Below are 111,809 nucleotides of genomic sequence, written 5' to 3'. Positions count from 1 at the left end.
GGGCAGCAGGGCCGGTCTCTGTGGGAGCGAGCTTGCTCGCGAACACCGGCGAAGCCGGTGCCATGCACCGCATGATCTTCTTCGCGGGCAAGCCCGCTCCCACAGGTTCAGACAGCCAATCGCGATGTCGAGCCGATCACCTGCTCCAGCACGCTCGAATCGATCCACTCGCGCACATCGATGCGCCGTGGGATGAACCCCCAGCGATGAAGGAATTCGCTGAAGTCCTGCAACGCCGCGATGGAGCGGCCATCCAGTGCCGTGCGCAGGCGTCGGTGGGCATCCTCGCCATAGGCCGCCGCCACCCAGTACTCGCTGGTGTTCAGCTCGCGGGCGAGAAAGCGCCGGGTGTCCTCGGGGTTGGCCCAGGCCCATTGCTCGGTGCGCAGCACGGTGTCGACCAGGGTGCGGCTGGCCTCGAAATGCTCGTGCAGCAGATGAGCGTCCACCGTCAGCGTGCGCGGCGTGCCGTTGTTGCTGCGGATCAGCGGGTCGGGGTGGCTGCCGGTGTCGACCACCACCCGCAGGCCGAACTCGTGGGCCAGCTGCACCGCGTGGGCGCCCTTGAGGAAGATCGCGTCGATGTCGCCGCGCAGCAGGCCGATCAGCTCGTTGTTGCGCCGGCTTACGCGGCGGGTGTCCAGCGCCACCTCCGAACCATGCAGGTGCTGCTTGGGTTCATCGCTGTAGGTGCCGCCGTAGGGGTAGTCGACCAGCTCGACGTCGGCCACGCTCAGGCCTTCGAGCTTGAGCGCGTTCTCCAGGCCGCGCAGTGCCTGGGCGCGGGTGAAGTCGATCTGCACATTGGCCCACTTGGGCAGGCCGAAGCGGCGGTTCTTCAGGTCGCGGATACCGCGCACGCCGCTCTCTTCGGTGGTGAGGATCAGCTGTACCTCGTCGATCCAGCTCAGCCCCAGCACCCGGGTCTCGACGCCGCTGGCGTAGGCCCAGATCGCCGGAATGCTGCCGCCGTGGCGCACCGAGTTCTGCAGGTGGTGGTCGTAGTGGGCCTCGCGTACCTCGCGCTCGCTGGACTCGCGCAGCGACTGGATGCGCGTGCCGAACGGCGCGAAGGCCTGGGCCAGGCGCCCGGACTGCACGGCGATGCCAAGGCCGGTGGGTACCGGGCTGTGGGTGTACCAGAGGGTTTCCAGGGGCTTGCTCATAGGGTGGCGGGTTTCCTGTCCATGGCAGAGGGGGCGACGAGCAGCGCGTCCAGCGGCTGCCGGTCGATCCAGTCGCGCACCGCGAAGCTGGCCGGGATGAAGCGCCAGCGCGCGAGGAAGTGCACGAAGTCCTGCAGCGCGTCGATGGCCTGCTCGTCCAGGGCGGTGCGCAGGCGCAGGTGAGCGTCGTTGCCATAGGCCACGCCGACCCAGTATTCGCTGCTGTTGGTTTCGCGGGCCAGGTAGCGGCGGGTCTCGTCCGGGTGCTGCTGCGCCCAGTGCTCGGCGCGCAGCACGCTGGCCAGCAGCGTGCGGGCCACGTCGGGGTGCCGTTCGAGCAGATGGCTGTCGACGGCCAGCGTGCGCGGCGTGCCGTTGTTGCTGCGGATCAGCGGGTCGGGGTGGCTGCCGGTGTCGATCACGGTGCGCAGGCCGAAGGCGTGGGCCAGCTGCACGGCGCTGGCGCCCTTGAGGAAGATCGCGTCCACCTCGCCACGCAGCAGGCCGGCCAGCTCCAGATTGCGGCCCTCGTCCTGGCCGGTGGACACCGGCGTGCCGGCGACATTGCGCACCGGGCGGTCGCTGAAGGTGCCGTGGTAGCGGTAGTTGACCAGTTGCAGGTCACCCACCTGCAGGCCGTGCAGCTTCAGGGCGTTTTCCAGGCCGCGCAGGGCCTGGGCGCGGGTGAAGTCGATCTGCGCCGCGCTCCAGTCGGGCAGGCCGAAGCGCCGGCCCTTGAGGTCCTGCACGCTGTGGATGGCGCTGTCCGGCCGGGTCAGGATCAGCTGCGCCTCGTCGGCCCAGGACAGGCCGATCACGCGGGTCTCGCGGCCCTGGGCGCGGGCCCAGATCGCCGGGATGCTGCCGCCATGGCGCACCGAATTGCGCAGCGTGTGGTCGAAGTGCGATTCGCGCACGGCCTGCTCATCGGCTTCGCGCAGCGACTGCACGCGGGTGCCCAGGGCGTCCAGGTCCTGCTGCAGCCAGCCTTGCTGCACGGCGATGCCCAGGCCGGTGGGCACCGGACAGCGGGTGTACCAGAGGGTGTCGAGGGGTTGGCTCATGGTCGTTCTCCTCAGGCGCTGGCCTTGAGCGGCTTGGCGGCGGCCTGCTGCACCAGTGGCAGGACTTCCTGGCCGATGCGCAGGGCTTCTTCCAGGTGCGGGTTGGCCGCCAGGATGAAGGTCGAGAAGCCGGCGTCGCGGTATTCGGCCAGGCGCTCGGCGATGTTCTGGTGGCTGCCCACCAGGCCCACGGTCGGGCCGGGCTTGGCCTTGGCGAAGCCGGCCCACAGGTTGCGCGCCAGCTTCAGTTCGTCGAAGTCCTGCAGGTGCTGGTGATAGGCCGCCTGGCGCGCACCGCCGACCGAGTCCGAGCCTGTGACGAAGCCCTTGGCGATGGCGCTGCTCTTGCCTTCGAGGCGTTCGAACTGTTGGCGCAGCTCGCGCCAGGCCTGCTCTTCGGTTTCGCGGGCGAACAGGTCGACGCGCAGGCCGAAGCGCACCGTGCGCCCCTGCTTGTCGGCCAGCTCGCGCACCCGCTCGAGATGCGGCTTGAGCTTGTCGATCGGCTCGGCCCAGTTCAGGTAGACGTCGGCGTGGCGGGCGGCGACCTCCAGCGCAGCGTCGGAGAAGCCAGAGAAGTACACCCCGGGCTTGCGCTCGTGGGCCAGGCCCGGCGGCAGGCTGCCGTGCTCCAGGCGGTAGATGTCGCCGTCGTAGGAGAAGCTGTCGTTGGCCCACAGGCCCTGGATCACGTCGAGGAATTCGCCGGTGCGCTTGTAGCGCAGGTCGTGTTCGAGGAAGTCGCCGTTGGCGCGCTGGCTGGCCGGGTTGCCGCCGGTGATGATGTTCCAGTCCAGCCGCCCGCCGCTGAGGTTCTGCAGGATCGCCGCTTGCTGCGCGGCGTAGGCGGGCAGGGTCCAGGTGGCCTGGAAGGCGATCAGGAAGCGGATGCGCCGGGTCTCGCGGGCCAGCGCCGCGGCGGCGATCCACGGCTCGGGGCCGGTGGGCAGCAGGGCACCTTCGAAACCGGCCAGCTCGGCGGCCTTGGCCACCTGGGCGATGTAGTCGATGTAGGTGAAGCCGTCGGCCTCGCCGCCGGGCAGCCGGCCGGGGGCGATGTGGCCCGGGCGGTGCTGCGGGTTGCCCCGGGTGTGGCGGTCGGTGGACAGCTGCGGCCCGTCGGTGCCCAGGGGCAGGCGCCAGAAAAATTCGGTGGTCATGGGAGCTCCTGAAGGGGAGGTTGTCGATGGGCAGGGTGGTGCAACGGCTGTGCCATGGCCCTGCAAGGCCACAACGGCGTGGGGTGGCGAGGCTGGGGTGCTGCTGTGGCAGCAGTCGGGCAGCAGCCATTGCCCGGTGAGCAGCAGGGACGCAATCCCTCTGTAGGAGCGGCCTTGTGTCGCGAAAGGGCTGCGCAGCAGCCCCGGCGATATGTGCGTTACCCTGAAATCCTGGGGCTGCTGCGCAGCCCTTTCGCGACACAAGGCCGCTCCTACACGGGTTGCGTGGCTCCGCCAACCTGCTCCCCGGCACTGCGCAGATACGCTGCGTACAACCCGGCATACACTCCTCCGGCCTCCACCAGCGCGGTATGCCGGCCCAGCTCGACCACCTGCCCATGGCGCACCACGGCGATCCGCTCGGCGTCGCGGATGGTCGCCAGGCGGTGGGCGATGATGATCGCCGTGCGCCCCTGGCACAGCCGGCGCAGTGCCTGCTGGATGCGCCGCTCGGTGTGCACGTCGACCGCCGAGGTCGCTTCGTCGAGCACCAGCACCGCAGGGTCGGCGAGGTAGGCGCGCACCAGGCACACCAGCTGGCGCTGGCCGTGGCTCAGGTGGCTGCCCAGCGGGCCGACTTCGGTGTGATAGCCCAGCGGCAGGCGCTCCAGCACCTCGTCGGCACCCAGTTCGCGGGCGGCGGCGATCAGTTGGCCATCGTCGGCGCCGGGTCGGGCCAGGCGCAGGTTGTCGAGAAGGGTGCCGCTGAACAGCACGTTGTCCTGCAGCACCACGCCGACGTTGCGCCGCAGGTCGTGCTGGGCCAGTTCGCGCAGGTCGATGCCATCGAGCTTCACCGCGCCGTGGCGCACGTCGTAGAAGCGCGTGAGCAACTGCACCAGGGTGCTCTTGCCATGCCCCGAGGGGCCGACGATGGCCAGCACTTCGCCCGCCGGGATATGCAGGTCGAGCCCGTCGATCACCGGGCGGGCGTTGGCGTTGTAGGCGAAGCCGACCTGCTCGAAGTCCACCTGGCCACGGGCCCGGCCCAGTGCCCGAGGTTGCGCGGGGTCGAGCACCTGGGCGCCGGTGTCGAGCAGCAGGAAGATGCGCTGCGCCGAGGCGCTGCCGGTGGCGTAGCGCTCGAACAGGTCCGACAGCTCCTGCAGCGGGCCGAGGAACAGGAACACGTAGAACAGGCTTTCGGCCACCTGGCCGACGCTCACCCGGCCTTCGGCGAGGCCGAAGGCGCCCACCAGCAACAGCACGGCCATGCCCGCCGTGCCCAGCAGCGCGGTGAACGGCGCGAACCAGCCGGTGCGCAGGCTGCCGTGGATCAGCGCCTGGTTGAAGGCCTCCAGCAGCTGCCGGTAGCGCCGCTGGTTGCTGGCCTCGCGTCCGCACTGCTGGATCAGGCGTACACCGCTGACGCTCTCGACCAGGTGCGCGGTGAAGCGGCTGCGCTGCTCGGCGACCTTGGCCCAGTTGCGCTGCGACACCCGCTTGAAGCGCCAGGTGGCCAGTGCCAGCAGCGGCACGGTGGCCGCCAGGCTGTAGAAGAAGCTCGGCTCGATGCGCCACAGCATCACCCCGGCCAGGCCGCAGCGCAGCAGGGCGCCCAGCAGCTCCGGCGGGCCTTGCACCAGCAATGGCTCCAGCGCGTCGACGTCGCGGTCGGCGCGGGCGATGATGCGCCCGGCGCGGGTCTGGTCGAAGTAGCTCACCGACAGCGCCTGGACATGGGCGAACACCTGCACGCGCAGGGCGTTGAGCACGCCGATGGCGGCGCCGCCGGCAATGAACTGCGAGACGCCCGCCAGCAGGAAGCGACCCAGCCAGCTGGCCGCCAGGCCCAGGCCGAGCCACAGCACCAGGCGTTCGTCCAGCAGCCAGTGGCCGGCGTCCTGGATCAGCCCGCGATCGAGCAGCTCGCGGACGAACCATGGCCGCAGGAACACGGTGACCACCAGCAGCAGCTCCAGGCCGATCACGCTCAGGATCGCCCCGCGGATCGGTCGCAGCAGCGGCAGCAGGCGGCCCAGCATGCCGCGGTCGAGGGCTTGGCGGGCCAGGCGCTGTTCGATGTCGATATCGCTTTCAGCCATGTTCGATCCCCAGCAGGTCGCGATAGTGGGCGTTGTTCGCGGTCAGCTCGGCGTGGCTGCCGCTGGCGCTGATGCGCCCGCCGTCGAGCAGCAGCACGCGATCGGCCAGCAGCAGGGTGGACAGGCGGCTGGTGATCAGCAGCAGCGTCGGCGCACGGCCCGCATGGCTGCGTTGACGGCGCAGGTTGTCGAGCACACGGCGCTCGCTCTGGGCGTCCAGGGCGCTGGTGGCGTCGTCCAGGCACAGGATGTCGGGCGCGCCGAGCAGGGCGCGGGCCAGGCACAGGCGCTGGCGCTGGCCGCCGGACAGGGTCACGCCACGGTCGCCCAGCGGTGTGTCCAGGCCGTGGGGCAGGCGCTCCAGCACATCCTCGGCGGCGGCCTGGCGCAGGGCCTCGCGCAGCTCGCTGTCGCTGGCCTCGGGCGCGGCCAGGCGCAGGTTGGCGGCGAGTGAGTCGGAAAACAGGAAGCTTTCCTGGGGCAGCACCTGCACCCGGCGGCGCAAGGCCGCCAGCTCGAGATCGCGCACATCGTGCCAGCCATGGGCGTCGTTGCCGACCCGCACGCTGCCGCCATCCACCTCGGCCAGGCGCGGCAGCAGGCTGGCCAGCAGGCTCTTGCCGCTGCCGGTGGCGCCGACCAGCGCCACCACCTCGCCGGGGCGCAGCTGCAGCGAGCAGCCGTGCAGCAGGTCGCGGTCGGCCTGCGGCGCGGCCACGCGCACCTGCTCCAGCTTCAGGCCCAGCGGCCCCGCTGGCAGCGCGCCCTGGCCGCTGCGGATGGCGGGGCGCTCGTCGAGCAGTTGCCAGATGCGTTCGGCGCTGGCGCGGGCGTCGGCGAAGGTCTGCATGACCCGACCGATGCCTTCGATGCGGAACACCAGGGTGGTGCCCACCAGCAGCGAGGTCACCAGCTCGCCGATGCCCAGGCGCCCGGCGGCCACCTGGTGGGCGCCGTAGACCAGGATCCACACATGGCCGAGGGCGACCACCGCCTGCGGCAGGGGAATGCGCGAGCTGGCGTAGGCCAGCGCCGCGCGGGCATGGCCGCTGAACAGCGTCACCTGCTCGGCGAAACGGGCGATGCGCCGCTCCTCGAGGCCGAACGCCTTGATCACCCGCACGCCGCCGATGCCTTCGGCCAGGTCCTGGCTGACCTGGTCGTAGGCCGTGGCCACGGCCCGGTCGAGGCCGACCAGGCGTTCGGTCTGGCGCACGAACAGCCACAGCCCGGCACCGGTCAGCAGCAACGGCACCAGGCCCAGCAGCGGGTCGTACCAGGCCAGCAGGCCGACCGCCGCCAGCAGCACCAGCGGGGTCTCGACGATCTGCCGCCAGAAGGTGATCAGCGCATCGCGCACCTTGTCGGCGTCGCGGGTGGTGCGAGTCACCAATTCGCCCATGCCATGGCGCCAGTGGTAGCCCAGGTGCAGGGCCTGGACCTGTTCGAGAATGCGTTCGCGCAGGCGCGTCAGCAGGGCCTGGCTGAGCACCAGCGACAGCACCGCGGCGGCGTACTGCAGCAGGCCACGGGCCAGGGCGATGGCCAGCAGGGTCCACAGCCAGTGCCAGCCCAGGCTGGCGTCGAGGCTGCCGTCGACCAGGCGGGTGACGGCGCGGCCGGCGCCGACATCGTCGACCGCGTGGCCGATCAGCCATTGCTGCCAGGCCAGGCCGAGGTTGCCGGCGATGTACAGGGTGGTGACCAGGGTGAAGCGCCAGGGCATCTCGCGGTAGATGGCCAAGGCACGCAGGAGGGGGTGTCTGGAGGTCATGCAGGGCTCGGGTCTGGTGGTGGGGCGGGCCTCATCGCGGGGCAAGCCCGCTCCCACGCCGATTGTGTCGTTGCAGGTCTGGCGTGGGAGCGGGCTTGCCCCGCGATGGCGTCAGCGACGTGTAGCGCCTTGCGCTTCCTTGGCATTGAGCACCGCCGTGTACTCCCCCGGATCCACCCCGTTGAGGTAGTAGTTGCCGACGTTGTGCAGGCGCCAGCGGATCGGGTCGTGGGTGGTGTGCACGCGGGCATCGCGCCAGAAACGGTCCAGGTTCCACTTGCTCAGCGAGGCACTGGCCCCCAGCAGCGAGAACAGGTCGCTGGCGATCTTCAGCGCCGCGCCGTCGGCATGGGCCCGGGCGGTGGCCACCGAGAGGATCAGCTCATCCTCCAGCGCCTTGTCCGCCGGGTCGCGCTCATGGGCGTCGAACACCCGCGCCGCCTCGCGCAGCACCGACTCGGCGCCGCGCAGGGCCACGGCGTATTCGCCGACCTGGCGGATGATGTGCGGTTCGTCGCTGGCCCGTTCGACGCCGCTCTCGACCCAGGCCCGGGCGTGCTCGCGCAGGTAGTCCAGCGCCGCCTGCAGGGCGCCGGCGGCGATGCCGCTGTCGATGGCGGCGTGAAGGATCTGCGGGAAGGTCAGGCCGGTGCGCTTCATCGGCCCACTACGGAAGGTGACGAAGCGCTCGTCGAGGACGATCTCGTCGAACTTCACCGTGCCGCTCACCGAGTGCTGCTGGCCGAACGCGTCCCAGTCATCGACCAGGGTCAGGCCGGGGGTGTCGCGGTGCAACAGCACGCCGGCGCCACCGTCCTCGCTGGCGGCGGTCAGCGAGATCCAGTCGGCCAGGTAGGCGCCGGTCGAATAGAACTTGCTGCCGTTGAGCACCAGCTTGCCGTCGGCGCGGCGTTCGACGCGGGTCTTGAGGGCGAACTTGTTCTTGCCGCCGACCTCGGCCAGGGCATTGCCCAGGCGCTTGCCGGCCAGCACATCGGCCAGCACGCGGTCGCGGACCTCGTCGGGGTAGCCGCCGAGCACGCCGCGCAGCATCACGTTGTGGATCTGCAGCAGCTGGCCGACGCCGCCGTCGGCGCTGGAGATCAGGCGCACGGTCTCGACGATGGTCGCGACCGAGGCGCCGAGGCCGCCGAACTGCGTCGGCACACCGATGGCGGTCAGGCCGCTGCTCGACAGCAGCTCGGCCTGGCGGCGGGGCAGTTGCCGGTTGTTGCCTGGGTCGGCGGCGAGGGCGGCGATTTCGCCGGCGACCTGGCGGGCGATGTCGATGGCTTCAGCTTCATGGGTGATGCGCCGGGCTGGCGGGTGTTCGATGGTGGTCATGGGTTACCTCGATGGCAGTGTATGGCCCATCGCGGGCCTGCCCCGCGATAGCTGCAAACGCCAGAGCAACTTCTTTGCCACAGCCCTGAAGTCCCCGCAGTACCGGGCGTTCAGCGCACCCTTGCTGCTCCAGCAACACCCCTGGTCGCGGTTTCTGCTGATCAGGCAACACCCGCGCCGCAATCCTGCATCCTGGCCAGCAATCGCCACCCTGGTCATCAGCGCAAAGCCCCGTATTCCGGGCATCCCAGCCCTTGGCACGGGCGCTGCAATGGTCCTTGCACGACGTCCAAGGAGCCACCCATGACCCTCCCTCAAGCCACTGCCAAACCTGAAACCCTGGAGCGCCTCTGGTTCACCCGCTGCCCGGTGCCCACCGCCTCGGGCATCGCCTACAAGCTCGGCTGGCTGCAAGACGAATTCGCCGCCGACGGCCTGCCCATCGATACCCTGCAGGAGGCCCGCCAGCTCGGCCATCACCACTACGATCACCAGCTTCCCGGCCTGTTCCGCGAGGGCGGCAACCTGCCGGCCCTGGCCGCCCGCGCCGCCGGTGCGCCAACGCGGCTGATCGGCCTGACCTGGATCGAGGAATGGCAGACCATCCTGGTCCGCCCAGACAGCAACATCCGCCGCCCCGAAGACCTGCGCGGCAAGCGCCTGGCCCTGCCAGCCTGGGGTGACAACCGCCCCGGCAGCATCGCCCGGGCCATGAGCCTGCACGGCTACAAAGGCGCGCTGGCCTCGGCCGGTCTGGGCTTCGATGACGTGCAACTGGTGGAGGTGGCGCTGCACGACACGCACGACGCGGGCACCCCGCAACTGGGCCTGCAACGGCTGTGGTCGGGCCTGGATCCGCTGGTGCGCGGCGAGGTGGACGCGGTGTACGTCAAGGGCGCCGCCGCCGCCGATGCCGCCCGCCGCCTGGGCCTGGTGGTGGGCATCGACCTCGATGCCCTGCCTGACCCGCGCCACCGCATCAACAACGGCACGCCGCGGCCGATCACCGTGCACCAGCGCCTGCTCGACGAGCACTTCGACCTGGTGACCCGCTTCCTCGCCCAGACCCTGCGCGCCGCCGCCTGGGCCGCCGGCAACCGCGACGCGCTCAACGCCATCCTCGAGGACGAGACCCGCGCCGGCAGCCAGGGCGTGGCCGAGGCCTATCGCGGCGACTTCCACACCACCCTGGCACCGGACCTGTCGCCCCAGCGCCTGGCCTTCCTCGACACCCAGAAAACCTTCCTCAACCTGCATGGCTTCCTGGAACGCGACTTCGACCTCGCCGACTGGGTCGACCACCGCCCCCTGCAAGCCGCCCACGACCTGCTGGCCCAGCGCCGCGCCTGATACCGGAGACCGAGCATGACCGTACTGATCAACGAACGCCCCCTCACCGCCGAGCTGCAAGCCTTCACCGACCAGGTGCTGGCCGAGGCCGAAGCGGCCTTCAGCGTGTTTCGCGAAACCCGCACCATCACCGCCAACGGCACCGTCGGCTTCATCGAACGGGTGCCTGGCGAGGAACTGCTGGTGTCGGTGAACTACGGCGGCCCTTGGAACCACCGCAAGCCGCTGGAGGCGACGGTCAGCGACTTCGCCGGCAATGTCATCCTTGGCAAGGGCAAGGGAGGACTGGGCCGCTACACCAAGCTGTTCCAGAGCCACGCCGACATCACCACCGTGTCCCACGTGCACAGCCCCTACCTCGGCGCCTGGGCCCAGACCCACCGCAGCCTGCCGTTCCACTACGTGCCGGTGCAGCGCTACCAGCTGGCCCGCGAGTTGCCGGTGTACATCGACCGCCGCCAGGCCGAGGTGGATTTCATCCTCGAGCAGATCGCCGCCAACCCGTTCAACCTGGCCATTCTCGAAGCCAACGGCGGCGCCACCGTGTGGGGCAAGCAGGGCCTGCGCGCCACCGCCGAATTCATCCTGCTGCTGGAGGAGGGCGCGCAGATCCAGCTGCTCGCCGACGCCCTCGGCGGCTCGCGTCCCTATGGCCCGGGCGTGCTCACCCAGCAGTGGAAGATGAGCGGCCTGTACGAGCGCGCCAGCGAGCTGGGCCTGGTGCCCGGCATCGACCGCCGCAACTGATCCCCCACCTTTCGCGCAAGGAGCACGCCCATGGCGGTCAAGATCCTCTGGTACCTCACCACCCCCGACGGCCCCTATCCCTGGGAGCCCGAGGGCCGCTGGCGTACCGACTTCCAGCATCTCAAGCAACTGGCCGTGGCGGCCGACCGGCTGGGCTACTACGGCTCGCTGCTCGGCTCCAGCCCCAACGAGAGCCTGGCGGTGTCGGCGGCGCTGATCGATGCCACCGAGCGCCTGAAGTTCCTCGTCGCCCAGCATCCCGGCGAGCTGTCGCCGGCGGTGCTGGCCAAGTGGGCGCTGACCTTCGACCAGTTTTCCAACGGCCGGTTGCTGTTCAACGTGGTCAATGGCAACGACGCGGGCCTGGCCACCCTCGGCGTGCATTACCCGCACGATGAGCGCTACGATTTCAGCCTCGAGTACTGGCGGGCGTTCCAGGGCTTCTACGCCGGCGACACCGACGGCTACGCCGGGCGCTACGTCAAGCTCGCGCCACGGGCGCCGGCGGCGGCCAGTCACCCCTTGGGCGGCTGGCATCCACCGAAGCAGAAGCCCGGCATCCCGTTATGGGGCGCCGGGACCTCGACCGCAGGCGTGGCCCACTCGGTGCAACTGCTCGATGTCTACCTGAGCTTTGCCGACACCCCGCAGAAGCTTGGCGACAAGTTCCGCCGGGTGGCCGCCGAGGCGGCGAAGATCGGCCGCGAGCTGACCTACGGCACGCGCCTGCAGGTCATCGTCCGTGAAACCGAGGAAGAAGCCTGGACCCACGCCGAGAAACTGCTGCAGCGCACCTCGCTGGCCACCGCCCGTGCGTCCATCGAGCGCCAGTTGCCAGCGGGCGAAACCCTGGAGACCTTCGTCAGCGACGACCCGCGCACCCAGCGCAACCTCGACAGCATTCGCGCCGGCCGCCTGCCCGCCGCGCGCGACCTGGAGATCCACCCTAACGTCTGGCTCGGCCCGAGCCTGTTCGGCTTCAACATCCTCGGCCCTGCCGCCGGCACCTACCTGGTCGGCAGCGCCGCGCAGGTCGCCGAGCGCATCCGCGAGTACGAGGCGCAGGGCACCTCGGCGTTCATCCTCTCGGGTTTCCCGCTGATCGACGAGGCGCAGCGGGTCGCCGACCTGCTGTTCCCGCTGCTCGACCTGGACCACGGTTTCGAGGTGCCGCGCCTGGGCGTGGTGGCGAAAGCGACCGTGGTCGAACCGGCATGAGGGCGGCGCGATGAGCGAGCTGTTCACCCGCAGGGGCTTTCTTGGCACCAGCCTGGCCGTCGGCGGCGGCCTGCTGCTCGGCGGCTGCGACGGTGCGACGCCGGCCGCAGGGCCGATTGCGCCGTCGAGCACACCGGTCCGTGGCGGGCGTCTGCGCGTCGGCATCATCGACGGCGACCAGTCGGGCAACCTGGATGCCCACAAGCCAGTGGGCGGCGGCATCATCCGTGGCTGGGCGCTGTACGCCAAGCCCTGGGAATGGAACGCCGACGTCAGCACGCGCCTGGCCCTGGCCGAGTTCGCCGAGCCCAACGCCGACGCCAGTGCCTGGACCATTCGCCTCAAGCCTGGGCTGGAATTCCACCACGGCAAGACCGTGGGCGCCGACGACCTGCTGTTCTCGATCCTGCGCCTGACCGACCCGCAACTGGCCTCGCCGTTCGCCGGCCTGGTCGGCGCCATCGACCGCCAGGCCCTGCGCAAACTGGACGCGCGCACCGTGCAGATCCGTTTCAAGCAAGGGCAGGGCTTCTTCCCGCTGGACGAAACGCTGATCAGCTTCGGCGGCGTGGTGCCTACCGACTACCACCCGGTGAGCAACCCGGTGGGCGCTGGCCCTTACCGGCTGAAAAGCTTCATCCCCGGCCAGCGCTCGCTCTACAGCCGCTTCGAAAACTACTACAAGCCCAACCAGCCCTACGCCGACGAGCTGGAGATCATCGAGTTCAAGGACCAGGTGTCGCGCGCCGCGGCCTTGCGCGCCGGGCAGATCGACGTGGCCAGCGGCGTGCAGGCCGAGCACAGCGCCTTGCTCAACGCCGACCCGCGCCTGCGCCTGTACGCCTCGCCGACCACCTCGTTCACCGGCTTCAACCTCAACCTGGCCAAGGCGCCGCTGCAGGATGTGCGGGTGCGCCAGGCCCTGCGCCTGCTGGTCGATCGCCAGGAGCTGGTGGCCCGGGGGCTCAGTGGTTTTGGCCGGGTGGCCAACGACCTGTACTCGCCCCACGATCCCACCTACAACCACGCCATCGCCCAGCGTCCCCACGATCTGGACCAGGCCCGCGCCTTGCTGCGCCAGGCCGGCCAGGCCGACCTGCGCCTGGAGCTGACCACGCCTGCAGGTTCAGGCGTCAACGCCGCGCTGGTGTTCGCCCAGCAGGCACAGAAGGCCGGCGTGCAGGTCAAGGTCAGCCAGGTCGACGGCTCGCTGTTCAACGGCCCGCAGCGTGAACAGTGGCAGCTGTCGCCGGGCTCGACGCCGGCCCGTGGCTTTCTTGCCTCCGGCCTGCACAACGACGCGCCCCAGGCCATCTACAACCGCAGCAACTTCCATGATCCGCGTTTCGCCGCGCTGTTCCGCGAGGCCCTGGCCCAGCCCGATCTGGCCCGGCGCCGGGCGCTGGTGCACGAGGCCCAGGTCATTCAGCACGAACGCGGCGGCCTGCTGATCTGGGGTTTCAGCGATGTGCTCGACGCCGCATCCGCCCGGGTCGGCGGCCTCACTCCCGAACAGACCACCTTCGCCTCCTGGCGCTTCGACGAGCTCTGGTTGAACCATGCCTGACCACCTGCACCGCCCACCCCGCACGCCGGCCTGGCTGGCCTGGTTCCTTGGCCGCCTGGGCCAGGGCCTGCTCACCGCCTGGGTCATCAGCCTGGTGGTGTTCATCGCCACCCAGGCGCTGCCCTCGGACCCGGCGCGGGTGATCCTCGGCCCCGACGCGCCGCTGGACAGCATCCTCACCTTGCAGCGGCAACTGGGCCTCGACCGGCCGCTGCTCGAACAGTACGCCCGCTGGCTCGGCGCCGCGCTGCGCGGCGACCTGGGTGTGTCGCTGGACTCCCAGGTGGCGGTGGCCACGCTGTTGTTCGGCCGCCTGGGCCACACCCTGGCGCTGCTGGCCGGGGTGCTGGCGCTGGTGGTGCCGCTGGCCGTGCTGCTGGGGGTGAGCCTGGCGCTGCGCCGCGACAGTCGCCTGGATCGCTGGGCGCTGTCGCTGCTGATCCTGCTCAAGGCGACCCCGGGCTTCCTGCTGGCCATCGGCCTGGTACTGCTGTTCTCCATGCCCGGCATGGGCTGGCTGCCGGCGGTGTCGATCCTCGATCCGCAGCGACCGTTGTGGACGCAACTGCACTACCTGGTGCTGCCGGTGATCGCCCTGGCGCTGTCCAGCCTGCCGTACCTCGCGCGATTGGTGCGCGCCTCGATGATCGAGGCGCTGGAGTCGGACTACGTGATCGCCGCGCGCCTGCGCGGCATTGCCGAGCGGCGCATCGTCTGGCGCCACACTCTGCCCAATGCCCTGGTGCCGGCGATCCAGGGCGTGGCCCTGACCTTGCGCGTGCTGGTCGGCGGCGCGCTGCTGGCCGAGGTGATCTTCAGCTACCCCGGCATCGGTACCGCCCTCAACGCGGCGATCCAGATGCGCGACCTGCCGATGATCCAGGGCATCGTCCTGGTGATCACCCTGGCGGTGGTGCTGATCAACCTGCTGGCCGACCTGCTGACCGTGCTGCTCACGCCCAAACTGCGCACCGCCCGCCGCGTGCGCCTGATCCGTCGCAACCGTCGCGGCCTGCTGCCCTGGTGGCGGCGCCCGCGCGGCATGCCCGCCCAGGAGGCGCCCCATGACTGATGTCCGACTGCTTGCCGACCCCCAGGTACGCCGTGGCGCCCTGATCACCGCGCTGGTGGCGCTGCTGGCCCTGTGCGGGCCGTGGCTGGCGCCGTTCGAGCCCACCGCGATGGTCGGCCCGGTGTACGGCCCACCCGGGGCGGGGGCGCCGCTGGGCCACGATTTTCTCGGTCACGACCTGTTGTCGCGATTGCTCAGTGGAGGCCTTTCGGTGTTGTGGATGTCGCTGGCGGCCTCGTTCATCGCCCTGCTGCTGGGCGGCAGCCTGGGCCTGCTGGCCGGCTTTTCGCGGCGGCGCCTGGATCAGGCGATCAGCTGGGCGGCGGACGTGTCGCTGGCGTTCCCCGACCTGATCCTGGTGCTGCTGATCGTCTCCATGCTTGGCCGCGCCCCGTGGCTGATCGTGCTCACCGTGGCCATCGCCTTCACCCCGGGGGTGATTCGCCTGGCCCGTGGCAGCGCGGTCACGGTGGCTGGCCAGGCGTTCGTCGAGGCGGCGCAGATGATGGGTTACCCGCGCTGGCGCATCCTGTTCGGCGAGATCCTGCCGAACATCCTCACGCCGCTTTTGGTGCACTTCGGCAACATGCTGACCTGGGCCGTGGGCATGCTCTCGGGGTTGGGTTTTCTCGGCTATGGCGTGGCGCCGCCAGCGGCCGACTGGGGCCTGATGATCAACGAGAACCAGGCCGGCCTGCTGCTGCAGCCCTGGGCCGTGCTGGCGCCGGCGCTGCTGATCGCGGTGTTCGCCTATGGCACCAACATCCTCGCCGAAGGCATCGGCCGGGCCAGCGCACGGATCGGGGAGAAACAGCCATGAACGCCGCCGTCGAGATCGAAAGCGTGCTGCGGGTCGATGACCTGCGGGTGGAACTGGCGGGACAGGTGGATGTGCTCACTGGCGTGTCTTTCAACCTGGCGGCCGGGGAGATCGTCGGCCTGGTGGGCGAGTCCGGCTCGGGCAAGACTACCCTGGCCACCGCGTTGCTGCGACATGCCCGGCGCGGCGCCAGGATCGTCGGCGGGCGTGTCGAAGTGGCGGGGCAGTCGTTGCTCGAACTCGACGGCGAGGCCCTGCGCCAGGCCCGCGGTGGCCTGGTCGGCTATGTCGCCCAGGACCCGGCGACCGCGCTCAACCCGGCCTTGCGCATCGGCCGGTTGTTGCGCGAGACCTTGCTGGCCCACCAGCCACGGACCTCGGCCGAGGACCTGCGCCGACGCATCGCCGAGACCCTGCTCGATGTCGGCCTGCCCGATGACGATGCCTTCCTCGGGCGTTTCCCGCACCAGCTGTCCGGTGGCCAGCAGCAGCGGGTGATGCTGGCCCTGGCGTTCGTGCTACGGCCCAGGCTGATCGTGCTGGACGAGCCGACCACCGCCCTGGACGTGAGCACCCAGGCCCATGTGCTGGCGACCCTCAAGCGCCTGTGTCGCAGCCAGGGCGTGGCGGCGTTGTACGTGACCCACGACCTGGCGGTGGTCCGCGACCTGGTCGACCGGGTGCTGGTGATGTACGCCGGGCGCCTGGTGGAAGTGGCCGGGCGCGAGGCGCTGTTCACCCGCCCAGCGCATCCCTATACCCGCGCCTTGCTCGCCGCCATTCCCGATGTCGCCCGGCGCCAGCCGTTGCAGGCGATCGCCGGCCATGCGCCGGCCCCTGGGCAGCGTCCCGATGGTTGCGCCTTCGCGCCGCGTTGCCCGCGACGGCGAGCGGAGTGCGTGGTGATCGAGCCGGGCTTGCTGCGGCTCGAAGGCGGCCAGCAGGTGGCCTGTCTGTTGCCGCACCGGGCGCCGTTGGAGGTGCCGGGCGAACTGGCCGAGGTGGCCGCAACCGAGCCTTCTGGGCCGGCCTTGCTGGACGTGCAGGGGCTCGATGTGGCCTACGACCGCCAGGTGCTGTTCGACGTGTCGCTGCGCGTCGGCGCGGGTGAGTGCCTGGCGCTGGTGGGCGAGTCCGGCTCGGGCAAGACCAGCCTGGCCCGGGCCATTGCCGGCCTGGGCGAGAACGTTCACGGGCAGCTGCGCTATGCCGGCCAGGTGCTGGCCGTGGCGGCCCGGCAGCGCGATGGCGAGGTGCGTCGGCAGATCCAGTACGTGTTCCAGAATCCCTACCAGGCGCTGAACCCACGGCAGACCGTGTTGCAGACCCTGGCCACGCCGCTTGCGCATTTCTTCGGCGTGCGCGGGGCCGAGGCGCGGCAGCGGGTCGAGGCGGCGCTGGCGCGGGTGGCGTTGCCGGGCAGCGTTGCCGAGCTGTATCCGCACAGCCTGTCCGGCGGTGAGCGCCAGCGCGTGGCGATCGCCCGGGCGCTGGTGTGCGAGCCCCGCTTGCTGGTGTGCGACGAGATCACCTCGGCGCTGGATGTGTCGGTGCAGGCTTCGATCCTCGATCTGCTGCGCCAGCTGCGTATCGAAGGCCTGGCGGTGCTGTTCGTTACCCATGACCTGGGCGTGGTGCGGGCGATTGCCGATCGGGTGCTGGTGCTGCGCCAGGGGCGGGTGGTGGAGCAGGGGACGGTGGATGGGGTGCTGGATCGGCCACGGGAGGCCTATACCCAAGCGCTGCTGGCGCACTCGCCGAGTGTGCATCGGGGCAGGTGATTGTCCAGGTTGCGGGGCTGAGGTCGTCGGGGTGTTCGGCGATAGCTTTGCAGCGCCTATGAGATCGAGCGCCGCCCGCGCGGCGCATCGCGACGCAAGGCCGCTCCTACATTTGTTTCGGGCCAATTATTCCTGTGAAAGTACCGCTGTCCGCCTTGGCGCATCTCTCAAGACTGGTGGGGCGGCAGTGGTGCCCACGCTGAAACCGCGTCGTGCCAACAAGGCGGACCAGGTAATGGCACAGGAGAGACTGGCCCGAAACAAATGTAGGAGCGGCCTTGCGTCGCGATGCGCCGCGCGGGCGGCGCTCGATCTCATAGGCGCTGCAAGGCTATCGCCAGGCACCTGGCCGCCCACACACGATCCCCCTCAGAACTGATAATCCACCTGCGCCAGCAGCGTACGCCCCGGCATCGGCTGCAGGAACGTATTGGTCGATCCCGCCAGCCCACTGACGAAGTTCAGCTCGTCGGTGAGGTTCAGCACCCGCACCGTCGCCCCCCATTGCGGCTGGCGGTAGTACACCGCCAGGTCAAGGTTGTACTCGTCGGGCACCTTCACGGTCTTGCTCAGGTTCAGGTACCAGCTGCTGGTCCACCACCCCGACAGCTCCACGCCAAAGCCTGAGTCGAAGCGGTAGTCCACGTAGCCGCCAGCGTTGTACTCGGGAATCTGCACCGCGTCGAAGCGGCCCGCAGGGCGCTGGTTGAGGCTGTTGTTGTCGCCGAACACCGTGCCGTTGTCGGGGATGAACCCGGCCGAGGCGAACCCCGCCTGGCTGGTGAACTCGTTGTAGGCGCTGATCCGGCTGAGGTTCAGGCCCCCGCGCAGGTGCTGGTCCTGGTAGCGCAGGGTGGCTTCGACGCCTTTGACGATCAGCCGGGCGATGTTGTTGTTGCTGTCCGGCGCCTGGTCGCGGGCCTGGCGGTAGCCGGCCAGGGTCAGGAACAGCTGGTCGGGCAGCGCCTCGACCTTCAGCCCCACCTCATGCAGCACGCTCAGGCTCTGGAACGCCAGCGGGTTGAGCTGGTTGGCTCCGGCGCCGCTGCCCCAGCCCAGGCCGTTGGTGAAGAAGCCGGTGTTCACCGCCAGGGAGCGGTCGAAGGTGTAGTACAGGGTGCTGTTGTCGCTGGGCTTGACGTAGGGGCTGACCTGCACCGCGAACAGCCGGTAGTTGTCCGCGTCCTTGCGCGGGTTGCCGCCGGCCAGGGGGAAGGGGTTGTCGATGCGCGCGTCGATCCAACTGCGGCTGGCGCCGATGTTCAACCCGGCGTGTTCGCCGAAGCGCAGGTTGTGCTGGCTGAACAGGGTCTTGGTGGTCCAGGTGCTCTCGGCGGTGTAGGGCGCGACGGACTCGGCGTACAGGCCATGCCCGGCTGGGTACATGGCCGGCAGGTTGAGCCAGCCGTAGACGCTTGAGAACTGCGCCGCGCCGGGTTGGCCGATCCAGGCGCCATTGCCGCCCGCCGGGTTGCGGCCGGCCAGGCCGAGCAAGTCGCCGGGGTTCTTCAGTGACGGGTCCAATGTCAGATCGTAGGCGTTGATGGTCGAGCCGAAGCTGTTGTTGGCGGCGATCGAGCGGTTGTGCTCGCGGCGGTAGATCAGGCCAGTGTTGCTGTCGTCGATCACTGTCAGGTCGCCCAGCTGCCATTGGCCTCGTGCGCGGAACTCGAAGCGGTTGTCGAAGATGTCGTCCTTGCCCTGTACCTGGAACGCACCGACCGCGTCGGTGCTGTCGGTGGAGCGCTGGTAGAAGGTGCTGTTGGCCAGGGTGATGGCCGAGGTCAGCTCGCCTTCGACGCGCAGTTGGGTGGTGAAGCGCCGCGAGCGGTTCTCGTCCTCAGCGCGCTGGCCGGTCTGCGACGACAACGAGGTCAGGCCGTTGCCCGCCAGCGACGGGTCGTAGACCCAGCCGCGCAGGCTGCCCGGGTTGGCCTGGGTGTTGGGGTTGACGCCCTGCAAGCTGCCGTCGACCACCGCGTACTGCCCTTGTGCATTGCGCTGGCGCCGCACCCAGCCGAGCACCTGGGCATCGCTGGCGCCGGAGGCCAGCACCGGCGACCACAACGTGTTGCCGTTCTGGATGATCGGCGTGGCGCGCCCGGCGTGGTACTTGCCGTGGTCCACCAGTTCCTGGCTGGCGCGGTTCCAGCCGTGGGTGATGTTGTAGTCGAAGTAGTCGTCGTAGGCGGCGTTCCAATCTACCCGCAGGTTGTCGTTGCGCCAGGCGAGGGCACCGTAGAAGGCGTCGAAGTTGTTCTCGACATTGTCGTAGAAATCCTCCTGGCGCTGGCGGGTGATGCTTACCCGGTAGGCCAGGCTGTCGCTGAGCGGTCCGGTGTTGTCGATGCTGAACTTGCTCGCGTCGCGGGATTCGCCGTCGGGGATCCAGCTGCCGATCTCGCCCGACAGTCGGGTGCGGAACCGATTGAAGTCGGGCTTCTTGCTCAGGTAGTTGATGTAGCCGCCGCTGCCGCTGACCGAGCCGTAGGTCACCGACGAGGGCCCGGCGACGATGTCGGCGCCCTCGACGGCGTTGAAGTTGGCCGGGTGGCGCACGCCGTAGGCACGCTGGCCGTCCTGGAACACCTCCGAGGCCTGGCCGCGGATCTGCGGGGCGATGCCGGCGTTCTGGCCACCGCCCCGGGTGATGCCGGGGGCGTACTTGACCAGATCGTCGGCGCTGCGGATCGGGTCGCGGGCCAACTGCTCGGCGTTGATCTGGGTGACCGAGCGCGGGGTGTCGAGCACCTTGGCTTCCAGGCCGCCGTAGATCGACGAGGGCGGCCGGGTCGGCAGGGCGTCGTCATCGGCCTGGCCGGCCTGGACGGTGACGGTCTGCAGCACGGTGTCCTCGGCGTGCAGCGGGGTGCTGGCCAAAGCGAGCAGGGTCAGGGGGAAAGCGGGGTGCAGGGCAATGCGCGGCATCGGGGCTGGGCCTCGTTCTGATCGTGTGAATAGAAAAGGAGAGGGCGCAGCCGCGCCTGCGGTTGATGTTCGAGTGAAGGTGACAAGGGGGTAGCCCGCTCCCACGCCATCCGATCTCACGCCATAGTTAGCGCGGGTAACCAAGTGTCTGGGGGATCTCCTTCAGGCCTTGAGCCAGAGACTCTCGAAACGCCAGGTACTGAACAGCGAGCGCTCGGGTTGCGCGCCGCCGACGCGAGTGCTGACACCATCGAGCAGGTCGGCATAGCCCCAGATCAGCATCCCGCCGCGCTCGTACTGCACCCGCTGCGCCTGGTGCACCAGCGCCTTGCGTCGCTCGAGGTCCGGCTGGGCCATGGCCGCGAGAAACGCCGCGCTGAACTCGGCATCCTGGAAGTGGGTCTTGTTGGCCACCGCGAACGGCGCGTCGGTGTGGATCGCGCTGGCCAGGAACGGCGCGCCGATGCTGCCGCCGGTGCTCAAGGTCCAGTCGTCGCGCTGCGGGCCCTGGAAGGTCGCCAGGTCCACCTGCCGGACCTTGAGCGTCACCCCGACCCGCCGTGCCTGTTCGGCCAGCACCAGCGCCGAAGCCAGGCCCGGCCCGGGCGTGGTCACCAGTTCCACCTCCAGGTTTGCCTGCCCGGCCTCCTTCAGCAGTTGCGCGGCCCGTTGCGGGTCGTGGGGGCGTGGCCCCAGGCTGTGGTCGAAGGTTGGGTCGAACGGTGCGTACAGGTCGTTGGCCACCCGGCCCTGGCCGTTGAGGGCGCGACGCACCAGTTCCTCGCGGTCGGCCAGCAGGCGGAACGCCTCGCGCACCCGTGGGTCGTCGAACGGTGGGCGGGAGGTGTTCATGTCGAACGACAGCCAGTTGCCGCTGACCGAGGTCAGCAGGCGCAGGCGCGGGTCGGCCTGCAGCACCTGCAGGTGCTCGGTGGACAGCACGTTGGCCAGGTCGATCTGCCCGGCGCGCAGGGCGGCCAGGCGCCCGGTCTGGTCCTTGAAGTCGATGATCTCCAGCTCGTCGGCGTAGGGCTTGCCGGGCTTGAAATAGTTGTCGAAGCGGGTGAACAGCGAGCGCTGGCCGGGGGTGAAACTCTTGAGCTTGTAGGGCCCGGCACCCACCGGATTGCTCACCGGGTGATAGTCCACCGGCACGATGCCGCCGAAATTCACCCAGGTTTCCGGCAACGGCAGGTAGCTGCGTCCCTCGCGGAACCCCAGGCGCACGGTGCGCGCGTCGAGCTTGACCAGGTTGTCGCGGTCGACCCAGTGCAGCAGCGCCGCGTAGGGCGAGGCCAGTTGCGGGTCGGTGAGGCGGCGGATGGAGAAGATCAGGTCATCGGCGTCGATCGTCTTGCCGTGGTGAAATTCCAGCCCGGGCTTGAGGCGCAGGGTCCAGCTGCTGGCATCGGCGTTGGGCTCGGCGAACTCGGCCAGGGCCAGGCGCGGCTGCATCTGCTCGTCCCATTCCCACAGCTTGCTGTACAGCGCGAAGCCGCGCACGATGCCGCCGCCGATGGGCTTGTGGGCATCGAGGTTGCCGGCCTGGTTGCCGTCGATGATGCCCAGGCGCAGGCGCCCGCCATGGCGCGGTTGCTCAGATGCCGCACCAGCCGGGGCGGCATCTGGGCCGCAACCGGCCAGCAGGCCGCCGGCGAGAATGCCGGCGCTGCCGAGCAGGCGCCGGCGGCTGATCGGGTAACCGTCCGTGGCCATGGCGTCAGGCTCCGTTGGCGGCGTGCAGCTGCACGGGCGGGGTGGCTGGGCGGGCGAGCGGGGCGCGTTGGTCGCGAAAATGCGGCAGGATGTGTTCGCCGAGGCGGTAGGCCTCTTCCAGGTGCGGGTAGCCGGCGAGGAAGAACAGGTCGATGCCGATGGCATGGTATTCGCGGATCCGCGCCACCACGTTTTCGTGGCTGCCGACCAGGGCGCAGCCCGGCGGGATGCCGATGTAGCCGAAACCGGTCCACACGTTGGGGTGGATGAAGAAGTCGTCGAAGGCCCGCGCTTCGCCCTGGTCGGCGTATTCGTGCTCGTAGCTCAGCTTGCGCGCGGTGCGCAGCCCGGCATGGGCGGCGCGAGCCTTGGCCGTGCCCTTGGCCACGCCTTCGTCGAAGAAGCGCTTGGCCTCTGCCAGCGCGGCCTCCTCGGTGTCGCGGGTGATGACATCGATCGACAGGCCGAAACGGATATCGCTGCGCCCATGCTTCAAGGCGCGTGCGCGGATGTCGGCGATCAGCGCGGCGATTTCGTCGGGGTGCTCGGCACGCATCAGGTAGAAGTCGGCGTGCCGGGCGGCGAACTCCCGCGCCGCCTCGGACGAACCCGCGGTGCAGATCAGCGGCAGCTCGGCCTTCTTCAGCGGCCCGCGCAGGCCACCGCCTTCGGCGTTGTAGTAGCGGCCCTGGTAATGGAAGTCAGGGTTGTGCCAGTAACCGCGCACCACGTCCATGAACTCGGTGGCGCGGGCGTAGCGCTCATCATGCCCTTCGAAGTCGCCGACCTGGCGCTGGATCGCGTCCGAGCCGCCGTTGATGATGTTCCACACCAGCCGGTTGCCGGTGGCTCGCTGGTAGGTGGCGGCCTGCTGCACCGCTACCCAGGGCGTGTAGTGGTAGGGCTGGAAGGCGGTGACGAACTTCAGCGTGCGGGTCTCGCGGGCCAGCAGCGAGCATACCGTCCACGGCTCCTCGCCGGTCGGCGCGTTGACCATCAGCGCACCGCCGAAGCCGTTGATCTCGGCGGCGCGGGCCACCTGGCCGAGGTAGTCGATGTAGCTGAAGTGATCGCCCACGGCGAAGCCCGAGACGGCCCCGGTGCTGGGGCCGCCGGCATGCCAGTCGCCGCGGTTGCGCGGGTCGCCCGGGAGGAACTGGGTCTCGCCGTGCAGCGGCAGGCGGGTGAAGAATTCGAGGCTCATGGTCGCGCTCCTGGCTTACTGGACACTGGGGTTGCAGATCGGGGTGACAGGCTGGCCGCTGATGACCTGGCGGGCGAACGGGATCGAGTCCCGGAGCGAGGCGTTGACTGTCTCGCTGTGGCCCAGGCCCTTGTACAGGTGGCCCTGGACCACGGAGCCGGCCTTGCAGGCATCCTGCATCAGGGCCACCTGGGTGCTGGCGGCGGGGGTCTTGTCCTCGGCGCCGGTGCCGATGAAGATCGGTTGCGCCAGCTTGAGGGTGGGGTACGACACCTGGGCCAGCCAGGCCTTGAGCTGGTCGCCCTGGTAGTCCTTCTTGGCATTGGCCGGGGTCAGCCCGCTGCCGACCACATCGCTGACCAGGGCGGACAGGCAACTGCTGCGCGCCTGCTCGAACAGCGGCAGGGCCTTGTCGGTGTAGAAGTCACGCGGGTCGATGCTCGGGTCGTACTGCTGCGCCGCCAGCAGGGTGTAGAAACCGTAGGCCAGTGCCGGATCGACCTTGTTCACATCCTGCTCGCCGACGTTCTTCGCGCCGATGGTGTAGATCACCCCGGTGCCGATGCTGCCCTTCACCCCCAGGTCCGGCGCGTAGGTGGCCGCATAGGCGCCCGCGGCGAAGGCCCCGGCGCCGCCTTGTGACTGACCGACGATCAGCACCTTGTTGGCCAGGCCCGGCACGCCGGCGACCACGGCCTTTGCCGCGTCGAGGATGCCGTAGGCGGCCATGCGGTTGTTCAGCAGCGGGTGGCCGCCGGGCACGCCCAGGCCCTGGTAGTCGGTGGCGACGATGGCATAACCCTCGGCGAGCCAGCGGTCGAGGTACTGCACGTCACGGTACGAGCGACCGGCCCAGGACGGCGCGCAGATATCGGCGACGCCCACGGTGCCATGGCCCCAGCTGGCCACCGGCCAGCCGCTGGCGGGCGCCTTGCCCTTGGGGATGAACAGCGCGCCGGAGACCACGATTGGCGTCTTGCCGTCGATGCCGTCCAGCGAGGTGTAGAGGATGCGTTGCGCGCTGGCGGCGTTGGGCAGGCTCAGGGCGCTGTCCAGCGGCTCGCTGCGCAGCAGCTTGCCGGGGGTGGTCGGGATGGCCTTGCTCCAGGTGTAGAAGGCCGAGACCCGGCCGTCGCCCTGTTGCGGGTCGGGCTTGGGGGTGAAGGTGTCGGCGGCCACGGCGGCGATGGACAAGGCCAGGGCCGACAGGCCCAGGGCGAATGAGACGGGCAGTTTCATGGGCGGATCTCTTGATCAGTGTTGGCTGAGCTGGGCGTCGAGGGACGGCCAGTAATGGGTGAGCTGCAGGTCGCTCAGGGCCTGGCGGGTGAAGCCGGTGGCCAGGTCCGGGCCGATGTCGTAGGGCGTGCGGATCAGGCGGTTGTCCAGGGCGTAGCGGGCCAGTGCCTGGTAATGGGCCTTGAGCTGGGCATCGCTCTTCGGCGCCCAGCGCGCCTGCCAGGCCACCGGGTCGTCCTGGTCGTCGCGGCGCAGCACGCTCTCGGCCACGCCCGCGCGGGACGACAGCTTGTAGTAGGCGTCGCGGTTCTGCTCCTGGGAGATCCACCAGGCGGCCTTGACCCAGGCGGTGGCCACCAGTTGGGTGAGGTCGGCGTGTTGCTCGACGAAACGGTCGGTGGCCCACAGGTCCGAGACCAGCCGCCAGTCGTCGGCGCCTTGCTTGGTCGACCAGAGGATGCGCGCCACGCCCTTGTCTTCCAGGGCATAGGCCTCGTTGAGCAGCACCGCCGCATCCACCTTGCCCGCCGATACCGCCGCCGCGCCGACCTGCGGGTTGAGGTTGGCGATCTTGAAGTCGCTCAGTTGCAGCCCCTGGCTTACCAGGAAGTTGCTGAAGGCGAACTCCCATGGCCGGCCACGGTGCAGGGCCAGGCGCTTGCCCTTGAGGTCCTGGATGCTGCGGGCGCTGGAGTTGGCCGGCACCACCAGGTACACGTTGTTGCCGCTGCCACCGGGCACCACCAGCTTGCCCGGCACGTTGCCGGCGCCGGCGATCACCGAGGGCAGGTCGCCGCGCACGGCGAAGTCCAGGCTGTCGTTGCTGAAGCCTTCGTTGATCTGCGGCCCGGCGCCGGCGTGGGGCAGGGCGACCCAGTCCAGGCTGATGCCGCGCTGGGCCAGTTGCTGGGCGAGCCAGCCATCCTCGATCACCCGCCCGGGGATGCCGCCGAACACCGGCACGCCCCCCTGGGTGAAGGCGACGATGGCAATGCGCACGGATTTGGGCGGCTCGCTGGCCCAGGTGGTGAGGCTCAACAGCAGGCCGAGCAGAGCGAGGCCATGGCGGCAGAGGATTTTCATGATGTTGCGCTCCCGACAGTGTGCGGGCCGCGTGCTTGAGCGGCCCAGGCGTTTGTCAGGGCGGAGCGAAATGCATGCCAGGGTGCTGCTGGCAGGGCTGCAGGCCTTGTGCGGCAAGGGTTACGCGCTACAGCGAAGGTATTGTCGCGCGGTTCGAGGTGCTGATCGGCAGGCAGGCCGTTGCTGGCGGGTTGCTGCTCCAGCAGCAATGCAACGGTTGGTTTCTTTTATATTCACTTATCGAATATATAAATATTTATTAATAATTTTTCGGTCTAAATTGTTTCATGCACTATGAGGGCGCGCACACACTGCCAGGAATGCCCCCATGTCGCTGATTACCCATCCCAATGCCCGCGAGCTGACCAAATCCGTGCGCGCCACCGTGCTCGTGTTCAAGGACCCGCGCTCCCAGGAGCTGCTCAGCCGCATCGAGCGCCTGGCTCCCAGCGAAGCCAACACCCTCATCATCGGCGAGACCGGCACCGGCAAGGAGCTGGTGGCCCGCCATATCCACAACCTCAGCCGCCGCCATCGCGAGCCTTTCGTCGCGGTGAACTGCGGCGCCTTCGCCGAGACCCTGGTGGAGAGTGAGCTGTTCGGCCACGAGAAGGGCGCCTTCACTGGTGCCACCTCGAACAAGGCCGGCTGGTTCGAGGCCGCCAATGGCGGGACGCTGTTTCTCGACGAGATCGGCGACCTGCCGCTGAACATGCAGGTGAAGCTGCTGCGGGTGCTGCAGGAGCGTGAAGTGGTCAGGCTCGGCTCGCGTACCCCGGTGCCGATCAACGTGCGCCTGGTGGCGGCGACCAACGTCAACCTGGCCGACGCCGTGGTGGCCGGGCACTTTCGCGAAGACCTGTTCTACCGCCTGCACGTGGCGACCATCCGCCTGCCGCCGCTGCGCGAACGGCCGGGAGATATCCTGCCGTTGGCCGAGTTCTTCATCGAGGAGCATTGCCGGCGCCTGGGCTACGAGCGCGCCAGCCTGAGCATGGAGGCCGAGCGCAAGCTGCTGGCGCACAGCTGGCCGGGCAACATCCGCGAGCTGGAGAACGCCATTCACCATGCGCTGCTGGTGTGCCGCCAGCAGCAGGTGGCGCCGGGCGACCTGCACCTGGTGGACATGCGCCCGCAGGCGCTGGGGCAGCCGGAAGTGGCCGGGTTGCCGGCGCCGGGCGCGGTGGCGCCGGTGAGCCTGGAAAGCGCCTTGCTGGCGTTGTTCGAGCAGAACATCCCCGACCTGTACGAGCATATCGAAGAGACCGTGTTCCGGGCGGCCTACCGGTATTGCCATGGCAATCAGTTGCAGACCGGACGGTTGCTGAACATCAGCCGCAATATCGTGCGGGCGCGGTTGGAGAAGATCGGGGAACTCGGAGGGCGCTGAGTGGGGTGGCAAATGACAACAGCCATACACGATTCCTGTAGGAGCGGCCTTGTGTCGCGAAAGGGGTGCGAAGCGCCCCCAGGATTTATGCCTCAAGCTGATATCGTCGGGACTGCTTCGCAGCCCTTTCGCGACACAAGGCCGCTCCTACAAGATTCGTGGATGGCTTGGGGTATCGTTACACGTCTGCCGGCTGCTCGACTTCATCCACATAGGATTCGAAGAACCAGTCGGGAATCTCCTCGTTACGGTATTCCAGCTGCACGCCATCGGTGATTTCCGCCAGCCACACCGCGCTCTGGCCGGAGTTGTCGAACACGTAGGCTCGATGGCTGGCGGCGATGGCCTCGGGCAGCAGGTCCAGGGAGCGCTCGTAGCGTTTGCGCACCAGATCGTCCCTGACCGGATGCCCGCCAGCGCGCACACGAATGGCGACCCGCTCGATATTGATCCGCGGGTTTTCGGTCGAGACGAAGTAGAGGTAGGTGCGATAGCCCTGGGCCTGGGCTTGGCGCATGAATTCGATCTTGCTCGGGTGCGACATGACGCTTTCGAAGGTGAAGCTCTGCTTCGCCTCCAGCAGGCGCTGGCGAATGAAATCGGCGATCACCGAGGCGAAGTACGAGTCCACCGGCACTGCCCGATAGTCGATCCGGTTGTCGAGCAGTCGCAGGTGCCGGGCCTGTGCAACCAGCTGCCGGGATGCGATCAGATGATGCTCGAGATGGAACGTCAGTAGTTCGGCCAGGGTGGCCTGAATGCCGAACGGGGTGAGGTCGATGAAGCCGGTGTCTTTCGCTTCGTGCTCGAGCTCGTCGGCATTGACGAAAAGACGTGTCAGCGCCGCAGGCAGGCTGGCCTTGATGGTGCTCTTGCCCGAGCCGTTGGGCCCCGCGAAGACACGCAGCCTAGGCACGCCCGCCGGCCGTTTCGTCATCGACCCTGCGCACGCTGATCACCTCGCCGACCCGGACCTTGCGCCGGGGGCCGGCCTTGCCCAGCACGGTTCGGGCACCATCGGCCCCGACGCGCACCAGTTCGCCTTCATCGACACACAGGACGCCGCCCTGATTGGCCTGCAGGGCACGCAGATAGGCCGAATGCGTGGCCTCGCTGGCGTGCAGGGGGATCTGTTGCTCAAGGGCATCGAGGTCTCGTTCGGAGACTTTCTTCGCTTTTGCTGCCATCGCTGGACACCTCCGCGCAAGGCGAAACCGCTTGCGCACGTGGGAGGCATCATAGCGCCGACACTGTAAAAAGGCATCAAGGAGGGTCATCGGGCTGTCCTGGAGTGGAGTTGCCATGCAGTCTGGCACGATGCTGCCCTCACTGTTTCCCAGGTCCGCGTAGTCTGTCTCCTAAACCTGAAACGGGGCCGTCGAGCGGCCCCGCAGATCCGGCGTCGCCCCTCAGAAGCCGAAGTCGCTCAGCCCTGGGTGATCGTCCGGGCGGCGCCCCAGCGGCCAGCGGAACTTGCGCTCGGCTTCGCTGATGGGCTGTTCGTTGATGCTGGCGTGGCGGTTGCGCATCAGGCCGTCCTCGGCGAACTCCCAATTCTCGTTGCCGTAGGCGCGGTACCACTGGCCGCTGTCGTCGCGGTACTCGTAGGCGTAGCGCACGGCGATGCGGTTGTCGGTGAAGGCCCAGAGTTCCTTGATCAGGCGGTACTCCAACTCGCGGTTCCACTTGCGAGCAAGGAAGGCCTGGGCCTGTTCTCGGCTGCTGCAGAACTCGACGCGGTTGCGCCAGCGGGTGTCGAGGGTGTAGGCCAGGGCCACCTTGGCGGCGTCGCGACTGTTCCAGCCGTCTTCGGCCAGGCGCACCTTTTCGATGGCGGTTTCACGGGTGAAGGGGGGCAGGGGGGGACGGGGCATCGTGGTCGTTCCTTGCGGGGAGTGGGTTTGCAGAAGCGAGATTAGACCCGTCGCCGGACTGGGAGAATCGGTGCGCCGGGCACTTCATAATTGTCCTCGGAGGAACAATCCGGGCGGGAGTGCCAGGCCGGGCTGTCTATAGTTACCCCCAGACCCTTGCTGGAGCCCAGCCATGACCCTGATCAGCCGCGAACCCTGGTGGCTCGTCCCGCCCAAGCCCGGGCAGACCGAGCAGGACCTGCACTGGGGCTACCTGGAAATCTACGCTGATGGCCGTACGGTGTTCGTCGACCAGCGCCCCAGTGACCGGGAGCTGGCCGAGCGCAAGAGTTGCCGCAATTTCCCCGACGCCGACAAACGCTGAGTCAACCTTCGAGCTGGGCCAGGCGTGCCTCCAGAGCCGTCACCCGCGCCTCCAATGCTTCGATGCGCTCGTCCGCCGCGCTGGTGGAGCGGCTGCCGCCGTCCTGCTGGCGGGCGGCGAGAATCGCCTCGATCTCGGCCGGGTCGCCCAGGGCGTGGGTGTAGCGGTCTTCGCGTTGGCCGGCCTGGCGTGGCAGGTGTATGGCCAGTTGGCGTGAAATCAGACGCTCGAGCTGGTGCTGGACCTGATCGACGTCCTCGAAGGCGTACAGGCGGTTGCTGCGGGTCAGCAGCTCGCTGAGGGTCTGTGGGCCGCGCAGGAACATCAGCCCCATCAGCACCAACTGTGCCGGCACCAGCTCCAGCGCCTTGTCCACCCGTTGCTCCCAGCGGTCGGCGCGGCTGCCCATCTGCAGGCGTGCCATCTCCTGGTTCTCAAGGCTGCGCAGGGCCTGGCCGACTTGGCCGGGGGAGAGGTTCATGACGGGTTCGCGGCTGGTCTTCTGGTTGCAGGCCAGGACCAGGGCATTGAGGGTCAGGGGGTAGGTTTCCGGGCTGGTGGCCTGCTTCTCGATCAGCGAACCGAGCACGCGGATCTCGATGCTGCTGAAACGGCCTTCGCCGATGGTTTCGTGTTCTGACATGGCCCTGTCTCATTGCGAGGAAAAGGCCACTAGCCTAGGTAAAGCGCCGGGCTTAAGCAATCGCTGGTCAGAACGGGGCCGCAGGGCGGCCCCGGCAATCTCAGGCGCCGCGCCGCTCCATGGCCTGGCACGCCGCCGCGGTGAACAGCACGTCGGTGGAGGAGTTCAGCGCGGTTTCCGCCGAATCCTGCAGCACGCCGATGATGAAGCCGACCGCGACCACCTGCATGGCGATCTCGCTGGGGATGCCGAACAGGCTGCAGGCCAGCGGGATCAGCAGCAGCGAGCCGCCGGCCACGCCCGAGGCGCCACAGGCGCACACGGCCGCCACCACGCTGAGCAGCACCGCGGTCGGCAGGTCCACCGGGATGCCCAGGGTGTGCACGGCGGCCAGGGTCAGCACGGTGATGGTGATCGCCGCGCCGGCCATGTTGATGGTCGCGCCCAGCGGAATCGACACCGAGTAGGTGTCCTCGTGCAGGCCGAGCTTTTCCGACAGCGCCAGGTTGACCGGGATGTTGGCTGCCGAGCTGCGGGTGAAGAACGCGGTGATACCGCTTTCACGCAGGCACAGCAGGGTCAGCGGATAGGGGTTGCGGCGGATTTTCCAGAACACGATCAACGGGTTCATCACCAGCGCCACGAACAGCATGCAGCCGATCAGCACCGCGAGCAGGTGCAGGTAGCCGAGCAGCGCGTCCAGGCCCGATTGCGCGAGGGTGGCGCTGACCAGGCCGAAGATGCCCAGCGGGGCGAAGCGGATCACCACGCGCACGATCAGGGTCACGCCGTTGGACAGGTCCGCGACCACGGTACGGGTGGTTTCGCCGGCGTGGCGCAGGGCGACGCCCAGGCCGACGGCCCAGGTCAGCACGCCGATGAAGTTGGCGTTGAGCAGTGCGTTGATGGGGTTGTCCACGGCGCTGAGCAGCAGATTCTGCAGCACTTCACTGATGCCACCGGGGGCGCTGAGCGTGGCTTCGCCGCTGGTCAGCGCCAGATTCGAAGGGAACAGCATGCTCGCCGCCACGGCGACTGCCGCGGCAGCGAAGGTGCCGAGCAGGTACAGCCAGAGGATCGGGCGGATATGGGTTTCCTGGCCGTGACGGTGGTTGGCGATCGAGGCCATCACCAGGATGAACACCAGCACGGGTGCCACGGCCTTCAGGGCACTGACGAAGACCTTGCCGAGGAACCCCAGGTCGCGGGCCACGGCGGGGGCGAGCAGGGCCAGGGCGATGCCGGCCACCAGGCCGATGCAGATCTGCGTCACCAGGCCGGTGCGGTTGATGAGGCGGAGAATGGGGGTCATGTGCAGCGCAATCCAGTTACGTGAAAGGGCGCGACTTTACCACAGACCCATGGGGCATATCGCGGCGGCGGGCCTACCAGTGGAACAACTCCCGCCGCGCGCCTTCGGTGATCGCCAGGATCCCCGGGTGCTTGACCTTGCGCTCCACCGAAATGGCGTAGAACGACTCGTTCACCGCCTCGGTCTGGCCGATCAGCCGCACGCCGCACTGCTTGCAGACCTCCTCGGCGATCACGCTGGGGGCGACGAAGATGCCGCTGCCTGACTGGCCGAAGGCCTGCATCAATGCGCTGTCATCGAATTCGCCGACGATCCGCGGTTGCACCTGCTGCTCGGCCAGCCAGCGTAGCAGGCGGCTGCGCACCACGGTTTCCGGGCCGGGAACCAGCAATGGCGCGTCGTCCAGGCAGGCGGGGAAGGGCTTGTTCAGCCGTGCGGCGAGCATGGGCGTGGCGAAGAAGCTCAGGCCACATTCGCCCAGCTTCTGGCTGTAGCCCTTGATATCCAGGTGGCTGGGCATCGGACTGTCGGAGATCACCAGGTCCAGGCGCTGGATCGCCAGGTCCGCCAGCAGGCGCTCGAGCTTGTCTTCGCGGCAGTTGATGCGCAGCACCTCGTCCAGCTCCATGGTCGGGGCCAGCAGGCGATAGACGATGGACTTGGGCACCACGTCGGCCACCCCGACGCGAAACAGGATCTGCTCCTGCGGACCGGCCCTGAGCATGGCTTCCAGCTCCCCGCCGATCTGGAACATCTGCTCGGCGTAGACCAGCGCCTGGCGGCCGGTCTCGGTCAGTTCCAGCTGGCGCCCGACACGTTGGAACAGTTCAAGATTCCAGGTCTGCTCGAACAGGCTGATCTGGCCGCTGATGGTCTGTGGGGTAAGGTTCAACTGCTCACTGGCGCGGGCGATGCTGCCGGTCTTGGCCACAGCCCAGAAGTAATGGAGCTGACGGTAGTTGAGCATGTTGCTTCCATATTCGTAAAAACCGAAGTATACACGCTGAAAATACGAATTTTCCGGATGTTTCAGGCGCTCTAGAATGCGACCCCATCAGGCGCATCGAGCGCCGCCGGAATTCGACAAGCGAGGACCCCATGCTACAACTCAAATCCATTGGCACACCGTTGGTGCTGGCACTGGCGCTGTTCGCCATGTCTGGTTGCGACCAGGCCGAGAAATCCGCCCAGCAGATGCTCGACCAGGCTGCGGAAACGGCCAAGCAGGCCATCGACAAGACCAACGATGCGGCTCAGCAGGCCCTGAGCGACGCCATCGGCAGCGATGCCGAGAAGGCCAAGGCCGAAGAAGACAAGAAAGACACCCAGGACATCTGAGAGCAGGACTGACCAATGGAATATTTGCTGGAACTCGCCGCAAGCCCCACCGCCTGGGTTGCCCTCGCCACCCTGGTGGCCATGGAGGTCGTGCTGGGCATCGACAACCTGATCTTCATCTCCATCCTCACCAACAAGCTGCCCGAGCAATACCGCTCCAAGGCCCGCCGTATCGGTATCAGCATGGCCCTGGTCATGCGCCTGGCGCTGCTCAGCACCGTGGCCTGGATCGTCCAGCTGACCGAGCCGGTGATCGAGGTGTTCGGCCACACGTTCTCGTGGAAGGACATGATTCTCATCGCCGGTGGCCTGTTCCTGCTGTGGAAGGCGACCAAGGAGATCCATGAAAGCGTCGACCCCCATGGCGCCAAGGAAGAGTCCAAGGTCGGCAGCACCGTGACCATCGGTTTCACCGCGGCAATCTTCCAGATCCTGCTGCTGGATATCGTCTTCTCGATCGACAGCATCATCACCGCCGTGGGCATGACCGAGCACCTGCCGATCATGATCATCGCCGTGATCAGCGCCGTGATCGTGATGCTGGTGGCCGCCGACCCGCTGGCCAAGTTCATCAACGACAACCCGACCGTGGTGATGCTGGCCCTGGGCTTCCTGATCATGATCGGCATGACCCTGATCGCCGAAGGCTTCGGCGCCCATGTACCGAAGGGTTATGTGTATGCCGCGATGGCGTTCTCGACCGCGATCGAGATCCTCAACATCATGGCGCGCCGGGCGCGCTTGAAGCGTGAGGCGGCCGAGGGGCACTGAGCTGCACGCTGCAAGTGAAAAGCAAGAGGAAGCCTAGGCTTCCTCTTTTCGCTTATGGCTTGGCGCGTGTCGCTGTCGTCAATGCGCCCCGGCATGCCGACGGACACGGCGCATCGGCTTGGCCAGGGCCTGGGGTGGCAGATGGTGAGGGTGTGAATGCCGGCGCACGATGCGCAGCACGCCCCAGAGCATGGCCGCCGCGACGCTGAGCCACATGCCGACCAGCAGGAGTATTGCCATTGTCAGGCTCATGTGTGCCTCCTTCTCTCTGGCGAGCCGGGCTCGCCATCCAGACACAGCTTCAGTCTAGCCTGTCGGCTGTGACGTTCCATTGACCGAAGGTCTAGTCCTTGGGCCGTTTCGTTCCAAGCCCGCGCCGGGCTATACCCGCAGGCGCCGGCGTCCTATGATCGGGGCTCTTGGCCGGGCGCTGCCTGCCTGGCCGCGGAACAAGCGAGTGCCCAAGTTGCAAAAGTTCCCCATGTTTCGGGCCTTCGGCCCACGCCGCCTGCTGGCCGCCTGCCTGCTGGCCGCGACCCTGTCCGGCTGCGCCAGCGCCCCACCTGCCACGCTCAAGGGGCTACCGCAGCGCGTCGAGCTCAGCAGCGTGCCGTTCTATCGCGGCAACGCCAACCACAGTGGCTCGATGGCCTTGGCCGCGGTGCTGTCGCAGCGAGGCGCGCCGATCACCCCAGGCCTGCTCGACAAGGCGCTGGGCCTGCCCAAGGCTGTCGAGTCGCTGGACACCGGCATTCCCCGGGTAGCCCGCGAGTACGGTCGGGTGGTCTACCCGCTGGACAAGCACCTGGACGCGCTGCTCGCGCAGGTGGCCGCCGGGTATCCGGTGCTGTTGCGTTATCAGGAAGGTTCGGCGTGGTGGAGCGAGCCGCGCTATGCCGTGCTGATCGGCTACGACCGCTACAAGCAGCGGGTGCTGCTGCGTTCGGGCATGCATCGGCGCCAGTTGATGGCGTTCGATGATTTCGAGTCGGCCTGGGCCAAGGAGGGCAACTGGGCGGTGCTGCTGCAGTCGCCACGGCAACTGCCGGCCCAGGTCGATCGCCAGCGCTGGTTGCAGGCGGCGGATGAACTGGCCCGTGCGGGGCAGGAGATTGCGGCGAAGCAGGCGGTCACCAGCCTCGGGCACTGAGGCCGAAATGATCGCGGGGCAAGCCCGCTCCCACGATTCGTCGTGGGAGCGGGCTTGCCCCGCGATGGATTCACATCAGAAGCCCAGACGATCGCGCAGGCTGTAGTACCAGGCACCGATGGCACTGAACGGCACGCGCAGCATCTGCCCACCCGGGAACGGGTAGTGCGGCAGGCCGGCGAACGCATCGAAGCGCTCGGCCTGGCCGCGCAGCGCCTCGGCCAGCACCTTGCCCGCCAGGTGGGTGTAGGTGACGCCGTGGCCCGAGCAGCCCTGCGAGTAGTAGATGTTGTCGCCGATCCGGCCGACCTGCGGCAGGCGCGACAGGGTCAGCAGGAAGTTGCCGGTCCAGGCGTAGTCGATCTTGACGTTCTTCAGCTGCGGGAAGGCCTTGAGCATCTTCGGACGGATGATCGCCTCGATGTTCGCCGGGTCACGCGCGCCATAGACCACGCCGCCGCCGAAGATCAGGCGCTTGTCGCTGGTCAGGCGGTAGTAGTCGAGCAGGTAGTTGCAGTCCTCGACGCAGTAGTCCTGCGGCAGCAGGGTACGGGCCAGTTCGTCGCCCAACGGCTCGGTGGTGATCACCTGGGTGCCGCATGGCATGGACTTGGCGGCCAGTTCCGGCACCAGGTTGCCCAGGTAGGCGTTGCCGGCGACGATGATGAACTTGGCGCGGACCTTGCCTTGCGGGGTGTGCACGACAGGGTTGGCGCCACGCTCGATGCGCACGGCCGGGGTCTGTTCATAGATGATGCCGCCCAGCGACTCGACTGCGGCGGCTTCGCCCAAGGCCAGGTTCAGTGGGTGGATGTGGCCGCCGCTCATGTCGAGCATGCCGCCCAGATAGTTGTCGCAGGCCACCACTTCGCGGATCCGCTTCTGGTCCATCAGCTCCAGCTGGGTGTGGCCGAAGCGCTCCCACAGACGTTTTTGCGATTCCAGGTGACCCATCTGCTTGCTGGTCAGCGCGGCGAACACGCCACCGTCCTTCAGGTCGCACTGGATGTTGTACTTGGCCACGCGCTCACGGATGATGCGTCCGCCCTCGAAGGCCATCTGGCCCAGCAGTTGCGCCTGCTTGGGGCCGACGGTGCGCTCGATGACGTCGATGTCGCGGCTGTAGCTGTTGACGATCTGGCCGCCGTTGCGACCCGAGGCACCGAAGCCGACCTTGGCGGCCTCGACGACGCTCACCTTGAAGCCGTTCTCCAGCAGGAACAGGGCGCTGGACAGGCCGGTGTAGCCGGCACCGATGATGCATACATCGGTTTCCACCTCACCCTGCAGCGCCGGACGTGGCGGCACCGGGTTGGCCGAGGCGGCGTAGTAGGACTGGGGGTAGGGGGTGTTAGCCATGCTCGAGGAACCTCGTGTTTTATATTTTTAACGAATGTACCGATGCTATCAATAATAATAAACACCCGCTAGTCGTCCGGTGAAAATCCCTGACAGACGCCCAGTTCCCGGTCGCGCTGCAAATATTTTTAATATTCAGTAGGTTAGCGTGAAAAAAACAGTTGACACTGCTCTTGGAGCGCGTAGAATGCGCCCCACACGACAGGCACATAGCTCAGTTGGTTAGAGCACCACCTTGACATGGTGGGGGTCGTTGGTTCGAGTCCAATTGTGCCTACCAAACATCGAGAAGGGCGATCCGCAAGGATCGCCCTTTTTGCATTCCGGCCCTGTGCAAAGCTTCAGGTCATGCGCAATTCCCGTGGGATCGATGTTCCACGGACCATCTGAACAGAGCTCGCATTAAGCTGTTGCGCAAAGTTTTTGATTTTTTTGAAAAAAACGCTTTACAGGTATGCGATTGATCTCTAATATGCGCACCACACGACAGGCACATAGCTCAGTTGGTTAGAGCACCACCTTGACATGGTGGGGGTCGTTGGTTCGAGTCCAATTGTGCCTACCAAACATCGAAAAGGGCGATCCGCAAGGATCGCCCTTTTTGCTATGGGTTTCTCGGACGAAAACGAAGAAGGGGCGCGATGCGCCCCCGAATGAGTCTCTATACCGCGCCGTCCAAGGCTCTCGCCGTGGCCTTGCCGCGTCCGCCGAGCCACACCAGCAGCAATCCTCCCGCCGCCAGCAGCCCACCGGCCATCGGCACCGCGGCGTAGCCCAGGTTCATGCTGATCACGGCCCCGCCCAGCGCGGCGCCCACCGCATTGCCCAAATTGAACGCGCCGACGTTGATCGACGAGGCCAGCCCCGGCGCTTCGACGGCGGCGATCATCACCCGCATCTGCAGTGGCGGCACCACGGCGAAGGTGAACACGCCCCAGACCAGCAGGGCAATCGCCGCGCCGATGTGGCTGCCCAGCACCAGCGGCATCAGCAGCATGATCGCTGCCAGGGTCGCGAGGAAAATCCGTGCCGCGCCATCCAGCGACCAGTCCGCCAACTTGCCGCCCAGGCTGTTGCCGAGGGTGAAGCCGACCCCGATCAACACCAGGCCAAGGGTGACGAACGCGTCGGAAGCGCCCGTCAGTTCGGCAAGTACCGGGGCGACATAGGTGTACAGGGTGAACATGGCGCCTGCGCCGAGTACGGTCGTGGCCATGGCCAGCAACACGTTGGGGCGGGCGATCACCGCGAGCTCCTTGCGCACGTGAGGCACGCTGCCGCGTTCACCCTTGGGCAGGGCATACCACAATGCGGCGATGGCCAGCACACCGAGCACGGCAGTACCGGCGAAGGCCATGCGCCAGCCGATCTGCTGGCCCAGCCAGGTGGCGGCCGGCACGCCGCCGATGTTGGCAATGGTCAGGCCCATGAACATGGTGGCGATGGCGCTGGCCTGCTTGTCCTTCGGCACGACACTGGCGGCAACCACCGCGCCGAGACCGAAGAAGGCGCCATGGTTGAGGCTGGTGATCAGGCGCGAGGCCAGCAGGGTGTAGTAGTCCGGCGCGAGGGCCGAGAGCAGGTTGCCGACGGTGAAGATGCCCATCAGCATCATCAGTGCGGCGCGCTTGCCGAAGCGGCTGAACAGCAGGGTCATGATCGGTGCGCCGACCATCACGCCGATCGCATAGGCGGTGATCAGCATGCCAGCGCTGGGGATGCTGGCGTCGACGCCTTCGGCGATGACGGGCAGCAAGCCCATGGGGGTGAATTCCGTGGTGCCGATGCCGAAGGCGCCGATGGCCAGGGCGAACAGGACCCGTTTGGGGGAAAGCGTGCTCATCGGGAGCTCCGTGTTGTGATCGGTGGCTGGGTTTCAGGTGCCGTGCGGATCCGCACGGCACCGGCGGTAGCAATCAGTCCCAGTTCGGCGCCAGGCCATCAGGGCTGACTTCGCGGCCGTTGCGCTCCAGCGTGGCGATGCGTGCCATGTCGTCGGCGTCCAGGTGCAGGTCACGGGCCAACAGGTTGCTGGCCAGGTTTTCGCGCTTGGTGGACGACGGGATCACCGCATGGCCCAGTTGCAGGGCCCAGGCGAGGGCAACCTGGGCGACGGTGGCCTGGTGCTTGGCGGCGATCTCGGCCAGCAGCGGGTCCTTCAGGACCTTGCCGTAGGCCAGGGTCATGTAGGAGGTGGTGGTGATGCCTTGCTCCTTCAGGAAAGCGGTCAGCTTGCTGTTTTGCAGGTACGGGCTGAGTTCGATCTGGTTGGTGGCGATCTCGCCCTGGCCTACCGCTGCAATCGCCTGGCGGGTCAGCTCGATATTGAAGTTGGAGATGCCGATCTGGCGAGTCAGCCCCAGTTTCTTGGCTTCGGCAAGGGCTAGCATGAACTCGTTCAATTCGACGCCGTTGCCAGGCGCTGGCCAGTGGATCAGCAGCAGGTCGACGTAGTCGGTGCGCAGCTTGGCCAGGCTGTCGCGCAGGCTCGGGATCAGTTTGTCGGCGGCGTAGTTGTCGACCCAGATCTTGGTGGTGATGAACAGTTCGCCGCGTGGCACGCCGCTTTCGGCGATGGCTTGCCCGACTTCGGCTTCGTTCTTGTAGATCTGCGCGGTGTCGATGGCGCGATAGCCCAGCTCCAGGGCCGACTTGACCGAATCGATGACGACCTGGCCGGTGAGACGGAAGGTGCCAAGGCCAAAGGATGGAATGCTCATGAATCTGCTCCTGGTGGATGGTTTGAGATCGGACCTTCGACAGGATGGCGCGGGTTCGATCGAGTGGGTGCAGTTTGAGGGGTTGGCGTGTTTTGATTAAGAGGCCGATGGGCCAAGGTCCTTTGACTTTAAGTCAATAGTTCATGCATGGCTTGTGAGCGAAATCGAAGCAATCGACCAATGAGCAAGGACGGCTAGGCGCGGTCCGGTGAGAATCGACGAACCTGCGGCTGATCGTATTTCCAGGAGCAAGCGAACTTGCCAGTCAATGCCCTCTACCAGCAGCGCTTCGCTGCCGTGCTCGCCTATATCGAAAACAACCTCGAAGGGGACCTGTCGGTGGAGGCCCTGAGCGCCGTGGCGCACTTCTCGGCGTTTCATTTTCATCGGCAGTTCAGTGCCTATGTGGGCGTGCCGGTTGCCCGTTATGTGCAACTGATGCGTCTGCGCCGTGCCGCGCACCGGCTGGTCGGTCGACCTGGCTACTCGGTGCTGGACGCCACGCTGGAAGCTGGTTTCGAAAGCCCCGAGGCGTTCAGCAGGGCGTTCAAGCGGGCCTTTGGGCAAGCGCCCGGTGGATTCAGGCGCCAGCCCGACTGGCAAGTATGGAATACGGTGTTTGCCATCCCTCATTTTTCCAGGAGCATCACCATGCAGGTACGAATCGTCGATTTCGCCTCCGTCCGTCTCGCCGCGCTCGAGCATCGTGGGCCGCCCAGTCAGGTCAGCGAGACCGTGCGGCGTTTCATCGACTGGCGCATGAGCAGCGGGCAATCGCCCGTGGCCAGCAGCCGCAGCTTCGGCATCCCTTACAACAACCCCGACACCACCGCGCCGGAAGATTTCCGTTTCGCCATTTGCGGGGAGATTCACGAGGCCGTGGCGCCGAACACCTCGGGCGTGCGGGAACTGAGCCTGCCGGGCGGTCGCTGCGCGGTGGTGCGGCATGTGGGCTCGCCGGACCATATTGGCGAGACGATCTACCCGCTCTATCGCGACTGGCTGCCTGCCAGTGGTGAGGAGTTGCGCGATCATCCGCTGTTCTTCCATTACCTGAGCATTCACCCGCAGACTCCGCTGGAGCAGTGGCAGACGGATATCTACGTGCCGTTGCGCTGAGCTGTTCATGAATGTGCGAGGGGCGTGCAGCCGCCTGCTCCCGCAGGGGTACTGGCCGCCAAATGAAACGACCCGCCAGTTGGCGGGTCGTTTCATTGTCGCGCATGACGATCAGCGGCGGCGGAACAGCGGCAGCGGTTCGTCGGTGGCGCCCTGGTAGGTCACCGAGAAGTCCTTCAGGCTTTGCAGCGCGTCTTCCGGGTCCTTGTCGGCGCGGATGGCGAATGCATCGAAGCCGCATCGCGCCATGTAGAACAGCTGGTCGCGCAACACGTCACCAATGGCGCGAAGTTCGCCTTTGAACTTGTAGCGGTCACGCAGCAGGCGCGCGTTGGAGTAGTTGCGCCCGTCGGTGAAGGCCGGGAAGTTCAGGGCGATGACCTGGAAGTGCGCGACGTCCTCGCCGATTTCCTCGGCTTCCTCGTCGCTGTCCAGCCAGATGCCCAGGCCGCCGTCGCGGGCCTTGAGCAGGCTCGGATGATCGCGCCACAGCTGCAGCGGCACGATGTAGTCGTCGCAGTTGGTCAGCTCGTCGATCGACACGTCCTTGGGCAGCAGGTGCCAGGTTTCGTCGACGATCTGGTTGTTCTTAATGATTCGCTGCATAGACGCGTTCCTTGAAAGGGTCGATGCCGATCCGCTGGTAGGTGTCGATGAAGCGCTCGTCTTCGGTGCGCTGCTCGACGTACACGCTGATCAGTTTCTCGATCACGTCGGCCATGTCGTCCTGGGCGAAGGAGGGCCCAAGGATCTTGCCCAGGCTGGCATCGCGCGCGGCATTGCCGCCCAGCGAGACCTGGTAGAACTCCTCGCCCTTCTTGTCCACGCCAAGAATGCCGATGTGGCCGACGTGGTGGTGGCCGCAGGCGTTCATGCAGCCGGAAATGTTCAGGTCGAGCTCGCCGATGTCGAACAGGTAGTCCAGGTCGTCGAAGCGACGCTGGATGGATTCGGCGATCGGGATCGACTTGGCGTTGGCCAGCGAGCAGAAGTCACCGCCCGGGCAGCAGATGATGTCGGTCAGCAGACCGATGTTCGGGGTGGCGAAGCCTTGCTCGCGCAGTTCCAGCCAGAGCGCGTGCAGCTGGCGCTGCTCGACGTCGGCGAGAATGATGTTCTGCTCGTGGGACGTGCGCAGGTAGCCGAAGCTGAAGCGCTCGGCCAGGTCGGCGACGGCGTCCAGCTGCTTGTCGGTCAGGTCGCCCGGGGCGACGCCGGTGGGCTTGAGCGACAGGGTGACGGCGACATAGCCTGGCTGCTTGTGCGCGCGGGTATTGCGCGAACGCCAGCGGGCGAAGCCGGGGTGCTCGGCATCCAGGGCGGCGTAGTCGACGTTGTCCAGGGCCAGGTACTCGGGGTCGACGAAGTGGCGGGCGACGCGCTGCACCTCGGCCTCGGTCAGGGTGGTGCTGCCGCCGCGCAGGTGAGCCATCTCGGCCTCGACCTTTTCGGCGAACACTTCCGGCGTGAGGGCCTTGACCAGGATCTTGATCCGCGCCTTGTACTTGTTGTCACGGCGACCGTAACGGTTGTACACCCGCAGGATGGCGTCCAGGTAGCTGAGCAGGTCCTGCCAGGGCAGGAACTCGTTGATGAACGAGCCGACCACCGGGGTGCGGCCCAGGCCGCCGCCGACCAGCACGCGGAAGCCCAGCTCGCCAGCTTCGTTGCGCACCGGCTCCAGGCCGATGTCATGCACTTCGATGGCGGCGCGGTCGTCCTTCGAGCCGTTGACCGCGATCTTGAACTTGCGCGGCAGGTAGGCGAATTCCGGGTGGAAGGTGGTCCACTGGCGCACGATCTCGCACCATGGGCGCGGGTCCACCAGTTCGTCTGCGGCGACGCCGGCGAACTGGTCGGTGGTGACGTTGCGCAGGCAGTTGCCGCTGGTCTGGATGGCGTGCATCTGCACGGTGGCCAGCTCCGCGAGGATCTCCGGGATGTCCTCCAGTGCCGGCCAGTTGTACTGCACGTTCTGGCGGGTACTGATGTGCGCGTAGCCCTTGTCGTAGTCACGGGCGATCTTCGCCAGCATGCGGACCTGGCGCGCGTTCAACTGGCCATAGGGCACGGCGACACGCAGCATCGGCGCGAAACGTTGGATATACAGGCCGTTCTGCAGGCGCAGAGGGCGGAATTCTTCTTCGCTCAGCTCACCGGCCAGGTAGCGGCGGGTCTGATCACGGAACTGCTTGACGCGGTCCTCGATGATCCGCTGATCGTACTCGTCGTATACGTACATATAAGTCCTGTCTCAGGCTGCATGCAGCTAATCGCGCGCACGGCCGCGCACTCCGGGTCGGAGCGGGGGAACGATAGCAGAGTGGGTTTATGCGCTAAAGTGATGTTTTTGCATATGAAAAGAACCATTTGGACTAAGTGAGACTGACTGGCATTTGTCCGCTTCAGGGGGTTGCATGGCTATAATCCGGCGTTTGTACCGCAGGGATGTAACGGCATGCTCAAGGCCTTGTGCCAGAGCCTGTGCTTGAGTCTGCCGCTGGCGGCGAGCGCACAGGCCGCTTCGGTGGTGTTTCTCAATCCGGGCTATTCCAACGAAACCTTCTGGGTTGACTATTCGCGTTTCATGCAGGCCGCCGCGACGGACCTGGGCATGGACCTGAGCGTGCAGTACAGCGAGCGCCGCGCCGATCTCGCCCTGTCCCAGGCCCGGGCGGTGCTGCAGGGCGCGCGGCGCCCGGACTATCTGGTGCTGGTCAATGAACAGTACGTGGCGCCGGAGATCATCCGTCTTTCCCATGGCAGCGGGGTCAAGCTGTTCCTGGTCAACAACGGCCTGACCGACAGCCAGGCCAGCAGCATCCAGGCGCAGCCGCAGAAGTACGCCCAGGTGCTTGGCACGCTCACCGGCAACGACGAGGAGGCCGGCTACCAGATGCTCGGCGCGATGATCGCGCAATTGCCGGCGACGACCGAGCGCGTGGAGCTGCTGGCCTTTGCCGGGGTCAGCACCACGCCGGCCTCGCGCTTGCGCGAGCAGGGCATGCGCCGGGCGCTGGCGGAGCATCCGCGAGTGCATCTGCGGCAGGTGGTGTATGGCGGCTGGAGCCGTCAGCGGGCTTTCGAGCAGGCGCAGATGCTGCTGCAGCGTTATCCGGACACCAAGCTGGTGTGGTCGGCTAACGATGAGATGGCGTTCGGCGCCATGCGGGCGTTCGAGGCCGCTGGCAAGGTGCCAGGGCGCGATGCGCTGTTCAGCGCGGTCAACAGCTCGCCCGAGGCCTTGCGCGCACGCATCGATGGCCGCTTGAGCGTGCTGATGGGCGGCCACTTCCGCCTGGGTGGCTGGGCCATGGTGATGCTGCATGACGATGCCCAGGGGCTGGCGTTGGATCGTGGCGGCCTGCGCCAGCATCGCGTGCCGGCGTTGCAGTTGATCGACCCGGTCAAGGCGCGCCGTTGGTTGCGATTGCTGGAGCAGGATGACTACGGCATCGATTTTCGGCGCTACAGCGCCGAGGGGCGCAAGGCTGACTTTCGCTACCCGTTTCTCACGTCACCCGTCGACTTATTGAAAGACCCTGCTTGAGCGAAGGGCATTGCTGGACTTAACTGCTGCTTGAAGTGCATTCCCATAAACACTACAAGAGGCAATGCAATGGGAAACTCTACCAAGGTCCGCAAAGCTGACAGCAGCGTCGATGCCTGGGCGATCCTGTGCCTGATCGTGCTGGTGGTGGTCACTGCCGTGTATTGGGTCAGCCATCAGTAGCGGATACTGCTTCAGACCGTGAAACACACCTGAACCGCCCGCGGAAGGGATATCCGCGGGCGGCTTGCCTTTATCTGCGCGTGCTAGCGCGCCGTCAGGTGCATCGCCAGTTGCACCAGCCCGATCAGCACCAGGATGAACACCAGGGTGAACAGCGTGCCCATCACGATGAAGTGGCTGGCCTTGCCGTAGGTGAAGTCGCGCGCGCGGTTCTTGCCGCTCTGCACGCCGAAGGCGGCGGCGAGGATGCTTTGCAGCATCTGCCAGAAGGTGGGCGGTTTGCCCGAGTTGCGGTCGTCCATGAGTGGCTCCTTGGTCAGAGGCAATCAGGGACAGTGTAGGTAATCTCGAGAGGAATGCCGCCGTGGTGGGAGCGGCGGTGCGCCGATGCGACTTGCCCCGCGATGGCGGTGGACCGGCCATCCGGGGCAAGCCCGCTCCCACGGGATCAGCTGTCGTAGCCCAGGTTCGGCGCCAGCCAGCGTTCGCTCACGCTGATGTCCTGGCCCTTGCGCGCGCTGTAGCGCTCGATCTGGTCCTTGTCCACCTTGCCCACGGCGAAGTACTGCGCCTGTGGGTGGGCAAAGTACCAGCCGCTGACCGCCGCCGCGGGGAACATGGCGAAGTGTTCGGTGAGGAATACGCCGCTCGGGCCGGTCTCGCCAATTGCAGTGCCGTCGAGCAGGCGGAACAGCGTTTCCTTCTCCGTGTGGTCCGGGCAGGCCGGATAGCCAGGCGCGGGGCGGATGCCGCTGTACTGCTCCTTGATCAGCGCCTCGTTGTCCAGGTGCTCGTCCTTGGCGTAACCCCAGTGCTCTTTGCGCACCTGCTCGTGCAGCCACTCGGCGCAGGCCTCGGCCAGGCGGTCGGCCAGGGCCTTGACCATGATAGAGCTGTAATCGTCGCCCTTGTCCTGATAGGCCTTGGCCACTTCCTCGGCGCCGATGCCGGCGGTGGTGATGAAGCCGCCGACATAGTCGGTCACGCCACTGTCCTTCGGCGCGACGAAGTCGGCCAGGGAGAAGTTTGGCTTGCCGTCGGGCTTGATGGTCTGCTGGCGCAGGTGGTGCAGCGTGGCCAGCGTCTGGCCGTTCTCGCCATACACCTCGATGTCGTCGTCAGCCACCTGGTTGGCCGGCCAGAAACCGAACACCGCGCGGGCACTGATCAGTTTTTCGTCGATCAGCTTGTCGAGCATCTCACGGGCATCCTTGTACAGCGCCGTGGCCGCTTCGCCGACCACTTCGTCGGTGAGGATGCGCGGGAACTTGCCGGCCAGGTCCCAGGAAATGAAGAACGGGGTCCAGTCGATGTACTCGGCCAGGGTGCGCAGGTCGATGTCCTCCAGCACCTTGACGCCGGTGAAGGAGGGCACCGCGGCCTGGTAGCCGGCCCAGTCGTACTGCGGTTTGGCGGCGATGGCCTGGGCATGGCTCAGGCGCTCGGTGCGGGCACTGCGGTTGGCGGTGCGTTCGCGCACCTCGACGTATTCCTCGCGAGTCTTCTCGACGAAGCCGGCCTTGAGCTCCTTGGACAGCAGTTGGGTGGCCACGCCCACCGCGCGCGAGGCGTCGGTGACATAGACCACGGCGTCGTTGGAGTACTTGGGCTCGATCTTGACCGCGGTGTGCGCCTTGGAGGTGGTGGCGCCACCGATCATCAGTGGCAGGCGGAAGTCCTGGCGCTGCATCTCGCGGGCGACGTGGACCATCTCGTCCAGCGACGGGGTGATCAGCCCGGACAGGCCGATGATGTCGCACTTCTGCTCGCGGGCGGTCTGCAGGATCTTCTCGGCCGGCACCATCACGCCGAGGTCGACGATGTCGTAGCCGTTGCAACCGAGCACCACGCCGACGATGTTCTTGCCGATGTCGTGCACGTCGCCCTTGACCGTGGCCATGAGGATCTTGCCCTTGGCCTCGGGCTTGTCGCCTTTCTCGGCCTCGATGAACGGGATCAGGTGGGCCACCGCCTGCTTCATCACCCGAGCCGACTTGACCACCTGGGGCAGGAACATCTTGCCGGCGCCGAACAGGTCGCCGACCACGTTCATGCCGCTCATCAGCGGGCCTTCGATGACCTCGATGGGGCGCGCGCACTGCTGGCGGCACTGCTCGGTGTCCTCGACGATGAACGCGGTGATGCCCTTGACCAGTGCGTGCTCCAGGCGCTTTTCCACCGGCAGCGAACGCCACTCTTCGTTCTCTACTTCCTTGGTCGCGCCGCCGCCCTTGTAGTCGTCGGCGATCGCCAGCAGGGCGTCGGTGCCTTCCGGGGTGCGGTTGAGCACCACGTCCTCGACCTTTTCGCGCAGCGCGGCGGGGATCTCGTCATAGATCTCCAGCTGGCCGGCGTTGACGATGCCCATGGTCAGGCCGTTCTGGATCGCGTGGTAGAGGAATACCGAGTGGATCGCCTCGCGCACCGGGTTGTTGCCGCGGAACGAGAACGACACGTTGGACACCCCGCCGGAACTCAGGGCGTGTGGCAGGTGGTCGCGGATATAGGCGCAGGCCTCGATGAAGTCGACGGCGTAGTTGTTGTGTTCCTCGATGCCGGTGGCCACGGCGAAGATGTTCGGGTCGAAGATGATGTCTTCTGCTGGGAAGCCCACTTCGTTGACCAGGATGTCGTAGCTACGCTGGCAGATTTCTTTCTTGCGCGCGGCGGTATCGGCCTGGCCGACCTCGTCGAAGGCCATCACCACCACGGCGGCGCCGTAGCGCTTGCACAGGCGGGCGTGGTGCTTGAACTGCTCGACACCTTCCTTCATGGAGATGGAGTTGACGATGCCCTTGCCCTGGATGCACTTCAGGCCCGCCTCGATCACCTCCCACTTGGAGGAGTCGATCATGATCGGCACGCGGGAGATGTCCGGCTCGCCGGCGATCAGGTTGAGGAAGCGGACCATGGCGGCCTGGGAGTCGAGCATCCCTTCGTCCATGTTGATATCGATCACCTGGGCGCCGGCCTCGACCTGCTGCAGGGCGACTTCCAGGGCCTCGGTGTAGTTCTCCTCGCGGATCAGCCGGGCGAACTTGGCGGAGCCGGTGATGTTGGTGCGCTCGCCGACGTTGACGAACAGCGACTGGCGATCGATGGTGAACGGCTCCAGGCCCGACAGGCGGCAGGCCTTGGGGATCTCCGGGATTTCCCGTGGCTTGTACTTGGCCACGGCCTCGGCGATGGCCTGGATGTGCGGCGGGGTGGTGCCGCAGCAGCCGCCGATGATGTTGAGGAAGCCGCTGGCGGCGAACTCCTCGACCACCGCGGCCATTTCCGCCGGGGTCTCGTCGTACTCGCCGAAGGCGTTGGGCAGGCCGGCGTTGGGGTGGGCGGACACATGGGTGTCGGCCTTGGTCGCCAGCTCTTCCAGGTATGGACGCAGGTCCTTGGCGCCGAGGGCGCAGTTCAGGCCCACGGAGATCGGCTTGGCGTGGCGCACCGAGTTCCAGAAGGCTTCGGTGGTCTGGCCCGACAGGGTGCGGCCGGAGGCGTCGGTGATGGTGCCGGAGATCATGATCGGCAGCTCGACGTCGTCCTCCTCGAACACCTGCTGCACGGCGAAGATCGCTGCCTTGGCGTTGAGGGTATCGAAGATGGTCTCGATCAGGATCAGGTCGGCGCCGCCCTCGATCAGGCCGCGGGTGGCCTCGGTGTAGTTTTCCACCAGTTCGTCGAAGGTGACGTTGCGATAGCCTGGGTCGTTGACGTCGGGGGAGATCGAGCAGGTGCGGCTGGTCGGGCCGAGCACGCCGGCGACGAAGCGCGGCTTGTCCGGGGTCTCGAGGGTCTTGGCGTCGGCCACCTGGCGGGCGATGCGCGCGCCTTCGACGTTCAGCTCGTACACCAGCGACTCCATGCCGTAGTCGGCCTGGGAAATCTGCGTGGCGTTGAAGGTGTTGGTTTCGAGGATATCGGCGCCGGCGTCGAGGTAGGCCTTCTCGATCGCGGCGATGACATCGGGACGGCTGAGCAGCAGCAGATCGTTGTTGCCTTTGACATCGCTTGGCCAATCGGCGAAGCGCGTGCCACGATAGTCGTGTTCCTCGAGGCGGTAACTCTGGATCATAGTACCCATGCCGCCGTCGAGGATCAGGATGCGCTCTTTGAGTGCTTTCTGGAGTGCTTGGTAACGAGCGCTGCGGTCGGACATAGGAACTACCTGGTCGGGCAAATATCAGAAGGTGCCGAATAATAACAAAGCTGCATGGATTTTAGGCGTATCGACCATTTGCATGAATTTCCCTCATGTAGGTGGGCGCCCTCCCAACACCTCAGGACCCGCCAGGCACATCGTGATGGCTTCAAGTAACCAGGACATTCGGCACATGCTGCATCGCATACTTGCCAGCGCCTTCGCCTTGCTCATCAGTGGCGCGGCGTTCGGGCAGGCCCCCCAATCGAGCCCGACGATTTCATACACGCGGGACATCCAACCGATCTTCACCGAGAAGTGCGTGGCTTGCCACGCCTGCAACGACGCCGCCTGCCAGCTCAACCTGGGCAGCGCCGAGGGCGCCGAGCGTGGTGCTTCCAAGGTACCGGTCTACCAGGGCGAACGCAGCCAGGCAGTGCCCACCACACGGCTGTTCTACGATGCCCGTGATGAAGCCGGCTGGCGCAAGCAGGGCTTCTACTCGGTGCTGGACAAGCAGGGCAGCCAGGCGGCGCTGATGGCGCGCATGCTCGAGCTGGGCCACAAGACCCCGCTCACGCCCAATGCCAAGCTGCCCGAAGAAATTGTCCTGGGGCTCAACCGCAACAACATGTGCCCGCTACCTCACGAGTTCGACGCCTATGCCGGCGCGCATCCGAAAGAGGGCATGCCACTGGCGGTCACCGGCCTGACCGACCAGGAGTACCAGACCCTGCAACGCTGGCTGGCCGCTGGCGCGCCGGTCGAGAAAACGCCGATCCAGCCCAGCGCGGCAGAGGCAAGGCAGATCGCCGAGTGGGAAGAGCTGCTCAACCGCCCAGGCTCGACCGAGGCGCTGGTCGGCCGCTGGTTGTACGAGCACCTGTTCCTGGCGCACATCCACTTCGTCGGCGGCGAGCCGGGCCACTTCTTCCAGTGGGTGCGCTCGCGCACGCCCAGCGGCCAGCCGGTGGACCTGATCGCCACCCGCCGTCCCAACGATCCGCCGGGCACCGATTTCTACTACCGGCTGACCCCGGTGCAGGGCGTGATCGTCCACAAGACCCACATCACCTACCCGATGGGGCCGCAGAAACTCAAGCGGGTCAAGCAGCTGTTCTACAGTGGCGACTGGCATGCCTCGTCGCTGCCCGGCTACGGCCCGCGTCACCGCGCCAACCCGTTCGAGACCTTCGAGGCAATTCCGGCGGTGGCCCGCTACCAGTTCATGCTGGACAACGCCGAGTACTTCGTCCGCACCTTCATTCGCGGTCCGGTATGCCGAGGGCAGATCGCCACCGACGTGATCCGCGACAACTTCTGGGCGCTGTTCCAGGAGCCGGCCCACGACCTGTACATCACCGATGCCCAGTACCGGGGCGAGGCCACGCCGCTGCTGGCCATGCCCGGGCAGATCGACGATGTCGGCAGCGTGCTGAGCCTGTGGCACGCCTACCGCGACAAGCGCAACGAGTACGAGGCATTGCGCCGCGAGGCGTATGCCGAGCAGCCGGCGCCGAGCTGGTCGACCCTGTGGGCCGGCAACGACAACGCGCTGCTGAGCATCTTCCGCCACTTCGACAGTGCCTCGGTGACCAAGGGCCTGATCGGTGATGTGCCGCTGACGATGTGGCTGTTCGACTACCCACTGTTCGAGCGCACCTACTACCAGCTGGCGGTGAACTTCGACGTGTTCGGCAACGTCTCGCACCAGTTGCAGACGCGCCTGTACTTCGACCTGATCCGCAACGGCGCCGAGGTCAACTTCCTGCGCCTGATGCCGGCCAGCAAGCGTGGCGAGATCCTCGGCGATTGGTACCAGAACAGCGGCAAAGTGAAGATGTGGATGGACTACGAGGACATCGACACCAGCACCCCGAGCGCGCTGAAGCTGGACAAGCACGACCCCAAGCGTGACTTCGGCCTGAAGCTTCTGCAGCGTACCGGCAGCCTGAACGCCGCGCCCGATCCGATCAACCGCTGTCAGGGCGCCTATTGCTCCCGCCCGCAGATGTCGCCGGAGTTTCGCGATGTCGAACAGTCGCTCAGTCGTCTGGTGTCGCGCCCGGCCGCGGGCCTCAAGGTGATCGGCCAGTTGCCCGAGGCGACCCTGCTGCGCGTCGAGGGGCAGGGTGGCCAGCGCCAGGTCTACAGCCTGTTGCGCAACCGTGCCCACAGCAACGTGGCGTTCCTGCTCGGCGAGGCCTACCGCTACCAGCCGGGGCTGGACACCCTGACCCTGGTTCCGGGTGTGCTGAGCAGCTATCCCAATTTCATCTTCAACATCCCGGCGGCGGATGTGCCGGAGTTCGTCGAGGACATGGAGGCGGCGCGCGACGACACGGCGAAGTTCGAGCGTATCGTCATGCGCTGGGGCGTGCGCCGTAGCCATCCGCAGTTCTGGCGCTACTTCCACGACCTGAACAGCTACATCAAGGAGACCGAGCCGGTGGAGGCGGGGGTGCTGGACATGAACCGCTACGAGAACCTCTGATCGGTTGGCCGGGACTTTCCCGGCCTGCTGCGGTCGGAACTGCTGAGTGGTTCCGGTCGAGACGGCTTTGTGGCCATCGCGGGGCAAGCCCGCTCCCACGCTTCTGGAGTCCAGACGCCAGCGTGGGAGCGGGCTTGCCCCGCGATGGAACGAAGCGATGACCGAAGCCTCAACGCACCGGTCAACGCAGGGTTTTTCATGCTGTACTCGCTTCAGGCTCTCCGGGCATTCGCCGCCTGGGTGGTGGTCTGCCACCACTTCATGCAGATCTTCTTCGACTTCAACGCCACCGGCCCCCTCGGCCAACTGCTCGCCGACCGCGGCGCGGTGGGGGTGGACATCTTCTTCGTCATCAGCGGCCTGGTGATCTACCTCTCGACCCGCGACAAGGACATCGCGCCCGCACAGTTTTTGCTCAACCGCGCCCTGCGCATCGTGCCCGCCTACTGGTTCTACACCCTGCTGATGGCCGTGCTGACGCTGATCGCCAGTCGCTGGATGCCGCACCAGGTGTTCGAGTGGCAGCACCTGTTGCTGTCGCTGCTGTTCATTCCCGCAGAGAACCCAGGTGGCTATGGCTTGTATCCAACGCTCAATGTCGGCTGGACGCTGAACTTCGAGATGTTCTTCTACCTGCTGTTCGGCCTGGCCTTCCTGGTGCGCCAACGTCATCACCTGCTGCTGGTGACCGCGGCGCTGCTGCTGGTCAGCGAAGTGCTGGGGCGCCTGGGCGTGCTCAGTCGCTTCTACAACAACGACATCGTCTACGAGTTCCTGCTGGGCATCGGCCTGGGCGTGCTCTATCGCCGCGGACTGATCCGCGAAGGGTCATGGTTGCCGCTGTTGCTGCTGGGCGTGGCCGGTTTCGCCCTCTACCACCTGGATGCCTCCCAGCGCCTGTTGCACTGGGGACTGCCCAGTGCGTTGGTGGTACTGGCGTTCATTGCCCTGGAACCGTGCTTCAAGGGCAACCGAGTGCTCAAGGCGCTGGGTGACTGCTCCTATTCGGTGTACCTGATTCACGTCCTGGTGTTGTATGCCGGACTGTTCGTGCGTGAGTGGCTGAGCCTGAACCCGTACCTGGTGTTCGCCTTGTGCGTGCCGTCAATCGGACTAATGTCGTGGCTCAGCTACCAATGGCTGGAACGTGGCCTGTACTGGCGGCTCAAGGCTTGGTTCGCGGCGCCGACGCCAGCGCCGGCGCTTTCCCGAGTCAAATGCTAGGACTTTGTTCGGGGGCCGGGTTGGCGTACACTGCCGGCAAGTCTGTGAGGAACTTCCATGAGCGCTATAACCATTACCGACGCCGCCCATGATTACCTGGCCGATCTGCTCTCCAAGCAGAACACGCCTGGCATCGGCATCCGTATTTTCATCACCCAGCCGGGCACCCAGTACGCCGAGACCTGCATCGCCTACTGCAAACCGGGCGAAGAGAAGCCCGACGACGAGCCGGTGGGCCTGAAGAGTTTCACCGCCTACCTCGACGCGGTCAGCGTGCCGTTTCTCGAGGACGCGCTGGTGGACTACGCCACCGACCGCATGGGCGGCCAGCTGACCATCAAGGCGCCGAACGCCAAGGTGCCGATGGTCAATGAAGACAGCCCGATCAACGAGCGCATCAACTATTACCTGCAGACCGAGATCAATCCCGGCCTGGCCAGCCACGGCGGCGCCGTGAGCCTGGTGGACGTGGTCGACGACGGCATCGCCGTGTTGCAGTTCGGGGGTGGTTGCCAGGGTTGCGGCCAGGCCGATGTGACCCTCAAGGAAGGCATCGAGCGCACCCTGCTCGAGCGCATTCCCGAGCTCAAGGGCGTGCGCGACGTGACCGACCACAGCAACAAGGAAAACGCCTACTACTAAGGCGGTTTCCCCATCGCGGGGCAAGCCTGCTTCACGCTTGAACCAGAGCGTGGGAGCGGGCTTGCCCCGCGATGCGTTGAGCCTCTCGCTGATTTTCTGAACAAGGACGCTCGGTATGAAAGCCCTGCACGCGTTTGTAGTTCCGTTGTCCCTGGCCTGCGCGCAGGCCTGGGCCAGTTACCAGCCGCCGGCCGGCAGTGACGAGCAGTATCGTGCGGCAGTGGCGACACTGGATGCCCTCGAGCCGCGGTTGCTCGCGTTGGCCGAGCGTTCGCTGGCGGGTACGCCAGCGTCGGCCCTCGAAGCGGATGTCGCGGCGTTTCGCAGGGAGCGCGATCCGGCGCTGGCGCGGTTGCAACAGGCGGCGGCCCGGGGCCATGCCGTGGCCCAGTATCGCTTGGCGCTCTACTACTTCGCCTATGAGCCGTCGGCGGACACGGCCATGACCTGCAAGCTGCTGACCGATAGCCTGGAGCAAGGCTTCGCGCCTGCGGCGCTACGGGTGAACACTGACTGCATTGGCTACGTGGATGGCCCGTCCTACCTGCCTGCCCTGCGCAAGGCGCTGGCCGAATTGCCACAGTTTGCCCGCTATTACCCGCAGCCGGCTGTCGGTTTCGAATGCTTCAAGCCGAATCTCAAGGACAACCGCTTGCAATGGGGCGATGCCACCGCTTACCAGGCCGAGCTCTATCGATTGCTGGGCTACAAGGCAGGCCGTGGTGACTCGCCGCAGCGGCGTGAGTACTGGGAGCATGCCGTGGAACTCAACGGTTGCCCACGTGTGGCCGGGCGGCTGAACGCTGCCCAGGTCATCGAGCACTGATCCCTAGCAACAAAGTGTTACGGATTCAAGCCCTGCGACAACAGGTCGCGCCCCGTAAACAAAGGGCTGCAGCCCGATCGGGCCTTTGTCGGGTGGATGGTGCGGGGGGGGCGTGACAGAATGCCCCGGTTTTCTGGCCGGCCCATCCCAGGGGTCGGCACCTTCCCTGTAAAGGATGGTTCCATGACTGATCTGTTGACCCGGCGCGCGGTAGTCGCCGGGATGGGCGTACTGGGGCTTGGCCTGCTGGCGGGTTGCAACCCGGCCCGGGGCCTGGAGTTCAAGTACGGCAAGAACATGAGCAACGAAATCCTCGGGCGCAAGTTCAAGCTCAAGGACACTCGCGGCAACGACTGCACGTTGTCGAGCTTCTACGGTTCGATGCCGATGATCTTCTTCGGTTTCACCCAGTGCCCGGCGGTCTGCCCGACCGCGCTGGCGCGCGTGGTGCAGATCAAGAAGATGCTCCGGGGGCGCGACCAGGAGATCTTCCAGCCGGTGTTCATCACCCTGGACCCGGAGCGTGATACCCCTGAAGTGCTCGATGCCTACGTCAAGGCCTTCGACTCGTCGATCATCGCCCTGACCGGCACCCCCGAGGAAATCGCCGAGGTGGCCAGGGAGTTCAAGGTGTTCTACGAAAAGGTCCCGGCCGGCGACACCTACACCATCTCTCACTCGTCCACCAGCTACGTCTATGACACACGTGGCACCCTGCGCCTGAGCCTGGGCCATTCCCTGAACGCCAAGGAATGCGCCGAAGACCTGGCCACCCTGATGGAGATCTGCTGAATGTCGATGCAACCGATCAAACGCGGCCTGGCCGCCCTGGCGCTGCTGGGCCTGAGCCTGCCTGCCTTCGCCCAGACCACCGTGAGCGATGCCTGGGTGCGCGCCAGCGTGGCGCACCAGCAGTCCACCGGCGCCTTCATGACCCTGACCGCCAGCGGCGACAGCAAGCTGGTGAGCGTCGCTTCGCCCGTGGCCAAGGACGTCCAGGTTCATGAGATGGTCATGAACGGTGATGTGATGAAGATGGGGCCGGTCGATGCCATCGCGCTTCCGGCAGGCAAGCCTGTCGTCCTGGATCCCAATGGTTACCACGTGATGCTGATGGGCCTGAACCAGCAGGTGAAGGAAGGGGAGAAGGTGCCGCTGACCCTGACCATCGTGGATGCCAAGGGCGCGAAGGAAACCGTGCAGGTACAGGCAGAGGTGCGCGCGCTCAACGCCGAGGCCGGCGCAGGGCACGACCACATGCACATGAACCACTGATAGCGGATCGCGGCGCAAGGCCGCTCCTACAGGAGGTCGTAGCCCCCTGCAGGAGCGGCCTTGCGCCGTGAAAGCGCTGTAAAGCAGCCCCTGTCAGCTACGAAAGCGTGGCAGCGGCCGTTCGATGTTCAGCGACGTCAGGGTCTTGCGCACCTGGGCGTCCTCCGCCTCCAGCGCCTTGAGGCTGGCGCGGATCTTGCCGGCGGCGGGCACGTCGCCCTGCCGGTCGATCCAGTCGGCGATCTCCTTGCAGGCGCTGCTCAGGCAGGCCTGGCGCTGGCTCATCAGCGACAGGAGCGTGGTGATTTCTCGTTCGGACATGACCCGATCCTCCATTCAGCCCCTTGAGTGTAGCAGCGGCGCGCCGGCCTGCATGCGGGTCACGCCAGGCTCAGGCAGGCCTGGCGGTAGGCCCCCGGCGTGACGCCATAGGCTTGCTTGAACTGCCGGGTGAGATGGCTTTGATCGGCGAAGCCCAGGGCGAAGGCGACCTCCAGCGCAGGCAGGCCACTTCTCAGGAACTCCCTGGCCCGGGCCAGGCGGCGCTGCTTGAGCCAGGCATGCGGCGGCAGGCCGGTGGCCTGGCGGAACACCCGGGCGAAATGGAAAGGGGACAGGTTCACCGCCGCCGCCAGCGTCTCCAGCGAGGGCGGGTCGGCCAGTTGGCTTTCCAGCAATTCGCGGGCCCGGGCCACGGCCAGCGGTTCGTTGCCGGGGGCGGAAGGCTCGGCGCAGTGGCCGTGGCGCTGCACCAGCGCCAGGACCGCGTGGCGCCAGGCGGTCTGTTGCTCCAGTGCGCTGGCATTGGCCTCGGAGAGCTGGTGCAGCTGGCTGAAGGCGGCGGCCAGGGCCGGGTCCTGGATCACGCTGTCCTTGAACCGGGGCATGCCATGGCGACCCAGCTCCAGCTCGTCGAGCACGCCGGTGACCCGTTCATGCTCGGGGTAGAAACCACGGTAGCGCCAACCGGCCTCATGGGCGGTGGCGCCGGTGTGCAGCTCGTCGGGATTGATCAGCACCATGCTGCCCACCGGCGCCAGGTGCTCGCTGCCACGGTGCCAGAAGCGTTGGGCGCCGGATTCGATCACGGTGAACACATAGCCTTCATGCACGTGCGGGGCGAAGCGCTGCTGGATGTAGCGGGCGTGCAGCATCTCGACGTCGCCGAGGGCGGGCGCCTGCCACAGGTGGGCCTGTTCGCGCAGGGGCGTGGTCATGCCAGCCAGCTGCGCAGGAGGAAGAAGATCAGCATGCTTGCCAGCATGCTCAGCAACACGCTGCGGGTCAACAGCACCAGGGCGATGGCGACCAGTGCCCCCAGCAGGTAGGGGTTCAGCGGGTTCAGGTCGAGCTGGTGGCCGGGCAGGAAGATGATCGGCCCGCAGATGGCCGTGAGCATGCCGGGCACGGCGAAGCCGAGGAACTGCCGCGCATTGGAGCTCAGGCGCAGCGGCAGGCGTGGTTCGAGGAAGGCGTAGCGGTTGAGGAACACCACCACGCCCATGGCGACGATCAGCAGCCAGATCATGAGCGACCCCCGGAGAATTTCTGGCAGACGAATCCGGCGGCCATGCCCAGCAACCCGGCCACCACCAGCGCGGTTTCCCAGTGCCAGTAGCTGAACAGCACCGAACAGAACAGCGACACCGCCACGCACACCACGGTCGGCAGGTTGCGCACCAGTGGCGCGATCAGGGCGACGAAGGTGGCGACGATGGAGAAGTCCAGGCCCAGCTGGTCCAGATGGGGGATGTTCTGGCCGAGGACGATGCCCGCCAGGGTGAACAGGTTCCACGCGACATAGAAGGTCAGACCGACCCCCAGGGCGTACCAGCGGTTGAACTGCTGCTGGTCGTGGTGACTGGTCAGGGCGAAGAATTCGTCGGTGAGCAGGAAGCCCAGGCCCAGTCGCCAGCGGGTTGGCAGGCCGGACAGCACAGGGCGCATGGACAGTCCGTAGAGCAGGTGCTGCGAGGTCAGCAGCAAGGTGGTGAGCAGGATCGAGAACAGGTTGGCGCCGCCCTTGAGCATGCCGATGGCTACCAGCTGCGCGGCGCCGGCGAAGACGATGGCCGACAGGCCCTGGCCTTGCCAGGCGCTGAGATTGGCCTCGATGGCCATGGAGCCGGCGAGCAACCCCCAGGGGGCGACGGCCAGCGACAGCGGCAGGATGGCGATGGCGCCGTGGAGGAAGGCTTGGCGGGCGATAGGCGGGCTGGACATGGGCATGGCAACGAATCGACGGGGCAGGCCAGCATGCCAGACAGGTCAGAGGGTGGCTTGAACGATCTTGCTTTGTTGTCGCCTCTCCCCAGGCCTTGCGCAATTCCTGTAGGAGCGGCCTTGTGTCGCGAAAGGGCTGCAAAGCAGCCCCAGGATTCCAGCTTCGCAGCGGAGATTGCCGGGGCCGCTCTGCGGCCCTTTCGCGACACAAGGCCGCTCCTACAGGGGAGCGCCTGATCGCAGGCCGCGATTGTCGATTCAGCGCAGCTCGATCTGCGCGCACAGCCCGCCTTCGGCGCGGTTGCTCAAGGTCAGGCTGCCCCCCATGGCCTGGGTCAGCTGTTGGGCGATCGCCAGCCCCAACCCAGTGCCGCCGGTACTGCGGTTGCGCGAGCCCTCGACCCGGTAGAACGGCTTGAGCACATCGTCCAGCTCCGCTTCAGGTATCCCTGGCCCGTTGTCGAGCACGCGAATCAACGTCCTGCCGTCCTCGCACCCGACTTCCAGCTGCGCGGCGCCGGAGAACTTCAGGGCGTTGTCCACCAGGTTGACCAGCACGCGGCGCAGGGCGTGCGGGCGGGTCTCCAGGGTTGCCTGGGCGCTGCCGCGCCGGTCGACCTGCGCGCCACTGTCCTGATAGTCGAACACCAGGCTGTCGAGGAAGGCATCGAGATTGACCCGGCACGGCGCCTCGGTGCTGCTGTCCATGCTGCGGGCATAGGCCACGCCTTCGCGCACCAGGTGTTCCATGGCATCGAGGTCGTGCCACAGCTTGTCGCGCTCCATGCCGTCGTCCATCTGCTCGACCCGCAGCTTCATGCGGGTGATCGGGGTTTGCAGGTCATGGGAGATCGCCGCGAGCAGTTGCATGCGCTCCTTGAGGTAGGCGGCGATACGCGCCTGCAAGGCATTGAAGGCCACGGCGGCGTAGCGCACCTCGCGCGGGCCGCTTTCGTCCAGCAGCGGGCCGGGGCTGTTCGGGTCGAGGGTGTCCACGGCCCGGACCAGGCGAGTCAGCGGGCCGATCGCCAGGCGAACGGCCAGCCAGGTACAGGCCAGCAGCACCGCCAGCTGGATCAGCAGCACCACCGGCAGCCAGGTGGCCACCGGCACGGCGGCGGGGGTGACGTCGATGGTCAGCGGCGCGCCGTCGGCCAGGCGCAGGTGGGCCTGGAAATGGGCGTTGGGGCCGGGGATCTCCTGGAAGGTCAGCGCGTAGCGGTCGCCGATGGCCTTGACGATGGATTCGGCGGCCATCGGCGGGTCGGCGCTGGGCATGGCCTCGCCGGGCAGGCCGCCGTCGAGGCGGTAGCGGTAGGTGCGCCGCTCCAGGCGTGACAGCCAGGCAGGGCGCTCGGTGGCGGGCAGGCGATCGAGAATGGCCACCGAGGTCGCGACATCCAGCTCCAGATTGCTGAGCATCATCGAGCGGCTGCTCACATAGCGTTCGTAGGCCTGCAGGCTGAACGACAGGCCGTAGGCCAGCACCAGCCCTGTGAAGAAGATCAGGGCCAGGCGCGAGGCCAGGGTGCCGGGCCACTTCATGCCGGCGACTCCAGCAACTGCACGGGCAGCGAGAATACATAGCCTTCGCTGCGCACGGTCTTGATGCAGGTGGGTTCACGGGCATCGTCACCCAGACGCTGGCGCAGGCGACTGACCAGCAGGTCGATCGAGCGGTCGAAGATGTCCGCCTCGCGACCCTGGGTGAGGTTGAGCAACTGCTCGCGGCTGAGCACGCGTTGCGGGTGGTCGAGAAACACCCGCAGCAGGCGGTACTCGGCACCGGACAACGCCACCAGGGTGCCTTCGCTGTCGAGCAGGTGGCGAGCAGTGGTGTCCAGGCGCCAGGGGCCGAAGGCGATCAGCCGGCTGCTTTCGCTGATGGTCAGGTTCGGTGGCAGCATGCGTGTGCGGCGCAGCACGGCGTTGATCCGCGCGAGCAGTTCGCGGGCGGAGAAGGGCTTGGTCAGGTAGTCGTCGGCGCCCATCTCCAGGCCGATGATGCGATCGGTCTCGTCGTTGCGCGCGGTGAGCATCAATACCGGCGTGTTGCGGTGCTTGCCGGCGCGCAGTTCGCGGCACAGCAGCAAACCGTCGTCGCCGGGCATCATGATGTCCAGCACGATCAGGTCGACGGCGTTGTTTTCGAGGAAGGCGCGCATCTGCCGGCCATCGGCGACGATGCTGGTGCGCAGGCCGTTCTTCTTCAGGTAGTTGCCGACCAGCTCGCGGATCTCGCGGTCGTCATCGACGACCAGGATGTGATCGACGTGTTCCATCGGGGTGTCCTTGTTCGGGGTGGTGGGCGCAGTGTACCGAGCGAATCCGGGCTTGCCTGCCGTGCTTTGTATTGCAGTGTATCTGCTGGCGGTGCAGATACAGGCGCAGGCACATCCCCCCGGCGACGGACACAAGCCCGATACCTGGCAGGCGTGAAATGGCTCTCGACCGGGGAGTGACGTTCCCCATGCCAAGACCTCGCATCAGGAGACACGCCATGAACTTCAAGACTTTCGCCAGCGCCACCTTGTTCGCCGTACTCGGCCTTGGCGCCATCACTGCCCAGGCCAGCAACAGTTCGCTGAACGATGCCAGCGTGATGCAGTACCGCTACGGTGATCACCTGGACATACAGAAGGTGGTGGCGGTGAAGAATGACCCGCAGCATGCCTGCGGCGTGGTCAACACGCGCATGGACTACCTCGATTCCCAGGGCAAGCCACAGAGTGTCGAGTACCGCTCCTACGCCACCAGTGCCTGCCATGACAATTGAGGTGCGCGTCCGGCGCCGTCTGCTCAAGGCCGGCGGCGTCGCCCTGGCCCTGATCGGGCTTGGCTTGGCCGGTCACCTGCTGGCCCGGGACAGCTACGGTCCCATGCCGTCCCTGGCGGGGGCCGAGCAGTGGCTCAACTCGCCGCCGCTGGACACCCCGGCGCTCAGGGGCAAGGTGGTGCTGGTGGATTTCTGGACCTACGACTGCGGCAACTGCCGGCGCAGCCTGCCCCATGTCAACGACTGGGCGCGACGTTACGCCGGGCAGGGGCTGGTGGTGGTCGGGGTGCATACGCCGGAGTACGACTACGAGCACGACCTGGGCAATGTCCGGGCCCAGGTGCGGCAGCTGGGCATCGCCTACCCGGTGGCGGTGGACAACGACTACCGGATCTGGAACGCCTGGGGCAATCAGTTCTGGCCAGCGCATTACTTTGTCGATCGCAAGGGCCAGGTGCGCCATGTGCATTTTGGCGAGGGCGATTATGCAGGACAGGAACGGGTGATTCAGGCGTTGTTGAATGAGCAAGGGTGATCTGTTGTTCGTGTCGGCCCTATCGCGGGGCAAGCCCGCTCCCACGCAGGTTGGCAGACGGCGTGGGAGCGGGCTTGTCCCGCGAGGCGGATTCACTCCCCCAGCCGTTGCTCGCGCGACGGCGGATAGCCGAAATAGGCCGCGTAGCACTTGCTGAAGTGCGACACCGAAACGAATCCGCAGGCCACCGCGACCTCCATCACCGACAGGTCCGAATACTGCAGCAGGCGTCGACTCTTGGTGATGCGCAGCTCCATGTAGTAACGCCGGGGCGAGGTGCCCAGCTGGGCCTGGAACAAACGGTCGATCTGCCGCCGCGAGCGCCCTGAATAGGCCGCCAGCTGGTCGAGGCTCAAGGTCTCCTCGAGGTTGTTCTCCATCAGCTCGACGATGGTGCGCAGGTGCAGGCTCATGGACTTTTTCGCCCCCGGCCCGACCTGGCGGTAGCGCGCGCCGGAGAACGACAGGATCTCCTCGACCCCCTCGGCCAGGGCGTCGCCATGCTGGCGGCGCACCAGGCCGAGCATCAGTTCCATGGCGCCGTTGGGGCTGGCAGCGCTCAGGCGGTCGCGGTCGAGGGTGAAACTGGCCGGGGTGATGCGGGTCTGCGGGCTGATCTCGGCCAGGCTGGCGCGCTGCTCGGGATGCACGCTGCAGCCATAGTCGTCGAGCACCCCGGCGCGACCGAGAAACCAGGCGCCGTTCCACAGACCGCCAAGCGTCATGCCGTGACTGGCGCAATCGCCCAGCAGGCGGTCCAGATCGGGGTACTTCAGCGGCGTGCGCAGGCCGCCGCAGATCACCAGCAGGTCGACGTCCGGCAAGCTCCGTGGATCGAACGCCGTGGCGACCAGCTCCAGGCCCAGGTCACTGAGCACGCGGTCGCCCGCCAGCGACAACGGGGTGAAGGCGAAGCTCCGCGCGCGCAGCAGGTTGGCCGTGACCAGCACGTCCATGGCCACGGTGAAGCTGGCCATGGAAAAGTGTTCGAGCAGGATGAAGTCGACCCGGTAGGCGCGCTGGAGGCTGGCGTCGGTGGACTTGAGCCGCAGCATGTTGCTGGTGCTGGTCTTCTTGCTGAACTGACGTGGCGTGGGCACTGCGGACTCCGCTTCCTGGCTGGCGGGGATGAGTGTGCGTCGCAGAGGGGGGAAAGACAACCGCGGGATCGCCCCATCCTTTGGGCTATGCTGGCGACCTCGCCAAGCCATCAGGATCCCGATCACCATGAAATACGCTGCCGCATTGCTGCTCAGCCTGCTCCCGTTACTGGCCCAGGCCGTGCAGCCGGGTGAGGCGCTCGCCTCCTGGACCCTGCTCGACCAGCATGACCAGCCCTACAGCCTTGGCCCCGATACGCGCATCCTGCTGGTGGCCCGGGACATGGACGCTGCCAAGCTGATGAAAGCGGCCATGGCCAAGTGCCCCGAGGGTTACCTGGAAGCTCGCCACGCGGCCTTCGTCGCCGATATCCAGCGCATGCCGGTACTGATCAGCAAGCTGTTCGCCATTCCGGCCATGCGCGACTATGGCTACCGGGTGTTGTTGGATCGCGAAGGCCGGGTTGCCAGTCGCTATGACGGCGCCGAAGGCAAGGTGCTGTGGCTGGCGCTGGACAAGGGCGTGCTGGTGGAGCGCAGGGAGTATGTCGATGCCCAGGCGCTGGAAGAGGCGTTGGCGCAAGTGGTGATCGACTGACCCGGGCTTGACCTCGACTTAACCTGAGGTCCGATACTCGCTCGCTCCTGCCAATCAATGATGGAGCGACACCATGCCTGTGCCCGCCGCGTTCGAACTCTGCAATCCCGAAGGCCTCTACGACCCCAGCGCCAATGCCTATTCCCATGTTGCCGAGGTGCGCGCCGGCAGCCGCCTGGTGTATGTCGCCGGGCAGGGTGGGGAAGACCTGCAGGGCAGGCTGTCGATGCGTTTCGACGAGCAGGCGCGCCAGGCCCTGGTGAACCTGGAGATTGCCCTGGCCTCCCGGGGCGCCACCCTGGCGCAGGTGTGCAAGCTCACCCTGCTGGTGGTCGACCACTCCGAGGCGCGCTTGCGCGAGTGGGTGGCCGAGGCGCAACGGGCCTGGGACGGCAGGATGACGCCGACCTGCACGCTGATCCCGGTGCCGCGTCTGGCGCTGGACGGGATGCTGGTGGAGATCGATGCGGTGGCGGCGCTGCCACAGGATGCGGTGGCATGAAACGGTGTAGACTCGCGCCTCCGACTTTTCCGAGCACCCTGCATGTCCGTCACTATCGAGCTGCTCCAGGCCGGCCCTGAGCACGTCGATCTGGTCCGCAACCTTTACCAGTTCTACGCCTACGAGTCTTCCGACTGGGAGCAGGAGGATGTCGAAGTGGACGGGCGTTTCTACATTCATGAAGCGCATTTCGAGCGCTACTGGCAGTCGCCGGGCTGGTACGCCAGCCTGGTGCTGGTCGATGGCTTCATTGCCGGCTTCGTCCTGGTCGAGCGTAGCGAGCTGCCCGGCATCGACGCGCTGGAGCTGGCCGACCTGTTCATTCTCAGGAAGTACCGTCGCCTCGGCATCGGCTCTGCCGTGGCCCGGCAAGTGCTGAGCGAGGGGCAGGGCGACTGGTTGCTGCGTTGCTACCCCGCGGATGCGCCGGCCCTGGCGTTCTGCCTGGCACTGCTGGCCAGCCTGCCGCGCCAGGTACGGGAGATCGACCTGGACGATGAACCACAGCTGCGCAATTTCCTGGTAATGCAGCGGCGGCATTGATGGGGTCGGATTTTTTTGTGATGGACTTCACAAAAATCTTTCATCGGGCGGCATAATGCCAGTACTTTGCAATTTCGGACTGTTCCGATAATCGGTCCGGAAGTTTCCTTTTCTTGCCTTTGCAGGTTCAGGTGGATTCCATGCCGCTCGCCCCCAGTTCCGACATGATGTACCGGTTGTTGATCCAGAGCGTGGCGGACTACGCCATCTATCTGCTCACCCCCGAAGGGATCGTCGCCAACTGGAATCCCGGCGCGCAGCGGGCCAAGGGCTACCTGGCGGAGGAGATCGTCGGCCAGCACTTTTCGGTGTTCTACACCGACGAGGACCGTGACGCCGGCCTGCCGGCCCAGAGCCTGGCCACGGCGCGCCTGGAGGGCCGCTTCCAGGCCGAAGGCGTGCGCCAGCGCAAGGACGGCTCGCACTTCTGGACCAGCGTGGTGATCGAGCCGATCAAGGATGAGGCCAGCGGCCAGCTGATCGGCTTCGCCAAGATCACCCGTGATATTTCCCAGCGCCGCCAGAGCGAGCTGGAGCTGCTGCAGGCCAAGGAACTTGCCGAGCAGTACAGCCAGGAAATGACCACCCTGTCGCAGTTCCTCGACTCGGTGATCGCCAACATTCCCGCCAGCGTCATCGTCCAGGACCTGCAGAGCCAGCAGATCCTGCTGGCCAACCAGCAGGCCGAGCGGCTGTTCGGCGACCAGGGCGCGAGCATGATCGGCAAGCTCCCCGAGCAATGCCTGGCGCCGGCGGCGGCCGAATACCTGGAGCAGCAACTGGCCCGCGGCGCACGCAGCGGCAAGGGCTACGCCGCCGAGACCCGGGTCGACACCGCCAGCGGCCCACGCACCCTGCGCAGCCGCGCCATGCTCTGCGAAAACCGCGAAGGGCAGGGCGACTATGTGCTGTTCGTCGCCGAGGACGCCACCGAGGAGCTGGCCGCTCATGCGCAGATCCACCACATGGCGCACCATGACGCGCTGACCGGTTTGCCCAACCGCACGTTGTTCCACGAGCGCCTGAAGCAGGCACTGCTGCGCGGCGAGGACAACGGCAAGCTGACCGCTGCGCTGTGCCTGGACCTGGACAACTTCAAGAACATCAACGACACCCTCGGCCACGCGTTCGGCGACAAGCTGCTGCGCGCCTTGGGCAAGCGCCTGCGTCGCGAGTTGCGCGAGCACGATACCCTGGCGCGCCTGGGCGGTGACGAGTTCGCCGTGGTCCTTGCCGGGCTGGAAACGCCCGAGGCAGCGCGCATCACCGCCCAACGCCTGATCGAGGCGATCTGTCCGCCGTTTCATATCGAGGGGCACCAGTTCAGCGTGGGGGTGAGCATCGGCGTGGCCGTGGCGCCGGACGACCACGAGCAGGCCGAGCAGTTGCTGGGCTATGCCGACATGGCCCTGTACGAGGCCAAGCGCAACGGCCGCAATCGCTTCGAGTGCTTCCATGTCGAGCTGGATGTGGCGGCCCGCCAGCGCCGCCTGGTGGAAACCGACCTGCGTACCGCCCTGCACCTGGGGCAGCTGCAGCTGCACTACCAGCCGGTGGTGGACCAGCAGAGCAACAGCGTCACCGGCTACGAGGCCTTGCTGCGCTGGGAGCACCCGACGCGCGGCATGATCATGCCCATGGACTTCATCCCGATTGCCGAGGAAACCGGTCTGATCCACGAGATCGGTGCCCGCGCGCTCAACCTGGCGTGCCAGGAGGCGGCCACCTGGGGCACAGGGCAGACCGTGTCGGTGAACCTCTCGCCGGTGCAGTTCAAGAACGCCAACCTGGTGCACACCGTGGCCCTGGCCCTGGCCGATTCGGGCCTGCCGGCCACGCGCCTGGAGCTGGAAATCACCGAATCGGTGCTGCTGGGCAACAGTGAGGAAAACGTGCGCGTGCTGCGGGCGCTGAAAGACCTGGGGGTGTCGATCTCGCTCGACGATTTCGGCACCGGTTACTCCTCGCTGGGTTACCTGCGTTCGTTTCCGTTCGACCGGATCAAGATCGACAAGTCGTTCGTTCACGACATGTGCGAGAGCCGCGAGGCGATGTCGATCATTCGCGCGATCACCGAACTGTCCAACAGTCTGATGATCAAGACCACCGCCGAGGGGGTGGAGTCGGCGGAGCAGATGGAGCGGCTGATGGCCGAGGGCTGCTCGCACTTCCAGGGCTACTTCTACGGCAGGCCGGCCCCGGCAAGCGAGCGTTTGACGCAGCTGATGCCGTGTTCCTGAGCGGGCCGCGAACCTGCGGGGGCCGTCGAATCCGGCGCTAGACTTTGTACGAAAAGTGCCTGCGCGACGATCATGCTGCGTTGAAAACAGGCTCGGAATGCTCATTTACAACCAGTAAACTCCGCTTCCTCGCCTGTTTTTGCCTTGCCTGATCGCCGCTCGGCGACTTTTCGTACAAACCCTAGGTCAAAGGCCGTCGCAGCCGCCGGGGCGCCCTGAACGCCAGGAAAGTGGTCGATCAGCGAACAAAATGTACCGATTGGACCATAAGCCTTTGTCGCGCCCATGGGTTCCCTTCTAGAATCGGCCCATGCCTGGGCGCCATGCCGGGGCCATTGCCCGAGTGCCTCATGAGTTCCAGTACGCCGCTTTCCGGAGTCAACCAGCCGCTGCGCGGCATCGCCCTGGTGGTGATGGCCACCTTCCTGTTCGCCAGCCATGACGCGCTGTCGAAATTCCTTGGCGGTATCTATCCGATCATCATGGTGGTCTGGGTCCGTTACCTGGTGCATACCCTGCTGATGGCCGGGATCTTCCTGCCCAAGGCCGGCCTGGCCGTGCTGCGCACCCAGCGCCCGCTGCTGCAGACCTTGCGCGCGCTGAGCCTGCTCAGCACCAGCCTGCTGTTCACCGCCGGCCTGCAGTACCTGCCGCTGGCCGAGGCCACTTCGGTCAACTTCCTCGCCCCGGTGCTGGTCACGGCGCTGTCGGTGCCGCTGCTCAAGGAGCGGGTCAGCCTCGGCCAGTGGCTGGCGGTGGTGATGGGGTTCGTCGGCGTGCTGGTGGTGGTGCATCCGGGCGGTTCGATGTTCACCCCGGCGATCCTGTTCCCGTTCGGTTCGGCGCTGGGCTTCTGCTTCTACCAGTTGCTGACGCGCAAGCTGGCAGCCCATGACAGCCCGACCACCAGCAACTTCTACGCGGGGTTGTGCAACACCCTGATCATGACGGCGTTGGTGCCGTTCTTCTGGCAGGCGCCGCAGTGGCCACATGTGCTGCCGATGCTGGCCCTGGGTGGCTGCGGGATGACCGCGCACTTGCTGCTGACCCAGGCTTTCCGTCATGCCGCACCGGCGCTGCTGGCGCCGTTCAGCTACTGTCAGATCGTGTTCGCCGGGTTGCTGGGGTTGGTGATCTTCGGCCAGGTGCCGGATGTCACCAGCCTGGTGGGGATCGCCATCATCTGCCTGAGCGGCCTGGTTGCCGCCTGGATGCAGCGGCGCAAGTGAGCGGCGGACGCGGTGCCCGCTTCGATGGCGCTATTGAAAACAGAAGGGGCGCCAATCGGCGCCCCTTCATCATGCAGCTCAGGCTTCAGCGTCCCACGGACGATCGCCTTTTTCATCCTTGACGCGGGTCGGCAGGCCCATCACGTCCAGCGCCTTGAGGAACGGCTCGGCCGGCAGCTCCTCGACGTTGACCATGCGGCCGGCGTCCCACTCGCCGCGGGCGACCAGCAGCGCGGCAGCCACCGGTGGCACGCCGGCGGTGTAGGAAATGCCCTGGCTGTCGGTCTCGGCGTAGGCTTCTTCGTGATCGGCCACGTTGTAGATGAACACTTCGCGTGGCTGGCCGTCCTTGGTGCCCTTGACCAGGTCACCGATGCAGGTCTTGCCGGTGTAGCCCGGGGCCAGCGAGGCCGGATCCGGCAGCACGGCCTTGACCACTTTCAGCGGCACCACTTCCAGGCCCTCGGCGGTCTTCACCGGTTGCTCGGAAAGCAGGCCGAGGTTCTTCAGCACGGTGAACACATTGATGTAGTGCTCGCCGAAGCTCATCCAGAAGCGCACGTTCGGCACGTTCAGGTTCTTCGAGATCGAGTGCACCTCGTCGTGACCGGTCAGGTACAGGTTCTGCGAACCCACCACCGGCAGGTCGTCGGTACGCTTGACCTCGAACATGGTGTTGCTGGTCCACTGGCTGTTCTGCCAGCTCCACACTTGCCCGGTGAACTCGCGGAAGTTGATTTCCGGGTCGAAGTTGGTGGCGAAGTACTTGCCGTGGGACCCAGCATTGACGTCGAGGATGTCGATCGATTCGATGTGGTCGAAATACTGCTGCTGCGCGAGCTTCGCGTAGCTGTTCACCACACCCGGGTCGAAGCCGACACCGAGAATGGCGGTAATGTTCTTCTGCTGGCATTCCTCGAGGTGCTTCCACTCGTAGTTGCCATACCAGGGCGGGGTTTCGCAGATCTTGCCCGGTTCTTCGTGAATCGCGGTGTCAAGATAAGCGACACCGGTATCGATGCAGGCGCGCAGCACCGACATATTGAGGAAGGCGGAACCAACGTTGATCACGATCTGCGATTCGGTCTCGCGGATCAGTGCCTTGGTCGCCTCGACATCGAGGGCGTTGAGCGAGAAGGCCTGGATGTCGGCGGGTACCTTGAGGCTACCCTTGGCCTTGACGCTGTCGATGATGGCCTGGCATTTGGAGATGTTCCGTGACGCAATCGCAATACGACCCAGTTCGTCGTTATGCTGCGCGCACTTGTGGGCCACCACCTTGGCGACACCTCCTGCACCAATGATAAGAACGTTCTTCTTCAATTGCGCTTTTCTCCTTCATGAAAGCCTGTCTTACGACAGGCTCGAAACGTAGTCTTCGAACCCGAACTCGCGGACCACCTCGACGCTGCCGTCGAGCTGCTTGACCACGATCGACGGCATCTTCAGACCGTTGAACCAGTTTTTCTTGACCATGGTGTAGCCGGCGGCGTCGACGAACGACAGGCGGTCACCGATCTGCAGCGGCTTGTCGAACTGATACTCGCCGAAGATATCGCCGGCCAGGCACGACTTGCCGCAGACCATGTAGGTGTGCGCGCCGTCGTTGGGCGCCATCTTGGCGTTCAGGCGGTAGATCAGCAGGTCGAGCATGTGCGCTTCGATCGAGCTGTCGACCACGGCCAGGTGCTTGCCGTTGTACAGGGTGTCGAGCACGGTGACTTCCAGCGAGGCACTCTGGGTGATCGCGGCTTCGCCCGGCTCCAGGTAGACCTGCACGCCATACTTCTCGGAGAAGCCCTTCAGGCGCGCGCAGAACGCGTCCAGCGCATAGTCTTCACCGGTGAAGTGGATGCCGCCGCCGAGGCTGACCCACTCGACCTTGTGCAGCAGATGGCCGAAGCGCTCTTCGATGTGCGACAGCATCTTGTCGAACAGGCCGAAGTCGCCGTTCTCGCAGTTGTTGTGGAACATGAAGCCGGAAATCTTCTCGATCACCTTCTCGACCTTTTCCGGGTCCCATTCGCCCAGGCGGCTGAACGGACGCGCCGGGTCGGCCAGCAGGTAGTCGGAGCTGCTCACCTGCGGGTTGACGCGCAGGCCGCGTACCTTGCCCTCGGACTGTTCGGCGAAGCGCTCGAGCTGGCCGATGGAGTTGAAGATGATCTTGTCGCAGTTCTCGAGCATTTCCTCGACTTCATCGTCGGCCCAGGCGACGCTGTAGGCGTGGGTTTCGCCGGCGAATTTCTGGCGACCGAGCTTGAGTTCGTACAGCGAGGAGGACGTGGTGCCATCCATGTACTGCTGCATCAGGTCGAACACCGACCAGGTGGCGAAGCACTTGAGGGCGAGCAGGGCCTTGGCCCCGGAGTGCTCGCGCACGTAGGCGATCTTCTCCATGTTGCCCAGCAGCTTGGTTTTATCGATGAGGTAGTACGGCGTCTTGATCATTTAAAGGCCCCCGGCCAGGCCGGCCAAAAAAAGGACACGCATTGTGCCTTCACTTGCCGCGCTACGAAAGGGCGCGAGGCGCATTTCGTCCGAGTCGCGCAGGCAGCTGTCGCGCGGGCGTGGGAAGATCGGGGCGCACCCACCCTGGCGCGGGGCCCCGGGCCGTTGGCCGGGGCTGTTTCCTTTGAGGCCAGTTGAGCAGAAGAATATGACGGTTCCAATCGGCGAGTCGGCCAGGTGTTCGCCGTTAGGGTTGCAGCGCCTATCAGATCGAGCGCCGCCCGCGCGGCGCATCGCGACGCAAGGCCGCTCCTACATCTGTTTCGGGCCAATTATTCCTGTGAAAGTACCGCTGCCCGCCTTGGTGCATGCCTCAAGTCAGGCGAGGCGCCAGCAGTGCCCGCCTTGATACCGCGTCGTACAACAAGGCGGACCAGGTAATGGCACAGGAGAAACTGGCCCGAAACAAATGTAGGAGCGGCCTTGCGTCGCGATGCGCCGCGCGGGCGGCGCTCGATCTGATAGGCGCTGCAACTCTAACGACGAACACCTGGCGGCCTTCACTCGACCAATAGCCCTTGCACCCAAAGACCTCGAAAGGGCTGATTCGTGGTGTGGGTGGTCGAAATGGCAGCCAGGCTCCGATGCTTCAGGTCTTCAGACCAGCAGGTCCTCGTGGAACGCGCCATAGGGCAGTTCGGGATGGGCGATCTGGATTTCCAGTATCCACAGCCCTGCGCCGGGCCGTTCGTCGAAGTCGCCAAGATCACCAGCACGGTAGATGGCGTGGGGAAAATCGCTGACTCGGTGGCCCTTGATACCCATGTTGAGTTTCCAGCCCATGGCTTGCGCGCGTTCGGCAGCGAAGCGATAGAGCTCCACGCCGTTCACGCCTTGTGACCGCCAGTGGCTCTCGACGTCGGCGAACAACGCCTTGGCGGCATCCGCGCAGGCCTTCATCTGCGGGTCGTTGCCCGTGACGAACGTCGTACCGGCGTCACCTTCGTGGCCTTCCCATACCACGCCCATGTCGATGAAGTAGATATCCTGCTCGCCCAGCACCGGATCACCCTCGGAACGCTCCTTGAAGGTCTTCAGCGTATTGCTGGCGAAGCGGATATGGGTGGGGTGCCAGATGCGCTGCATGCCCAGTTCGGCCAGCACCTGTTGACTCATCTCCCGCGCCTGGGATTCGCGCATGCCGGGATGGATGCCCTGGGCGATGCGTTCGACGGCCTCCCAGGTCATGCGCTGGGCGTGCTTCATCAGGTCCAGTTGGTAGGGGGCGCCTACGGCTTCCTTGGCGGCGTTGGCCGTGGTCATGACGTACTCCTTGTTGTCAGGCTTATCGTTGTATTTTTTGTGATATAGCGCTCAAGCTGTCCTGTCCAAGGGGTAGCCTTCCGGGCGCAGGCTGCGCAGCAGCATGTCGGCCTGGGCCTGAGTGGCGGCGCGGGTGGGCTTGATCTGCCCCGAACTGCCCGGCGCCATGCCAAAGCGGAAGGTTGCCAGCGAGGTGGACCAGAGGAACAGTAGCAGATGCTCCGGCGCGGTCGGCGTGATCAGCCCGCGGTCCATCCACTGCGCCAGGCAGGTCAGGGTCTGCCGGGCGCTGTCGCGCAGGCGCTCGGCGCGCTCGCCTGGCAGTTGCCGGGCACCGTGCAGCATCTCCTTGAGCCAGACGCGAACGGCACCGGGGTGCTGACGGGCTACTTCGGCCTTGGCCTTGAAGTAGCGCGGCAAGGCCTGCTCGGGGTGGGCATCCGGCACCAGGCTGCGCGAGGCGCGCAGCAAGGGTTCCATCACCAGGTCGAGCACGGCCGCGTAGAGCAGGCGCTTGTTGCGAAAGTAGTAGAACACGTTGGCCCTGGGCAGGCCGGCGCGGGCGGCAATGTCATCGACCCGGGCGGCGGAGAAACCGTGGAGGGCGAACTCTTCGCTGGCGGCTGCGAGGATCAGTTGCAGGTTGCGGTCACGGATACTGGGCATGGCAAAAGCGTACTTCTGAAGCGATATGTTCAAAAGTATATAGCGATTAGCTGTTTTCCAACAGCTGTGCAATCGCCCAGCCTTTTGGGTCGTGTGGGAGCAACTGTCTTACGCAATTTTTAGAATCTGGCGCGATCCCTGTGGGAGCGGGCTTGCCCGCGAACACGGGCGAAGCCCGTGCCATCCACCACGGTGTTGGCTTCGCGGGCAAACCCGCTTCCACGCTGATCGCGCAGCGTTCTGGATTTACGTTGTACTTTCAGGTTGCGGCAGCACCAGGTCGCGCCATGATGTGCCCGTTCTGAGCATGGCATTTAGCCGTACGATGAAAGTCCTCATGCAGGCCACGATAGCAACCTTGGGAAGCTTCCCCCGCTCGCGCAGTGACTCATAACGCGCCTTGAGTGCTGGGTTGTACTTCATCGCCACAATGCATGCCATGTACAGCGATCGCCTGACCGCAAATCGCCCACCAGAGATAGAACGCTTGCCCACGGACTTCCCGCTGTCGTGGTTGAAGGGCGCGACCCCGACCAGGGAGGCAATTTCTCTGGATTCAACCCGACCTAGCTCCGGCAGCAGCGCTATTAATTTGCCCGCTGTCACCATCCCAATGCCTTTCACTGTGATCAGCTGGGCAACCCGTTCGTCGTTCAGCATCGCGGTTTGCTGTTCGATCTCGCACTCAACCAGTTTGATCTGCGTCTTGAAGTGCTTCAGGTTGGCATTCAGGTAGTTAGCGACTGCAGTCGATTGCACCTGCTTCAGGCGTCGCAGGTCGTCATCTCGTTGTTGAACCAACCGATCACGTTGCTGAAGCAGCTCTCGCAGAAGCGCTCGTTCTGGGCTGACTCGCAGAGAGGGTTGATCTGGAATGACTTCGGCATAGTGCGCCAGAACTTCGGCGTCGATGGCGTCGGTCTTGGCCTTGATGCCCAAAGAGTCAGCGAATGACCTGGCCCGCCTGGGATTGACGCGTATGACCTTGTAGCCAGCGTCCTGTAGAAAACGCATGACATCTCGCTCGTAGCCACCCGTTGCCTCTAGCAGGACGCGCTTGATACTGAGCTTGCGAAGGCTCTTCAGTAGCACCTCAAAGCCTCTCGGATCATTGCTGATATGCAGTTTGATGCCCTGGGGCCGCACCGCAGCATCGAGCGAGATACTGGATACATCGATACCCAAGAAGGAAGCCATCACCAAAACCTCCTAAACTCAACACAGTGAGAGGACTTTGGCTTGGCCCACGCTTGTGATTCGAGATCAGAGCCGCATCCAACTGTTCGGGCTCTCGCCAAAGTGGAACGGTGAATGGCAGCTTGTGCTCCCACGCGTGCTCAAGGCACCTGCGGCATTCAGCTCTTGCCATTCACCGCTCTCACTCCAGATTCTAATCCCACCTCAAGACACAAGCGGGTTTACCCGCGAACACCGGCATAGCCGGTGCCAGGTCGGTATTCGCGGGTAAAGCCGTCTGATCAGCAGGTTTCGCGCCAGGCGCGAATCTGCTCCAGCGTGGCGGTCGCGCCGCCGCAGACGATCACCAGCACATTGCCATGGGCCGCCAATGCGTCAGGTCGTTCGATCAGGGCCAGCGCGGCGCCGCAGGCCGGCTCGACCAGCAGGCGGTGATCCAGCAGCAAGCGCTCGCAGGCATCGAGCGCTTCGCGATCGCTGACCAGGTGGCTGAGCACCGGGTGCTGGCGTGTGCGGGCCAGGGCCTGTTCAGCCACGCGCTTGGCCCCCAGCGACGTAGCCACCGATGTGATGCCTGGCAGCTCCACGGTGTGACCGGCCGCCATGGCCGCGTGCAGCGATGCCGCGCCCTCGGTTTCCACCGCCAGCACTGGGACATCCCGCCAGCCATTGCGCTGCAGGCCTTCGACCACGCCACTGAGCAGGCCGCCGCCGCCAACCGACAGCACCACTGCGTCGGGCTTGTAGCCTGCCTGGGCGACCTCGTCGATCATGCTCGCGTGCCCGGTCCACAACAGAGGATCGTCGAACGGATGGATGAACGCATCGCCCGGCGTGATGAGCGTCTGTGCGTGCGCGTTGGCTTCCTGCCAGGAGCCGCCATGCACGACCACGCGGGCGTTTTCCAGGCGCAGCAGCTCCTTGGCCCGCTCGGTGGTGGTCTGCGGCACCACCACGGTCACCGGCACGCCCAGCTTGCGTCCGGCATAGGCCACCGCCAGGCCCGCGTTGCCGCCGGACGATGAAATGAAGTGGCGAGCGCCGCGGCCATGGTGGATTTCGCAGGCGTGGCCGACACCACGCAGCTTGAACGAGCCGCAGGGCTGCAGGGCTTCGAGCTTGAGCCAGACCGGGCGGCCGGCGCTCAGCGACAGTGGGCGGGATTCGATCAGTGGGGTGCGAATGTGCAACGGCATGGCGGGCTCCGTGGTCATGGATGTGGGGCCGGGGAGCTTTCGCCCCGCAGCTGCTCCAGGTAGTTGTAGATGGTGTAGCGGGTCACACCCAGGGCATCGGCGGCCTTCTCGACGCCGCCCTTGACGATGAACAGGCCCCGCTCCTGCATCACCCGCACGGCGTCGACCTTGGCCTGTTTGTTCATCCGACCCTGGCCGCTGCGTTGCAGCGCAGCCTGGATGATCTCGGCCATCAGCACGGCCATGTCGGCCGGCTCGTCGCTGGCTGCCGGCATGGCGCCCAGGGGCTGGAAGTGCTGGAGAAACGCCATGGCCGCGTCGAGACCGCTGACATCGGTGTTCACGCACAGGCTGGCGAAGGGCTGGCCGGCGCTGTCGCGAAAGATCGCCGTGGCGTTGCGCAGGGAGCGGCCCTTGAGCGTGGTGGGGTAATCGGGCAGCACCACCGGCTCGCAGCCGTGCTGCGAGCCGCAGGCCTGCATCAGTGCCTTGAAGCCCTGGTCCTGTTCGGGCGCGGCAAGGATCGGGCTGCCGACCTGGCGTCCCGACAGCTGGCCATTGGCGATGGCCACCACCGAGCGCTCGGGGTGGTCGAGGTCGTGCAAGAGGATTTCGACATTGCGCGGGACGACGCTGGCCAGGGCCTGGAGAGTGGCCTTGAGCACGGTGAAGGTGAGCTGGCGCTCTTCGGCGGATGTCATCATGGCATGCACTCAAAATCAATTTTTTGTTGATTTTTGCATGCATTGTTGAAATTGGCTAGCGGGCTGTTGCAGGGGGGCGATTCAGCTTCGGGCACAGAGGCAGCGTGCAACCTGATGGAGGGCACCGGCTCTGCCGGTGATCGCAGGCAAGCCCGCCCCACAGGCAGAGATGAAGTGCCTGTGGCAGCGGGTTTGCCCGCGAAGCGGCTACCTCAACCCAGCTTCGGCGTGCGCGGCGGGATCATGCGGCGCGAGCCGGTCGACTCGAAGGCGGCGGCGAATTTCAACAGATTGTTGTCGCTGTAGGCCTTGCCAGCGAAGGTCAGGCCCACCGGCATGCCGATGTCGGCCATCACGCCCATCGGCACGGTCACGGTCGGCACGCCCAGGTGACGGATCGCCAGGTTGCCGTTGGCCACCCAGATGCCGTTGCTCCAGGCGATGTCCGCCGACTCGGGGTTCACATCGGCATCCGCCGGGCCGACGTCGGCCACGGTGGGGAACAGCACCGCGTCCAGGCCTTGAGCATCCATCCAGTCTTCGAGGTCGAGCTTGCGGGTCTGTTCCAGGCCGCGCAGGCCATCGGGCACGGTGGCGATCTGGTCCCAGGTCTTCAGGCCGCGCTTGGCCATGTTGACGTATTCGTCCATGCCTGCGGCCAGGTCGTCCTCACGGTTGGGCAGGGTTCCCGGGTCGTGGGGGAAGATCTGCGGGCCATCGACATCGGCCAGGCGGTTGAGCCTGGGGTCGCCGTTGGCGCGCAGGAAGTCGTCGAAGGCCCAGCCGGACAACTCCCACAGCTCGTCGTGCAGGAACGCCTTGCTGACGATGCCGCGGTTGAACACGGTGGGCGCGCCCGGGCGGTCGCCTTCGCAGTTGGAGACCAGCGGGAAGTCGGTCTCGACCACTTCGGCGCCGGCCGCTTCCAGGGCCTGGCGCGCCTGCTGCCACAGGTCGATGACACTGGCGCGGGTGTTGATGCGCTGGCCGGTCGGGCCGCCGATGCCGGGCTTCTCCGAGGTGCCGGCTGCGGCGTCGGCGTTGATGTACATGCGTGGCACGGCAAAACGCTTGCCTTTGAGCGACTCGGCGCCCACGGCCAGGTCCAGGTACGATTGCGGACGCACGCTCGAGGCGGTCGGGATCGGCACCCAGGGTTGCAGGCGCCACAGGTCGCCACGGCTGTCGGCGTCGTCGGCCACCACCACATCGAGAATTTCCAGCAGGTCGGCCATGGTTCGGGCATAGGGCACCACCACGTCCATGGTCGGCGTCAGCGGCCAGTTGCCGCGCACCGAGATCACCCCGCGCGACGGGGTGTAGGCGCACAGGCCGTTGTTCGAGGCCGGGCCACGGCCACTGGACCAGGTTTCCTCGGCCAGGCCGAAGGCGCTGTAGCTGGCGGCGGTGGCGGTCCCGGCGCCGTTGGACGAGCCCGAGGCGAACGGTGCGGTCAGGTAGGCGGCGTTGTACGGGCTCTCGGCGCGGCCGTACACGCCACGCTGCATGCCGCCGTTGGCCATGGGCGGCATGTTGGTCTTGCCCAGGCAGATGGCGCCGCCGGCGCGCAGGCGCTCGACGGTGAAGGCATCGCGCTGGGCGACCAGATCCTTGAATGCCGGGCTGCCGGACGCGGCGGTCAGGCCCTTGACCAGGTAGCTGTCCTTGGCGGTGTAGGGAATGCCGTCCAGCGGGCCGAGGGTCTCGCCGCGTGCCCGGCGCGCATCGGAGGCTTCGGCCTCCTTGAGCGCGTCAGGATTGCGGACGACCACGGCGTTGAGTGCGGTGGCGGTGTCCTTGCCATCGTAGGCGTCGATACGCGCCAGGTAGGCCTTGACCAGTTCGACGGCGGTCGTGCGGCCGGACTCGAGCGCGTCGCGCAGCTCGGCAATGGAAACCTCGGTTACCTCGATCATGCTGTCACCACAGTTGTGCAGGTGGAAAAATCATGGCGGCGAGTGTAGCAAGAAGGTCCCGAGGGGCGCAGGCATGCAGCGGGGAAATGCTTCGTTGCAGCGGGGCAAAACGTTGTGGGAGCGATGCGCCATCGCTCCCGCGCGCGTATCAAATTAGATCGGCCGCGGCATGCCGTTCCGGCACCTGGCTCGCCTCGTCGCCCCAGGTACGGTTGACCCGGGTGCCGCGCTGCACCGCCGGGCGCTGGGCGATGATTTCTGCCCAGCGCTGCACATGCGGGTATTCATGCACCGCGAGGAACTCTGCCGCGCCGTACAGATTGCCGCGTACCAGCTGGCCGTACCATGGCCACACGGCGATGTCGGCGATGCTGTATTCGTCGCCGCCCAGGTAGGTGCTTTGGGCCAGGCGCTGATCGAGCACGTCGAGTTGGCGCTTGGCCTCCATGGTGAAGCGGTTGATGGCGTATTCGAACTTCTCCGGCGCGTAGACGTAGAAATGACCGAACCCGCCGCCCAGGTAGGGTGCCGAGCCCATCTGCCAGAACAGCCAGTTCAGGCTCTCGGTGCGCGCGGCCGGTGCCTTGGGCAGGAAGGCGCCGAACTTCTCCGCGAGGTACAGCAGGATCGAGCCTGATTCGAAGACCCGCACCGGTGGTTCGACACTGCGATCGAGCAACGCCGGGATCTTCGAGTTCGGGTTGACGTCGACGAAACCACTGCCGAACTGGTCGCCCTCGCCAATGCGGATCAGCCAGGCGTCGTACTCGGCGCCAGCGTGCCCCAGGGCCAGCAGCTCCTCGAGCAGGATGGTCACCTTGACCCCGTTGGGCGTGGCCAGGGAATAGAGCTGCAGCGGATGCTTGCCCAGCGGCAGCGGCTTGTCGTGGGTGGGGCCAGCGACCGGGCGGTTGATGCTGGCGAATTGACCGCCCGAGGGTGCCTCGAAGGTCCAGACCTTGGGCGGGACGTAGCTGGGCTTGCTCATGCGCGAAGTCTCCTGGAAGCAGGGATGTCGTCAGGTAAAGACGTGGACCTGCATTCATGCCATGGGTTCGGCGCGCAGGACAAATGCATTCGATGCATAACGGGTATCGAAGGCGAAGGCTTTACTTGCGCAACATTGTGGGTTTCAGCCGCGAAGCCCCGGGCCGTGACTGAAACCCACGACAGGCCGTCAGGCCACCGGAATCAATGGATCGGCAGCTGCCAGCGCAGCCGCTCGATCGTCGGCGGCCGGAGGGTAGATCCACACCGAATTGATCTGCTGCTTGAGCGCCTTGGCCTCGACCTTGTCGGTAGGCGGCGAGACCGTGCGCTCCCAGCCTTCGGTATACACCGCGCCCCAGGCGCCGAGGTCCAGGCAGGTAACGTACTTGGGTTGGCTGTAGGTCATCGGCGCCACGCCGATCAGTTCGGCGGCGGCATTGTTGCCGGCATAGCGGCCCAGTGGAATGGCGTGCTGGCAGGACATCACGGCGTGGTTGCCGGTATCGTCGCATGCCGCGTACGCCACATCCCCGGCGGCATACACTGCCGCGTTGCCCTTGACCTTGAGGTGGCCGTCGACGTGCAGGCGTCCTTGGCGGTCGCGCTCGCCGCTGACCTGCTCGGTCAACGGATTGGCCTTGAAGCCGACGGTCCAGATCACCGTGCTTGCGGCGATGCGCTCGCCGTTGTCGAGCAGCACGCCACCGGCGTCCACCGCCGCCACCGTGGCGCCGCAGATCCATTCGATGCCCAGTGCCGCCGATGCTTGTTCGATGGCCGGGCGAATACCGTCACCCAGCGCGGCGCCGATCTTCGTGCCACGGTCGACCACCACGATGCGCAGCCTGGTGTGCTCGCCCAGGATCTTGCGCAGGCGCGCCGGCAGTTCAGTGGCGGTCTCGATGCCGGTGAAGCCGCCGCCAGCCACCACCACGGTATTGCGTGCCGGGCTGTCGGGGCGGCTGGCCAGGGACTTGAGGTGTTGTTCCAGGCGGCTGGCCGAGTCGATCTTGTCGACATCGAAGGCATGCTGGTCGAAACCTTCCAGCGTTGGTCGGTTGAGCAGGCTGCCGCAGGCCATGATCAGGCGATCGTAGCCGAGCTTCGCCTCCTTGCCCGCGGGGTCACGGTAGGTGACCTGGCGCGCGTCTTCGTCGATGTGCAGGGCGCTGCCTCTGACGAACTGCACACCGACCGTGTCGAACAGCGCCTGCAGCGGCGCGGCCATGGTGTGGACCTCGGGCTCGTAGAAGCGTGGGCGGATATGCAGTTCGGCCTGAGGTGCGAGGAGAGTGATGCGCACGTCGTCGCGCTGGTGCTGGTCGAGCAGGCGGGCGGCGCCCAGGGCGCTCCACAGCCCGGCGAAGCCTGCGCCAATGATCAGGATCTGTTTCATGGGGTGCTCCTGGCGGTTCCGAAGACCGGGGTTGTTGGTGTTGTCGGTTCGGGCACGGCGGTGGGAAAAGCGTACGCCTTGCTGGCTGGGATGGGCCGCGTGCCGACAGACGTGAGCCGCGGGGGATCACTTCTGCCGCCAGGATGCTAAGCGCCCGGCGTTATTGGCCCTAGGCCAAAGAACCCTGGATTTCGGCCAGTGGCACGCAGTGGGCGAAGCGCGCGCGGTAGTCGCGCGGGGTCACGGCCAGGTGGCGCTGGAATGCCAGGCGCATGCGTTCCTCGCCACCAAAGCCACAGCGCCGGGCGATCTGCTCGATGTGCAGCTCGGTGTTCTCCAGCAGCCGCCGCGCCGCTTCGAGGCGAAACAGTTCGATGGCCTTGGCCGGCGTACGGCCAGTCTTCTGCTTGTAGACGCGGGTGAAGTTGCGCAGGCTCATGCGTGCCTGCGCGGCCAGGCGCTCGACGTTCAGGCGCGGGTCGTCCAGGTGGTCGTTGAGCCACACGTGCAGCGCGTCGAACGCGGCGCTGTCCTCGCCCTGGGCCTTGAGCAGTTCGCTGAACTGCGCCTGCCCGCCCGGGCGCTTGAGGAACACCACCAACTCGCGGGCGACCTCCATGGCGACGCCACGGCCGCAGTCGCTTTCGACCAGCGCCAGTGCCAGGTCGATGCCAGCGCTGACGCCTGCCGAGGTCCAGACATTGTCCTGTTGCACGAAGATCGCTTCGCCGTCCACGTCGATGGCCGGGAAGCGTTGGTGCAGGGCGTCGCACATGGCCCAGTGGGTCGCCGCGCGGCGCCCGTCGAGCAGGCCGGCGGCGGCCAGCAGGAAGGTGCCGCTGCACACCGAGGCGGTGCGCCGGGCTTGCGCGGCGGCCAGGCGCAGCCAGCTGACCAGCTCGCCGTGCTCGGGCAGGGTGCGCACGATCTCCGGGGCGCCCGGCACCACCAGGGTGTCGAACGGCTCGCGCAGCCAGGGTGCCAGGGGCTCGGTGGCGATCGCCAACCCTTCGGCGGTGCTGACCAGGCCGCCCTCGAGGCTGGCGGTGATGATGCGGTAGCCCGGCAGGCCGCGCGTGGCCCGGGCCTTGGTCGCGGCCCAGAACACGGTCTGCGCGCCGGTCAGGTCAAGCAGGCCCATTTGCCCGTAGGCGAGAAACAGCAGGGTGCGCGGCTGGTCGAGGGCCGGCACGGGCGAGGCGGGCAGGTGCGGGATGTCGGTCATGGCGCGCGGCTTGCGAACGAAGGCATGGCCATAGTCGAGCAGCTCGCGCGGCGTTGATCAAGCGCCGCGCGAGCAGTGGTTCAGAAGCTGTAGTCGAGCGTTGCGAAGTACGAACGTGGCGTGCCCAGCAGCCACTGCTCGCCGCTGTGCGCCGAAGCCACGTACTGGCGATCGAGCAGGTTGTTCACCTGCAGGCCCAGGCGCACATCCGGCAGCACCTGCCAGCCGAGATTGGCATCGACCACGGTGTAGCCGGGCACTTGCTGGCTGTTGGCGACGTCGGCGTAGCGCTGGTCCACATAGCGCAGGCCGATACCGGCGTCGACGGTCTGGCCGAAGCCTTTGCTCAGCCATAGGTTGGCGGTGCGGCGCGGGACGTTGGCCGGACGATTGCCGGCGCGGTCCATCACGCCCTGGGAGGTGCTTTGCAGATACTCGTCGTACTGCGCGCGCACCAGCGCGGCGTTGGCGGACAGCTGCCACTGGTTGCCCAGCGCCAGCTCCAGCGTGGCCTCGAGGCCATCGGAGGTCTGCTGGCCGGCTTGCTGCTGGAGCTTGGAGACCGGGTCATAGACCAGCAGCTTTTTCTTGACGATGTGGTAGGCGGCCAGGGTCCATTCCCCACGGCCTTCCCAGAAGCGCTGCTTGACGCCGAACTCGGTCTGCTTCGCCTCGGTCAGGTCGTAGTTCATCTGCGTCGGGCTGAGGCTGACCAGGTTGCTGACGCCGTCTTCGCTGGTGGAGTACTGGCCGTAGAACGACAGGTCTTCGGTCAGCGCATACACCAGGCCAACCCGCCAGTTGCCACCTTGCAGGCTGCGATCGTTGCGGGTGCCGTTGACCAGGTTGTCGCGCTCGATGTGGTTCTGGTCGCGGCGCACGCCGGTGACCAGCGACAGGCGTTCTGTCAGCTCGGTGCGGTTTTCGGCGAACAGGGCGAAGGTGCGGGTGGTGGACAGGGTCTGCGGCTTGAGCGGCGAGTCGCTGTGGAAGCCACCCGGAGCCGGGTGCCAGGGGTCGATGTAGTCGCTTGGCTCGGCATCGATATAGGGCGAGTTGCTGTCGACGTTGAAGCGGATCCGGTTGTATTCAGCGCCGGCCACGGTCTTGCTGCGCAAGCCGAACAGGGTGTGGTCGAAGGTGAAGCTCTGGCGATCGCCGATCTGTTCCTGGTTGTGCTTGATCTCCAGGTAGCTGCCACGTTGCAGCAAACCGGTATCGGCCTGCCAGGTATAGTCCTCGGCGTTGCGCCAGTGACGACGGCTCTTGATGTAGTAGAGCTGGTTGCTGGCGCTGACGTTGTCGCTGATGACCCAGTCGGTGTTGAAGCGCGTCCATTCGTCGTGGTAGCGCTGCACGTCGTTGCGCACGTTGTAGTTCTTCTTGCTCAGGCTGCCGCGCAGGTGACCATCGATCAGCGGGGTGCCAAAGTAGTTGGTCGGCTGCGCGTCGCCACGCTCGTGGGCGAGGGTGAAGCTCAAATCGTCGCTGGCATCGAAGCGCAGCGCGGCGCTGAGCGCCAGGCTACGTGAGTCGGTGCGGTCGACATAGCCGTTGCCTTCCTGCTTGTTCAGGGTGACACGGTAGCTGAGGCGTTCGCTCAGGCTGCCGCCGCTGTCCAGGCCCAGTTGCTGGCGATCCCAGGAGCCATAGCCGAGGCGTACATGATTGCGGATTTCGCCGGCGAACGGCTTTTTCGGGATCACATTGACCACCGCGCCGGTGGCGCCCTCGCCATACAGCACCGAGGCCGGGCCGCGGATCACGTCGATGCGCTCGACCATCCACGGATCGACCGGGAAACTCTGGGTGCCGGCGCCGGTGTACAGCCGCGCGCCATCGAACAGGGTCATGACCGAGCTGTGCCCGGTGAAACCACGGGCGGAGAGGGCGGTGCCGCCATTGCCCGGGGTGCCGATGAAGGTGATGCCCGGCGAGCGGGTGACGGCGTCCTGCACGGTCAGGTTGTTGCGCTGCTGGATCTGTTCGGCGCTGATGCTACTGGTGCTGGCCGGGGTTTCCAGGGCGCTGAGGTTCAGCCGCGAACCGGCCTGGGTCGGGGTCGTCAGGTCGACGGTTGCCTGGTCGCGGGTATCGGTGATCGCCGTGGAGGGCAGGGTGAGGGCGCCGACCTCGTGCTCGTCGGCCAGTGCCGGCAAGGAGACGGCCAGGCAGGCCGCCAGGGTATGAAGCTTGGGGTATCGGGACATGTCGTTCCACTGCTGCAGGAATGAATGGATCCCGGTGGAAACAATGCATAGACGCGCGACCCACGCACGCAGGCGCGCACGCGGATACCGGCCTGCGCCCGCCCACCGCGGGTTGCCAAGTGGAGCTTCAGGCCGGTCTCCGGGCTTGCGAGGGTCATGAGGCCTTCACCTTCCCATGCTGGCGCACAGTGGTCTGTCGAAGGGCTCGCTCGCTTACCGTTGCGGGGGCAGCGCCGGACTTGTCGTGACTACGACGCACCGGCTTCCCGTTTCACCCTGCGCGCGACGGCGCAGGACACCTGAAACTGGCGCGCATCTGACCATCGAATGGTGGGGGAGTCAATCGTTCGAGTGGGCGGGCGGCGCCGTGCAGTCGCTGTCGCAGAGCTGTCGGCGAGTCAGCGTCCGCGCCGTCGGGACACCCGCGCCTCGATATTCTTGCGACCGATCAGCAGGGCGGGCTTTTCCACCACCGGCTCATCGGCCAGCCACTTGTACATCACCAAGCTGTCCACCAGGCCCAGTTCGGCATGGCGGTAGGCCTTGGGCAGGCGCCCCACGGTCTCGAAGCCGAGCTTGTGCCACAGCGCCACGGCCACTTCGTTGGTGGCCACCACCGAGTTGAACTGCAGGGCCAGGAAGCCCTCCTGGCGAGCGAGCTTCTGCGAGTGTTCGCACATCAGCCTGGCCACGCCACGGCCACGGGCGTTCTCGCAGACCATGTAGCCGCAGTTGCCCACGTGGCCGCCGGGGCCGGCGGCATTGGCCTTGAGGAAATACGAGCCGAGCAGTTCGCCGTCCTGCTCGGCCACCAACGTGCGCAGGGGCGTTTGCAGCCAGAGCGCGCGGGCCTGCTCGAAGCTCAGTTGTGGGTCGAAGGCGTAGGTCTGGCGCGCCTGGACGATGGCCTGGAAGGTCGGCCAGAAGCGCTCGAAGTCTTCCGGTGTCATGGGGCGAATGTGGATCATGGCGACTCCTGCGCGGGCTGGGGCGCCAAGTCTGGTGGGGACCGCGCCGCCGCGCAAGGGCGGCGGCGCAATTGCCCTCAACCGTCGGCCTTGCCCACCGCGTCCAGGGCCCGGGCCGAATACACCAGGGCGGCGCCGGCATTCATCGCCACCGCCACGCCCAGCGCCTCGGCGATCTCTTCACGGCTGGCTCCATGCTTGACCGCCTGCTGCGAATGCACGGCGATGCAGCCGTCGCAGCGGGTGGTGACGGCCACGGCCAGGGAGATCAGCTCGCGGGTCTTGGCGTCCAGGTGGTTGGTCTTGGCCCCGGCGCCGCTGGCGGTCATGTAGCCGGCCACGGTATCGGGAGAGAGGTGCTTGAGATCGCCGATGCCGGCCATCAACTGCTTACGGTAGGCGTCCCAGTCCATCATGCTCATCGTCTTCACCTTGTCAGGTTGGTAACAGGAGCTTTGAGGCTAGACGATGTTCGGGCGGTGGGAGGCAGCCCGCTCCCATGCCGGGAGCGAGCCTGAGGCACGATCAGATGTAGATGAACACCAGCACCAGCGCTGCGACCACGGCCCACTTCTCCAGGTAGTAGCGGGTGCGGTTGCGTTTTTTCATCGCCTTGCCGCGCTCACGGATCTTGTAGATGCGGGTGAACAGGCGGTTGATGCCACCGGTCTTGTCGCTGGCGTCGTTGGGCGCGGCGGCGGCGGCCATGACGTTGCGGCTGAACCAGCGGTTGAAGGCGGTCGCCCAGCGGTACTTGAGCGGGCGTTCGACGTCGCAGAACAGGATGATGCGGTTGTGCTCGGTGGTGTTGGCGGCGTAGTGAATGTAGGTCTCGTCGAACACCACGCCCTGGCCGTCGCGCCAGGAGTACTTCTCGCCGTCCACGTCGATGTAGCAGCCATCGTCGTTGGGCGTGTCCAGGCCCAGGTGGTAGCGATAGGAACCGGCGTACGGGTCACGGTGGCGCACCAGCTTGGCGCCCGGTGGCAGGGTGGCGAACATCGCCGCCTTGACCGTGCCGATGTTCTGGAGCAGTTCGGTGGTGCGCGGGCACAGGGTCATCGCCGAAGGGTGGCTCTCGCCGTACCATTTCAGGTAGAAGCGCTTCCAGCCGGTCTTGAAGAACGAGTTGAAGCCGACATCGTCGTAGTTGTCGGATTTCTTGATCTCGCCGGCGTGCAGCAGGCGCTGGCCTTCCTCGCGGATTTCCTGCCAGTGGTCCTGCAGGGGCTGCAGTTCGGGGAAGGCCTCCACCGGCAGGTACGGCTTGGCCGGGTGCTTGGAGAACAGGTAGAGGAAGGCGTTGACCGGGGCCAGGAAGCTGGAGTGATCGCCCAGCTGGCGGGTCAGCTTGTGGCGGACGCGCCCGCGCAGGTGAACGTAGGCGATCGAGAAGACGAAGATCAGTACGAGTGCAATTTTCATGGACGTTTACTTGTCGAAAAATGGCCATGCGCCATGGCGTAAGCTCGCCAGCATAAACAATCGTGGGCCGGGTTTGTACTTATTGTTACGTCTTGTCTGACCGACTTAGGTGCAATGGCTGATAGCGTGCGTAAACGTTTCAACAGCCTGCTGTCGCCTTTTTACCTTGTGATGAGTGTTTCAATCGCTGCCAGGGAGAACTTCACATGATCCAGGACGCGCGCCCCGACGGCGCCCCCTTCAAGCGCCTGTTCTTCGCCTTGCCGGTCGGCGAGGCCCAGTGCCGTGCCCTGGCGCAATGGCGGCGTGGGCTGGGCCTGCGCAGCGGCAAGCCGGTGCCGGCGGACAACTTCCATGTCACGTTGCTGTTTCTCGGGGATGTGGACGCGAGTCAGGTTCCGGCGATATGCGCGGTTGTCGATCGGCTCAAGCGGCCGCAGGCGCCGTTGCGCTTGCCGCTCGACCGGCTTCAGGTCTGGCCGCGTGCCAGTGCGCTGGTACTGGAGCCTGGCCAGGTGCCCATGGCCTTGCGCCAGCTGGTGTATGCCTTGCAGCAAGCGTTGCAGCCGTTGGGCCTGGATGGCCAAGCGAAGGAGTACCGACCGCACCTGACACTGTCCCGGGATTTCCGGGCGCCGGTGCCCGAGGCGGGGCAAGCACCGGACTTCTACCTGACGGCTCGCAGTTTTGTGCTCTACGAGTCGCGCAAGGGCCGTTACTGGCCCTTGGCACACTGGGCGCTGGATGGCACCGGCGTCGCCGGTGTTCGCGGGTGAACCCGCTCCCACAGGGACCGCATGGCCCCACGCAGTCCCTGTGGAAGCGGGCTTGCCCGCGAAGCAGGCGCCGCGGTGGAGGGGGCCCATACTGTCAGGCGATTGAGCCGGCAGGCGTCAATTCGCTATGCGCGGTTTCAGCGAACAGCGTCGCCCCCAATTGCCGTGCCGTCTGCAGGTGCCGCACTGGATCGGCGCCTTCGCTGTCATCGAGCAAGGTCGAGCTCGACACCCGGGCGCCGCAGTAGTCGAAGATCCCGTGCTCTATCTGCACCCGCATCGCCTCGCCATAGCCGTGCCGCTCGAAGGTGCCGGTGTCGGCGCCGGCCACGCCGACCAGGTGCGCGGTCAGGCCGTGCAGCAGCTTGGTGGTGCTGCCATCGGCGGCATAGTCGAAGGCCCAGCCGTTGCTGAACACCCGCTCGACCCAACCCTTGAGCAGCGCCGGCAACGACCACCAGTAGATGGGGTAGACCAGTACCAGGGTGTCGGCGCGCTCGATGCGTGCCTGCTCGGCCAGCACGTCGGCAGGTGGCGCCCCCAGGCGCCGATGCACGGCGTGGTCGGCCAGGCCGAAGCGCGGATCGAAACCTTCCTGGGCCAGGTCGGCGAATTCGCTGGTATGGCCGGCTGCGCGCAGGCCGTCGGCGATCTGTCGGGCGAGGGCGTGGGTAAGGGACTCGGGGTCGTGATGAGCGATGACGATCAAGGCATGCATGGCGCAGTCTCCAGAAAAGGATGCAAGGACGCGGCGAGGGTTATATACTCACGGTAAGTTACGATTGGTAAGTTACTTTTGGTAGGTAGTCGATGTCAAGCGATGAAAAGAACGCCCCGCGCAAACGCCTGTCCCGTGAGGAGCGCCGCCGCCAACTGCTTGATGTGGCATGGCAGCTGGTGCGCGACGAGGGCACCGACGCCCTGACCCTGGGCCGACTGGCCGAGCAGGCCGGGGTGACCAAGCCGGTGGTGTACGACCATTTCGAAACCCGCAACGGCTTGCTGCTGGCGCTGTATCAGGAGTACGACGCACGCCAGACCGCGATGCTCGATACGGCGCTGGCCCATTGCCCGGCCGATCTGTCGGGGCGCGCATGGGTGATCGCCGAGGCTTATGTGGACTGTGTGGCGACCCAAGGCCGGGAGATTCCCGGCGTGAGCGCGGCCCTGGCCGGGTCGCCGGAGATGGAGGCGTTGAAACGAGGCTACGACGGCCCATTCATGGACAAGTGCCGCCAGGCGTTGGCGCCGTTTGCGCCGGGGCGGGGCATTGGCGACGCCGGGCTGTGGGTATTGGTCGGCGCGGCGGATGCGTTGTCGCAAGCCGCGGCAGCGGGCGAGTTGAGTGCCGAGCAGGCCAAGCAGGAGTTGCAGGCGACCATTGTGGCGATGGTGCAGCGCCAGTAGTCGGCGACTGCATCGGCAGACTGTGGCAGCCCACCCGGCGCGGGCTCACCAGGCCAGTGGTCCGTCGAAGCCTTTCCAGCACACCCAGCGGCGCACCTCGCCATGGGGACCGGTGCCGATCTGCCAATCCGGTCGCCCGCTGTCGAGGGCGACCACAGAGATGAACCCGGCATGGCTGGCCACCGCCAGGGTCTTGCCGTCGGCACTGATGTCCATGGCGCTGATGGTCGAGCCGAGGTAGTGCCGCCAGCGCTCGCGGCCATCCTCGCCCAGGGCGCGCAGGTAGCCATGGGCGTCGCCGACGATGTACTCACCGTCGCGGGCGACACCGGCATGCAGGCGTGCACCCTCTTGCAGCAACCGTGCGCGCGGGGCCGCTCGGTGATGGTGATGTTGGCAGCCCAGATCGGCTACGGGGACGCCCAGGGTGGCGCCGTGGTGAGCGTGGCAGGCGTTGAGCAGCAGGTGGTCGCCGCGTCGGTTGAACAGGGCGAAGTGCGGGTATTTGCTGGCTGGCTCGATGTCGGCCAGGGGCCGCAAGCACGCGTCGAGCACCAGGTGGCGACCGCACTGTTCGCCCAGGGCGATCAGCCGCCCATCGGGCGACAGCGCGGCATGCTCCATGGCCAGTTCCAGGGCGATGTCGTCCGGGTCGGTGCCGCGCTGCAGAGCGTCGAGAATGGCCTGCTCACGCGGCAGCAGGCGAGTGGCGCCGCTGCCGGCCAGCACGAAGATGCCGTCGCTGCTGACCAGCAACACGCGCTGACCATCGGGGAACGGGATCAATGCGCTGGGCGTTGGCGGCAGGTCCAGCGGATCGAACGGGTAACCGGGCGGCAACCCTTCCAGGCCATGGGGCCAGGCCAGGCGCGCCACCAATGGGCCGCCCCAGCCATCGGTGACGCGCACGCCGTCGGCATTGGCCAGGGCGTAGTAACGGCGTTGCGGGCAGCGACCGAAATGCTCCACGCCGATCACCGGCGTGGCGCCGCGATCATCGATGCGCAGCACATGGCCCTTGTCGAAGGGCATGCCGATACGCGCCAGCAGGCTACCGTCGTCGAGCAGCAGCAGGTGGCCGATGGCCTGGGCATGTTCGTCCAGCAGCGCGAGCAGGGGCTGGTGCGCCGGTGGCCAGGCTTCGCGGAACAGTTGGCGCTGCTGCGCGTCGATACCGGGCTGGTTGATGGCCAGCAGGGCGGCCTGCCAGGCGTCGAGCAGGTGGCCGGTGGCCGGGGCCTGGGGCTCCTCGAGAGTGCTACAGCCGTGCGCGTGGCCTTGCGCGACATATCGGTTGACGGCCTGGGCGTAGGCGACCACTGCCTCGCGCCACTGCCGCTGGGGATGCTGCTTGTCCATGGCCGATCGAGCTCCTTGTTCCGCGATGCCGCAAGTGGTCGTGCAACAAAAGAGTGCACGAAGGCGCGCATGGTACTCCGTCCGCGCCCATGGTTGTGAGGCCCTGACCGGATGCGTACCATGCCCGGCATCCTTTCAATAAAAAACGTGCGTCAGCGACCCTGGAAGCAGGCAGGTGATGCGCGTCATATCGTCTTGCGCGTGGAGAAAAGCGTTTTCCCATGAATGGTCCCGTACCCACTTCGCTGCCGCCGACCGTCGGCAACGGCAGCTGGCTGAGCGTCATCGCCCTGGCGCTGGCGGCGTTCATCTTCAATACCACCGAGTTCGTGCCGGTGGCGCTGCTCAGCGACATCGGCCGCAGTTTCGACATGAGCACCGCGCAGGTCGGCTTGATGCTGACCATCTACGCCTGGGTGGTGGCACTGGCGTCGCTGCCGATGATGCTGATGACCCGCAACGTCGAACGGCGGCGCCTGCTGCTGTTCGTGTTCCTGGTGTTCATCGTCAGTCACTTGTTGTCGTGGCTGTCGCAGAGCTTCGCCATGCTGCTGGTCAGTCGCATCGGCATCGCCCTGGCCCATGCCGTGTTCTGGGCCATCACCGCTTCGCTTGCGGTGCGCGTGGCACCGCCAGGCCAGCAGGCCAAGGCGCTGGGTCTGCTGGCCACCGGCACGACACTGGCGATGGTCATGGGCATTCCCCTGGGCCGGGTGGTGGGCGAGGCGCTGGGCTGGCGCATCACCTTCCTGTGCATCGCCGGGGTGGCGCTGGCGACCATGCTCTGCCTGATGAAGTCGCTGCCGCTGCTGCCGAGCCAGAACTCGGGGTCGCTGCGCAGCCTGCCGATCCTGTTCAGGCGCCCGGCGCTGGTGATCACCTATGTGCTGGTGACGCTGGTGATCACCGCGCAGTTCACCGCCTACAGCTATATCGAGCCGTTCGCCCTGCACGTGGCGCAGATTGGCGGCGAGCGCACCACGCTATTGCTGCTGCTGTTCGGCGGCGCCGGGGTGTTCGGGTCGTTGCTGTTCAGTCGCTACAGCGACCGTTTCCCCCACGGCTTCCTGGTGGGCGCCATCGGCGGGGTCGCGATCTGCTTGCTGCTGTTGCTGCCGCTGTCGGGCAATTTCTACGTGTTCGCCGGCCTGAGCATGGTCTGGGGCGTGGCGATTCTCAGCTTCAGCCTGGCGCTGCAGTCCAAGACCCTCAAGCTCGCCTCGGACGCCACCGATGTGGCCATGGCGCTGTTCTCCGGCATCTACAACATCGGTATCGGTGGCGGCGCGTTGCTGGGCAGTATCGTCAGCAGCCAGATGGGGGTGGCCAATATCGGCTGGATGGGTGGCAGCGTGGCGCTCGTCGGGCTGCTGCTGGCGGTGGCCAGCACCCGGCGTTTCCGCGAGGCGTTGAGCCACCCGCCGGCCTGAGGGCGGTACAGGCTGGCGGCGGCTCCATCAGGTCGATCTAGTCGCTTGGGCGCGAGGCCACTGACCGAGTAGCGCCGCCAAGTGTTCGCCGCAACCCTTGATAGGCCTGGACCTTAGAGCAGAAGCGGCCCCAGGTTTAGAGCGATCACGCAGGACTCAGCGCTGGGCGAACGCCAGGTTGATGCCCAGCGCGGCGAACGAGGCGGCGAAACTGCGGCGCAGCCAGGCCTGGACCTTGGGCGAGTCGATCACCGCGCGACGGAACAGGTGGGCGAGCAGGCCATAGAGCACGAACACGACGAACGTCATGGCCATGAACACGGCGCTCAGGCCAAGCATCTGCAGGGTCGCGGAGCCTGCATGCGGGTCGATGAACTGCGGCAGGAAAGCGAGGAAGAACAGCGTCAGCTTAGGGTTGAGGATGTTCAACAGGCAGGCCTTGAGCACCAGCTGGCTGGCCGGGGCAGGGGCAGCGTGTTCGTCCACGGCGAAGGCGGCGCGATCGCGCCAGGTGGCGTAGGCCAGGTACAGCAGGTAGGCGACGCCGGCGAATTTCAGCCCCTGGAATGCCAGGGCGCTGGCGTGCAGCAGCGCCGACAGGCCCAGCACCGAGGCCAGCAGGTGCGGGACGATCCCCAGGGTGCAGCCCGAGGCGGTCCACAGGCAGGCGCGCCGCCCAGCCACCAGGGCGCTGGAGACGGTGAGGATGACCCCACTGCCGGGGATCAGCACGATGATCAGCGCGGTGACGAGAAACTCCAGGCTTGGCATGAATGACAGCTCCTTGCAGTCGGGGGTGGCTGCACTATACGCCCGGCGACAGCCGCTGCAACATGTCCTCCGGGCGCAACGTGGCGAAGCGTTCGCGCAGCCACAGGTGCAGCTGCGTCACTGCCGGTGTCAGTTGCTTGCGGTGCGGGCAGACCAGGGTCACCGGGGTCGGCTCGCCAGGGTGCTCGGGCAGCAGCACTTCCAGCTCGCCGGCGGCGACGTTGGCGCTGACATCCAGCCACGACTTGTAGACGATCCCTTCGCCCTCCAGGGCCCAGCGCCGGACCACGTCGGCGTCGTCGCTGAACAGCGGCCCGCGCACCTGTACGGTACGGTTGCCCAGGCGCCATTTGTCGTATACCCGGCTTTGCTGCAGGTACAACAGGCAATCGTGCTGCTGCAGGTCGTCCGGCGTGCAGGGCCGGCCATGGCGGGCCAGGTAGGCGGGCGAGGCCACCAGCACCCGGCGGTTCCAGGGTGCCAGGGGCAGGGCGATGTAGTTGGCGTCTTCGTTCAGGCCGTAGCGGATGGCGACATCCACCGGGTCGCGATACAGGTCGGCCAGCTGGTCGGAGAGAAAGAAGCGCAGGCCTAGCCCCGGATGCTCGCGGCGAAACGCGCTCAACCACGGACGCAGCAGGTTGCGCCCCATGTCCGAGGGCGCTGCCACCTGCAGCACGCCACGCAGGCAGCTGTGGCTGCCATGCAGATCCTCGCGACCCTGGCGCAGGGCGTCGAGCACCCGCTGGGCGGTGGGCAGGTACAGTTCGCCCTCGGCGGTCAGGCGCAGGCTGCGGGTGGTGCGAGCGAACAGGCGCACATCGAGCTCGCGCTCCAGGCGCTTGATTGCCGCGGCTACCTGGCCGGGCAACAGGTCGGCTTCATGGGCGGCGGCGGTGAAGCTGCCCAGGGCGCTGGCACGGGTGAACAGTTCGAGGTCGTTGAGGCGCAGCATTTTCACTCCGGGGATGAAAGTGTTGCTGCATTGTGCTGGTTTTTCTTTCGGGCCGGGAAGATAAGATGCCCGGCATCCACGACCCTTGAGGAACTACCGCACATGGATACCGTTGCCCTCGCCAAGCGCCGCTACACCACCAAAGCCTACGATGCCGCTCGCAAGATCCCCCAGGCCACCATCGATGCCTTGCTCGAGCAGCTGCGTCACAGTCCGTCCTCGGTCAACTCGCAGCCCTGGCACTTCGTGGTCGCCGATACCGCCGAAGGCAAGGATCGCCTGGCCAAGGCCACCGATGCCCGGTTCGCCTACAACAGCCCGAAGATCCGTGATGCCTCTCATGTGATCGTGTTCGCCGCACGCACCAATGCCACCGAGCAGCACCTGCAGGCGGTGCTGGAGCAGGAAGCCGCCGACGGGCGTTTTCGCAGCGAGCAGGCGCGCGGCGCGCAGGACCAGAGTCGCCGTGGCTACGTCGACCTGCACCGTCATGACTTCAAGGATCTGCAGCACTGGATGGAGAAGCAGGTGTACCTGGCTTTGGGTACCGCACTGCTGGGCGCTGCCGCCCATGGTCTGGACGCCACGCCGATCGAAGGGTTCGACGCCAAGGCGCTGGACATCGAACTGGGGCTGCGTGAGCGGGGCTACACCAGCGTGGTGCTGATGAGCCTGGGCTATCGCAGCGAAGAGGACTTCAATGCCGGGCTGAGCAAGTCGCGCCTGCCGGCCAGCGAAGTGTTCACCTTCCTGTAACCGCGCATCGGGATCACGGACGGGCCGGTGCGCTCACCGGCCCGCATCACGCGTCGATCAATATTCCCAGAAGATCCGCTGCAGCTCCTTGCTGTCCTGGGTCTTGGTCATTGCGACCATGGCCAGGATCCGTGCTTTCTGCGGGTTCAGGTCGTGGGCCACGACCCAGTCGTTCTTGTCGTCAGGCTGTTCGGCGTTGCGCAGTACGAAACCGCCCTGGTTGACGTGGGACGAACGAATGATCTGTACGCCGTCCTTGCGCAGTTCCTGCAGGGCAGGGACTACCCGCGACGACACCGAACCGTTGCCGGTGCCGGCGTGGATGATTGCCTTGGCGCCACCCGCGGCCAGCGCCTTGTAGGCGGTATCGGTCACGTTGCCGTAGCCGTAGGCGATGTCCACGGCGGGCAGGCTGCTGATGTTCTTGATGTCGAACTCCGAGTTGACGGTGTGGCGCTTGGCCGGCAGGCGGAAGAAGTACGACTTGCCTTCGACCACCATGCCCAGCGGGCCCCACTGGCTCTTGAAGGCTTCGGTCTTGATGTTGACCGCCTTGCTCACGTCGCGACCCGACTGGATCTCGTCGTTCATGGTCACCAGCACGCCCTTGCCGCGCGCTTCCTTGCTGCTGGCCACGGCGACGGCGTTGTACAAGTTGAGCATGCCGTCGGCGGACATGGCGGTGCCCGGGCGCATCGAGCCGACCACGATGATCGGCTTGTCGGTCTTCTCCACCAGGTTCAGGAAGTAGGCGGTCTCTTCCAGGGTGTCGGTGCCGTGGGTGATGACGATGCCATCGACATCCTTGCTGTCGGCCAGTTCGGCGACACGCTTGCCCAGCTTGAGCAGGTCGTCGTTGCCGATGCTTTCCGAGGCGATCTGCATCACCTGCTCGCCGCGCACGTTGGCCAGGTCCTGCAGTTCCGGCACGCCGGCGATCAACTTGTCGACGCCCAGCTTGGCGGCCTGGTAGGTGGCGCTGTTGGCAGCGCTGGCGCCGGCGCCGGCGATGGTACCGCCGGTGGCGAGGATCACCACGTTGGCGAGCTTCTGTTGTTGCGCGGCTTCCTTGGCGCTGACCATGGTTGGCAGGACCAGCAGCAGGGCCAGGGCGCCCGGCGTGAAGGTCTTAAGAGCGGATTTCATCATTTCTGCTTCTCTCTTCCTGGGTGAGATGTTTGCTGTGTCGCACAGGGGCATAGGCAGATTTCGTACCAGCAACTACCGTTCGTCGTATTTCATCTTGAAACGCCCGGGTTGACCGCTTGCGCCATGAGATGACCATCTGGTCATCGTGCAGGGTTGGTTCGGATTACCGAACAAGGCGCAGGAAAGGTGTTCGGTTTTTCGGATAAATTGCGGATAATCCGGCCGGCGCATCATTGGCACCTTGCGCAATGGATTTGACAAAAACGGGCCGCGTTTCCATAGTTAGTCACCGCAAACGTTTGCGATCCGATAAAAACCACAAGATTCGGAGTCTTTTCCATGAAACTGCCATTTCCTGGCCGTCCGCTGGCCCTCGCCGTTTTCTCGTCGCTGATCTTCTCCCTGTCCACCGCTCACGCCGAGGAGGCGCCCAAGGTCGCCCTGGTGATGAAATCCCTCGCCAACGAGTTCTTCCGCACCATGGAAGACGGCGCCAAGGCGTACCAGAAAGACCACCCGAACGACTTCAGCCTGGTCGCCAACGGCATCAAGGACGAGACCGACACCGGCAACCAGATCCGCATCGTCGAACAGATGATCGCCACCGGCGCCAAGGCCCTGGTCATCGCCCCGGCCGACTCCAAGGCGCTGGTGCCGGTGATCAAGAAGGCCATGGACGCCGGCATCACCGTGGTCAATATCGACAACCGCCTCGACCCGGATGTGCTCAAGAGCAAGGGCATCAGCGTGCCATTCGTGGGGCCGGACAATCGCAAGGGCGCGCGCCTGGTCGGCGACTACCTGGTCCAGCAGAAGCTCAAGGCCGGTGACCAGGTCGGCATCATCGAAGGCGTGCCGACCACCACCAATGCCCAGCAGCGCACCGCCGGCTTCAAGGACGCCATGGAAGCCGCGCAGATGAAGATCGTCTCGGTGCAGTCGGGCAACTGGGAGATCGACAAAGGCAACGCCGTGGCCGCTTCGATGCTCAACGAGTACCCCGATTTGAAGGCGCTGCTGGCCGGCAACGACAGCATGGCCCTGGGCGCCGTCTCGGCCGTGCGCGCCGCCGGCAAGACCGGCCAGGTGCAGGTGGTCGGCTACGACAACATCAACGCCATCAAGCCGATGCTCAAGGACGGCCGCGTGCTCGCCACCCTCGACCAGGCGGCCAGCCAGCAGGCGGTGTTCGGCATCCAGGCGGCTCTGAAGATGCTCAAGGGCGAGCAGCCGGGCGTGGATGCCGACAATGTCATCCAGACCCCGGTCGAGCTGATTACTCAGTGATTGTCCGGTCCGACTGACTGTGGGAGCGGGCTTGCCCGCGAACACCGGCGAAGCCGGTGCCATCCATCGCGGTGCCTGCTTCGCGGGCAAGCCCGCTCCCACAGGGACGGTCGTTGAATCAAGAAGTCGTGGTTTTTCTAGGAGAACGATGGCCATGTCAGTACCGGCCACTGAAACCGTGCTAGCCGTCAGCGGCCTGGGCAAGACCTACGCCCAGCCCGTGCTCGGCGACGTCACCCTCGAGCTGCGCGGCGGCGAGGTGCTGGCCCTGACCGGCGAGAACGGCGCGGGCAAGTCGACCCTGTCCAAGCTGATCAGCGGCCTGGAGATCCCCACCACTGGGCAGATGCTCTATCGCGGCCAGCCCTACAGCCCCGGCAACCGTGCCGAGGCCGAGCGCCTCGGCGTGCGCATGGTGATGCAGGAGCTCAACCTGCTGCCCACTCTGACCGTGGCCGAGAACCTGTTCCTCGACAACCTGCCCAGCCGCTTCGGCTGGGTCAGTCAGAAGCGCCTGCGCCAATTGGCCAGCGCGGCCATGGCTCAGGTCGGCCTGGACGCCATCGACCCGGATACCCTGGTGGGCGAGCTGGGCATTGGCCACCAGCAGATGGTCGAGATCGCCCGCAACCTGATCGGCGACTGCCATGTGCTGATCTTCGACGAACCCACGGCCATGCTCACCGCCCGCGAGGTGGAACTGCTGTTCACCCAGATCGAGCGCCTGCGCCAGCGCGGCGTGGCCATCGTCTATATCTCCCACCGCCTCGAAGAACTGCAGCGCGTGGCCCAGCGCATCGCCGTGCTGCGCGACGGCAAGCTGGTGTGCGCCGAGCCGATCCAACGCTACAACAGCGAGCAACTGGTCAACCTGATGGTCGGCCGCGAGCTGGGCGAGCATATCGACCTCGGCCAGCGCAGCATTGGCGCGCCGCTGCTCAAGGTCGACAGGCTCTGCCGTGGCGACAAGGTGCGCGAAGTGTCGTTCGAGGTCAGGGCAGGGGAGATCTTCGGTATCTCCGGCCTGATCGGCGCCGGGCGCACCGAGCTGCTGCGCCTGATCTACGGCGCCGACCGCGCCGACAGCGGCCAGGTCGCCCTCGGCCAGCCGCCGGTGCCGGTGACCATCGATTCGCCCAAGGCCGCGGTCAAGGCCGGCATCGCCCTGATCACCGAGGACCGCAAGGGCGAAGGCCTGCTGCTGAGCCAGTCGATCAGCGCCAATATCGCCCTGGGCAACCTCGGCGCCGTGTCCCGCGCCGGGGTGCTCGATCGCGACGCCGAGCGCGCGCTGGCCGAACGCCAGATCGGCGCCATGCGCATCCGCAGCGCCAGCCCCGCCCAGGCCGTGGGCGAGCTGTCCGGCGGCAACCAGCAGAAGGTGGTGATCGGCCGCTGGCTGGAGCGCGACTGCCAGGTGCTGCTGTTCGACGAGCCGACCCGTGGCATCGACGTCGGCGCCAAGTTCGACATCTATGGCCTGCTCGCCGAGCTTGCCCGCCAGGGCAAGGCCATTGTCGTGGTGTCCAGCGACCTGCGCGAGCTGATGCTGATCTGCGACCGCATCGCCGTGCTCAGCGCCGGCCGCCTGATCGACACCTTCGACCGTGGTCATTGGACCCAGGACCAGCTGCTTGCCGCCGCCTTTGCCGGCTACCAGAAACGTGATGCCCTGCTGCACGACGCAGCCCCCAGGATGGACGCATGAAAACCACAACAAACACCTCGGGCGCCGCGCCCGTGCGCCGCAGCGGCACCTATTTCGGCCTGGGCACCTACCTGGGCCTGGCCGGCGCCTTGCTGGCGATGATCGTGCTGTTCTCGATGCTGAGCAGCCACTTCCTGTCCTATGCCACCTTCAGCACCCTGGCCAACCAGATCCCCGACCTCATGGTGCTGGCGGTGGGCATGACCTTCATCCTGATCATCGGCGGCATCGACCTGTCGGTGGGCTCGGTGCTGGCCCTGGCCGCCTCGACGGTCAGCGTGGCGATCCTCGGCTGGGGCTGGAGTGTGCTGCCCGCCGCGCTGCTGGGCATGGCCGTGGCGGCGCTGGCCGGCACTGTCACCGGCAGCATCACCGTGGCCTGGCGCATCCCCTCGTTCATCGTCTCGCTGGGTGTGCTGGAGATGGCCCGGGGCCTGGCCTATCAGTTCACCGACTCGCGTACCGCCTACATCGGCGACGCCTTCGCCTGGTTCTCCAACCCCATCGCCTTCGGCATCTCGCCGGCCTTCATCATCGCCTTGCTGGTGATCGTCGCCGCCCAGCTGGTGCTGACCCGCACCGTGTTTGGCCGTTACCTGATCGGCATCGGCACCAACGAAGAGGCCGTGCGCCTGGCCGGCATCGACCCGCGCCCGTACAAGATCCTGGTGTTCGCCCTGATGGGCGTGCTCGCCGGCCTCGCCGCGCTGTTCCAGATCTCCCGTCTGGAAGCCGCCGACCCCAACGCCGGCTCCGGCCTCGAGCTGCAGGTGATCGCCGCCGTGGTAATCGGCGGCACCAGCCTGATGGGTGGACGCGGCTCGGTCATCAGCACCTTCTTCGGCGTGCTGATCATTTCGGTACTGGCCGCGGGCCTGGCCCAGATCGGCGCCTCGGAGCCGACCAAACGCATCATCACCGGGGCGGTCATCGTCATCGCCGTGGTCCTCGACACTTACCGCAGCCGGCGCGCGAACCGGCGGAACTGAAACCATGGCAACCATCAAAGACGTCGCGGCACTGGCGGGGATTTCCTACACCACCGTGTCCCATGTACTGAACAAGACCCGCCCGGTCAGCGAGCACGTGCGCCTTAAGGTCGAGGCGGCGATCGCCGAGCTCGACTACGTGCCCAGCGCCGTGGCGCGCTCGCTCAAGGCGCGCAGCACCGCCACCATCGGCCTGCTGGTGCCCAACAGCGTCAACCCGTACTTCGCCGAGCTGGCCCGGGGCATCGAGGACGCCTGCGAGCGCAACGGCTACTGCGTGATCCTGTGCAACTCCGACGACAACCCGCAGAAGCAGCGCAGCTACCTGCGGGTGCTGCTGGAGAAACGCATCGACGGGCTGATCGTCGCCTCGGTGGGCGAGGACCAGGACCTGCTCGACAGCCTCAGCGGCGTGCGCACGCCGATGGTCATCGTCGACCGTGCCCTGGACGGCGTCGAGGCCGATCTGGTGCGCATCGACCATGAGCAGGGCGCCTACCTGGCCACTCGCCACCTGCTGGAACTGGGGCACCGCGAGATCGCCACCATCGGCGGCCCGGTGGACACCGGTGTCAGCCAACTGCGCCTGGCCGGTTTCCGTCGGGCGATGGCCGAGGCCGGCGTGCGCGTCGCCCCTGGTCATGTGCTGCACAGCGACTTCACCAGCCCCGGCGGGCATGCCGCCGCGGCGCGCCTGCTCGACGGTGAGCGGCCCACAGCGATCTTCGCCGGCAACGACATGATCGGCTTCGGCGTGTTGCGCGCCGCCGCCGAACGCAATATCGACGTGCCCGGTGAGCTGTCGGTGATCGGCTTCGACGACATCGAGCTGAGTCGCTACGTGTACCCGGCGCTGACCACCGTCGGCCAGTCGATCCGCGAGCTGGGCGAGAGCGCCGCCGGCCTGTTGCTGTCGCGCATCGTCACGCCCCGGCGCGACGGCGCCGCCGAGCAGCGCATCGTCGCCCCGCGCATCGTTTTGCGTGAATCCACCGGGCCACGCCCGGACCTGTTCAACGATTACCGTTAAGGAATGCCCATGGATGCCAAGGTGGTAGTGGTCGGCAGCCTCAACATGGACCTGGTCGCTCGCGCTCAGCGCCTGCCCCGGGGCGGCGAGACCCTGGCCGGCGACAGTTTCTTCACTGCGCCCGGCGGCAAGGGCGCGAACCAGGCCGTGGCCGTGGCCCGGCTGGGCGCCAGCGTGGCGATGGTCGGCAATGTCGGTGACGACGCCTATGGCCAGCAGTTGCGCCAGGCCCTGCAAACCGAAGGCGTCGATTGCCAGAGCGTAAGTGTGTGCGAGGGTGTGTCCAGCGGCGTGGCGCTGATCGTGGTGGACGCCGCCAGCCAGAACGCCATCGTCGTCATTCCTGGCGGCAACGGCCTGCTCGGGCCCGAGTCGGTGAGCCGTTTCGACCACCTGTTGCAGGGGGCCGAGGTGATCATCTGCCAGCTCGAGGTGCCCACCGCCACCGTGGCCTGGACCCTGGCCCGAGGCCGCGAGCTGGGCAAGACCGTGATCCTCAACCCGGCGCCGGCCAGCGGGCCACTGCCGGCGGAGTGGTACGCCTATATCGACTACCTGATCCCCAACGAGAGCGAGGCCGAGGCCCTGGCCGGCGTGCAGGTCGACGACCAGGACAGTGCGCGCCGGGCTGCCGAGCGTCTGCGTCAGTTGGGTGCGGGCAAGGTAATCGTCACCCTGGGCGCTGAGGGCGCATTGCTGGTCGATGCGGCCGGGGCTCGGCATTTTCCGGCGCCACGGGTGCAGCCGGTGGACACTACGGCGGCGGGCGACACCTTTGTCGGTGGTTTTGCCGCAGGCCTGGCGCGCGGTTTGTCGGAAGCCGAGTCAATCGGTTTCGGGCAGCGTGCCGCCGCGTTGTCGGTGACCCGTGTCGGCGCGCAGCCGTCGATCCCGTACCTGAAGGAATTGGCGCCATGAAGAAGACGCCGCTGTTGAATATTGCCCTGTCGCGGACCATCGCCGGGCTGGGGCATGGCGACATCCTGGTGATCGGCGATGCCGGTTTACCGGTGCCGTCGGGCGTGGAGCTGATCGACCTGGCGCTGACGCCGGGCATCCCGGATTTCGCCAGCGTGCTGCGCGTGGTGTTGAGCGAGATGCAGGTGGAGCGGCATGTGCTGGCCGAGGAAGTGTTCCAGGCTTTGCCGCCGGGGTTGGTCGAGGTCGAGCGGCTGCATGCCGGCGGCGAGCTGGGCCAGCGCCAGGTGCTGAGCCATGCCGAGTTCAAGACCCTGTGTCGCCAGGCCCGGGCCGTGGTGCGTACGGGGGAGTGCAAACCCTATAGCAATATTGCCCTGGTGGCTGGCGTTACCTTCTGACGTGATGTCTGGCCAATGCCCTGTGGGAGCGGGTTTTCCCGCGAATGCGTCGGTAGCTCCACCATCGTATTCGCGGGTAAACCTGCTCCCACAGGGTGCCCTACCTTAATCCACTACCCTAGCAACAAGGAGTGCTGAATGTCCCTCAAATCCCTGCTCCAAGGAGCCGTCCTCATGTCCGCGCTAGCCGCCACTTCCGTCATGGCTGCGCCCCGCGACCTGATCATCGACACCGACCCCGGCGCCGACGACGTGGTGGCCCTGCTGCTGGCCATGGCTTCGCCCGAAGAGCTGAAGATCCGCGCCATCACCACCGTGGCCGGCAACGTGCGCCTGGAAAAGACCTCGCGCAACGCCCGCCTGGCCCGTGAATGGGCGGGCCGCGAAGAGATCCCGGTGTACGCTGGGGCAGGGCGGCCAATGGTGCGCACGCCGATCTACGCCGCCAACGTCCACGGCGAGGAAGGCCTGACCGGCGTTAAGGTCCATGAGCCGAAAAAGCCCCTGGCCAAGGGCAACGCCGTGCAGTACCTGATCGACACCCTGAGCGCCGCCGAACCCCACAGCATCACCGTGGCCATGCTCGGCCCGCAGACCAACCTGGCCCTGGCGCTGATCCAGAAGCCCGAGATCGTCAACGGCATCAAGGAAGTGGTGGTGATGGGCGGCGCCCACTTCAACGGCGGCAACATCACCCCGGCCGCCGAGTTCAACCTGTTCGCCGACCCCCATGCCGCCGAAGTGGTGCTGGCCAGCGGCGTCAAGCTGACCTACCTGCCCCTGGACGTGACCCACAAGGTGCTCACCAGCGACGCCCGCCTCAAGCAACTGGCCGCAGTGAACAACCACGCCAGCAAGCTGGTGGTGGACATCCTCAACGCCTACATCAAGTTCGACATGGACAACTACGGCATGCCCGGCGGCCCGGTGCACGACGCCAGCGTGATCGCCTACCTGCTCAAGCCCGAGCTGTTCAAGGGCCGTCAGGTGCACATGGTGGTCGACAGTCGTGAAGGCCCGACCTTTGGGCAGACCATCGCCGACTGGTACGGCGTGCTCAAGCAGCCGGCCAACGTGATGTGGATCGAGGAGGGCGACGCCCAGGGCTTCTTCGACCTGCTCAGCGCCCGCCTGGCTCGATTGAAATAGCCTCGTGCGGCGCGTGGCGCTCGAGCACCTGCTCGATGAAGCTGCGCGCCGCTTCACCGCCGCGGTCGCGCACCAGCAGGTCGACGGCGATCAGCATCAGTTCCTCGGGCGTGCTCGGACTGTAGGCGCTCTGGCCCTCGTCCCACTTGACCTTGATATCGGCGTCGATGCTGTGGCTGCTCATGGGGCGGTTCTCGCTGGGCCTGGGTGATAGGTCGAATACCGCGTCCTGGCGTTCGAAGGGGAGGCGTTCCGCGCTCCGCTTCTTGCAGTAAATCATGCCTTTGCATGACGGGACCTGCGACTTAAGCATAAGGGGCGCGGTTGGCCGAACCGACGGTTCGGTGCAAAATCCGGTCACGATTGCCTTTCGCGTCACGTGGTCGAGTCAGGCAGAATCGTGCGGTTTTGCAACAAATGCCTGGAGGAATTGTCGCATCAGGCAGTTCCCGGATTTATTTAGGAGGATTCATGTTCCGTACCCGCGCTTCCCTGGCGACCTTGCTGGTGGCTTCCGTTCTGGCAGGTTGCAGCACAGGTGGCTCCTCGGGCGGCAGCAGTGCCCCGGTGGCCCCGGCCGGCAATGACGGTCGCTGCGAAGCCAGTGGCGCCGACTTCACCATCGGCAAGCCGGCTTCGCCTGCGCTGCTGGAGCAGGCGCGCAAGGCCAGTGGTTCACAGATGGCGCGCATCCTCACGCCCCACGATGTGATCACCCTGGAATACCGCTCCGAGCGGTTGAACCTGAATGTCGACGACAAGGGTGTAGTCACCCGCGTCAACTGCGGCTGATCCAAGCTCGGAATTGGCCCCCTGTAGGAGCGGCCTTGTGTCGCGATAGGGGCGCGCAGCGGCCCCAAGTTCGTCGCCACAACACAGATCGCCGGGGCCGCTTTGCGGCCCTATCGCGACGCAAGGCCGCTCCTACAGAGGTGCAGCGTTGTCCTGAAAGCCAATAAAAAACCCGCCACAAGTGGCGGGTTTTTTTACAGCTATCCGAAAATTACTCCGGACGAACCTGTGCAGCCTGCATGCCCTTCTGGCCTTTCTCGGCAACGAAGGAAACAGCCTGGCCTTCTTTCAGGCTCTTGAAGCCGTCGGATTCGATGGCCTTGAAGTGTACGAACAGGTCGTCGCCGCCGCCTGCTGGGGTGATGAAGCCGTAGCCTTTTTCATCATTGAACCATTTGACGGTGCCGTTTTGGCGATTGGACATGAGGTGAATCTCCAGAAACATGATTTTTTTTCGAGGTGCGATGCGCCGAGGCTGCAGTAGCACCGGCAACATCATAGTCCATTTCTGCACATCTAGCGCCTTTTACCTTCGCAGGATGTTGATCCAGCGCAAAAGATGCGTGCAATGGCCAGATAACCCTGTTTATTTCGGCTTGCAGGTGGCCTGTACCACCTGCTGGGCCTTCTGCATCAGCTTGGCGTCAACGCCGTCCTGGCTGTCGAGGTCTTCGATCTCCTTGTCGCTGAAATTCTTCTTGATGGCTTGGGCGCCACACTCGCAGTGCTTCTTCGCCGTTGCCGCGTCCACGCCCTGGCCGCTCGCCACCTGTTGGCACTGGGTCATGTAGTGCGCTTCCTTACCGGCGGGGAAATTGCCTGCATTGGCAGCCAGCGGCAGCAGCAGGGCGCTTGCGGCGCAGGCAGCCAGAAGGGACTGAAGTCGCATAACCGAACACTCCTTGGGTAAAGGTCTCATCAAGAGTAGGTTGCTTCAGAAAGTCTGATAGGAAATTTTCCGTACAAGTTCAGCCTGGTGTCGTAATTTCCAAATAATTCTGCGTTTCAGCGTAACCTGCGTGCTAGCATGCTCGGCTTGCAGCTCGCCACTTGTGGCTTGCAGCTTCTTTATTACCTTCCAGTCACTCTGGTTCGACCCTGGCAGGCCGAAAGGTCTCTGCCACTGTGAGGCAGGCTTTCCCGCGGGAAAGGCAGGGCGGATCTTGTACTGGCTCATCCCAACCCACGTGACCTTTGGTAGGGGTCACCACTAGGAGAGGAGGCGCCATGCCCGTTATTACTCTTCCCGATGGCAGTCAACGCACGTTCGACCAGCCGGTATCCGTAGCCGAAGTCGCCGCATCCATTGGTGCTGGCCTGGCCAAGGCCACCCTGGCCGGCAAGGTCGACGGCAAGCTCGTCGATGCCTGCGACAAGATCGACCACGACGCCACCCTGCAGATCATCACCCCCAAAGATGAAGAGGGACTGGAGATCATCCGTCACTCGTGCGCCCACCTGATCGGCCACGCGGTGAAGCAGCTGTACCCGACCGCCAAGATGGTGATCGGCCCGGTGATCGATGAAGGCTTCTACTACGACATCGCCTACGAGCGTCCCTTCACCCCGGACGACCTCGCCGCCATCGAAAAGCGCATGCAGCAGCTGATCGACACGGACTACGACGTCGTCAAGAAGATGACCCCGCGCGCCGAAGTCATCGACGTGTTCACCCAGCGTGGCGAAGACTACAAGCTGCGCCTGGTCGAGGACATGCCGGATGAACAGGCCATGGGCCTGTACTACCACGAAGAATACGTCGACATGTGCCGTGGCCCGCACGTGCCGAATACTCGTTTCCTCAAGGCATTCAAGCTGACCAAGCTGAGCGGCGCCTACTGGCGCGGCGATGCCAAGAACGAGCAGCTGCAGCGCGTATACGGCACCGCCTGGGCCGACAAGAAGCAGCTGGCCGCCTACATCCAGCGCATCGAAGAAGCCGAAAAACGCGATCACCGCAAGATCGGCAAGCAGCTCGACCTGTTCCACCTGCAGGAAGAAGCGCCGGGCATGGTGTTCTGGCACGCCAACGGCTGGACCGTGTACCAGGTGCTCGAGCAGTACATGCGCCAGGTCCAGCGTGAAAACGGCTACCAGGAAATCAAGACCCCGCAGGTCGTCGACCGCATCCTCTGGGAGCGTTCCGGCCACTGGTCCAACTACGCCGAGAACATGTTCACCACTTCGTCGGAAAACCGCGACTACGCGGTAAAACCGATGAACTGCCCGTGCCACGTGCAGGTGTTCAACCAGGGCCTCAAATCGTACCGCGACCTGCCGCTGCGCCTGGCCGAGTTCGGTGCCTGCCACCGTAACGAGCCGTCCGGCGCCCTGCACGGCATCATGCGCGTGCGTGGCTTTGTACAAGACGACGCGCACATCTTCTGCACCGAAGACCAGGTGAAGAAAGAAGCCGCCGACTTCATCAAGCTGACCCTGGACGTGTACAAGGACTTTGGCTTCACCGACGTCGCCATGAAGCTCTCGACCCGCCCAGCCAAGCGCGTGGGCTCCGAAGAGCTGTGGGACCGCGCCGAAGGCGCGCTGGCCGACGCCCTGAACGAATCGGGCCTGGAGTGGGAATACCAGCCGGGCGAGGGCGCGTTCTACGGTCCGAAGATCGAGTTCACCCTGCGCGACTGCCTCGGCCGTAACTGGCAGTGCGGCACCCTGCAGTACGACCCGAACCTGCCGGAGCGCCTGGACGCCAGCTACATCGCCGAAGACAACAGCCGCGTGCGCCCGGTGATGCTGCACCGCGCCATCCTCGGCTCGTTCGAACGCTTCATCGGCATGCTCATCGAGCACTACGCCGGCGTGTTCCCAGCCTGGCTCGCGCCGACCCAAGCCGTGATCATGAACATCACCGACAAGCAGGCCGATTTCGCCCTCGAGGTGGAAAAAGCCCTGAATGGAAGCGGATTCCGTGCCAAGTCGGACTTGAGAAATGAGAAGATCGGCTTTAAAATCCGCGAGCATACGTTGCTGCGGGTCCCTTACCTTTTGGTTATAGGGGATCGCGAAGTCGAAACGCAAACCGTCGCTGTGCGCACCCGCGAAGGCGCTGACCTGGGCTCGATGCCCGTCGCGCAGTTCGCTGAGCTGCTGTCGCAAGCGGTTTCCCGGCGTGGTCGCCAAGAATCGGAGTAATGACTATTAAGCGTGAAATGAGAAACGATAAACGAACTGCACCGAAAGCCCCGATCAACGAGAATATCTCGGCACGCGAGGTTCGGTTAATTGGTGCTGACGGCGAGCAGATTGGCATCGTCTCGATTGATGAAGCGCTGCGTATCGCTGATGAAGCGAAGCTGGATCTGGTGGAAATCTCTGCAGACGCGCAACCGCCCGTCTGCAAGGTGATGGACTACGGCAAGCACCTCTTCGAGAAGAAGAAGCAGGCCAACGAAGCCAAGAAGAACCAGAAGCAGATCCAGATCAAAGAAATCAAGTTTCGTCCAGGGACGGAAGAAGGGGATTACCAGGTAAAACTACGCAACCTGGTACGTTTCCTTAGTGATGGGGACAAGGCCAAGATCTCTCTGAGATTCCGCGGCCGTGAGATGGCCCACCAGGAGCTGGGCATGGAGCTGTTGAAGCGGGTCGAAACCGACCTCGCCGAATACGGCACCGTTGAGCAGCATCCGAAGATGGAAGGACGCCAGCTTATGATGGTCATCGCCCCCAAAAAGAAGAAGTAATCTCCCGGGCACGGCAGGCCTGATGATTATTGTGTAATTTTATCGAATGCGGAGTTCCAACATGCCAAAGATGAAAACCAAGAGCGGTGCTGCGAAGCGTTTCCTGAAAACTGCTTCCGGCTTCAAGCACAAGCACGCTTTCAAAAGCCACATCCTGACCAAAATGTCGACCAAGCGTAAGCGTCAACTGCGCGGTGCCAGCCTGCTGCACCCGTCTGACGTTGCAAAAGTCGAGCGCATGCTGCGCGTACGTTAATTTCGGTCAAAGATAGAGGAAGTTACTCATGGCTCGTGTAAAGCGTGGCGTCATCGCTCGTAAGCGTCACAAGAAAATTCTGAAACTGGCTAAAGGCTACTACGGTGCACGCTCGCGCGTATTCCGCGTTGCCAAGCAGGCGGTCATCAAGGCAGGCCAATACGCCTACCGCGACCGTCGCCAGAAGAAGCGTCAGTTCCGCGCACTGTGGATCGCTCGTATCAACGCCGGTGCCCGCACCAACGGTCTGTCGTACAGCCGTCTGATTGCTGGCCTGAAAAAGGCGTCGATCGAAATCGACCGTAAGGTTCTGGCCGATCTGGCAGTGAACGAAAAAGCGGCGTTTGCTGCGATTGTCGAGAAGGCTAAAGCCGTACTGGCTTAAGTACCCACGACAATCATCCGGCGGCGCCTGCGCCGTCGGGTGTAAAACGTCATCGGATAGGGGAAGAGCCTTCAAAAGCTCTTCCCCTATTTTCGTATCTGGAGTCTGTACATGGAAAACCTGGACGCGCTGGTCGCCCAAGCCCTCGAGGCCGTGGAACGCGCTGAAGACATCACTGCCCTGGAACAGATCCGGGTTCAATTCCTCGGCAAGAAAGGCGAGCTGACCCAGGTGATGAAGACCCTGGGCAACCTGCCAGCCGAAGAGCGCCCCAAGGTTGGCGCGCTGATCAACGACGCCAAGGAACGCGTCACCGACGTGCTCAACGCACGCAAGGCCGGCTTTGAAGAGGCTGAGCTCAACGCTCGCCTGGCCGCCGAATGCATCGACGTCACCCTGCCAGGCCGTGGCCAGACCACCGGCGGGCTGCACCCGATCACCCGTACTCTCGAGCGCATCGAGCAGTTCTTCACCCACATCGGCTACGGCATTGCCGAAGGCCCCGAGGTCGAAGACGACTACCACAACTTCGAAGCGCTCAACATCCCCGGCCACCACCCGGCCCGGGCGATGCACGACACCTTCTATTTCAACGCCAACATGCTGCTGCGCACCCACACCTCGCCGGTACAGGTCCGCACCATGGAAAGCACCCTGCCGCCGATCCGCATCGTCTGCCCAGGCCGTGTGTACCGTTGCGACTCGGATATCACCCACTCGCCGATGTTCCACCAGGTCGAAGGCCTGCTGATCGACCGTGGCATCAACTTCGCCGACCTCAAGGGCACCATCGAAGAGTTCCTGCGGGTGTTCTTCGAGAAAGAACTGGCCGTGCGCTTCCGCCCGTCGTTCTTCCCCTTCACCGAGCCTTCCGCCGAAGTCGACATCCAGTGCGTGATGTGTTCCGGCAAGGGCTGCCGCGTCTGCAAGCAAACCGGCTGGCTGGAAGTGATGGGTTGCGGCATGGTCCACCCGAACGTGCTGCGCATGTCCGGCATCGACCCGGAAGAGTTCCAGGGCTTCGCCTTCGGCATGGGCGCCGAGCGCCTGGCCATGCTGCGCTATGGCGTCAACGATTTGCGTCTGTTCTTCGACAACGACCTGCGCTTCCTCGCGCAATTCCGCTAGGTCAATGCCCGACGCACTTTCTAGGAGAACAGCATGAAATTCAGTGAACAGTGGCTGCGCGGTTGGGTAAACCCGCAAGTCTCCCGTGACGAACTGGTCGCCCGCCTGTCCATGGCCGGCCTCGAAGTCGACAGCGTGACCCCCGCTGCCGGCCAGTTCAGCGGCATCGTGGTGGGCGAGATCCTCACCACCGAACAACACCCGGACGCCGACAAGCTGCGCGTGTGCCAGGTGAGCAACGGCGCGGAAACCTTCCAGGTGGTCTGCGGCGCCCCGAATGCCCGCCCAGGCATCAAGATCCCGTTCGCCATGATCGGCGCCGAACTGCCGGGCGACTTCAAGATCAAGAAGGCCAAGCTGCGCGGCGTCGAGTCGTTCGGCATGCTCTGCTCGGCTTCCGAGCTGCAGATCAGCGAAGAGAACGACGGCCTGCTGGAACTGGCGGCTGACGCCCCGGTTGGCGAAGACATTCGCAAGTACCTGAACCTGGACGACGCCAGCATCGAGATCGGCCTGACCCCGAACCGCGGCGACTGCCTGTCCCTGGCCGGCCTTGCCCGTGACGTCAGCGCCCTGTACGACGTGCCGGTCACCCGCCCGGTGGTGCCAGCCGTACCGGCTGCCCACGACGAAGTGCGCCCGGTCGAAGTCAGCGCCCCGGCCGCCTGCCCACGCTACCTGGGCCGCGTGATCCGCAACGTCGACCTGAGCAAGCCGACCCCGCTGTGGATGGTCGAACGCCTGCGCCGCAGCGACGTGCGCAGCATCGACGCCGCCGTCGACATCACCAACTACGTGATGCTCGAACTCGGCCAGCCGATGCACGCCTTCGACCTCGCCGAAATCAACGGCGGCATCCGCGTACGCATGGCCGAGGAGGGCGAGAAGCTGGTCCTGCTGGACGGCCAGGAAGTCGCCCTGCGCGCCGACACCCTGGTGATCGCCGACCACACCCGCGCCCTGGCCATTGCCGGCGTGATGGGTGGCGAGCACAGCGGCGTCAACACCGAGAAGACCCGCGACCTGTTCCTCGAGAGCGCCTTCTTCGAGCCGATCTCCGTCGCTGGCAAGGCCCGTTCCTACGGCCTGCACACCGACGCCTCGCACCGCTACGAGCGCGGTGTGGACTCGCAACTGGCCCGTGAAGCCATGGAGCGCGCCACCGCCCTGGTGCTGGAGATCGTCGGCGGCGAAGCCGGTCCGATCGTCGAGACCGTGAGCGAGCAGCACCTGCCGAACATCGCGCCGATCACCCTGCGCGCCGAACGCATCACCCAGATGCTCGGCATGGAAATGGACGCCGCCCAGGTCGAGCAGTTGCTCAACGCCTTGGAGCTGAACACCAGCGCCAATGGGGCAGGGCAGTGGACTGTCACCGTCCCAAGCCACCGCTTCGACGTCAGCCTGGAAGTCGACCTGATCGAAGAGCTGGCCCGCCTGTACGGCTACAACAACCTGCCGGTGCGCTACCCGCAGGCCCGCCTGGCCCCGCAAGCCCGCCCGGAAACCCGCGGCGAGCTGCCGAACCTGCGTCGCCTGCTGGTCGCCCGTGGCTACCAGGAAGCCATCACCTACAGCTTCATCGACCCGAAACTGTTCGAGCTGTTCACCCCAGGCGTCGAGCCGCTGCTGCTGGCCAACCCCATCTCCAGCGACATGGCCGCCATGCGCGCCTCGCTGTGGCCGGGCCTGGTCAAGGCGATGCAGCACAACCTCAACCGCCAGCAAGACCGCGTGCGCCTGTTCGAAAGCGGTCTGCGCTTCGTCGGCCAGCTCGGTGACCTCAAGCAGCAGCCGATGATCGCCGGCGTCGTCACCGGCAGCCGCCAGCCCGAAGGCTGGGCGAACGGTCGCGACGGCATCGACTTCTTCGACGTCAAAGCCGACGTGGAAGCCCTGCTGGGCTACTCGGGCGCCCTGAGCGACTTCAGCTTCGTCGCCGGCAAGCACCCAGCTCTGCACCCAGGCCAGACCGCCCGCATCGAGCGCGACGGCAAGGAAGTCGGCTACCTCGGCGCCATCCACCCGGAGCTGGCCAAGACCCTCGGCCTCGACCGTCCGGTGTTCGTCTTCGAGCTGGTGCTCGGTGATGTAGTGGAAGGCCGCCTGCCGAAGTTCAGCGAGCTGTCCAAGTTCCCGGAAACCCGCCGTGACCTGGCCTTGATCGCAGGTCGTGATGTAGCTTCTAGCTCGGTGCTTGAAGTAATTCGTGACAATGCAGGCGAATGGCTCACAGACCTCAGGCTGTTTGACGTCTACCAGGGTAAAGGCATTGATCCTGATAGAAAAAGCCTGGCCGTCGGCTTGACCTGGCAACATCCATCGCGCACTCTTAACGACGATGAGGTGAATGAAACCCTGCAAACCATCCTCACCTCGCTTGAACAAAGGTTGAACACCACGTTAAGGAAATAACGGCATGGGTGCTCTGACGAAAGCTGAGATGGCCGAAAGGCTGTACGAGGAGCTGGGGCTTAACAAGCGTGAGGCCAAGGAGCTGGTCGAGCTGTTTTTCGAAGAAATTCGGCACGCGCTTGAAGACAACGAGCAGGTCAAGTTGTCCGGTTTCGGCAACTTCGACCTTCGCGACAAACGCCAGCGGCCGGGCCGCAACCCTAAAACAGGGGAAGAGATCCCGATCACCGCGCGCCGCGTCGTCACCTTTCGTCCAGGGCAGAAGCTGAAAGCCCGGGTAGAGGCCTATGCTGGAACCAAGCCATAACGACGAGCTGCCCCCCATCCCGGGCAAACGCTACTTCACCATCGGTGAAGTCAGCGAGCTCTGTGCGGTAAAACCGCACGTGCTGCGCTACTGGGAGCAGGAATTTCCGCAGCTCAACCCGGTGAAGCGCCGTGGCAACCGGCGGTATTATCAGCGCCAGGACGTGCTGATGATCCGCCAGATCCGCGCTTTGCTGTATGACCAGGGCTTTACCATTGGCGGGGCGCGGTTACGGCTCTCCAGTGATGAGGTCAAGGATGAGTCCAGCCAGTACAAGCAGCTGATTCGGCAGATGATTGCGGAGTTGGAGGATGTGTTGGTGGTGTTGAAGAAGTGACCTGGTTGGCGACGAGTGGAAATTTTTGAAAAAAAGCTTCCATTATTCAAAAGGTTAGGTTAAATTCTTCAACGTTCTCAGCGGGATCGAGAATGATGTCGGGGCGTAGCGCAGCCCGGTAGCGCACTTGCATGGGGTGCAAGGGGGCGAGTGTTCGAATCACTCCGTCCCGACCAAAATACTCCAAAGAATCCAGTCACTTAGCGGTGACTGGATTTTTTTATGTCTTCGATTTTTGCCGCTGATAGAAATTTCCCCCCACTTTTTGCGCCACCGAGATGTTGATTAGATTTCGTGGGCTGCTTAGTACATCGAAATCCGTGACTGAGGGTTGTTCAGAGCCGTTTACGTCTATGAATTGATGGTCAGATTCTCGCACCCAACTGATTTGCAAATGGTAAATATTGGATGGCTGCTTTCGACCCTTTGCAGCCGTTCGAGGTGTCTACGAAACCGATGTCGATTCAGTTCGACATCTTTCGAGGCCGCAGGACTCATTCATAGGACACCTGAAAACGAACTCACTGACGTCCGTGGAAGCGAGTTACCTGTAGTGACTCCGAGTTCATGTCGCCAAGCCCCTTCACCATGTAGACCGCAGACGTCGGGCAGAGGCTGTTGAACTCCTCCGAACTGGAAATTGCCTTTGGGGCTTGGGATCTGTCTCCCGGATGACCCTGCTGACCGCCCATGAAGGCGAACTCTGTGTCTGCGAACTTACCCACGGCCGGAGCTGAGCCAGCCGAAGATCTCCCGGCATCTGGCCCTGTTGAGCGAGGCTGGATTCCTGATAGATCGCCGCAAGGGTCAATGGGTGTACTACCGACTGCATCCCGAACTGCCGCAATGAGTGGACGCGATGCTCAAGGGAGTAGTCGATGCCAACCAGGAATGGTTGAGCCCCGATGCGTTGCGCCTTGCCGAAATGGGCGGGCGGCCGCAGAACCCTGTTGCTTGTGCTTGAGACTTCCCTTCGCTGATTGAGTTGTAGTCATGCTAATCGCATTTTTGATTTTCCTGGTGACGATCGTTCTCGCCATCTGGCAGCCCAAAGGCCTGGGCGTGGGCTGGAGCGCCGCACTGGGGGGGCGTCGTGGCGCTGCTGGCGGGTTTTTGTGAGCCTTTCCGATATCCCCGTGGTCTGGCAGATCGTCTGGAACGCTACCGCCATTTTCATCGGCGTCATCATCATCAGCCTGCTGCTGGATGAGGCGGGGTTCTTCGAGTGGTCGGCATTGCACGTGGCCCGCTGGGGCGATGGCAGCAGCCGCTATCTGTTTGCCTTTATCATCCTGCTGGGCGCCGGCGTCTCGGTGGTGTTTGCTAACGACGGTGCGGCACTAATCCTGACCCCGATCGTCATCGCCATACTGCTGGCCCTGCGCTTCTCCCCGGCAGCGACGCTGGCATTCGTCATGGCGGCGGGCTTCATCGCCGATACCGCGAGCTTGCCGCTAGTGGTGTCCAACCTGGTGAACATGGTTTCCGCCGACTACTTTGGCATTGGATTCAGCGAGTACGCCTCGGTCATGGTGCCGGTGAGTCTGGCCAGCATCGCCGCCACCCTGTGAATGCTGCTGTGGTTCTTCCCCAAGCACCTGCCGCGTACTTATGAATTCGACCAACTGAAGGCACGAAGCGCTTCCAGAAGTCGCTCAACGGTAAGTGGTCGACCAGGTGCCGCGAGAGACGCAGCAGATATGCAGCTCCGTCTCTCGGTTGAGCACGGATGTGCCGGTTAGTGGGTCAAGAACCTGATGCCGAAAGTGCCGGCGTCATCGACGATATGACCGGCATGAGGGGCCTCGAAATGGCCGGGCAAGAGAAGTGCGCCATGCTGTTCGCAGAACGAGAGCAGGTCGTGACGGCTACGCGCGGCCAGCGCAGGGTCTTCGCAAACTTTGCTGCTCCACTGCCAGAATGGAATTTGGATCGGCGAGTGCAGCATGTCGCCGCTAAACACACCACGTGCGCCCCGGGAGGAAAGTTCGATCCGCACATGCCCGGGCGAATGACCCGGTGCATGGCGGATGAGAAAGGTATCATCCAGTTCATAGGTGTCGGCGAACATCACACTCTGACCTGCCTCGATCACCGGCAGAACACTGTCGTTGTACATGGGCGCAAACCAGGCGGGGCCGGCGGCACCTTCGCCGCGAATGGCGCGCAGCAAGTGGTCGTGCTCGACCTGTGAGATCACATAGCGGGCATTTGGAAAGGTCGGTACCCAGACGCCGTTGACCAGTTGGGTGTTCCAACCGACATGATCGGCATGTAGGTGGCTGCACATAACGTAATCGATGTCCTGAGGCTGGATGCCCAGTGTTCGCATCCTGTCCAGGTAACGTGTGCAAAGACGATGCATTTCCGGCAGGCCGGGGCGCTCTTTGTGGTTGCCGATGCAACTGTCTATAAGCACAGTATGGCGGCCGGTGCGTACGATCCAGCTGTGCACCGGCATCGGAATGCGACCGCTTTCCGGATCGTAATGGGTTGGAGCTAACCAGTGCTCATGGGCTGCCACGCGCTGGCGGTCGAAGTCCGGCAGCCAGCTTTGCGCGGTTTCGCCCAGCAGCGAAGTGTCGTACAAGCGAATCACCTCGACCTCGCCCAAGCCGATACGGAAGACGTTGCGGTCATGCTGGATGATGTGTGCGCCATGGGGACGCTTACAGTTGTGGGTCATTGCAAGCTCCTGGCAGATTGACGCGAGGTAAGTGGGGAACTGGCCGGCTGCTGTTCGCGTAGTGAGGCCTTGCCCGCAATAAAATCGGCAGCGCGCTCGGCCATCATCATGATCAGCGCGTTGGTAGGGCCCCGGATGATACGCGGAATGGCAGAGCCATCGACCACTCGCAATGCCCTCACGCCTCGCACACGCATCTGATTGTCGAGCACCGCTTGCGGATCTTCATCAGGCCCCATCCGGCAGGTACCGACCGGGTGATGCAGGGTGATGGCTTGGCTGCGGATGAAGGAGTCGACCTCGGTGTCGCTTTGGAGCCCGAGACCGGGCGCGAGCTCTTCGGCGATGAAGGCTTCAAGACCTGGTTGTGCGCCGATCTCGCGCATGCGCCTGAACATCTGGCGTACAGCGATGCGGTCGTTCTCGCTGGTTAGGAAATGCTGCTGAATGCAAGCTGGTTGCTCGGGGTCGGCCGACTGCAGTGTGACCTGGCCGCGGCTTTCAGGAGTCAGGTAAACCCCTTTGATGGCGAAGGCATCGCAATAAGCCTGCTTGAACGGCTCAAGATAGGGCGCTGCGTTCATCGGTCCGGCT

At 65.7% G+C, this 111,809-nt stretch carries 104 protein-coding genes, 3 tRNA genes, 2 pseudogenes and 1 riboswitch (1 of these 110 only partly in view); of the genes and pseudogenes, 52 read left to right on the top strand and 57 right to left on the bottom strand.

All coding sequences use genetic code 11. From position 1 onward, the window contains the following. Positions 1–107 precede the first annotated feature (107 nt). The 6 genes from ACYUME_RS16715 to ACYUME_RS16690 all read right to left on the bottom strand — a co-directional run bounded on the left by ACYUME_RS16715 (position 108) and on the right by ACYUME_RS16690 (position 8,613). Positions 108–1,166: an ABC transporter substrate-binding protein gene (locus tag ACYUME_RS16715; protein ID WP_460415841.1), complete on the bottom strand. Its 1,059-nt coding sequence runs from the start codon at positions 1,164–1,166 to the stop codon at positions 108–110. Then, positions 1,163–2,230, bottom strand: coding sequence for an ABC transporter substrate-binding protein (locus tag ACYUME_RS16710; protein ID WP_460415839.1), 1,068 nt, complete (start codon positions 2,228–2,230; stop codon positions 1,163–1,165). Before ACYUME_RS16710 ends, ACYUME_RS16715 begins: the two co-directional genes overlap by 4 nt. Positions 2,231–2,241: 11 nt before the next feature. After that, positions 2,242–3,390: an LLM class flavin-dependent oxidoreductase gene (locus ACYUME_RS16705; RefSeq protein ID WP_460415837.1), complete on the bottom strand. Its 1,149-nt coding sequence runs from the start codon at positions 3,388–3,390 to the stop codon at positions 2,242–2,244. A gap of 272 nt (positions 3,391–3,662) precedes the next feature. Continuing rightward, positions 3,663–5,495: an ABC transporter ATP-binding protein gene (locus tag ACYUME_RS16700; RefSeq protein ID WP_279887437.1), complete on the bottom strand. Its 1,833-nt coding sequence runs from the start codon at positions 5,493–5,495 to the stop codon at positions 3,663–3,665. Further along, a complete protein-coding gene (locus tag ACYUME_RS16695) occupies positions 5,488–7,269 on the bottom strand; it encodes an ABC transporter ATP-binding protein (protein WP_460415835.1) in 1,782 nt (593 codons plus the stop codon). The genes ACYUME_RS16700 and ACYUME_RS16695 overlap by 8 nt, the downstream gene beginning before the upstream one ends. A 111-nt stretch (positions 7,270–7,380) precedes the next feature. Next, positions 7,381–8,613: an acyl-CoA dehydrogenase family protein gene (locus tag ACYUME_RS16690; protein ID WP_460415833.1), complete on the bottom strand. Its 1,233-nt coding sequence runs from the start codon at positions 8,611–8,613 to the stop codon at positions 7,381–7,383. A gap of 303 nt (positions 8,614–8,916) precedes the next feature. Between ACYUME_RS16690 and ACYUME_RS16685 the strand changes: the two genes are divergently transcribed. From ACYUME_RS16685 to ACYUME_RS16655, 7 genes are read left to right on the top strand one after another with little or no spacing between them, the layout of a single operon-like run. Further along, positions 8,917–9,963: an ABC transporter substrate-binding protein gene (locus tag ACYUME_RS16685; RefSeq protein ID WP_460415832.1), complete on the top strand. Its 1,047-nt coding sequence runs from the start codon at positions 8,917–8,919 to the stop codon at positions 9,961–9,963. 15 nt (positions 9,964–9,978) lie between these two features. Next, positions 9,979–10,710 (top strand): class II aldolase/adducin family protein, encoded by a 732-nt coding sequence (locus tag ACYUME_RS16680; RefSeq protein ID WP_279807860.1) that lies wholly within the window; start codon positions 9,979–9,981, stop codon positions 10,708–10,710. 30 nt (positions 10,711–10,740) lie between these two features. Further along, positions 10,741–11,928, top strand: coding sequence for an LLM class flavin-dependent oxidoreductase (locus ACYUME_RS16675; RefSeq protein WP_460415830.1), 1,188 nt, complete (start codon positions 10,741–10,743; stop codon positions 11,926–11,928). Between the two features lie 10 nt (positions 11,929–11,938). Continuing rightward, positions 11,939–13,495, top strand: a complete 1,557-nt coding sequence (locus ACYUME_RS16670) for an ABC transporter substrate-binding protein (protein WP_460415828.1) — start codon at positions 11,939–11,941, stop codon at positions 13,493–13,495. Continuing rightward, on the top strand, positions 13,488–14,567 hold the full coding sequence (locus ACYUME_RS16665) for an ABC transporter permease (RefSeq protein ID WP_460415827.1): 1,080 nt from the start codon (positions 13,488–13,490) through the stop codon (positions 14,565–14,567). Before ACYUME_RS16670 ends, ACYUME_RS16665 begins: the two co-directional genes overlap by 8 nt. Continuing rightward, complete coding sequence (locus ACYUME_RS16660; RefSeq protein WP_460415825.1) at positions 14,560–15,387, top strand: ABC transporter permease; 828 nt, start codon at positions 14,560–14,562, stop codon at positions 15,385–15,387. Before ACYUME_RS16665 ends, ACYUME_RS16660 begins: the two co-directional genes overlap by 8 nt. Continuing rightward, positions 15,384–17,168: a dipeptide ABC transporter ATP-binding protein gene (locus ACYUME_RS16655; protein WP_460415823.1), complete on the top strand. Its 1,785-nt coding sequence runs from the start codon at positions 15,384–15,386 to the stop codon at positions 17,166–17,168. The genes ACYUME_RS16660 and ACYUME_RS16655 overlap by 4 nt, the downstream gene beginning before the upstream one ends. Positions 17,169–17,537: 369 nt before the next feature. Here the strand turns inward: ACYUME_RS16655 and ACYUME_RS16650 are convergent, their stop codons facing one another. From ACYUME_RS16650 to ACYUME_RS16630, 5 genes are all read right to left on the bottom strand, one after another. Further along, on the bottom strand, positions 17,538–20,096 hold the full coding sequence (locus ACYUME_RS16650; protein WP_460415821.1) for a TonB-dependent receptor: 2,559 nt from the start codon (positions 20,094–20,096) through the stop codon (positions 17,538–17,540). Between the two features lie 162 nt (positions 20,097–20,258). Beyond that, positions 20,259–21,812: an ABC transporter substrate-binding protein gene (locus tag ACYUME_RS16645; RefSeq protein ID WP_460415819.1), complete on the bottom strand. Its 1,554-nt coding sequence runs from the start codon at positions 21,810–21,812 to the stop codon at positions 20,259–20,261. Between the two features lie 4 nt (positions 21,813–21,816). After that, the gene (locus ACYUME_RS16640) at positions 21,817–23,016 is read right to left on the bottom strand and encodes an LLM class flavin-dependent oxidoreductase (RefSeq protein WP_460415817.1); all 1,200 of its coding nucleotides are present in this window, start codon (positions 23,014–23,016) and stop codon (positions 21,817–21,819) included. A gap of 15 nt (positions 23,017–23,031) precedes the next feature. Continuing rightward, positions 23,032–24,255: a lipase family protein gene (locus ACYUME_RS16635; protein WP_460415816.1), complete on the bottom strand. Its 1,224-nt coding sequence runs from the start codon at positions 24,253–24,255 to the stop codon at positions 23,032–23,034. Between the two features lie 15 nt (positions 24,256–24,270). Continuing rightward, the gene (locus ACYUME_RS16630; protein ID WP_460415814.1) at positions 24,271–25,338 is read right to left on the bottom strand and encodes an ABC transporter substrate-binding protein; all 1,068 of its coding nucleotides are present in this window, start codon (positions 25,336–25,338) and stop codon (positions 24,271–24,273) included. Between the two features lie 328 nt (positions 25,339–25,666). Here ACYUME_RS16630 and ACYUME_RS16625 point away from each other — a divergent pair, with 328 nt between their 5' ends. Beyond that, on the top strand, positions 25,667–26,728 hold the full coding sequence (locus tag ACYUME_RS16625; RefSeq protein WP_460415813.1) for a sigma-54 interaction domain-containing protein: 1,062 nt from the start codon (positions 25,667–25,669) through the stop codon (positions 26,726–26,728). 178 nt (positions 26,729–26,906) lie between these two features. Here ACYUME_RS16625 and ACYUME_RS16620 read toward each other — a convergent pair whose 3' ends face one another. The 3 genes from ACYUME_RS16620 to ACYUME_RS16610 form a co-directional block, all read right to left on the bottom strand. Beyond that, complete coding sequence (locus ACYUME_RS16620) at positions 26,907–27,665, bottom strand: zeta toxin family protein (RefSeq protein ID WP_460415811.1); 759 nt, start codon at positions 27,663–27,665, stop codon at positions 26,907–26,909. Beyond that, positions 27,637–27,915 carry a hypothetical protein gene (locus ACYUME_RS16615; RefSeq protein WP_279887523.1) on the bottom strand — a complete coding sequence of 93 codons (279 nt, stop codon included), beginning with the start codon at positions 27,913–27,915 and terminating at the stop codon, positions 27,637–27,639. The genes ACYUME_RS16620 and ACYUME_RS16615 overlap by 29 nt, the downstream gene beginning before the upstream one ends. Positions 27,916–28,137: 222 nt before the next feature. Beyond that, positions 28,138–28,602 carry a nuclear transport factor 2 family protein gene (locus tag ACYUME_RS16610; RefSeq protein WP_279887521.1) on the bottom strand — a complete coding sequence of 155 codons (465 nt, stop codon included), beginning with the start codon at positions 28,600–28,602 and terminating at the stop codon, positions 28,138–28,140. A 172-nt stretch (positions 28,603–28,774) separates the two neighbouring features. Here ACYUME_RS16610 and ACYUME_RS16605 point away from each other — a divergent pair, with 172 nt between their 5' ends. Further along, positions 28,775–28,966 (top strand): hypothetical protein, encoded by a 192-nt coding sequence (locus ACYUME_RS16605; protein WP_279887519.1) that lies wholly within the window; start codon positions 28,775–28,777, stop codon positions 28,964–28,966. A gap of 1 nt (position 28,967) precedes the next feature. Here the strand turns inward: ACYUME_RS16605 and ACYUME_RS16600 are convergent, their stop codons facing one another. From ACYUME_RS16600 to nhaR, 3 genes are all read right to left on the bottom strand, one after another. Beyond that, on the bottom strand, positions 28,968–29,609 hold the full coding sequence (locus tag ACYUME_RS16600) for a YceH family protein (protein ID WP_460415809.1): 642 nt from the start codon (positions 29,607–29,609) through the stop codon (positions 28,968–28,970). A 100-nt stretch (positions 29,610–29,709) separates the two neighbouring features. Beyond that, positions 29,710–30,921, bottom strand: coding sequence for a serine/threonine transporter SstT (gene sstT / locus ACYUME_RS16595; protein ID WP_279887515.1), 1,212 nt, complete (start codon positions 30,919–30,921; stop codon positions 29,710–29,712). A 73-nt stretch (positions 30,922–30,994) separates the two neighbouring features. Then, on the bottom strand, positions 30,995–31,888 hold the full coding sequence (gene nhaR / locus ACYUME_RS16590) for a transcriptional activator NhaR (protein ID WP_460415807.1): 894 nt from the start codon (positions 31,886–31,888) through the stop codon (positions 30,995–30,997). A gap of 131 nt (positions 31,889–32,019) precedes the next feature. Between nhaR and ACYUME_RS16585 the strand changes: the two genes are divergently transcribed. Both ACYUME_RS16585 and ACYUME_RS16580 read left to right on the top strand, forming a co-directional pair. After that, the gene (locus ACYUME_RS16585; RefSeq protein WP_460415805.1) at positions 32,020–32,259 is read left to right on the top strand and encodes a hypothetical protein; all 240 of its coding nucleotides are present in this window, start codon (positions 32,020–32,022) and stop codon (positions 32,257–32,259) included. Between the two features lie 15 nt (positions 32,260–32,274). Further along, the gene (locus tag ACYUME_RS16580; RefSeq protein ID WP_279887509.1) at positions 32,275–33,030 is read left to right on the top strand and encodes a TerC family protein; all 756 of its coding nucleotides are present in this window, start codon (positions 32,275–32,277) and stop codon (positions 33,028–33,030) included. A 78-nt stretch (positions 33,031–33,108) separates the two neighbouring features. Here ACYUME_RS16580 and ACYUME_RS16575 read toward each other — a convergent pair whose 3' ends face one another. After that, a complete protein-coding gene (locus ACYUME_RS16575) occupies positions 33,109–33,282 on the bottom strand; it encodes a hypothetical protein (protein ID WP_279887507.1) in 174 nt (57 codons plus the stop codon). Between the two features lie 154 nt (positions 33,283–33,436). Between ACYUME_RS16575 and ACYUME_RS16570 the strand changes: the two genes are divergently transcribed. Next, the gene (locus ACYUME_RS16570; protein WP_460415804.1) at positions 33,437–34,180 is read left to right on the top strand and encodes a peptidase C39 family protein; all 744 of its coding nucleotides are present in this window, start codon (positions 33,437–33,439) and stop codon (positions 34,178–34,180) included. A 75-nt stretch (positions 34,181–34,255) separates the two neighbouring features. On the opposite strand, the gene ACYUME_RS16565 is transcribed toward ACYUME_RS16570, so the two are convergent. Further along, complete coding sequence (locus ACYUME_RS16565) at positions 34,256–35,539, bottom strand: NAD(P)/FAD-dependent oxidoreductase (protein ID WP_279887503.1); 1,284 nt, start codon at positions 35,537–35,539, stop codon at positions 34,256–34,258. Between the two features lie 203 nt (positions 35,540–35,742). Here ACYUME_RS16565 and ACYUME_RS16560 point away from each other — a divergent pair. Beyond that, positions 35,743–35,819, top strand: a tRNA-Val gene (locus ACYUME_RS16560). A 208-nt stretch (positions 35,820–36,027) separates the two neighbouring features. Then, positions 36,028–36,104, top strand: a tRNA-Val gene (locus tag ACYUME_RS16555). A gap of 96 nt (positions 36,105–36,200) precedes the next feature. On the opposite strand, the gene ACYUME_RS16550 is transcribed toward ACYUME_RS16555, so the two are convergent. Further along, positions 36,201–37,382 carry an MFS transporter gene (locus ACYUME_RS16550; RefSeq protein WP_279887501.1) on the bottom strand — a complete coding sequence of 394 codons (1,182 nt, stop codon included), beginning with the start codon at positions 37,380–37,382 and terminating at the stop codon, positions 36,201–36,203. 73 nt (positions 37,383–37,455) lie between these two features. After that, on the bottom strand, positions 37,456–38,259 hold the full coding sequence (gene dkgB, locus ACYUME_RS16545; RefSeq protein ID WP_460415803.1) for a 2,5-didehydrogluconate reductase DkgB: 804 nt from the start codon (positions 38,257–38,259) through the stop codon (positions 37,456–37,458). Between the two features lie 258 nt (positions 38,260–38,517). Between dkgB and ACYUME_RS16540 the strand changes: the two genes are divergently transcribed. Next, positions 38,518–39,378 carry an AraC family transcriptional regulator gene (locus ACYUME_RS16540; protein ID WP_460415802.1) on the top strand — a complete coding sequence of 287 codons (861 nt, stop codon included), beginning with the start codon at positions 38,518–38,520 and terminating at the stop codon, positions 39,376–39,378. A 111-nt stretch (positions 39,379–39,489) separates the two neighbouring features. On the opposite strand, the gene ACYUME_RS16535 is transcribed toward ACYUME_RS16540, so the two are convergent. Together ACYUME_RS16535 and ACYUME_RS16530 are read right to left on the bottom strand one after the other, a co-directional pair. Then, on the bottom strand, positions 39,490–39,984 hold the full coding sequence (locus ACYUME_RS16535) for a DUF934 domain-containing protein (protein WP_279887496.1): 495 nt from the start codon (positions 39,982–39,984) through the stop codon (positions 39,490–39,492). Continuing rightward, positions 39,968–41,620, bottom strand: a complete 1,653-nt coding sequence (locus ACYUME_RS16530; protein WP_279887495.1) for a nitrite/sulfite reductase — start codon at positions 41,618–41,620, stop codon at positions 39,968–39,970. Before ACYUME_RS16530 ends, ACYUME_RS16535 begins: the two co-directional genes overlap by 17 nt. A gap of 216 nt (positions 41,621–41,836) precedes the next feature. On the opposite strand from ACYUME_RS16530, the gene ACYUME_RS16525 reads away from it, so the two are divergent. Beyond that, a complete protein-coding gene (locus ACYUME_RS16525; protein ID WP_460415800.1) occupies positions 41,837–42,928 on the top strand; it encodes an ABC transporter substrate-binding protein in 1,092 nt (363 codons plus the stop codon). Between the two features lie 266 nt (positions 42,929–43,194). Here the strand turns inward: ACYUME_RS16525 and ACYUME_RS16520 are convergent, their stop codons facing one another. Both ACYUME_RS16520 and metH read right to left on the bottom strand, forming a co-directional pair. Continuing rightward, positions 43,195–43,413 (bottom strand): DUF2970 domain-containing protein, encoded by a 219-nt coding sequence (locus ACYUME_RS16520; RefSeq protein WP_279887491.1) that lies wholly within the window; start codon positions 43,411–43,413, stop codon positions 43,195–43,197. Positions 43,414–43,559: 146 nt separating this feature from the next. Continuing rightward, positions 43,560–47,267 carry a methionine synthase gene (metH, locus tag ACYUME_RS16515; RefSeq protein ID WP_460415799.1) on the bottom strand — a complete coding sequence of 1,236 codons (3,708 nt, stop codon included), beginning with the start codon at positions 47,265–47,267 and terminating at the stop codon, positions 43,560–43,562. A gap of 175 nt (positions 47,268–47,442) precedes the next feature. On the opposite strand from metH, the gene ACYUME_RS16510 reads away from it, so the two are divergent. From ACYUME_RS16510 to ACYUME_RS16485, 6 genes are all read left to right on the top strand, one after another. Then, positions 47,443–49,743: a fatty acid cis/trans isomerase gene (locus ACYUME_RS16510; protein WP_279887488.1), complete on the top strand. Its 2,301-nt coding sequence runs from the start codon at positions 47,443–47,445 to the stop codon at positions 49,741–49,743. Between the two features lie 198 nt (positions 49,744–49,941). Next, a complete protein-coding gene (locus ACYUME_RS16505; RefSeq protein ID WP_460415797.1) occupies positions 49,942–50,967 on the top strand; it encodes an acyltransferase family protein in 1,026 nt (341 codons plus the stop codon). Positions 50,968–51,024: 57 nt separating this feature from the next. Beyond that, positions 51,025–51,609 (top strand): Fe-S biogenesis protein NfuA, encoded by a 585-nt coding sequence (nfuA, locus tag ACYUME_RS16500; protein ID WP_134691968.1) that lies wholly within the window; start codon positions 51,025–51,027, stop codon positions 51,607–51,609. Positions 51,610–51,724: 115 nt separating this feature from the next. Further along, on the top strand, positions 51,725–52,435 hold the full coding sequence (locus tag ACYUME_RS16495; RefSeq protein ID WP_460415796.1) for a sel1 repeat family protein: 711 nt from the start codon (positions 51,725–51,727) through the stop codon (positions 52,433–52,435). Between the two features lie 183 nt (positions 52,436–52,618). Beyond that, the gene (locus ACYUME_RS16490) at positions 52,619–53,227 is read left to right on the top strand and encodes an SCO family protein (RefSeq protein WP_279888050.1); all 609 of its coding nucleotides are present in this window, start codon (positions 52,619–52,621) and stop codon (positions 53,225–53,227) included. Beyond that, positions 53,228–53,710 (top strand): copper chaperone PCu(A)C, encoded by a 483-nt coding sequence (locus ACYUME_RS16485; RefSeq protein ID WP_279888049.1) that lies wholly within the window; start codon positions 53,228–53,230, stop codon positions 53,708–53,710. It begins immediately after the preceding gene. A 93-nt stretch (positions 53,711–53,803) separates the two neighbouring features. On the opposite strand, the gene ACYUME_RS16480 is transcribed toward ACYUME_RS16485, so the two are convergent. The 6 genes from ACYUME_RS16480 to ACYUME_RS16455 form a co-directional block, all read right to left on the bottom strand. After that, positions 53,804–54,031: a hypothetical protein gene (locus ACYUME_RS16480; RefSeq protein WP_023630605.1), complete on the bottom strand. Its 228-nt coding sequence runs from the start codon at positions 54,029–54,031 to the stop codon at positions 53,804–53,806. Positions 54,032–54,090: 59 nt separating this feature from the next. Then, positions 54,091–54,927 carry an AraC family transcriptional regulator gene (locus ACYUME_RS16475; protein WP_279888043.1) on the bottom strand — a complete coding sequence of 279 codons (837 nt, stop codon included), beginning with the start codon at positions 54,925–54,927 and terminating at the stop codon, positions 54,091–54,093. After that, positions 54,924–55,238 carry an AzlD domain-containing protein gene (locus ACYUME_RS16470; RefSeq protein WP_279888041.1) on the bottom strand — a complete coding sequence of 105 codons (315 nt, stop codon included), beginning with the start codon at positions 55,236–55,238 and terminating at the stop codon, positions 54,924–54,926. The genes ACYUME_RS16475 and ACYUME_RS16470 overlap by 4 nt, the downstream gene beginning before the upstream one ends. After that, entirely contained in the window at positions 55,235–55,933 is a 699-nt protein-coding gene (locus ACYUME_RS16465) for an AzlC family ABC transporter permease (RefSeq protein WP_279888056.1), read from the bottom strand. The genes ACYUME_RS16470 and ACYUME_RS16465 overlap by 4 nt, the downstream gene beginning before the upstream one ends. Before the next feature lie 258 nt (positions 55,934–56,191). Continuing rightward, a complete protein-coding gene (locus ACYUME_RS16460; protein ID WP_460415795.1) occupies positions 56,192–57,478 on the bottom strand; it encodes a sensor histidine kinase in 1,287 nt (428 codons plus the stop codon). Beyond that, positions 57,475–58,215 carry a response regulator gene (locus ACYUME_RS16455; RefSeq protein ID WP_279888038.1) on the bottom strand — a complete coding sequence of 247 codons (741 nt, stop codon included), beginning with the start codon at positions 58,213–58,215 and terminating at the stop codon, positions 57,475–57,477. The genes ACYUME_RS16460 and ACYUME_RS16455 overlap by 4 nt, the downstream gene beginning before the upstream one ends. 218 nt (positions 58,216–58,433) lie before the next feature. Between ACYUME_RS16455 and ACYUME_RS16450 the strand changes: the two genes are divergently transcribed. Beyond that, positions 58,434–58,709, top strand: a complete 276-nt coding sequence (locus tag ACYUME_RS16450) for a DUF2790 domain-containing protein (RefSeq protein ID WP_279888037.1) — start codon at positions 58,434–58,436, stop codon at positions 58,707–58,709. A gap of 19 nt (positions 58,710–58,728) precedes the next feature. Continuing rightward, positions 58,729–59,244, top strand: a complete 516-nt coding sequence (locus ACYUME_RS16445) for a thioredoxin family protein (RefSeq protein ID WP_460419379.1) — start codon at positions 58,729–58,731, stop codon at positions 59,242–59,244. 92 nt (positions 59,245–59,336) lie between these two features. Here the strand turns inward: ACYUME_RS16445 and ACYUME_RS16440 are convergent, their stop codons facing one another. After that, positions 59,337–60,344, bottom strand: a complete 1,008-nt coding sequence (locus ACYUME_RS16440; RefSeq protein ID WP_460415794.1) for a GlxA family transcriptional regulator — start codon at positions 60,342–60,344, stop codon at positions 59,337–59,339. A gap of 127 nt (positions 60,345–60,471) precedes the next feature. On the opposite strand from ACYUME_RS16440, the gene ACYUME_RS16435 reads away from it, so the two are divergent. From ACYUME_RS16435 to ACYUME_RS16415, 5 genes are all read left to right on the top strand, one after another. Beyond that, complete coding sequence (locus ACYUME_RS16435; protein WP_460415792.1) at positions 60,472–60,942, top strand: FAD/FMN-containing dehydrogenase; 471 nt, start codon at positions 60,472–60,474, stop codon at positions 60,940–60,942. Positions 60,943–61,015: 73 nt separating this feature from the next. Continuing rightward, positions 61,016–61,444, top strand: a complete 429-nt coding sequence (locus tag ACYUME_RS16430; protein WP_460415791.1) for a RidA family protein — start codon at positions 61,016–61,018, stop codon at positions 61,442–61,444. 42 nt (positions 61,445–61,486) lie between these two features. After that, complete coding sequence (locus ACYUME_RS16425; protein WP_279888029.1) at positions 61,487–61,987, top strand: GNAT family N-acetyltransferase; 501 nt, start codon at positions 61,487–61,489, stop codon at positions 61,985–61,987. A gap of 140 nt (positions 61,988–62,127) precedes the next feature. Further along, positions 62,128–64,227, top strand: a complete 2,100-nt coding sequence (locus ACYUME_RS16420; RefSeq protein ID WP_279888027.1) for a sensor domain-containing protein — start codon at positions 62,128–62,130, stop codon at positions 64,225–64,227. Positions 64,228–64,577: 350 nt separating this feature from the next. Continuing rightward, the gene (locus tag ACYUME_RS16415) at positions 64,578–65,456 is read left to right on the top strand and encodes a DMT family transporter (RefSeq protein ID WP_460415788.1); all 879 of its coding nucleotides are present in this window, start codon (positions 64,578–64,580) and stop codon (positions 65,454–65,456) included. A gap of 78 nt (positions 65,457–65,534) precedes the next feature. Here the strand turns inward: ACYUME_RS16415 and ACYUME_RS16410 are convergent, their stop codons facing one another. From ACYUME_RS16410 to lpxO, 15 genes are all read right to left on the bottom strand, one after another. Beyond that, entirely contained in the window at positions 65,535–66,779 is a 1,245-nt protein-coding gene (locus ACYUME_RS16410; protein ID WP_279888023.1) for a saccharopine dehydrogenase family protein, read from the bottom strand. Between the two features lie 30 nt (positions 66,780–66,809). Further along, on the bottom strand, positions 66,810–67,907 hold the full coding sequence (gene nspC, locus ACYUME_RS16405) for a carboxynorspermidine decarboxylase (RefSeq protein ID WP_460415786.1): 1,098 nt from the start codon (positions 67,905–67,907) through the stop codon (positions 66,810–66,812). A 657-nt stretch (positions 67,908–68,564) separates the two neighbouring features. Then, entirely contained in the window at positions 68,565–69,230 is a 666-nt protein-coding gene (locus ACYUME_RS16400) for a M24 family metallopeptidase (RefSeq protein WP_460415784.1), read from the bottom strand. 51 nt (positions 69,231–69,281) lie between these two features. Continuing rightward, the gene (locus ACYUME_RS16395) at positions 69,282–69,896 is read right to left on the bottom strand and encodes a TetR family transcriptional regulator C-terminal domain-containing protein (protein WP_279884813.1); all 615 of its coding nucleotides are present in this window, start codon (positions 69,894–69,896) and stop codon (positions 69,282–69,284) included. Positions 69,897–70,142: 246 nt separating this feature from the next. Beyond that, positions 70,143–71,093, bottom strand: coding sequence for an IS110 family transposase (locus ACYUME_RS16390; RefSeq protein ID WP_460415301.1), 951 nt, complete (start codon positions 71,091–71,093; stop codon positions 70,143–70,145). 281 nt (positions 71,094–71,374) lie between these two features. Next, positions 71,375–72,289 carry a pyridoxal-phosphate dependent enzyme gene (locus ACYUME_RS16385; protein ID WP_460415783.1) on the bottom strand — a complete coding sequence of 305 codons (915 nt, stop codon included), beginning with the start codon at positions 72,287–72,289 and terminating at the stop codon, positions 71,375–71,377. Positions 72,290–72,303: 14 nt separating this feature from the next. Continuing rightward, positions 72,304–72,993: a helix-turn-helix transcriptional regulator gene (locus ACYUME_RS16380; protein ID WP_460415781.1), complete on the bottom strand. Its 690-nt coding sequence runs from the start codon at positions 72,991–72,993 to the stop codon at positions 72,304–72,306. A 212-nt stretch (positions 72,994–73,205) separates the two neighbouring features. Further along, on the bottom strand, positions 73,206–74,909 hold the full coding sequence (locus tag ACYUME_RS16375) for an amidase (protein ID WP_460415779.1): 1,704 nt from the start codon (positions 74,907–74,909) through the stop codon (positions 73,206–73,208). 148 nt (positions 74,910–75,057) lie between these two features. Further along, the gene (gene yghU / locus ACYUME_RS16370; protein ID WP_279884805.1) at positions 75,058–75,897 is read right to left on the bottom strand and encodes a glutathione-dependent disulfide-bond oxidoreductase; all 840 of its coding nucleotides are present in this window, start codon (positions 75,895–75,897) and stop codon (positions 75,058–75,060) included. A gap of 189 nt (positions 75,898–76,086) precedes the next feature. Beyond that, positions 76,087–77,295, bottom strand: a complete 1,209-nt coding sequence (locus tag ACYUME_RS16365) for an NAD(P)/FAD-dependent oxidoreductase (protein ID WP_460415777.1) — start codon at positions 77,293–77,295, stop codon at positions 76,087–76,089. Between the two features lie 169 nt (positions 77,296–77,464). Next, entirely contained in the window at positions 77,465–78,520 is a 1,056-nt protein-coding gene (locus tag ACYUME_RS16360) for a GlxA family transcriptional regulator (RefSeq protein WP_460415775.1), read from the bottom strand. Positions 78,521–78,600: 80 nt separating this feature from the next. After that, positions 78,601–80,730 (bottom strand): TonB-dependent receptor, encoded by a 2,130-nt coding sequence (locus tag ACYUME_RS16355; protein WP_460415773.1) that lies wholly within the window; start codon positions 80,728–80,730, stop codon positions 78,601–78,603. A 113-nt stretch (positions 80,731–80,843) separates the two neighbouring features. Continuing rightward, positions 80,844–81,048, bottom strand: a riboswitch (cobalamin riboswitch). An 80-nt stretch (positions 81,049–81,128) separates the two neighbouring features. After that, on the bottom strand, positions 81,129–81,698 hold the full coding sequence (locus ACYUME_RS16350) for a GNAT family N-acetyltransferase (RefSeq protein ID WP_279884798.1): 570 nt from the start codon (positions 81,696–81,698) through the stop codon (positions 81,129–81,131). A gap of 77 nt (positions 81,699–81,775) precedes the next feature. After that, entirely contained in the window at positions 81,776–82,120 is a 345-nt protein-coding gene (locus ACYUME_RS16345; RefSeq protein ID WP_460415771.1) for a carboxymuconolactone decarboxylase family protein, read from the bottom strand. 103 nt (positions 82,121–82,223) lie between these two features. Then, the gene (gene lpxO / locus ACYUME_RS16340; protein ID WP_279884793.1) at positions 82,224–83,123 is read right to left on the bottom strand and encodes a lipid A hydroxylase LpxO; all 900 of its coding nucleotides are present in this window, start codon (positions 83,121–83,123) and stop codon (positions 82,224–82,226) included. 206 nt (positions 83,124–83,329) lie between these two features. Here lpxO and thpR point away from each other — a divergent pair, with 206 nt between their 5' ends. Then, positions 83,330–83,899: an RNA 2',3'-cyclic phosphodiesterase gene (gene thpR / locus ACYUME_RS16335; RefSeq protein WP_279884791.1), complete on the top strand. Its 570-nt coding sequence runs from the start codon at positions 83,330–83,332 to the stop codon at positions 83,897–83,899. Positions 83,900–83,993: 94 nt separating this feature from the next. Here the strand turns inward: thpR and ACYUME_RS16330 are convergent, their stop codons facing one another. Beyond that, a complete protein-coding gene (locus ACYUME_RS16330) occupies positions 83,994–84,617 on the bottom strand; it encodes an NAD(P)H-dependent oxidoreductase (protein WP_460415770.1) in 624 nt (207 codons plus the stop codon). Positions 84,618–84,709: 92 nt separating this feature from the next. Here ACYUME_RS16330 and ACYUME_RS16325 point away from each other — a divergent pair, with 92 nt between their 5' ends. Next, positions 84,710–85,306 carry a TetR/AcrR family transcriptional regulator gene (locus ACYUME_RS16325; RefSeq protein WP_460415768.1) on the top strand — a complete coding sequence of 199 codons (597 nt, stop codon included), beginning with the start codon at positions 84,710–84,712 and terminating at the stop codon, positions 85,304–85,306. A 45-nt stretch (positions 85,307–85,351) separates the two neighbouring features. Here the strand turns inward: ACYUME_RS16325 and ACYUME_RS16320 are convergent, their stop codons facing one another. After that, positions 85,352–86,665, bottom strand: a complete 1,314-nt coding sequence (locus tag ACYUME_RS16320) for a hypothetical protein (RefSeq protein WP_460415766.1) — start codon at positions 86,663–86,665, stop codon at positions 85,352–85,354. 221 nt (positions 86,666–86,886) lie between these two features. On the opposite strand from ACYUME_RS16320, the gene ACYUME_RS16315 reads away from it, so the two are divergent. Next, the gene (locus tag ACYUME_RS16315; protein WP_460415765.1) at positions 86,887–88,095 is read left to right on the top strand and encodes a sugar transporter; all 1,209 of its coding nucleotides are present in this window, start codon (positions 86,887–86,889) and stop codon (positions 88,093–88,095) included. Positions 88,096–88,251: 156 nt separating this feature from the next. On the opposite strand, the gene ACYUME_RS16310 is transcribed toward ACYUME_RS16315, so the two are convergent. Both ACYUME_RS16310 and ACYUME_RS16305 read right to left on the bottom strand, forming a co-directional pair. Beyond that, the gene (locus ACYUME_RS16310; protein ID WP_460415763.1) at positions 88,252–88,866 is read right to left on the bottom strand and encodes a LysE family translocator; all 615 of its coding nucleotides are present in this window, start codon (positions 88,864–88,866) and stop codon (positions 88,252–88,254) included. 34 nt (positions 88,867–88,900) lie between these two features. Further along, complete coding sequence (locus tag ACYUME_RS16305; protein WP_279884780.1) at positions 88,901–89,821, bottom strand: LysR family transcriptional regulator; 921 nt, start codon at positions 89,819–89,821, stop codon at positions 88,901–88,903. A gap of 102 nt (positions 89,822–89,923) precedes the next feature. Here ACYUME_RS16305 and nfsB point away from each other — a divergent pair, with 102 nt between their 5' ends. Further along, positions 89,924–90,577, top strand: coding sequence for an oxygen-insensitive NAD(P)H nitroreductase (gene nfsB, locus ACYUME_RS16300; protein ID WP_460415761.1), 654 nt, complete (start codon positions 89,924–89,926; stop codon positions 90,575–90,577). Between the two features lie 57 nt (positions 90,578–90,634). Here the strand turns inward: nfsB and ACYUME_RS16295 are convergent, their stop codons facing one another. Next, the gene (locus ACYUME_RS16295; RefSeq protein ID WP_279884776.1) at positions 90,635–91,723 is read right to left on the bottom strand and encodes an asparaginase; all 1,089 of its coding nucleotides are present in this window, start codon (positions 91,721–91,723) and stop codon (positions 90,635–90,637) included. Between the two features lie 342 nt (positions 91,724–92,065). On the opposite strand from ACYUME_RS16295, the gene ACYUME_RS16290 reads away from it, so the two are divergent. The 7 genes from ACYUME_RS16290 (at position 92,066) to ACYUME_RS16260 (ending at position 99,208) form a co-directional block, all read left to right on the top strand. Beyond that, positions 92,066–93,013: a substrate-binding domain-containing protein gene (locus tag ACYUME_RS16290; RefSeq protein WP_460415759.1), complete on the top strand. Its 948-nt coding sequence runs from the start codon at positions 92,066–92,068 to the stop codon at positions 93,011–93,013. A gap of 154 nt (positions 93,014–93,167) precedes the next feature. Further along, positions 93,168–94,721 (top strand): sugar ABC transporter ATP-binding protein, encoded by a 1,554-nt coding sequence (locus tag ACYUME_RS16285; protein ID WP_460419378.1) that lies wholly within the window; start codon positions 93,168–93,170, stop codon positions 94,719–94,721. Beyond that, the gene (locus tag ACYUME_RS16280; RefSeq protein ID WP_279884772.1) at positions 94,718–95,710 is read left to right on the top strand and encodes an ABC transporter permease; all 993 of its coding nucleotides are present in this window, start codon (positions 94,718–94,720) and stop codon (positions 95,708–95,710) included. The genes ACYUME_RS16285 and ACYUME_RS16280 overlap by 4 nt, the downstream gene beginning before the upstream one ends. A 4-nt stretch (positions 95,711–95,714) precedes the next feature. Then, complete coding sequence (locus ACYUME_RS16275; protein ID WP_279884770.1) at positions 95,715–96,740, top strand: LacI family DNA-binding transcriptional regulator; 1,026 nt, start codon at positions 95,715–95,717, stop codon at positions 96,738–96,740. Between the two features lie 9 nt (positions 96,741–96,749). Next, positions 96,750–97,658 carry a ribokinase gene (gene rbsK / locus ACYUME_RS16270; protein WP_279884769.1) on the top strand — a complete coding sequence of 303 codons (909 nt, stop codon included), beginning with the start codon at positions 96,750–96,752 and terminating at the stop codon, positions 97,656–97,658. Next, positions 97,655–98,059, top strand: a complete 405-nt coding sequence (gene rbsD, locus ACYUME_RS16265) for a D-ribose pyranase (RefSeq protein WP_279884768.1) — start codon at positions 97,655–97,657, stop codon at positions 98,057–98,059. Before rbsK ends, rbsD begins: the two co-directional genes overlap by 4 nt. Positions 98,060–98,197: 138 nt before the next feature. Continuing rightward, complete coding sequence (locus ACYUME_RS16260) at positions 98,198–99,208, top strand: nucleoside hydrolase (RefSeq protein WP_460415756.1); 1,011 nt, start codon at positions 98,198–98,200, stop codon at positions 99,206–99,208. On the opposite strand, the gene ACYUME_RS16255 is transcribed toward ACYUME_RS16260, so the two are convergent. Beyond that, positions 99,180–99,392, bottom strand: a complete 213-nt coding sequence (locus tag ACYUME_RS16255; RefSeq protein WP_050705226.1) for a hypothetical protein — start codon at positions 99,390–99,392, stop codon at positions 99,180–99,182. The genes ACYUME_RS16260 and ACYUME_RS16255 overlap by 29 nt on opposite strands. Before the next feature lie 287 nt (positions 99,393–99,679). Between ACYUME_RS16255 and ACYUME_RS16250 the strand changes: the two genes are divergently transcribed. Further along, on the top strand, positions 99,680–100,000 hold the full coding sequence (locus ACYUME_RS16250) for an I78 family peptidase inhibitor (protein ID WP_460415755.1): 321 nt from the start codon (positions 99,680–99,682) through the stop codon (positions 99,998–100,000). Between the two features lie 211 nt (positions 100,001–100,211). Here the strand turns inward: ACYUME_RS16250 and ACYUME_RS16245 are convergent, their stop codons facing one another. Continuing rightward, positions 100,212–100,424 carry a cold-shock protein gene (locus ACYUME_RS16245; RefSeq protein ID WP_194790438.1) on the bottom strand — a complete coding sequence of 71 codons (213 nt, stop codon included), beginning with the start codon at positions 100,422–100,424 and terminating at the stop codon, positions 100,212–100,214. 162 nt (positions 100,425–100,586) lie between these two features. After that, positions 100,587–100,889: a hypothetical protein gene (locus ACYUME_RS16240; RefSeq protein WP_279884759.1), complete on the bottom strand. Its 303-nt coding sequence runs from the start codon at positions 100,887–100,889 to the stop codon at positions 100,587–100,589. Between the two features lie 338 nt (positions 100,890–101,227). Here ACYUME_RS16240 and thrS point away from each other — a divergent pair, with 338 nt between their 5' ends. From thrS to ACYUME_RS16185, 11 genes and pseudogenes are all read left to right on the top strand, one after another. After that, positions 101,228–103,150 (top strand): threonine--tRNA ligase, encoded by a 1,923-nt coding sequence (gene thrS / locus ACYUME_RS16235; RefSeq protein WP_186600445.1) that lies wholly within the window; start codon positions 101,228–101,230, stop codon positions 103,148–103,150. After that, entirely contained in the window at positions 103,150–103,701 is a 552-nt protein-coding gene (gene infC, locus ACYUME_RS16230) for a translation initiation factor IF-3 (protein ID WP_011533207.1), read from the top strand. The genes thrS and infC overlap by 1 nt, the downstream gene beginning before the upstream one ends. Before the next feature lie 61 nt (positions 103,702–103,762). Further along, entirely contained in the window at positions 103,763–103,957 is a 195-nt protein-coding gene (gene rpmI, locus ACYUME_RS16225) for a 50S ribosomal protein L35 (protein ID WP_003250667.1), read from the top strand. A gap of 28 nt (positions 103,958–103,985) precedes the next feature. Further along, positions 103,986–104,342, top strand: coding sequence for a 50S ribosomal protein L20 (gene rplT / locus ACYUME_RS16220; protein ID WP_003250671.1), 357 nt, complete (start codon positions 103,986–103,988; stop codon positions 104,340–104,342). Between the two features lie 111 nt (positions 104,343–104,453). Further along, positions 104,454–105,470, top strand: coding sequence for a phenylalanine--tRNA ligase subunit alpha (gene pheS, locus ACYUME_RS16215; protein ID WP_460415752.1), 1,017 nt, complete (start codon positions 104,454–104,456; stop codon positions 105,468–105,470). Positions 105,471–105,503: 33 nt separating this feature from the next. After that, positions 105,504–107,885 carry a phenylalanine--tRNA ligase subunit beta gene (gene pheT / locus ACYUME_RS16210; protein WP_460415750.1) on the top strand — a complete coding sequence of 794 codons (2,382 nt, stop codon included), beginning with the start codon at positions 105,504–105,506 and terminating at the stop codon, positions 107,883–107,885. A gap of 4 nt (positions 107,886–107,889) precedes the next feature. Then, positions 107,890–108,192, top strand: a complete 303-nt coding sequence (gene ihfA / locus ACYUME_RS16205; RefSeq protein ID WP_009394049.1) for an integration host factor subunit alpha — start codon at positions 107,890–107,892, stop codon at positions 108,190–108,192. Then, positions 108,173–108,529 (top strand): MerR family transcriptional regulator, encoded by a 357-nt coding sequence (locus ACYUME_RS16200; RefSeq protein WP_011533210.1) that lies wholly within the window; start codon positions 108,173–108,175, stop codon positions 108,527–108,529. Before ihfA ends, ACYUME_RS16200 begins: the two co-directional genes overlap by 20 nt. A gap of 99 nt (positions 108,530–108,628) precedes the next feature. After that, positions 108,629–108,705, top strand: a tRNA-Pro gene (locus tag ACYUME_RS16195). Between the two features lie 495 nt (positions 108,706–109,200). After that, a pseudogene (locus ACYUME_RS16190) lies at positions 109,201–109,493 on the top strand (metalloregulator ArsR/SmtB family transcription factor). A 29-nt stretch (positions 109,494–109,522) separates the two neighbouring features. After that, positions 109,523–110,190: pseudogene (locus ACYUME_RS16185) on the top strand (ArsB/NhaD family transporter); the annotation flags it as partial. Between the two features lie 77 nt (positions 110,191–110,267). Here ACYUME_RS16185 and ACYUME_RS16180 read toward each other — a convergent pair. After that, positions 110,268–111,215, bottom strand: coding sequence for an MBL fold metallo-hydrolase (locus tag ACYUME_RS16180; protein WP_011533777.1), 948 nt, complete (start codon positions 111,213–111,215; stop codon positions 110,268–110,270). Then, positions 111,212–111,809, bottom strand: the 3' portion of a protein-coding gene (locus ACYUME_RS16175) for a GMC family oxidoreductase (protein ID WP_460415747.1). Its footprint extends 1,097 nt past the window's final position; the window shows 598 of its 1,695 coding nt (coding positions 1,098–1,695); its start codon lies off the right edge, out of view; its stop codon occupies positions 111,212–111,214. The genes ACYUME_RS16180 and ACYUME_RS16175 overlap by 4 nt, the downstream gene beginning before the upstream one ends.

It is taken from the genome of Pseudomonas sp. microsymbiont 2 (genome assembly GCF_054788395.1).
The sequence above is the reverse complement of the archived record's forward strand: the minus strand, read 5'-3'. Positions and strand labels throughout refer to the sequence as shown.

Coding starts and splice junctions, on each gene's coding strand:
- ACYUME_RS16690 (WP_460415833.1), bottom strand. CDS start 8,613: ATGACCACCATCGAACACCCGCCAGCCCGGCGCATCACCCATGAAGCT.
- ACYUME_RS16475 (WP_279888043.1), bottom strand. CDS start 54,927: ATGACCACGCCCCTGCGCGAACAGGCCCACCTGTGGCAGGCGCCCGCC.
- sstT (WP_279887515.1), bottom strand. CDS start 30,921: ATGACCCCCATTCTCCGCCTCATCAACCGCACCGGCCTGGTGACGCAG.
- ACYUME_RS16250 (WP_460415755.1), top strand. CDS start 99,680: ATGTTCCGTACCCGCGCTTCCCTGGCGACCTTGCTGGTGGCTTCCGTT.
- ACYUME_RS16305 (WP_279884780.1), bottom strand. CDS start 89,821: ATGCTGCGCCTCAACGACCTCGAACTGTTCACCCGTGCCAGCGCCCTG.
- ACYUME_RS16630 (WP_460415814.1), bottom strand. CDS start 25,338: ATGAAAATCCTCTGCCGCCATGGCCTCGCTCTGCTCGGCCTGCTGTTG.
- nfsB (WP_460415761.1), top strand. CDS start 89,924: ATGGATACCGTTGCCCTCGCCAAGCGCCGCTACACCACCAAAGCCTAC.
- ACYUME_RS16180 (WP_011533777.1), bottom strand. CDS start 111,215: ATGACCCACAACTGTAAGCGTCCCCATGGCGCACACATCATCCAGCAT.
- ACYUME_RS16435 (WP_460415792.1), top strand. CDS start 60,472: ATGAAATACGCTGCCGCATTGCTGCTCAGCCTGCTCCCGTTACTGGCC.
- ACYUME_RS16580 (WP_279887509.1), top strand. CDS start 32,275: ATGGAATATTTGCTGGAACTCGCCGCAAGCCCCACCGCCTGGGTTGCC.
- ACYUME_RS16510 (WP_279887488.1), top strand. CDS start 47,443: ATGCTGCATCGCATACTTGCCAGCGCCTTCGCCTTGCTCATCAGTGGC.
- ACYUME_RS16635 (WP_460415816.1), bottom strand. CDS start 24,255: ATGAAACTGCCCGTCTCATTCGCCCTGGGCCTGTCGGCCCTGGCCTTG.
- ACYUME_RS16575 (WP_279887507.1), bottom strand. CDS start 33,282: ATGAGCCTGACAATGGCAATACTCCTGCTGGTCGGCATGTGGCTCAGC.
- ACYUME_RS16660 (WP_460415825.1), top strand. CDS start 14,560: ATGACTGATGTCCGACTGCTTGCCGACCCCCAGGTACGCCGTGGCGCC.
- ACYUME_RS16505 (WP_460415797.1), top strand. CDS start 49,942: ATGCTGTACTCGCTTCAGGCTCTCCGGGCATTCGCCGCCTGGGTGGTG.
- ACYUME_RS16260 (WP_460415756.1), top strand. CDS start 98,198: ATGTCCCTCAAATCCCTGCTCCAAGGAGCCGTCCTCATGTCCGCGCTA.
- rplT (WP_003250671.1), top strand. CDS start 103,986: ATGGCTCGTGTAAAGCGTGGCGTCATCGCTCGTAAGCGTCACAAGAAA.
- ACYUME_RS16380 (WP_460415781.1), bottom strand. CDS start 72,993: ATGATGACATCCGCCGAAGAGCGCCAGCTCACCTTCACCGTGCTCAAG.
- ACYUME_RS16530 (WP_279887495.1), bottom strand. CDS start 41,620: ATGTACGTATACGACGAGTACGATCAGCGGATCATCGAGGACCGCGTC.
- ACYUME_RS16675 (WP_460415830.1), top strand. CDS start 10,741: ATGGCGGTCAAGATCCTCTGGTACCTCACCACCCCCGACGGCCCCTAT.
- ACYUME_RS16420 (WP_279888027.1), top strand. CDS start 62,128: ATGCCGCTCGCCCCCAGTTCCGACATGATGTACCGGTTGTTGATCCAG.
- ACYUME_RS16495 (WP_460415796.1), top strand. CDS start 51,725: ATGAAAGCCCTGCACGCGTTTGTAGTTCCGTTGTCCCTGGCCTGCGCG.
- lpxO (WP_279884793.1), bottom strand. CDS start 83,123: ATGAAAATTGCACTCGTACTGATCTTCGTCTTCTCGATCGCCTACGTT.
- ACYUME_RS16255 (WP_050705226.1), bottom strand. CDS start 99,392: ATGAGCAGCCACAGCATCGACGCCGATATCAAGGTCAAGTGGGACGAG.
- ACYUME_RS16470 (WP_279888041.1), bottom strand. CDS start 55,238: ATGATCTGGCTGCTGATCGTCGCCATGGGCGTGGTGGTGTTCCTCAAC.
- ACYUME_RS16345 (WP_460415771.1), bottom strand. CDS start 82,120: ATGAGCATGATGGACTGGGACGCCTACCGTAAGCAGTTGATGGCCGGC.
- ACYUME_RS16460 (WP_460415795.1), bottom strand. CDS start 57,478: ATGAAGTGGCCCGGCACCCTGGCCTCGCGCCTGGCCCTGATCTTCTTC.
- pheS (WP_460415752.1), top strand. CDS start 104,454: ATGGAAAACCTGGACGCGCTGGTCGCCCAAGCCCTCGAGGCCGTGGAA.
- ACYUME_RS16585 (WP_460415805.1), top strand. CDS start 32,020: ATGCTACAACTCAAATCCATTGGCACACCGTTGGTGCTGGCACTGGCG.
- ACYUME_RS16390 (WP_460415301.1), bottom strand. CDS start 71,093: ATGGCTTCCTTCTTGGGTATCGATGTATCCAGTATCTCGCTCGATGCT.
- ACYUME_RS16620 (WP_460415811.1), bottom strand. CDS start 27,665: ATGACGAAACGGCCGGCGGGCGTGCCTAGGCTGCGTGTCTTCGCGGGG.
- ACYUME_RS16245 (WP_194790438.1), bottom strand. CDS start 100,424: ATGTCCAATCGCCAAAACGGCACCGTCAAATGGTTCAATGATGAAAAA.
- ACYUME_RS16565 (WP_279887503.1), bottom strand. CDS start 35,539: ATGGCTAACACCCCCTACCCCCAGTCCTACTACGCCGCCTCGGCCAAC.
- ACYUME_RS16705 (WP_460415837.1), bottom strand. CDS start 3,390: ATGACCACCGAATTTTTCTGGCGCCTGCCCCTGGGCACCGACGGGCCG.
- ACYUME_RS16415 (WP_460415788.1), top strand. CDS start 64,578: ATGAGTTCCAGTACGCCGCTTTCCGGAGTCAACCAGCCGCTGCGCGGC.
- dkgB (WP_460415803.1), bottom strand. CDS start 38,259: ATGAGCATTCCATCCTTTGGCCTTGGCACCTTCCGTCTCACCGGCCAG.
- ACYUME_RS16670 (WP_460415828.1), top strand. CDS start 11,939: ATGAGCGAGCTGTTCACCCGCAGGGGCTTTCTTGGCACCAGCCTGGCC.
- ACYUME_RS16710 (WP_460415839.1), bottom strand. CDS start 2,230: ATGAGCCAACCCCTCGACACCCTCTGGTACACCCGCTGTCCGGTGCCC.
- ACYUME_RS16685 (WP_460415832.1), top strand. CDS start 8,917: ATGACCCTCCCTCAAGCCACTGCCAAACCTGAAACCCTGGAGCGCCTC.
- infC (WP_011533207.1), top strand. CDS start 103,150: ATGACTATTAAGCGTGAAATGAGAAACGATAAACGAACTGCACCGAAA.
- ACYUME_RS16485 (WP_279888049.1), top strand. CDS start 53,228: ATGTCGATGCAACCGATCAAACGCGGCCTGGCCGCCCTGGCGCTGCTG.
- ACYUME_RS16280 (WP_279884772.1), top strand. CDS start 94,718: ATGAAAACCACAACAAACACCTCGGGCGCCGCGCCCGTGCGCCGCAGC.
- ACYUME_RS16610 (WP_279887521.1), bottom strand. CDS start 28,602: ATGCCCCGTCCCCCCCTGCCCCCCTTCACCCGTGAAACCGCCATCGAA.
- ACYUME_RS16395 (WP_279884813.1), bottom strand. CDS start 69,896: ATGCCCAGTATCCGTGACCGCAACCTGCAACTGATCCTCGCAGCCGCC.
- ACYUME_RS16315 (WP_460415765.1), top strand. CDS start 86,887: ATGAATGGTCCCGTACCCACTTCGCTGCCGCCGACCGTCGGCAACGGC.
- ACYUME_RS16625 (WP_460415813.1), top strand. CDS start 25,667: ATGTCGCTGATTACCCATCCCAATGCCCGCGAGCTGACCAAATCCGTG.
- ACYUME_RS16490 (WP_279888050.1), top strand. CDS start 52,619: ATGACTGATCTGTTGACCCGGCGCGCGGTAGTCGCCGGGATGGGCGTA.
- ACYUME_RS16665 (WP_460415827.1), top strand. CDS start 13,488: ATGCCTGACCACCTGCACCGCCCACCCCGCACGCCGGCCTGGCTGGCC.
- ACYUME_RS16480 (WP_023630605.1), bottom strand. CDS start 54,031: ATGTCCGAACGAGAAATCACCACGCTCCTGTCGCTGATGAGCCAGCGC.
- ACYUME_RS16310 (WP_460415763.1), bottom strand. CDS start 88,866: ATGCCAAGCCTGGAGTTTCTCGTCACCGCGCTGATCATCGTGCTGATC.
- nhaR (WP_460415807.1), bottom strand. CDS start 31,888: ATGCTCAACTACCGTCAGCTCCATTACTTCTGGGCTGTGGCCAAGACC.
- ACYUME_RS16365 (WP_460415777.1), bottom strand. CDS start 77,295: ATGAAACAGATCCTGATCATTGGCGCAGGCTTCGCCGGGCTGTGGAGC.
- ACYUME_RS16400 (WP_460415784.1), bottom strand. CDS start 69,230: ATGACCACGGCCAACGCCGCCAAGGAAGCCGTAGGCGCCCCCTACCAA.
- ACYUME_RS16615 (WP_279887523.1), bottom strand. CDS start 27,915: ATGGCAGCAAAAGCGAAGAAAGTCTCCGAACGAGACCTCGATGCCCTT.
- nfuA (WP_134691968.1), top strand. CDS start 51,025: ATGAGCGCTATAACCATTACCGACGCCGCCCATGATTACCTGGCCGAT.
- rpmI (WP_003250667.1), top strand. CDS start 103,763: ATGCCAAAGATGAAAACCAAGAGCGGTGCTGCGAAGCGTTTCCTGAAA.
- ACYUME_RS16680 (WP_279807860.1), top strand. CDS start 9,979: ATGACCGTACTGATCAACGAACGCCCCCTCACCGCCGAGCTGCAAGCC.
- yghU (WP_279884805.1), bottom strand. CDS start 75,897: ATGAGCAAGCCCAGCTACGTCCCGCCCAAGGTCTGGACCTTCGAGGCA.
- ACYUME_RS16425 (WP_279888029.1), top strand. CDS start 61,487: ATGTCCGTCACTATCGAGCTGCTCCAGGCCGGCCCTGAGCACGTCGAT.
- ACYUME_RS16450 (WP_279888037.1), top strand. CDS start 58,434: ATGAACTTCAAGACTTTCGCCAGCGCCACCTTGTTCGCCGTACTCGGC.
- ACYUME_RS16525 (WP_460415800.1), top strand. CDS start 41,837: ATGCTCAAGGCCTTGTGCCAGAGCCTGTGCTTGAGTCTGCCGCTGGCG.
- ACYUME_RS16290 (WP_460415759.1), top strand. CDS start 92,066: ATGAAACTGCCATTTCCTGGCCGTCCGCTGGCCCTCGCCGTTTTCTCG.
- ACYUME_RS16700 (WP_279887437.1), bottom strand. CDS start 5,495: ATGGCTGAAAGCGATATCGACATCGAACAGCGCCTGGCCCGCCAAGCC.
- ACYUME_RS16465 (WP_279888056.1), bottom strand. CDS start 55,933: ATGTCCAGCCCGCCTATCGCCCGCCAAGCCTTCCTCCACGGCGCCATC.
- ACYUME_RS16240 (WP_279884759.1), bottom strand. CDS start 100,889: ATGCGACTTCAGTCCCTTCTGGCTGCCTGCGCCGCAAGCGCCCTGCTG.
- ACYUME_RS16385 (WP_460415783.1), bottom strand. CDS start 72,289: ATGCCGTTGCACATTCGCACCCCACTGATCGAATCCCGCCCACTGTCG.
- ACYUME_RS16320 (WP_460415766.1), bottom strand. CDS start 86,665: ATGGACAAGCAGCATCCCCAGCGGCAGTGGCGCGAGGCAGTGGTCGCC.
- ACYUME_RS16570 (WP_460415804.1), top strand. CDS start 33,437: ATGATCGGGGCTCTTGGCCGGGCGCTGCCTGCCTGGCCGCGGAACAAG.
- thpR (WP_279884791.1), top strand. CDS start 83,330: ATGATCCAGGACGCGCGCCCCGACGGCGCCCCCTTCAAGCGCCTGTTC.
- ACYUME_RS16550 (WP_279887501.1), bottom strand. CDS start 37,382: ATGAGCACGCTTTCCCCCAAACGGGTCCTGTTCGCCCTGGCCATCGGC.
- ACYUME_RS16695 (WP_460415835.1), bottom strand. CDS start 7,269: ATGACCTCCAGACACCCCCTCCTGCGTGCCTTGGCCATCTACCGCGAG.
- ACYUME_RS16655 (WP_460415823.1), top strand. CDS start 15,384: ATGAACGCCGCCGTCGAGATCGAAAGCGTGCTGCGGGTCGATGACCTG.
- ACYUME_RS16600 (WP_460415809.1), bottom strand. CDS start 29,609: ATGTCAGAACACGAAACCATCGGCGAAGGCCGTTTCAGCAGCATCGAG.
- ACYUME_RS16360 (WP_460415775.1), bottom strand. CDS start 78,520: ATGACCGACATCCCGCACCTGCCCGCCTCGCCCGTGCCGGCCCTCGAC.
- ACYUME_RS16715 (WP_460415841.1), bottom strand. CDS start 1,166: ATGAGCAAGCCCCTGGAAACCCTCTGGTACACCCACAGCCCGGTACCC.
- ACYUME_RS16455 (WP_279888038.1), bottom strand. CDS start 58,215: ATGGAACACGTCGATCACATCCTGGTCGTCGATGACGACCGCGAGATC.
- thrS (WP_186600445.1), top strand. CDS start 101,228: ATGCCCGTTATTACTCTTCCCGATGGCAGTCAACGCACGTTCGACCAG.
- ACYUME_RS16275 (WP_279884770.1), top strand. CDS start 95,715: ATGGCAACCATCAAAGACGTCGCGGCACTGGCGGGGATTTCCTACACC.
- ACYUME_RS16605 (WP_279887519.1), top strand. CDS start 28,775: ATGACCCTGATCAGCCGCGAACCCTGGTGGCTCGTCCCGCCCAAGCCC.
- ACYUME_RS16285 (WP_460419378.1), top strand. CDS start 93,168: ATGTCAGTACCGGCCACTGAAACCGTGCTAGCCGTCAGCGGCCTGGGC.
- metH (WP_460415799.1), bottom strand. CDS start 47,267: ATGTCCGACCGCAGCGCTCGTTACCAAGCACTCCAGAAAGCACTCAAA.
- rbsD (WP_279884768.1), top strand. CDS start 97,655: ATGAAGAAGACGCCGCTGTTGAATATTGCCCTGTCGCGGACCATCGCC.
- ACYUME_RS16640 (WP_460415817.1), bottom strand. CDS start 23,016: ATGAGCCTCGAATTCTTCACCCGCCTGCCGCTGCACGGCGAGACCCAG.
- ACYUME_RS16355 (WP_460415773.1), bottom strand. CDS start 80,730: ATGTCCCGATACCCCAAGCTTCATACCCTGGCGGCCTGCCTGGCCGTC.
- pheT (WP_460415750.1), top strand. CDS start 105,504: ATGAAATTCAGTGAACAGTGGCTGCGCGGTTGGGTAAACCCGCAAGTC.
- ACYUME_RS16375 (WP_460415779.1), bottom strand. CDS start 74,909: ATGATCGAGGTAACCGAGGTTTCCATTGCCGAGCTGCGCGACGCGCTC.
- ACYUME_RS16520 (WP_279887491.1), bottom strand. CDS start 43,413: ATGGACGACCGCAACTCGGGCAAACCGCCCACCTTCTGGCAGATGCTG.
- ACYUME_RS16650 (WP_460415821.1), bottom strand. CDS start 20,096: ATGCCGCGCATTGCCCTGCACCCCGCTTTCCCCCTGACCCTGCTCGCT.
- ACYUME_RS16325 (WP_460415768.1), top strand. CDS start 84,710: ATGTCAAGCGATGAAAAGAACGCCCCGCGCAAACGCCTGTCCCGTGAG.
- ACYUME_RS16330 (WP_460415770.1), bottom strand. CDS start 84,617: ATGCATGCCTTGATCGTCATCGCTCATCACGACCCCGAGTCCCTTACC.
- ACYUME_RS16295 (WP_279884776.1), bottom strand. CDS start 91,723: ATGAAATCCGCTCTTAAGACCTTCACGCCGGGCGCCCTGGCCCTGCTG.
- ACYUME_RS16645 (WP_460415819.1), bottom strand. CDS start 21,812: ATGGCCACGGACGGTTACCCGATCAGCCGCCGGCGCCTGCTCGGCAGC.
- ACYUME_RS16535 (WP_279887496.1), bottom strand. CDS start 39,984: ATGCAGCGAATCATTAAGAACAACCAGATCGTCGACGAAACCTGGCAC.
- ACYUME_RS16350 (WP_279884798.1), bottom strand. CDS start 81,698: ATGATCCACATTCGCCCCATGACACCGGAAGACTTCGAGCGCTTCTGG.
- ACYUME_RS16430 (WP_460415791.1), top strand. CDS start 61,016: ATGCCTGTGCCCGCCGCGTTCGAACTCTGCAATCCCGAAGGCCTCTAC.
- ACYUME_RS16200 (WP_011533210.1), top strand. CDS start 108,173: ATGCTGGAACCAAGCCATAACGACGAGCTGCCCCCCATCCCGGGCAAA.
- nspC (WP_460415786.1), bottom strand. CDS start 67,907: ATGATCAAGACGCCGTACTACCTCATCGATAAAACCAAGCTGCTGGGC.
- rbsK (WP_279884769.1), top strand. CDS start 96,750: ATGGATGCCAAGGTGGTAGTGGTCGGCAGCCTCAACATGGACCTGGTC.
- ihfA (WP_009394049.1), top strand. CDS start 107,890: ATGGGTGCTCTGACGAAAGCTGAGATGGCCGAAAGGCTGTACGAGGAG.